A 115,343-nucleotide genomic window follows, 5' to 3' on the forward strand; every position below is an offset into this window, starting at 1 on the left:
TCGCCGGCCGCCGGAACGGGATCGGGAACCTCGGCCCAGACCAGCCGCTCGGGGCCGCCGGGCTCGGGAATCGTGATGGCTCGCATGGCCGCCACGCTACGCCCCCGCCCACCGGACACCCGTGCCACCCGCCGTCAACAGACAGTCCGTCAGCGCCGGCCGCCTCCACCGAACAGGGTGGCGACACTCCGCCCCCGGGGTCGGACGGCGACCGGTCGACCCCCCATCCTTGTGCCTGTGCCGAACTCCAATCCGCCCGACGACACGGGTGCCCGGCCGTCCCGTCTGACGCTCAGTCGCTTCCGGGACTCCGGCACCGAAGACACCGACCCCGCCCGCCGGATCGCGCTGCCCGCCCGGCGGACCCGTCCACCCACGCGCCAGGTCGCCCGCCGGCTGCTGCTGGCCCTCGGCGTGCTGGTGGCGACCACGCTGATCGTGTACGCCGATGCGGCGGGCTACAACGACAACGCGGACACCTCGGTCAGCTTCCTCGACGCGGCGTACTACGCCACCGTCACCCTCTCCACCACCGGGTACGGCGACATCACCCCGGTGAGCGACAGCGCCCGGCTGGTGAACATCTTCGTGATCACGCCGCTGCGCGTGGTCTTCCTGATCATCCTGGTCGGCACGACTCTCGAAGTGCTCACCGAACGCACCCGCCTGCAGTGGCGGATCGAACGCTGGAGGCACACCGTGCGGGACCACACCGTCGTCATCGGCTACGGCACCAAGGGCCGCAGCGCCGTCGACACCCTGCTCGGCCAGGGCGTCCCGAAGGACTCCATCGTGGTCGTCGACCCGCAGGCCCGGGCCATCGACCAGGCCACCCACGACGGACTGGTCGGCGTGCTCGGCGACGCCACCCGCACCGCGACCCTGATGCGCGCCGAACTGCCGCGCGCCGCCCAGGTGGTGGTCGCCCCCGAACGGGACGACACCGCCGCCCTGATCACCCTGACGGCCCGTCAGCTCAACCGGGGCGCCACCGTGGTCGCCGCCGTCCGCGAGGACGAGAACGCCCCGCTGCTGCGGCAGAGCGGCGCCGACGTGGTCGTCACCTCCTCCAGCTCGGCCGGCCGCCTGCTCGGCATGTCGATGCTCAGCCCCAACGCGGGCGCCGTGATGGAGGACTTGCTGACCTACGGCAACGGCCTGGACGTCGCCGAACGGCCCGTCACCAAGGCCGAGGCCGGACTGAACCCGCGCGAACTGCCCGACCTGGTGGTGGCCGTGGTGCGCGGCCGGCGGGTGCTCAACTACACCGAGCCGGAGGCGGCGGTGCTCCAGCTCACCGACCGGCTGATCGTCATCAAGCCGGGCACGCCGATCGCCCACTGACCGGCCGTCCCGGCGTCCCGCTGTTCCACGTGGAACATCCGCCCGGCCGGTCAGGGCAGCGGCAGCACCTCGGCACGCTCCCCCGCCGCCAGGCCGCCGGGCGGCACCACGGCCAGCGCCTCCGCACGGGCCAGGCCGCGCAGCATCGCCGGGCCGTCGTGCGGCAGCGGGACGAGCCCGGCGGCGGTGCGGCGCACCGGGTGCAGCCGGGTGTCCGCCGGATGCCCCGGCAGTGCGGCGGCCAGCGCCCCGGCCGGCCCGGCGGCCTCGGCGGCCCGCCCGGACAGCGCGTGCAGCAGCGGCAGGGCGAGCGTGACGACGCCCGCCACCGCCGCCAGCGGATTGCCCGGCAGGCCCACCAGGTGCCGCCCGCCGGGCAGCGCGGCCAGCAGCATCGGATGCCCGGGCCGTACCGCCACCCCGTCCACCAGCCGGTGGCCGCCGGTGGCGTCCAGGGCGGCGTGCAGGTGGTCCACCGGGCCGGCGGCGGTGCCGCCGGTGGTGAGCACCAGGTCGGCGGGCGAGTGCCGGATCGCGTCCCGCAGCAGCCCGAAGTCGTCCCGGACGTGCCGGCTGCCGATCAGCTCGGCCCCGGCGGCGGCCAGCCACGGCGGCAGCAGCGGGCCCAGCGCGTCCCGCACCAGCCCCGGCCCGGGCCGCCCCGAGGTGAGCAACTCGTCGCCCAGCAGCAGCAGTTCGACGGTCGGCCGGCGGTGCACCGCCAGCAGGTCGTGCCCGGCCGCGGCCGCCAGGCCGAGCACTGCGGGCGTCACCGGCAGGCCGGCGGGCAGCAGTTCCTCGCCCCGCCCGCACTCCTGCCCGCGCGGCCTGACGTCCTGCCCCGGACCGACCTCGCCATGCAACTGAAAAGCGCCGTCCGGCAGTTCGGCCGAGCGGCCGTGTTCGCGGCGGAGCACCCCGGTGGCTCCCGGCGGCAGTTCGGCGCCGGTGGCGATCTCCACCGCCGCACCGTCCGCCAGCGGCCCGCTCCGCCGGCCCGCCAGCACCCGCCCGGACAGCCGCCACGGCCCCGGCCCGGCCACCGCCCAACCGTCCATCGCCGACGTGTCGAAGGCGGGCAGGTCGGTGAGCGCGACCAGCGGCTCCGCCAGGGTCCGCCCCGCGGCGGCCGCCAACGGCACCCGCTCCACCGGCAGCGGCCCGCCGCCGCCCGCGCGGTCCGCCGGGCCAGCGGCCACGGACAGCCGCGCGGCGCGGCGGCGCCCGGAGTCAGCCGCACCTCGCCGGACGGATCCACCGTTCCCATGCCCGCCCCGCCACTCACTGCCCGGCCGCGCCGTCCGCCTCGGCGGCCCAGCGCTCCGCCAGCGCGGTCGCCTTCGCGGTCGCCTCGGCCACCGCCTCCGCCCCGCCCCCGTTCGCGGCCGCCGCGTACCCGACCAGGAAAGCCGTCAGCGGCGCCGCCGGGCGCTCCACCCCGTGCGCCACCACCCGGGTCATGTCCAGCAACCCCCGGACGTCCACCGCCAGGTCCAGCCCCAGTTCGGCAGCGGCCGCGGCCATCCACTCGTCCAATGTGCGCTCCATGACGCCCATGCTGCCCGATCCGGGCCGCCCCGGGCCGCTTCCGCGATGAGCGCCACGCGTCGATTCCCTCACCGCGGCCCGCCCGCCCCGGTGAGGCGCCGGAGGATCCGCGCCGCTCCCTCAGCGCTCCCCCGCCGCCCGCCGCCGGGCCGCCGCCAGCTCCTCCGGGGTGTCGCAGTCGAAGGACGCGCCCGCCGGATCCGGCACCCGGACCAGGCGGAGACCGGCGGTGAGGGCCCGCAGCGGCCGGCCGGCCGGGGCGGGCAGGGCGGCGAGCGCGGTGCGCAGCGCGGCGGTGCGGTACGCGGCGGCCAGCGGCTGGTCACGGCCCTCGGCGTCCACCAGCAGCGCCCCGTCCGCGTCGCCGACCCGGGCCACCAGCCGGGCCACCGTCGCGGCGTCCAGGAACGGCAGGTCGGCGGCCAGCAGCAGCACCAGCGGCGCCGACACCTGGGGCAGCGCGGCGGCCACCGCCGCCAGCGGGCCGCCGCCGGGCGGGTCCTCGCGCAGCCAGTGCACTCCGGGATGCCCGGTGGGCCGCCGCGGGCCGACCACCAGGACGCGGCGGGCGCCCGCACAGGCCGTCAGCACCCGGTCCAGCAGCGGCCGCCCACCGACCGTCAGGGCGGGCTTGTCGGCCCCGCCGAGCCGCCGGCCCGCACCGCCGGCCGCCACCACCGCGTCGTACTGCGTCATCCGCGCAGTATCACCGCTCGCGGGGGCTCACCGCTCGTCCCGCTCGTCGTCCCGGTCGTCGACGATCTCCGCGTCGATGATGCCGTTGTCCTCCTGCTGCGGGACCTCCTGGCGGGCGACGTTCGCGGCGGCGCCGAGTTCCAGGATGGCCGGCAGGGTCAGGCCGCCGTAGCGCTCGTTCACCGCGGTGGCCAGCGCCTCGGCGTCCTGCGGGTGGTCGGCGAGCGCCTCGTCGAAGTCCCGCAGGTACTCGGCGGTGAAGCCCAGTACCCGGTGCGCGGCGTCGTCCATGCCGGGGGCGCGGTGGCCGGCGATCACCCGGTCCACGCCGAGGTCGGCGATCCGGCTCAGGTTGTGCGACCACTGCCGGCGGGCGGGCGGGTCGGTGTCGGCCGTCCACACGTGGGTGCCGTTGTAGACGAAGTCGCCCGCGACCACGGTGCGGACGGTCGGCAGGTGGACCACCGTCGAACCGGCGCAGTCGGCCTGGCCGAGCGGCAGCACCCGGATCAGCTGGTTGTCGACCATCAGCGGCTGCGGCAGCAGCGGGGCGGGCAGCAGCGGCTGGTCCGGGATGTCGTCGCCGTACACCGGCTTCCACTGCGCCACCTTCGCCGCCGCGGTCCGCGAGATGCCCTCCACCACCGGCGGCGCGGCCAGCAGCCGCGCGCCCGGGAACAGCCGCAGCACCTCCTCGGCGCCGAAGTAGTGGTCCGGGTGCTGGTGGGTGACCACGATGGCCAGCAGCTGCCGGCCCTTGCCCGCGATCCACTCGGCGAGCTCCCGGCCGGCGCTGCGGGTCAGCTGGGCGTCCACCAGGATCGCCGCCTGCTCGCCCATGATCAGGCTGGACGTGGCGAAGAACGCGCTCTCCGGCCCGGTGAAGACCTCGACCTCCAGCGGGCGGAACGGCGGCGCGGCGCCCGCCCCACGGCCCTCGGCGCTCTCGTCGGGCGGTGACGCGGTCACGGCTGCTCCCCTGCTCGGTGTCGGTGGCGGGCCCGATCGGCCCGCGGTCACCCTCCAGCCTCGCCGGAACACCCCGCCGATGCCGGGTAGGCACGCCCAGGAGAGTGATCACCTGGCACCGTCGGGCCGCCTTGTGCGTCGGCTATTGTCGGTGGTCCTCGCGCACCGGCCACCGCAGCGCACGCATGCCCGCACGCCTCTGGGAGTACTTGATGGACCGGCTCGACAACACCGTCCGCGACTATGCCTGGGGTTCGGCCACCGCCATCCCCGAGTTGCTCGGCCGGACCGCCACCGGCGAGCCGCAGGCCGAGCTGTGGATGGGAGCCCACCCCGGCGCGCCGTCGCTGGTCGACCGCGGCGAGGGCCCGGTCCCGCTCGACCGGGTGATCGCCGCCGACCCCGCGGCCGAACTGGGCGCCGCCGCCGTCGAGCAGTTCGGGCCGGCGCTGCCGTTCCTGGTCAAGGTGCTGGCCGCCGCCACCCCGCTGTCCATCCAGGCCCACCCCACCCGCGCCGAGGCCCGGGCCGGCTTCGCCGACGAGGAACGGCGCGGCATCCCGGTCGACGCCCCGCACCGCAACTACAAGGACGACAACCACAAGCCCGAACTGATCTGCGCGCTCAGCGAGTTCGAGGGCCTCTGCGGCTTCCGGGCGCCCGCCGACGCGGCCGACCTGATGGCCTCCCTGGAGGTGCCCGGCCTGCAGCCGCTGATCGACCTGCTGCGCTCCAAGCCGGAGGCCGAGGCGCTGTCCGGTGCGCTCGCCGAGGCGCTCGCCCTGACCGGCGAAGAGGGCCGCGCCACCGTGGACGCGGTGGCCCGCGCCGTCACCGCCGCCGCCCCGTCCGACCCGAGCGGCGCGCTGGCCGGGTACGCCTTCGCCGCCGCCGAGTACCCCGGCGACCCCGGCCTGGTCGCCGCCCTGCTGCTCAACTTCGTCCGCCTGCAGCCCGGCGAGGCGCTCTACCTCGGCGCCGGCCTGCCGCACGCCTACCTGCGCGGCACCGGCGTGGAGATCATGGCCAACTCCGACAACGTGCTGCGCTGCGGGTTCACCCCGAAGCACGTGGACGTCCCGGAGCTGCTGAAGGTGGTGGGCTTCCACGGGGGCAGCCCGGAGATCCTGCGCCCCGAGGCCGGCGCGGACGGCGAGCGGCTCTACCCGGTGCCGATCGACGAGTTCCGGCTCTCCCGCTACGACCTCGCCGAGCAGTCCGTGGCGCTGCCGGGCGACGCCCCGCAGATCCTGCTGTGCACCGCCGGAACCGTCGAACTCGCCTCCGAAGGCGAGACGTTGACGCTCCGGCAGGGCGAGTCGGCGTTCCTGCCGGCGAACGGCGCCGGGACGGCGCTGACCGGCCCCGGGGCGACCGTCTTCCGCAGCACCGTCACCCTCTCCTAGCCGATCGGGCGGAGGAGCGCCCGGTGGGCCGGGCGCTCCTCCGCCACCGTGTCACCGCCCGCCGCTCGCCGGCGCCGACTCGCGCAGCAGCAGCGTCACTTCGTCCGGCAGCAGGCCGAGTCGACGGTCGTCCCGATCGGCCACGGCGGGCGGTGGGCGGCGGCCGCAAAATCGCTTGACCCGGCGGCGGGCCGCCGATTGCACTGGGCGGCAAACGGGTCGGCGACTGCGGGGAGACAGCACAGCCATGGAGATACGTTCCACCAGCGAGAAGGACCTCGACGTCTTCGTCGACACCGTGTTCGCCGCCTTCGGGAAGCACCCGACGCCGCCGGACGAGGACGGCAGCGGCGTCTGGTGGTCGGCACTCGAACCCGAGCGCGGCCTGCTCGCCGTCAGCGACCAGGGGCGGCCGATCGGCACCGCGTGCGCGTACTCGTTCGAACTCACCCTGCCCGGCGGGGCGACCGTCCCGGTGCCCGGGATCAGCTGCGTCGGCGTGCTGCCCTCGCACCGGCGGCAGGGCGTGCTCACCGCGATGATGCGCCGTCAACTCGCCGACCTGCGCGAGCGCGGGGAGATCATGGCGGTGCTGCTGGCCTCCGAGGCGGTCATCTACCGGCGCTTCGGCTACGGCCCCGCCACCTACACCCGGCGCCTCACCGTCCCCCGGCACCGCGCCGCGCTCACCCCGCCGCGGGCCGGCCAGGAACCCACCGGCTCGGTCGAGTTGCTCCGGCTCAGCGACTGCCGCGACCTGGTCGAGCAGCTCTACGACCGCTACCGCCGCGCCCAGCCCGGCGCGATCTCCCGCCCGCCGCTCTGGTGGACCCGACAGGCCGGGCACCCCCCGACCGCCCCCACCCAGCGGTACATCGCCCTCCACCGGGACGCCGACAGCACCCCGACCGGGTACGCCTGCTACTCCCTCGACGACTCCCTCGCCATGCTGGTCGACGAGATCGTCAGCCTCGACGACGCCGCGTACACCGCGCTGGCCCGCTACCTGCTCGGCCACGACCTGGTCACCGAGATCGCCTTCCGGCACTTCCCGACCGGCAACCCGCTGCGCTGGCAGCTGGCCGACTTCAACGCCGGCTCGCTCACCGGCGAGACCGACTGGCTCTGGGTGCGGCTGCTGGACATCCCGCGCGCCCTCACCTCGCGCAGCTGGTCCGCGGACGGCGAGCTGGTGCTGGACGTCGACGACCCGTTCCTCGGCGAGCGCACCCGCCACCTGCTGACCGTCCGCGACGGCCGCGCCGAGTGCACCCCCACCGACCGCGAGCCCGACCTGTCGCTGGACGTCAGCGACCTCGGCTCCGTCTACCTGGGCGGCACCGCCCCCAGCACCCTGGTCCGGGCCGGCCACATCCGGGCGCACCGGCCGGACGCGGCGGCCCGCGCCGACGCGATGTTCCGCTCCGAGCGCGAACCGCACTGCCTGCACTGGTTCTGACGGCACGTCACCCCGCGCCGCGGCGGTCCGTCCGCGTGGCGCCGGCGCACGGAAGGCTGGCACCATGCGGAGACTGATCTACGGCATGAACGTGTCCCTGGACGGCTACATCGCCGCGCCCGGCGACGACCTCGGCTGGAGCGTGCCGAGCGAGGAGCTGTTCCGGTTCTGGTCCGACCTGCTGGCGGAGACCGGCGTCTCGCTGTACGGCCGCAAGCTGTGGCGGACGATGAGCTCCCACTGGCCGACCGCCGACCGGCAGCCCGGCGCGACCCCGGCCGACATCGAGTACGCGCGGCGCTGGCGGGCCATGTCCAAGGTGGTGTTCTCCTCGACCGTCGACGAGGTCGACTGGAACACCCGCCTGGTCCGCGGCGACGCCGTCGCCGAGATCGCCCGGCTCAAGGCCGAGGACGGCGGCCCGATGGTCATCGGCGGCGCGACCCTGGCCGGGGCCGCCGTGCGCGCCGGGCTGGTCGACGAGTACCTGCTGGCCACCGCGCCCGTCCTGGTGGGCGGCGGCACGCCGTTCTTCACCGCGCTGGACGACCGGGTGGAGCTGGAGCTGCTGGAGACCCGGCCGTTCCCCGGCGGCGTGCTGCTGACCAGGTACGGGACGAGGCGCTGAGGCGACCCCTGGCGCCGTCAGGTCACGTCGCGGGTCATGTCCACGAAGCGCGAGTAGTGGCCCTGGAAGGCGACGGTGATGGTGGCGGTCGGGCCGTTACGGTGCTTGGCGACGATCAGGTCCGCCTCGCCGGCGCGCGGGGACTCCTTCTCGTAGGCGTCCTCGCGGTGCAGCAGGATGACCATGTCGGCGTCCTGCTCGATCGAGCCGGACTCGCGCAGGTCGGAGACCATCGGCTTCTTGTCGGTGCGCTGCTCGGGGCCACGGTTCAGCTGGGAGAGCGCGATCACCGGGATCTCCAGCTCCTTCGCCAGCAGCTTGAGGTTACGGGACATGTCCGAGACCTCCTGCTGCCGGCTCTCGGCCCGCCGCGAGCCGCCGGCCTGCATCAGCTGGAGGTAGTCGATGACCACCAGCCGCAGGTCGTTGCGCTGCTTCAGGCGGCGGCACTTGGCGCGGATCTCCATCATCGACAGGTTCGGCGAGTCGTCGATGTACAGCGGCGCGGCACTGACCTCGGGCATCCGCCGGGCCACCCGCGTCCAGTCGTCGTCGGTCATGCTGCCGGAGCGCATGTGGTGCAGCGCCACCCGGGCCTCGGCCGACAGCAGGCGCATGGCGATCTCGTTGCGGCCCATTTCGAGCGAGAAGATCACGCTCGGCAGGTTGTTGTGGATCGAGCAGGCCCGCGCGAAGTCCAGCGCCAGGGTGGACTTACCCATCGCGGGACGGGCCGCGATGACGATCATCTGGCCGGGGTGCAGGCCGTTGGTGAGGGCGTCGAAGTCGGCGAAGCCGGTGGGGACGCCGGACATCTGGCCGGAGCGGGAGCCGATCGCCTCGATCTCGTCGAGGGCGCCCTCCATGATGTCGGCCAGCGGCGCGTAGTCCTCGTTGGTGCGCTGCTCGGTGACCGCGTAGATCTCCGCCTGGGCCTGGTTGACGATGTCGTCGACGTCGCCCTCGGCGGCGTAGCCCATGCCGGCGATCCGGGTCCCGGCCTCCACCAGGCGGCGCAGCACGGCCCGCTCGTGGACGATCTCCGCGTAGTACTCGGCGTTGGCCGCGGTGGGAACGGAGTTGACCAGGGTGTGCAGGTAGGAGGCGCCGCCGACCCGGACCAGCTCGCCGCGCTTGGTGAGCTCGCCGGCCACGGTGATCGGGTCGGCCGGCTCGCCGCGGGCGTACAGGTCGAGGATCGCGCCGTGGATCAGCTCGTGGGCGGGCCGGTAGTAGTCGGCCGGCTTGAGCACCTCGACCACGTCGGCGATGGCGTCCTTGGACAGCAGCATGCCGCCGAGCACGGACTGCTCCGCCGCCAGGTCCTGCGGGGGGACGCGCTCGAAGCCCTCGCCGCCGAAGCCGGTCTCGCCGTCGCGGTCGCGGCGCTCGCCCTTGGCGGGGAAGCGGTCGCCCTTGCCGCCCTCGCGGCGCTGGAAGCCACCGCCGCCGCCCTGGCCGCCGGAGCCGTTGACGGCGCTGTTCGAACGGCGGGTGACGGGAAGGCGGTCGCCGGGGACGTCGGGGAAGGCGTCGAGCGGGAAGGCGTCGTCGGACGGCTGCCAGTCGTCCTCCGGGGGCGGAGGGGCGTCGTGGTCGTCGTACTGGGGGCCGGTCACGCGTGTTCCCCGATCAGCGGTTGGTGCGAGTTGGAGCGGACCTGTCCGATGGTGGCGCACTGTCTTTCTTACGCCACCGAGCCGACAGTTCCGGCCGTGTGCGGGGCGGTGTCGCGCGGCCACCGGGGTCGGGTCCGCAGCCACGGTACGGGGGGGCGGGCGGTTCCTCCAAGACGGTTATCCACAGGCGGTGTGGATAAGTGTCCGAAGGCTGTGGAGAACCCCCGGAAAGCTGTGCACAACCCTGTGGACACCGCTGTGGATAACCACACGATCGCCCTGGTGTCAACTCGCTGACCTGGGATTACCCCTTCCACTGCCTGTGCATGAGAAATTCTTCACACAGCCGCGAGCGAGGTCGTTCAGCTGTTCGATCGGCCGTTCGACCCACCGTCCATCCACAGGTCGAGTAAGTGCTGAAATGGCCTAGCGCTCATTACCTGTGGATGAGTAGGGTGGACCCCATGCCCGCCAGATCCGCCACCGCCGCCGAACGCCGCCGCCACGACCGCGAGATCCTCGCGCTGGCCGTCCCGGCGTTCGGCGCCCTGGTCGCCGAACCGCTCTTCCTGATGGCCGACTCCGCGATCGTCGGCCACCTCGGCACCGCCCAACTGGCCGGCCTGGGCATCGCCTCCGCCGCGCTCACCACCGCCGCCGGCGTGTTCGTCTTCCTCGCCTACGCCACCACCGCCGCGGTCGCCCGCCGGATCGGCGCCGGCGACCGCCGGGCCGCCGTCCAGCAGGGAATCGACGGGATCTGGCTGGCCCTGATCCTGTCCGCCGGCATGGTCGCGCTCACCCTGGCCCTCGCCCCGCAGGCCGCCCGACTGCTCGGCGCCTCCGCCACCGCCGCCCCGTACGCGATCACCTACCTGCGGATCAGCGCCTTCGGCATACCCGCGATGCTGCTGGTGCTGGCCGCCACCGGCGTGCTCCGCGGCTTCCAGGACACCCGCACCCCGCTGCTGGTCGCGATCGGCGGGTTCACCGCCAACCTGCTGCTCAACCTGGGCCTGGTGTACGGGGCCGGCCTCGGGGTGGCCGGCTCCGCCTGGGGCACCGTGATCGCGCAGAACGCGATGGCCGCCGTGTACGTGGCCGTGGTGGTCCGCGGCGCCCGCCGGGAGGGCGCCGGCCTGCGGCCCGACCTCCCCGGGATCAAGGCCTCCGCCCGGGCCGGCGGCCCGCTGGTGGTGCGCACCCTGAGCCTGCGCGCCGCCCTGCTGATCGCCACCGCGGTCGCCGCCCACCTGGGCGACGCCGAGGTGGCGGCCCATCAGATCACCATGACCATCTGGTCGTTCATGGCCTTCGCGCTGGACGCCGTGGCGATCGCCGGGCAGGCCATCATCGGCCGCTACCTGGGCGCCGGCGACCTCCCGGGCACCCGGGCGGCAACCCGCCGGATGATCGAGTGGGGCATCGGCGCGGGCGTGCTGCTCGGCCTGCTGATGGTGCTGGCCCGGCCGCTGTACGTCCCGCTGTTCACCACCGACCCGTCGGTCCGGGGCCAGTTGTCCACGGTGCTGCTGCTGGCCGCGCTGACCCAGCCGATCGGCGGCCTGGTGTTCGTGCTGGACGGCGTGCTGATGGGCGCGGGCGACGGCGGCTACCTGGCCTGGGCGATGCTGGCCACCCTGCTGGTGTTCGCCCCGGCCGCCCTCGCGGTGCCCGCGCTGGGCCTCGGCCTGGCCGGGCTGTGGTGGGCGATGAACCTGTTCATGCTGACCCGGGCCGCGTTCCTGGCCGGCCGGGTGCGCACCGGCCGCTGGATGGTGACCGGCGCCGTCCGGGCCTGACCCGCGGGCGCACGGCGAAGGGGCCGGACTCCGAGTGGAGTCCGGCCCCTTCGTCAGCTCAGCGGCTTCGCTCAGGCAGCGACGACGGCGACGTCGAGGTTGGCCTGGACGTCCGAGTGCAGCTTGACCGAGACCTTGTGGGTGCCCACGGTCTTGATCGGCGAGGCGATCGCAACGGCGCGCTTGTCCACGGCCGGGCCGTTGGCGGCCTTGATGGCCTCCACGACGTCGGCCTGGGTCACGGAGCCGAACAGGCGGCCGGCGTCGCCGGAGCGAACGGCCAGCTTGACCTGCAGGCCCTCGAGCTTGGCCTTGACCTCGTTGGCGGCCTCGAGGGTCTGGATGGCGTGGATCTTCCGGGCGCGACGGATGGCGTCGACGTCCTTCTGACCGCCCTTGGTCCAGCGGATGGCGAAGCCACGCGGGACCAGGAAGTTGCGGGCGTACCCGTCCTTGACCTCGACGACCTCGCCGGCGCTGCCGAGACCGGGGACCTCGTGAGTGAGGATGATCTTCATTCTTCGGTCACCCTCTCTTAGCGCGTGGTGGAGGTGTAGGGCAGCAGGGCCATCTCACGGCTGTTCTTCACGGCCGTGGCGACGTCACGCTGGTGCTGGGTGCAGTTGCCGGTGACCCGGCGGGCACGGATCTTGCCGCGGTCGGAAATGAACTTCCGCAGCAGGTTCGTGTCCTTGTAGTCCACGTAAGTGGCCTTGTCCTTGCAGAAGACGCAAACCTTCTTCTTCGGCTTGCGAGCAGGCGGCTTCGCCATTGTGTGCTCCGTTAAGTACGAGATCTGTCAGCGTTGCCGGACCCTCGACGGGCCCGGCAAGCACCGCTTAGAACGGGGGCTCTTCCGAGTAGCCGCCACCGGACGGGGCACCCCAGCCGCCGCCCTGCTGGCCGCCGGACGGGGCGCTGGACGCCCACGGGTCGTCGGACGGGCCGGACTGGCCGCCACCGGAGTTGCCACCCCAGTTGCCGCCGCCCTGCTGGCCGCCGCCGTACCCGCCGCCCTGCTGGCCGCCACCGAAGCCACCGCCGCCGCCGGGACCGCCGGAGCGGTTGGCGCGGGTGACCTTGGCGGTCGCCGAACGGAGGCTCGGGCCGACCTCATCGACCTCGACCTCGAAGACCGTCCGCTTCTCGCCTTCCTTGGTCTCGTAAGACCGCTGGCGCAGTCGGCCCTGCACGATGACGCGCATGCCGCGCTGCAGCGACTCGGCCACGTTCTCCGCCGGCTGACGCCAGACGTTGCACGTGAGGAAGAGGCTCTCGCCGTCCTTCCACTCGTTCGTCTGACGGTCGAAGGTGCGCGGGGTGGACGCGATGCGGAACTTGGCCACCGCGGCACCCGACGGGGTGAAGCGCAGCTCGGGGTCGTCGACGAGGTTGCCGACGAGGGTGATGACGGTCTCGCCTGCCATGTGGTGATGACCTCTCGGAAAGAAGTTCTGCGGTGCTCGTCAGCGGTGTTCCACGTGGAACACCGGACGCGAGCCCTCCGGCGCGGACGCCGGAAGTGGGCTCAGTGGGTGTCCGGGCGCAGGACCTTGGTCCGCAGAACCGACTCGCTCAGGCTGAGCTGGCGGTCGAGCTCCTTGACGACCTCGGGCGTGGCCTTGAGGTCGATGACCGAGTAGATGCCCTCGGACTGCTTGTTGATCTCGTACGCCAGGCGACGACGGCCCCAGGTGTCGATCTTCTCAACCTTGCCGCCGCCGGTGCGGACGACGTTGAGGAAACCTTCGATCAGGGGGGCGACAGCGCGCTCCTCGACCGACGGGTCCAGGATCACCATCAGTTCGTAGTGACGCATGTGTAACCCACCTCCTTTGGACTCAACGGCCACGGTCTCTCCGTGGCAGGAGGGTTGTGCGCGTCAGCACCGGCGGGTCAGGGCACTGCGAACACGCCCCTACACCAGTGCAGAGGGGCCAGCCTACCGGGTGAGCCGACCGACGGACAAAACACCGGGATTCCGGGGTTGTCACTTCGGTCACATCGGTCGCAATCTGGACAGAACGAACGTTCCCTCCACCACGGGAGGTGGGTCCTATGGCGCAGAACGTCCACCGGCCGCAGTTCACCCTCAACACCGACGGCAATCCGCACCCGCGGGAGAACGCCCTCGTCGGTGTGACCTGCATCCTCGGCGCGATCGCCTTCGTCACCTCGTTCTTCTACCACCTGCACCTGCTCAGCTCCTGGACCGGACTGGCCGGGATCATCACCGGAATGATCGGCCTGTTCGTCTCGGTGACCACCGCCGAGCGCTTCCTGGTGGTGATCGGCACCGGCGCCGCCGCGTTCGGCCTCTTCCTGGGAGTGGCGCACGGCGGGCTCTTCGGGGGCGTGTGGTGACCCCCGCGCGCGGGGTCGGGTGAGCCCGCCCGCGAACGCACCACCTCCGCCGCCCTCCCGGTCAGCACCTGTGTCAGCAGGTCCGATCGGGAGGGCATCACCATGTCGGACCGCGTCCCGGCCGAATCGGACCATTCGGGCGATAGGGTCACCCTGGGTAAGTCTGACGAGGAGGAGCACGGAGCATGAGCCTGCGTCTGCGGACGATCACGCGTGAGGAACACCTGGCCTTCGTGCAGAGCCGGCCGTCGGCCAGCCACATGCAGGTGCCGTCCTGGGCGGACGTCAAGGCGGAGTGGCGCGCCGAGAGCCTGGGCTGGTTCGACGCCTCCGGCGAGCTGGTCGGCGCCGGGCTGGTGCTCTACCGCCAGCTGCCCAAGGTGAAGCGCTACCTGGCGTACCTGCCGGAGGGACCGGTCATCGACTGGTTCGACCCGGACCTGGACCGCTGGCTGAAGCCGATGCTGGCGCACCTGAAGTCGCAGGGCGCGTTCTCGGTGAAGATGGGCCCGCCGGTGGTGGTCCGCCGCTGGGAGGCCTCCACCATCAAGGAGGCGATCGCCTCCAAGGAGGCCAAGCGGCTGCGCGACGTCGAACCCGACTGGTCCGAGCCGCGCGCCCTGGAGGCCGCCGAGCGCCTGCGCCGCTCCGGCTGGCTGCAGGGCGAGGACGGCGGCGCCGGCTTCGGCGACGTCCAGCCCCGCTACGTGTTCCAGGTCCCGCTCGGCGGCCGCTCGCTGGACGACGTGCAGCGCGGCTTCAACCAGCTGTGGCGGCGCAACATCAAGAAGGCCGAGAAGAGCGGCGTCGAGGTCGTCCAGGGCAGCTACGAGGACCTCGCGGTCTTCCACAAGCTGTACGTGGTCACCGCCGAGCGCGACCACTTCACCCCCCGGCCGCTGTCCTACTTCCAGCGGATGTGGAAGGCGCTCACCGCCGAGGACCCCAACCGGATGCGGCTGTACATCGCGTACCACGAGGGCGAGGCGCTGGCCGCCACCACGATGCTCACCGTCGGTGAGCACGTCTGGTACTCCTACGGCGCCTCCGCCAACCACAAGCGCGAGGTGAAGCCGTCCAACGCCGTCCAGTGGCGGATGATCCGGGACTCCTACGCGCTCGGCGCCAGCGTCTACGACCTGCGCGGCATCAGCGACACCCTCGACGAGGACGACCACCTGTTCGGCCTGATCCAGTTCAAGGTCGGCACCGGCGGACAGGCCGCGGAGTACCTCGGCGAGTGGGACTACCCGCTCAACAAGCTGCTGCACAAGGCACTCGACCTCTACATGTCGCGCCGCTGAGCACACGTCGGAACTCTTACGGGGAGAACGCGATGACCTTGACGATGTACGTGGACGGCGGCCGCTGGCGGGCGCACCAGCGCGGGCTGCTGGCCGAGTTCCCCGGGCTGGTCCCGGTCGCCAAGGGCAACGGCTACGGCTTCGGGAACCGTCGGCTCGCCGAGGAGGCCGACCGGCTGGGCAGCCCGCTGCTGGCCGTCGGCACCGTGGACGAGGCGGCGGCGGTGGCCGACGCCTTCCCCGGCGACCTGCTGGTGCTCACCCCGTGCCGGGTCGGCGAGCCCGAGGTCGAGCTGCCGGCCGGCCGGGTGGTCCGCACCGTCGCCCACCCCGAGGCGCTGGCCGCGCTGCCGGCCGGCACCCGGGTGGTGGTGGAGTGCATGACCAGCATGCGGCGGCACGGCATCCGGGCCGTCGACCTGCCCGAACTGCCGGTCGGCCACCTGGAGCTGGAGGGCTTCGCGCTGCACCTGCCGCTGGACCGGCCGGACGGCTCCGACCCGGTGGACGAGGTGTCCGATTGGGTCCGGGCGATCGGCGCGGCCGGGCACCCGGACCGCACCGTCTACCTCAGCCACCTGGCCGCCAAGGACGTGCTGCGGCTGGGCGGGCGCCACCCCGGCACCGAGTTCCGCTCCCGGATCGGCACCCGGCTGTGGCTCGGCGACGTGGCGGCGCTGTCCTCCCGGGCCACCGTCCTGGACGTCACCCCGATCGGCCGCGGCGAGCGCTACGGCTACCGGCAGCACAAGGCCCCGTCCGACGGCCACCTGCTGGTGGTCACCGGCGGCACCGCGCACGGCGTCGGCCTGGAGGCCCCCAAGTACGTGCACGGGATACTGCCGCGCGCCAAGGGGCTGGCCCGGGCCGGCCTGGCCACCGTGAACCGGACCCTCTCCCCGTACTCCTGGCAGGGCAAGCAGCTCTGGTTCGCCGAGCCGCCGCACATGCAGGTGTCGATCCTGTTCCTGCCCGGCGAGCTCAAGCCGCCCGCGGTCGGCGACGAGCTCCCGCTGACGGTCCGTCACACCACCACCCACTTCGACCGGGTGGTGGAACGCTGAGGCGCCGCCGTTGAACGGCGAAGCCCGACCACCGGAGAGGTGGGCGGGCTTCGCCGTTCGCGGGGCGGGGCTGGCTACTTGGCCTGCGGGTGCGCCTCGGGCTCGGGATCGGGGTCGGGCGCCAGCCAGTCGACCTCGCTGTGCGGGGCGTACTCGGCGTAGCCGGCGTCCTCGCGCAGGCCGCGGGCGGAGCCGAGCACGAACCGGTCCGGGGCGCCGTCCAGCACGCCGCCCGACGGGTCGTCACTTCCGTCCCAGCGCACCGGGTCGCGGTCCGGGTAGAGGATGTCGCGGACCACCAGGTAGCAGATGTACAGGGTGCCGACCAGGTGCAGGGCGATCGCGAAGTGGTACCACTGCTGGTCGATGCCGTGGTGCTTGCCGTCGCTGATGTTGGCCAGGTACGACCAGACGCCGAGGAAGTACAGCACCTCGCAGGCCTGCCAGATCAGGAAGTCCCGCCAGCGCGGCCGGGCCAGCACCGCCAGCGGGATCAGCCAGAGCACGTACTGCGGCGAGTACACCTTGTTGGTCAGCACGAACGCGGCGACCACCAGGAAGGCCAGCTGCGCGAAGCGCGGGCGGCGCGGGGCGCTGATCGCCAGCCAGCCGACCGCCAGGCAGCAGCCCACCAGCAGGAAGGCGATCCAGGTGTTCAGGGACTCCAGGTGCTGCCCGTTGCGGACGGCCTGCATCAGGATCAGCCAGAACGAGCCGTAGTCCTCGGTGCGGACCTGGCTGAAGCTGTAGAAGGTCAGCCAGCCCTTCCAGTTGGCCAGCATGATCGGCACGTTGACCACCAGCCAGGCGCCGGCCGTGCCGCCGAACACCATCCCGAGCTCCCGCCACTTGCCGGCCCGCAGGCACAGCACCAGCAGCGGGCCGAGCAACAGCACCGGGTACAGCTTGGCGGCGGTGGCCAGTCCGATGAACACACCCGCCCAGACCGGCCGGGAACCCGACCAGTACGCCATCGCCACCGCGGTCAGCGCCACCGCCAGCAGGTCCCAGTTGATGGTGGCGTTCAGCGCCAGGCAGGGCGCGAGGGCGAACAGCAGCGCGTCCCACGGGCGCCTGCGCTGGGCGCGCGAGGTGGCGACCACCGCGATCACCGCGCAGATCATCAGCATTCCGGCGTTGACCAGCCAGAACCACTGCTCACGGCTCATCAGGTCGCCGTTGTGGGTGGTCAGCCAGGCCGCGATCTGCATGAACAGACCGGTCAGCACCGGGTACTCCAGGTACTGCATGTCCGGCGAGCCCTGCGGAATCGGATCCAGGTACGGGCGGCCGCCGTCCGCGAAGCCGCGACCCGAGAACAGGTGCGGGATGTCGCTGTAACAGGCCTTCGTGTACTGGGTGGTGGCCCCGTGGAACCAGCCGTCGGCGTAGCACGGCGCCTTCTGGAACAGGCCCACCAGGTACGTGGCGATGACGACCAGCGCCAGGAACTTGGCCGGCGTCCACCAGGACACCCCGAGCAGCGCCCGCCGCCCGGGCGGACCGCCCAGCAGCTCGCTGCCGGCCTCCGAGACCGGGTCCTCGTCCGCGGGCACCACCACGGTGTTCGGCAGCGGACCGGGCGCCGGGGCCGGACCGGGCGGAGAGGTCTCGTCACGCAGGCTGGACGTCATGGCGCACATACTGCCGCACCCTCGGCCCCAACCGAAGAGGGGCACGAGATCGCCTTCGCGATCGCGCGCCCCTCTGTGGTGATTCCGCCGGGATTCGGTCGGTGCGGGCTACTGGCCGGTGACCCCGGCCAGGTTGCCGCCGCCCCCGCCACCGCCTCCGCCGCCGCCCGTGCCCGGGCTGCCGCTCGCGCTCTCGCTCGGGCTCTTGCTCGGCCGGCCCGGACTCTTGCTCGGCCCGCAGTAGTTGAAGATGCAGGTCGAGCTGGTGCTCGGGTGCGGCGAGGCCGGACCCTCCGGGGACTTCGAGGCGGTGGGCTCGGCCGGCGCACTCGGCTGCTCCGCCGAGGCCGAGGCCGAGGCCGACGCGGACGGGCTGATCGGCGCACCGGAGGAGTCGACCTCCTGGCCCCACGGCTCCGGGTTCGGGAAGTCCTGCACCGGGGTGTCCTTCAGCGCCGCCTTCATGTAGCGGGTGAAGATGTCGGTCGGGAAGTCACCACCGTGCACGGACTCGTGGTTCGCGGTGCCGTTCAGCGACAGCAGCTTGGGGTTGCCGGCCTCCTCGCGCCACATGCCGACCGCGGTGGACAGCTGCGGGGTGTACCCCACCCACCAGGCCGAGGTGCCGGCGTCGGTGGTGCCGGTCTTGCCGGCCACCGGCCGTCCCAGCGCGTTGGTCTTGTTGCCGGTGCCGTTCTTGGCCACGTTCTCCAGCACGTCGGTGATGTTGTCGGCGACCGCCTGCTCCAGCACCTTCTTCGGCTGGCTCTTGGTGAAGTTCGGCTGCTCGGTGCCGTTGTAGACCAGCTTCGCCACCGAGTACGGGTCGTTCTGCTGACCGCGGGCCGCGAACACTGAGTAGGCCGAGGCCATCCGGATCGAGCTCGGGTGCGAGGTGCCCAGCGGGAAGGTGATGGTCGAGGACGGCTCCAGGCTGCTCGGCAGCAGACCCATCGCGGTGACCATGTTCTCCACGTTCTTGCCGCCCACGTCCTGGCCGAGCTGCACGAACGGGACGTTGTACGACCACTGCATGGCCTTCTTCAGCGTCACGTAGCCGGGCTTGCCCGGGCTGTCGTTGCGCTGCTTGTACGGCTTGCCGTCGTCGCCCATCAGCGGCTTGCCGTCCTTGGAGTAGATCGGCGACAGGTTGTCCGCCAGGTACAGCGAGTCCTGGTTGATCTGGGTCGGCTGGCCGTTCGCGCCGGTCTTGGTCAGCACGCCGGTCTGCATCGCGGTGGCGAGCACGAACGGCTTGAAGGTCGAGCCGACCGGGACCTTGGAGTCCGCGTTGTTGCTGTAGTGGCCGTTCTCGATGCCGTCGCCGCCGTAGATCGCCACGATCGCGCCGTCACCGGGCACCACCGAGGCGGCGCCGACCTGCACGAACTTGTCCGCCTCGCGCTTGCTCGGGTCCAGCGACTCGGACTTGACCTGGTCCACGGCCGTCTTCAGGGCGTCCACCTTGTCCTTCTGGAAGGTGGTGTAGATCTGGTAGCCGCCACGGGCCAGCTTGGCCTCGGTGATCGTCTTGTCCTTGGCCATGATGAACTGCGTGGCGGTGTCGACCAGGTAGGAGACCTCGCCGTTCATGCTCGCCGGGGCCTTCACCTCGACCGGCTCCGGGAACTTCGGCCCGCACTTGGTGCGCTCCTCGGGCGTGATGGCCTTGGTGGCCACCATCCGGCCGAGGACGTACTCCCAGCGCTCCTGCATGCGGTCGTGGTTGCCCTGGTTCAGGGTCGGGTCGTAGAGCGCCGCGCCCTTCAACAGGCCCGCCAGCATGGCGCCCTGACAGATGTCCAGCTTCGCCGCGTCCACCCCGTAGTACGCCTGGGCGGCGGCCTGGATGCCGGTCGCGCCGCGGCCGTACCAGCTGGTGTTCAGGTAGCCGGTGAGGATCGTGTCCTTGTCGTCGGCGATCTTCAGCGTGATGAAGAACTCCTTGGCCTTGCGGCTGAGGGTCTGCTCCTGCGACAGGTAGACGTTCTTCACGTACTGCTGGGTGATGGTCGAACCGCCCTGGACCTCGCCACCGGTCGCCATGTTGTAGACGGCGCGGGCCATGCCCTTCGGGTCGATGCCGCTGTCGGTGCGGAAGGTCTCGTTCTCGGCCGCGATCACCGCGTCCTGGGCCGGCCGGCTTATCTGCGAGAGCTCCACCCACTGCTTGTTGGTGTCGCCCTTGCGGGCCATCTCGGTGCCGTCGGCCCAGTAGTAGATGTTGTTCTGCAACCGGAGGGTGGACTTCGCGTCCGGCACCTGCACCAGGGCGTACGCGGTTCCCACCGCGGCCACGCCGCCGCCGAAGAAGATCAGGAACAGGCTCAGCACCTGCTTCCAGGACGGCATCCAGCGCTTGAAGCCGGACTTGCCGAAACGCGGGTAGTCGATCAGCCGCTTCTTGCCCGGCTTGCCGTTGCGGCCGGCGCTCCGGCCGTTCGGCGGGCCCTCGCCGCCGCCACCGCCACCGCCCTTGCGGGACTGCTTGCGCATCTCCGCCCGGGTCAGCCGGGGCTGCTGCGCCGTCTCCCGGGCCGGACGGCGGCCGCCGGGGCCGCCCGCGCCCGGGCCGGGACGGCCGGGCCCGTCCGCGCCCTCGCGCGCGTAGTCGGGTGCGCCCTCGACGGGGCTGCCGTAGGCATACGGGCGCCCGGCGGACGCCCGCCTGGAGGGCGGCTGCTCGCCCCCGGGGTTGGCCGACCTACGCCGGTGTTCGCTCATCTCTCCGCAGCTCCTCGGTCAGGGTGCACAGGCGAAAGAGTACGGCCCTCTGAAAGGTCTCCAATCGGGCATTGGCAGCCAACCCGGACGAACCGACCGGGATTCATTACACGCCCGTTGCCCAAAGGCCTTGTGATCGCGGTTACGCGTGCCCCCCTTGCTCCTTTCGTGACCCAGGGTTACTGTTGCCGATATATCGAGCCGATACATCGGCGCGACACATCGGCCCGGCATACTCTGCGGGCCGAGCCGCACGCATCCGACGAGCAGGACCCCGCAACGGAAGGAGGAAGGCGGTATGAGCCGACGCTCCGGCGTCCTCGAATTCGCCGTCCTCGGCCTGCTCCACGACGCGCCCATGCACGGGTACGAGCTGCGCAAGCGGCTCAACGTCCTGCTGGGCTCGTTCCGCGCCTTCTCCTACGGAACGCTCTACCCCTGCCTGAAGAGCCTGGTCGCCCAGGGTTTCCTGGTCGAGGACAACCCGGACGTCGAGTACGTCCCGGCCACCGCGCTCAACGGCAAGCGGTCGAAGATCGTCTACCGGCTCTCGCCCGAGGGCAAGGAGCGCTTCGAGGAGCTGCTCGCCGACTCCGGGCCGGACGCCTGGGAGGACGAGCACTTCGGTGTCCGCTTCGCCTTCTTCGGCCAGACCGACCGGGCCGTCCGGATGCGCGTGCTGGAAGGCCGCCGCAGCCGGCTGGAGGAGCGGTTGGAACGGATGCGCAGCTCGATCGCGCGCACCCGCGAGCGGTTCGACGACTACACCCTCGAACTCCAGCGCCACGGCCTGGAGTCCGTGGAACGCGAGGTCCGGTGGCTCAACGAGCTGATCGAGACCGAGCGGGCCACCAGGAACGGACGCAACGCCGCGTCCCCCCCAACTTCGGACGGCCGTGGTCCGGCCGCCGGGTCCTCGGACCCGCCCGGACCACCGTACGACCGCCCGGGGCGCTCCTGACCGGAGCGCTGTGCAGCACCGCGCCGGCCTCGCCGCTCGCGGCGAGGCGTGGGCGCCCCGCGCGCCCGTCAGACAGTCAGAACAGATGTGGAACGAGGTGCCGCCACACCACGGCGACCCTCATGAGATTCAGGGAGCAACCGGAATGGGTTCGGTTCGCGTAGCCATCGTCGGCGTGGGCAACTGCGCCGCCTCGCTGGTGCAGGGTGTCGAGTACTACAAGGACGCCGACCCGGCCGGTAAGGTCCCCGGCCTGATGCACGTCCAGTTCGGCGACTACCACGTCAAGGACGTCGAGTTCGTCGCCGCCTTCGACGTGGACGCCAAGAAGGTCGGCTTCGACCTGGCCGACGCCATCGGCAACAGCGAGAACAACACCATCAAGATCTGCGACGTGCCGCCGACCGGCGTCACCGTCCAGCGCGGCCACACCCTCGACGGCCTGGGCAAGTACTACCGCCAGACCATCGAGGAGTCCGACGAGACCCCGGTCGACGTCGTCCAGATCCTGAAGGACCGCCAGGTCGACGTCCTGGTCTGCTACCTGCCGGTGGGCTCCGAGGACGCCGCGAAGTTCTACGCCCAGTGCGCCATCGACGCCAAGGTCGCCTTCGTGAACGCCCTCCCGGTGTTCATCGCCGGCACCAAGGAGTGGGCCGACAAGTTCACCGAGGCCGGTGTCCCGATCGTCGGCGACGACATCAAGTCCCAGGTCGGCGCGACCATCACGCACCGCGTGATGGCCAAGCTGTTCGAGGACCGCGGTGTCATCCTCGAGCGCACCATGCAGCTGAACGTCGGCGGCAACATGGACTTCAAGAACATGCTCGAGCGCGAGCGCCTGGAGTCCAAGAAGATCTCCAAGACCCAGGCCGTCACCTCGCAGATCCGCGACCGTGAGCTGGGCGCCAAGAACGTCCACATCGGCCCGTCCGACTACGTCGCGTGGCTCGACGACCGCAAGTGGGCGTACGTCCGCCTCGAGGGCCGCGCCTTCGGCGACGTCCCGCTGAACCTCGAGTACAAGCTCGAGGTCTGGGACTCCCCGAACTCGGCCGGTGTCATCATCGACGCCGTCCGCGCCGCGAAGATCGCCAAGGACCGCGGCATCGGCGGCCCGATCCTCTCCGCGTCCTCGTACTTCATGAAGTCCCCGCCGGTCCAGTACTTCGACGACGAGGCCAAGGAGAACGTCGAGAAGTTCATCCGCGGCGAGGTCGAGCGCTGAGCTTGCGAAGCCTGCTCGCTGTCAGACATCGAGCGCTGAGCTTGAGCCTCTGGCTCATTGCTCCTGAGCATTGACGTTTCGTCAGGCTCGACCGGAGGGCCGTCCCGCATTCGCGCGGGGCGGCCCTCCGGCGTTTCTCAGGACCAGGCGGCGTTCCAGGTGACCGGGCCGACCACGCCGTCCACCGAGAGGCCGTGCCGCTGCTGGAACGCCCGGCAGATCTGCGCCGAGGCCGGCCCGTACCAGCCGTCCGCGGTGATCGCCCAGCCGCGCCAGGCCATCCGCTGCTGCCACATCAGCACGTCGTCCCCGTGCAGCATCGGCGTCTGCACCCGCAGGTACCGCCCCGGCCACCGCGGCACCCCGGGCGCCGGAGTGGTCGCCTGCCCGGACGTCCGCGCCGCCGGGATCCCCCCGAGCGCCGGATCCGCCGACACCGTCCCCTCCGGGTACGCCGGCACCCCGTACCCGTACGGCGACCCGGGCCCCCGCCGCGCCCGCGCCTTCCGGTAGACCCCGTCGCCCTCGGTGGACCCGGTGTCGTTGGTGTTGTGGGTCGGGATGAAGTCGTCGGTGACGAACAGCCGGGAGGGCGCCGACACCGCGATGCACTGCACCTCTTCGTCCCGCAGGTACTCGACGGAGACGACCTTGCGGGCCCAGGCCGCGTTCCGCGGGACGTACCGCTCGGCCTTGCGGCTCAGCCGGAACGGGTTGAAGTGGGGCATGTTGATGTTCTGCACGCGGTGGGCGTCCCTGGCGGGCGTGCGGTTCGGCTGCTGCGGCGAGGTGTAGTGGACGCCCGCCTTCGCGTTCACCGCCGCCCGGCCGCCGAGCGAGCGGACGAGTTCCTGGACGTCGCGGGCGAGCCGCCCGGAGACCGAGCTGAACTCGATCCGGCCGTCCGCGTCGACGGATCCGTCGGCGTCCATCAGGCCTTGCAGGAGCGCCAGCCGGTCCTTGATGCCCGCCGTCAGGTAGCGGGCCGGCAGGAACTTCCGTTCGGCGGTGGATCCCCAGAGGCCGAGTGCCCTGAGCTCCTCGATCAGGCGGTTCCCGCCGCGCACGCCGGTTCCGACGATGCGCCAGTTCCCGGGCACCGCGCGCTCGTTGGCGATGTGCGGAACCAGCCGGTGGTCCGCCGGCAGGGTGTCCTCCACGGCGGCGAGGATCTCCGGCTCGATGTTGGTGAAGTGCAGGCCGCCGCCGCTCATGCCGCCGTCGCCGATCAGCAGCCCGAGCAGGTAGGGCTCGATCGGGAGCGGTTCGGCGGTCTGCTGGTACTCGACGGGTTCGAGGAGCGGGACGCGGACCCGGAGGCCGGGGCGCGCGACCAGCTCGGCGAGTTCCAGCGTGGTGACCACGCGCGCGTCGACCCGGCCGTCGATCTCGACCTGCCAGAGGTGCTCGTTGCAGGCCTCGGCGCAGGAGCCGTCCTGGAGCGTGATCCGGTGGACCGGGCGGACGCCCTTCGGGTACACGCCGGTGATCCGGGAGGGCTGCCCCTGCGGGTCGACGACCGGGTCGCCGACCTTGAGTTCGCCCATCCTGCGGTAGCCGGTGGGGGTCAGGACGCCGGCGTGCAGCGGGAGGGCGTTCCCCTCCACCGTGTAGATGGTGTCGGCGTCGTAGGCGTAGACGACGCCGGTGTGGTCGCCGCCGTCGGGGCCGAGGTAGAAGGGGCCGCCGAGGACGGGGTAGGGGGTCCAGCGGTTCTGGCGGCGCCACCAGTCGACGGCGGCGAGGCAGGACGCGGTCATCGGCCACAGGTTGTCCATGCCCATGCGGTGGGCGGCCCAGGCCTCGAAGGTGGCGCACCAGGGTTGGCCGTCGGACCACTCCAGGCCGGGGGTTTCCTCGCTGTAACGCTGGCGGTTGTTCCAGGTTCCGTCGGCACTCCGGCCCTCGTGCTGGCCGACCTGGCCGAGCAGCAGGGCGGTGAACTCGTCTCGCATGGGAGCCTCCCGTCGTTCCGAGGTGGTTCTTCCCCCGTGAGTGCCGAACGACGTCCTCGGGGGCGCGGTCACCGGTAGTGCGGGAGCGCGCGGGGGGCGTGCGTCGCTCGAAGTTGGTGGATGTTTCACGTGAAACGCCGTCGGCCTCGTGGCACCCTTGGCGGGTGATCACCGAACGGCCCCCGCGGGAGGCCACTCTGCGCGGGCTGCTCCGCGGCCGCGGTTTCCGGCGGCTGCTGACGGTGCGTCTGCTCTCGCAGTTGTCGGACGGGGTGTTCCAGGTCTCGCTGGCCGCCTACGTGATCTTCTCGCCCGAGCACCAGTCCTCCCCCGCCGACATCGCCGCCGTGCTGGCGGTGATGCTGCTGCCGTTCTCGGTGATCGGCCCGTTCGCGGGGGTGCTGCTGGACCGCTGGCGGCGCCGCCAGGTGCTGCTGACGGGCAATCTGGCCCGGTTCGGGCTCGGCCTGGTGACGGCGGCACTGCTGCTCGGGCGGGCACCGGACTGGATGTTCTTCGCCGCGGCGCTGCTGGTGACGGCGCTCAACCGGTTCATCCTGGCCGGCCTGTCGGCGGCGCTCCCCCGGGTGGTGGCCCCCTCCGACCTGGTCACCGCGAACGCGATCTCGCCGACCCTGGGCACGGTGGCGGCGGCCGCCGGCGGCGGCGTCGGCTTCCTGGTGCACCAGGTGCTGGCGCCCGGCCGGTCCGCCGACGCGGTCCTGGTGACGCTGGCGGCGCTGCTCTACCTGTCGGCCGCGTTCGCCGCGCAGCGGATCGCCCCGGACGCGCTCGGCCCCGAGGTGCACGGCGAACTCCCTTCGCTGCGCGAGGCGTTGGCGGCCGCGTGGAACGACCTGCTGGCCGGCCTGCGGCACCTGGTGCGGGACTGCCGTCCGGCCGTGCACGCGCTGGCCGCGGTCACCCTGGCGCGGTTCTGCTACGGCATGCTGACCGTCATGGTGCTGATGCTGTCCCGGTACACCTTCAACAGCGCCGAGGACAACGCGGGCGGCCTGGCCACCCTGGGCGTGGCGGTCGGGGTGTCCGCGGCGGGCTTCGGGCTGGCCGCGGTGGTCAGCCCGTGGTGCACCCGGCGGCTGGGCCTGACCGGGTGGATGACGGTGTGCCTGGGGAGCGCGGCGGTGTTCGTCCCGGCGCTCGGACTGACCTTCCGCGAGGCCCCGGCGATGGCCGCGGCGCTGCTGCTGGGGGTGGTCACCCAGGGCACCAAGATCTGCGCGGACACCCTGGTGCAGGAGTCGGTGGAGGACGAGTTCCGCGGCCGGGTGTTCGCGATCTACGACGTGCTGGTGAACGTCTCGTTCGTCGCGGCGGCCGGCGTGACCGCGCTGGTCCTGCCGCTGAACGGCCGCTCGGCGTCGGTGGTGCTGGGTCTCGCGGCGCTGTACGCGCTCGGCGCGGTGCTGTACTTCCGTGCCGCACGCCGGACCTGACGGGCCTTCTGCCGCTAGGGTCGTGGGCGTACGGCACCGATCTCGTCGCCCAGGGGGAAGAACCGAATGAGCACTCCGCCGCCACCGGGTCCGTACGGCCAGCCCGGCCCGTACGGCCAGCAGCCCGGCCAGCAGCCTCCCGCGTACGGCCAGCCGTCCGGCTACGGGCAGCCCCCGGCGTACGGCCAGCCCTCCGGGTACGGGCAGCCGCCGGCCTACGGGCAGCAGCCCCCGGCGTACGGCGAGCAGCCCTCCGGGTACGCGCAGCCGGCCCCCGCGTACGGCCAGCCGGCTCCGGCGTACGGTCAGCCGCCGGCCGGGGAGCCGCAGGGGCAGCAGATGCCGGCCTGGGGCCAGGCGCCGCCGCAGCCGGTGGTCACCGAGAAGAACGTGCGCAAGGCCGGCTGCCTGTGGCGGCTCTCGATCGTGGTGGTGCTGGTCGGCGCGCTGTTCGCGCTGTACGCGGTGTTCAAGCCCGACAAGGGCCCGAACACCGGCGACTGCCTGGACAGCAAGCACTCCAAGGTGTCCTGCACCGCGCAGAACGCCACCTGGAAGGTGCTGCAGCGCGACAACTACAGCACCACCCTGGGCCGGATCGACTGCGCCAAGAGCTACCCGGGCTCGGTGGCGTACGACGGCCGGTACCGGAAGAGCGGCAAGAGCAAGAAGTACCGGCTCTGCCTCGGCCCCGCGAAGGGCGCGACCACCGGGACCACCACCAAGAAGTGACGGGACGTCAGTCCTGCGGCTGCGCCGCCCACCACTCGTGCAGGGCGGCGACCGCCGCGTCGTGCTCCATCGGGCCGTGCTCCAGGCGCAGTTCGAGCAGGTGCTTGTAGGCGCGGCCGACCGCGGGGCCGGGGCGCAGGCCGAGCAGCTGCATGATCTCGTTGCCGTCCAGCGCGGGCCGGATCGAGTCCAGCTCCTCCTGCGCCTGGAGGGCGCCGATCCGCTCCTCCAGCGAGTCGTAGGTGCGGGCCAGCGCGGCGGCCTTGCGCTTGTTGCGGGTGGTGCAGTCGGAGCGGGTCAGCTTGTGCAGGCGCTCCAGCAGCGGGCCGGCGTCGGTGACGTAGCGGCGCACCGCGGAGTCGGTCCACTCGCCGCCGCCGTAGCCGTGGAAGCGCAGGTGCAGCTCGACCAGCTTGGACACCTCGTTGACCAGCTCGTTCGAGTACTTGAGCTCGCGCATCCGCTTGCGGGTCATCTTCGCGCCGACCACCTCGTGGTGGTGGAACGAGACCCGGCCGTCGGACTCGAAGCGGCGGGTGCGCGGCTTGCCGATGTCGTGCAGCAGCGCGGCGAGCCGGAGCACCAGGTCGGGGCCCTCGGTCTCCAGCGCGATGGCCTGCTCCAGGACGGTCAGCGAGTGCTCGTAGACGTCCTTGTGGCGGTGGTGCTCGTCGCTCTCCAGGCGCAGCGCCGGGAGTTCGGGCAGCACGAAGTCGGCGAGGCCGGTGTCGACCAGCAGCCGCAGGCCCTTGACCGGGTGGTCGGCGAGCAGCAGCTTGTTGAGCTCGGCCTGGACGCGCTCGGCGGAGACGATGGTGATCCGCTCGGCCATCGCGGTCATCGCGGCGACCACCTCGGGCGCCGGCTCGAAGTCGAGCTGGGCGGCGAAGCGGGCGGCCCGCATCATCCGCAGCGGGTCGTCGGAGAAGGACTCCTCGGGGGTGGCGGGGGTGCGCAGCACCCGGGCCTCCAGGTCGTCGAGGCCGCGGTGCGGGTCGACGAAGCCGCGGCCGGGCAGGTCGACGGCCATCGCGTTGACGGTGAAGTCGCGGCGGACCAGGTCCTGCTCGATGGAGTCGCCGTAGCTGACCTCGGGCTTGCGGGAGCTGCGGTCGTAGGCCTCGCTGCGGTAGGTGGTGATCTCGATCAGGAACGAGCCCTCCGCGGTGTCCTTGCGCGCGCCGACGGTGCCGAAGGCGATGCCGACGTCCCAGACCGCGTCGGCCCAGCCCTTGACCAGCTTGAGGATCTGCTGCGGGCGGGCGTCGGTGGTGAAGTCGAGGTCGTTGCCGAGCCGGCCGAGCAGGGCGTCCCGGACCGAGCCGCCGACCAGCGACAGCCGGTGGCCGGCGTCCTGGAAGCGGCGGGCGATCTCGTCGGCGACCGGGGAGACCCGCAGCAACTCCTGCAGGCCGAGGGTCTGCGCCTCGGTCAGCCCCGGCAGGGCGACCCGGTCGACGGAGCTGGAATGATTGGCGCTGGACGCATTGGCAGTGGACACGGCTCACAAGGGTACGTGCCCGCCCTGCTCCGCCGCCCTCCCGTTTCCCTCCCCCGGCCGGTCCGGCCAGCTTCCGGCCCGAAACACTGCGGGCCGCGCAGCGTCGTTACCATGCCGGGTGAACGCTCCTAGTCGGAGACCGCCGGGGTCGGGCGGGGGCCGCGTCGGTGCGTGGGTCGATCGGGACGATCAGGAACGGCGAGGACGCGTGGACGAGCGGACCGGGCTGGGCGCGGCAGGGGCCGGGCACCGCGGACGGTGGACGGGCCGGTTGGCCAGGAGCACCGCCGCCCTGCTGGCGGGCGGGCTGGTCGCGGCCGTCGCCGCCGCCCCGGCGGCGGCGGGGCCCGGCACGCTGGTGACCGCGGACGGCAAGTATCCGGCGACGGTGCAGATCGACGCGGTGCAGGTCGGCGGCGCGGCGACGCCGAAGATCGCGCACGAGAACGACACCGTGACGATCACCGGCAAGGTCACCAACTCCGGTGCGGAGACGCTGAAGGCGTCGTCCGTGAAGGTGCGGCTGCCGAACCCGGGCAAGCCGATGCTGGCGACCCGCAGCGACATCGGCCTGGTCGCCTCGATGAACACGCCGAGCGGTCAGGACGGCACCGCGCTGGACAGCCCGTCGCAGGAGTTCGGCGACCTGGGCCCGGGGCAGAGCAAGGACTTCACCCTGCCGCTGCCGGTGTCCGCGCTGAAGGTCAAGGACACCGGCAGCTACGAGCTGGCGGTGGACCTCTGGGGCAGCACCGGCGACGAGCGGACCCACACGCTGGGCATCGCCCGCACCTTCCTGCCGTACCAGGGGCACGCCACCGCCCAGGCCTCGCCGGTCGCGGTGGTGTGGCCGCTGACCCACGCCCCGATGCTGGTCGCGCAGACCATGCCGGACCAGGACCAGACGCCGGTGCTGCGGGACGACAGCCTGGTCGGCGAGCTGACCGGTGACGGGCGGCTGAACAAGCTGGTCGAGATCGGCGCCACCATGCCCGGTCTGACCTGGGCGATCGACCCGGACCTGCTGGACACCGTGCTCGCGATGACCAAGCAGTACCGGGTGCAGAAGCCCGGCACCTCCGGCGAGTCCGCGCGCGACGACAACACCGTGCCGGGCACCGGCCGCGACGCGGCGACGGCCTGGCTGGCGAAGCTGCGGGCGGCGGTGTCGGCGCAGAACTCCGAGGTGGTGTCGCTGCCGTACGCCGACCCCGACCTGGCGTCGATCGCGCACAACGGCGCGGGCCTGAACGGCATGGACGCCGCGCTCCGCAAGGCCATGACGGCCGGTCAGGTCACCACCGAGGCGCGGCTCTCGGTGGACGCCCACTCGGACGTCGCCTGGCCGTACCAGGGCCAGCTGGACCAGCGCACGGCCGCGGTGGCGGGCGCGGCGGGCGGCCGGGTGGTGCTGGTCAACGGCGCGTCGATGCCGGAGTCGGAGAAGCTGACGTACACGCCGGGCGCGGCCCGGCCGATCGGCAACGGGCAGACCGCGGTGGTCTCCGACGCGGTGCTCGCCTCGCTGTTCCAGAAGGACCTGAGCACCCCCCAGGACCGCACCGCGGCCCAGCAGCGCTTCCTGGCCGAGACCCTGGCGATCGCGCACCAGGAGCCGGAGCACCCGCGCGGCGTGCTGGTGCTGCCGACCCGTTCGCTGACCGTCGGCACCGCGCAGGCGCTGCACGACGCGATGCTGGGGGCGTCCGGCAGCGGCGGCTGGGTGTCGCCGGTGTCGCTGCAGAAGATCGTCGACATGCCCGCCGACCCGGCGGCCAACACCGGCGTCCCGGCCGACTACCGGAGCGAGTCGGCGGCCGGGGAGCTGACCGGCGCCGAGCTGGCCGCCACCATGGGCATCCAGGACGGCGTCGACCAGCTGATGATGATCCTCACCCAGCCGGAGCGGGTGCGCGGGCCGTTCAGCGCGGCCATGGTCCGCTCGATGTCCACCAGCTGGCGCGAGCAGCCGAAGGCCGGCATGGACTACCGGGCCGGCGTGCAGCACTACCTGGACAACCTGAAGTCGGCCGTCCGGGTGCCCAAGAAGAGCGTGGTGACGCTGCCGGGCGACAACGCGACGCTGCTGATCAGCGTGAAGAACGACCTCACCCAGGCGGTCGGCAACCTGGAGCTGCGGCTCTACTCGACCCAGCCGAACCGCCTCAACGTGGGCGAGAAGCAGGCGGTGGTGCTGGACGCCACGACCGCCCGCACCTTCCGCTTCCCCGCCGAGGCGCAGGTCAACGGCCAGGTCCAGGTGACCGCGGAGCTGTGGACCACCGGCCCGAACCCGCAGCGCTACGGCGACCCGGTGGCGTTCACCGTCGACGTCACCTCGGTGGCCAGCGGCGTGATGTACGTGATCGCCGGCGGCACCGTGCTGATGATCCTCGCGGGCGTGCGGTTCTACCTGCAGCGCAAGAAGCGCAAGGCGGCCGGCGAGGTCGACGAGGACCCAAACCGCCCGCTGACGGACGGCGGCGGGGACGACGACCGGCCGGACGCCGGCGGCGAGAAGCCGGGGACCGGGCGCGGGCAGGCCGACGCGGAGCCGTCCTCCGACCGCGATGACACGGATCGGGTGGCCGGTGATGAGAAGGTGGATCACTAGGCCGTCCCACCCCCGGACGCCCATCCCCCCTCTCTGACGTGGATTGGTGGCATGAACGAGCGGAGCGAGCGAGCAACCCAGGACCAGGGCGGAGGTCGGCCCCAGGACCGCGCGGGCGGCCCACGGTCCGCCGCCGCCCCCGCCGACCCGACCGCCGACTGGTACGTCGCCGACACCTACGCCCGTGACCCGTACGCCGCCGAGGCGTACGGCGGCACGGACCCGTACGGCGAGATCGACCTGCCGGCCGCCGGGCCGGACGCGCCGGACACCGAGGACGGCGCCGACCCGGCGGACGACCCGGAGAGCGCGGCGGCCGCCGTCCCCGGCCAGCCGAGCCGTGAGCCCGAGCCCACCCTGCAGCTGACCGCGCCCGCACCGCGCTGGGCGTCGATCGCCGCCGAGGTCGCCGCGGAGGCGGCCCGGCCGGCCGCCGCACCGGGCCGGGACACCGAGACCACCGAATACGTCGACGTGGAGACCCTGCTGTCGGCCGCGGAACAGGCCCCGGCGGCCCCGCAGCACGCGCCGGGCGGCGTCGAGGACGCCTCGGTGCCCGGCGGCGCCGAGGAGCCCGCGGAGGCCGCCCCGGAGCCCGCGAAGGCCCTCCGTCCGGAGCCGGCCCCCGCGGCGGAACGCCACCCGTACGTGCCGCCGATCGAGTTCGACCCGCCGCTGTCCGAGGAGGAGGCGGTGATGCGGGCCGACGCGGCCGTGCTGGAGGCCAACGCCGCCGCCGCACCGCCCGCCCCGGGCCCCGCCCCGGCCCCTCCGGCAGAACCGGGCGAAGGCGGTGGCGGCGCCGGCCGGGTCGCCGGGCTGCTGAACTCCAGCGCCATCATGGCGGCCGGCACCCTGGTCTCCCGCGGCACCGGCTTCCTGCGCACCATGGTGATCGCCGCCGCGATCGGCGTGGCCTCCATGGGCGACTCGTACAACGCCGCCAACACGCTGCCCACCCTGCTGTACATCCTGATCGGCGGCGGCGCGCTGAACGCGGTGTTCGTGCCGCAGCTGGTGCGCAGCATGAAGAACGACGAGGACGGCGGCACCGCCTACGCGAACCGGCTGCTCACCCTGGTGGTGACCGGCCTGGCGGGCGTGGTGTTCGTCGCGGTGCTGGCCGCGCCGGTGCTGGTGCAGCTGATCTCGCACGCCCTGATGCGGGACCAGCAGAGCGCCGACACCACGGTCGCGCTGGCCCGCTACTGCCTGCCGACCATCTTCTTCATGGGCGTGCACGTGGTGATGGGCCAGATCCTCAACGCCCGCGGCCGGTTCGGCGCGATGATGTGGACGCCGGTCCTGAACAACCTCGTGGTGATCTTCACCTTCGCGATGTACATCGGCGTGTACGGCACCTTCCAGCACACCGAGGTCACCCCGCAGAACATCTCCCCCGAGGGCGTCCGGCTGCTCGGCATCGGCACCATGCTGGGCCTCGCGGTGCAGGCGCTGTCGATGATCCCGTACCTGCGGGCGGCGGGCTTCGCGTTCCGGCCGCGGTTCGACTGGCGCGGCCACGGCCTGGGCAAGGCGGCCCGGCTGGCCAAGTGGACCTTCCTGTTCGTGCTGGCCAACCAGGCGGGCTTCCTGGTGGTCACCCAGCTCGCCACCGCCTCCGGCAAGGCCGCCGAGCAGGACGGCCACCTCGGCGTCGGCCTGGCCGCGTACTCCAACGCGCTGCTGATCTGGCAGCTGCCGATGGCCGTCATCACCGTCTCGGTGATGAGCGCGGTGCTCCCCCGGCTGTCCCGGGCGGCCGCCGACCAGGACGCCGGCGCGGTCCGCGACGACCTCTCCTACGGCCTGCGCACCTCGGCGGTGGCGATCGTCCCGGCGGCGTTCCTGTTCCTGTCGCTCGGCCCGGTGATCGGCTCCTCGATCTACGGCCTGGGCAACGGCGGCGCGGTCGCCCACGGCACCACCGCGGTCGGCTACATGCTCTCCGCCTTCGCCCTCGGCCTGATCCCGTACTCGGTGCAGTACGTCCTGCTGCGCGGCTTCTACGCGTACGAGGACACCCGCACCCCGTTCTCGAACACCGTCTGGGTCGCGCTCACCCAGGCCGGCACCGCGGTGCTGTGCTGGCTGGTGCTGCCCGCGCAGTGGGCGGTCACCGGCATGGCGCTGGGCTACGGCCTCTCCTACGCGGTCGGCGTGTTCGTCGCGGTGCCCAAGCTGAAGGCCCGGATCGGCGGCCTGGACACCGCCCGGATCACCAAGACCTACGTCCGGCTGGCGATCGCCTCGCTGCCGGCCGCGGTCGTCGGCCTGGGCGTCGAGCTGCTCGCGCTGCAGGTGCTGAGCGGGTGGTTCGGCAACGTCCTGACGCTGCTGGCCGCGGCGGCCGTCCAGGTCGCGGTGTTCCTGCTGCTGGCCCGCCGGATGCGCATCGAGGAGCTCAACGCGCTCACCGGAATGGTCCGCCGGCGGCTCGGCCGCTGACCGCGGGACGGATTCACGGGTTGACGACGCGTCAACCGGAGCGCTGACGATCCGTCGGTGACTCAGGCCGCTTACGGTGGGCCGGAGTCGGGGCGAGGCCCCGATTCCGGCCCATCCGTCTGTTCTTCGCCCGGAACCAGCCGCACGGGCAACCTCCGGGCGCTCTCAGCGGTCGTACCAGGGGGCCGGGAGTGGGCACAATTGACCTTGCAGCACGGCCGACCACTCCGGCAGCGGCTCGTCGACCGTCCTGGCTGGGCCCGGGACGACACAAGGGGAGGCAGGACCACGGTGGCTGACGGCACCAAAGCGATCGTCGACACGTCCGAGACGGACGGGGCGGCGACCGAGGCCGCGCCCGGAACCTCGCAGCGCGACGCCGGCTCCGACCGCGACGCCGCCCTCGGCCGCGCCGCGAAGGGCTCCGCCGACGGCGCGGCGAAGAGCACCGCGAACGGCTCCCCGAAGAGCCCGGCGAAGAGCTCCGCGAACGGCTCCCCGAAGGGCGCCGCCAAGGACACCCCGACCACCCCGCTGCGGCCCGCCGCACCGGAGCCGGCCGCCGCCGAGGAGGCGAAGCCGCCCGCCGACGCCACCGCCCCGCTGTCCGCGCAGGAGATCGACGCCGAGCTGTCCGCCCAGGGCGCCCGCACCGAGCGCCCGTCCCGCAGCCGCGGGGTCCGCCGCCCGCTGCCCCGGTCGAGCCGTCCGAGCCCGCCCCGCCCACCAGCACCGAGACGCTGGACGCCGACACCGCCACGCTGCCCGCCGTCCTGCCCGCCCCGCAGCGGCACAGCGGCGACAAGATCGGCGGCCGCTACCGGCTGGAGGAGTGCATCTCCGAGTCGGAGACCTTCACCAGCTGGCGCGCCGTCGACGAGAAGCTCCGCCGCGCCGTCGGCGTCCACCTGCTCTCGGCCGGCCACCGCCGCGCCAAGTCGGTCCTCACCGCCGCCCGCAGCGCCGCCCTGCTCGGCGACCCGCGCTTCGTCCAGGTGCTGGACGCCGTGCAGGAGGGCGAGCTGGTGTACGTCGTCCGCGAGTGGCTGCCCGGCGCCCGGGACCTCGGCGAACTGCTGGCGGACGGCCCGCTGGAGCCGTACGACGCCTACCAGATGGTCCGCCAGGTCACCGACGCCATCGCCGCCGCCCACCAGCGCGGCCAGGCCCACCTGCGGCTCACCCCGAAGTGCGTGCTGCGCACCGACGGCGGCCAGTACCGGATCAACGGCATCGCGGTGGACGCCGCCCTGCGCGGCCTGCCCACCGAGGACGCCGAACTGACCGACGTCCGTGCGATCGGCGCACTGCTGTACGCCTCGCTCACCCACCGCTGGCCCTACCCGGAGGACCGCTACGACCTCCAGGGGCTGCCCAAGGACCTCGGCTGCGTGCCCCCGGACCAAGTCCGGGCGGGTGTCCACAAGGGCCTGTCGGAACTCGCCGCGCGGATCCTGTGCGAGCAGCCGCCGCACCACACCGAGCCGATCACCACTCCCGCCGAGCTGGCCGCCGCGGTCGCCGCACTGCCGAAGATCCGCCCGCCGGAGCAGCCCGCCCCGCCGGTGCTGCGCGCCCTGCCCAACAACGCCCGGCCGCGCTACTCCCCGCCGCGCCCACCCAGGCGATCCCGTTGACCGAGCCCGCCCCGCCCCGGCCGGCCCCGGCCCGCCGGACGCCCCGCCCCGCGCCGCCGCCGCGGCCTGCGCCGGGCGGCCCGGTGGGCGGCCTCCCTGGTGGCGCTGTCGGCCGTCACGGTCGGTTCCTGGCAGCTGGTCGAGTACGTCAACCACAAGGACACCGCCACCAGCGACCACACCGCCCCCGCACCCGCCCCGACCGGCGGCGCCCCCGCCGTCACCGGCGAGAAGTTCGCCATCTCGTCCATCTCCCCGTTCAACGCGTACGGCGACAACAAGGACGAGCACAGCAGCGAGATCCCCAACGCCACCGACGGCAACCCGGCGACCGCCTGGACCACCCAGCGCTACAACGACCAGTTCGGGGCCTACCGCCCCGGCACCGGCCTGCTGATCGACCTCGGCTCGGCCCGGCCCGTCGGCTCGGTGGACGTCCAGTTCATCGGCGACACCAAGGTCGAGCTGAAGGCCGCCCCCGCCGGCACCGCGAGCGCGCCGAACGTCGACGAGAACGGCTTCCGCAGCTTCGGCGCCCCGGTCGCCTCCGGGTCCGGCTCCAAGGTCACACTGAAGCCCGCAGCCCCGGTCACCACCCGGTACCTGCTGCTCTGGCTCACCAACGTGCCCACCGACGACGGCGGCTACCGCGGCAAGGTCGCCGAGATCCAGGTCAACGGCTAGGCACCTCCCGTCCGGGCGGCAACCGGTGCGCCACGCCTCTTGATCCGCCCCGCCGGATCCCCAACGATGTGACCCACGGCCGCCGGAGCGGCGGCCGGACCGCGAGGAGGGGGCGGATGGCCGAGGAGCCCACCGACGCCGAACTGCTCGCCCGGCACACGGCGGGCGACCCGGACGCCTTCGGGCAACTGGTGCACCGCCACCGCGACCGCCTGTGGGCGGTCGCGGTGCGCACCCTCGGCGACCGCGAGGAGGCCGCCGACGCGCTCCAGGACGCCCTGGTCTCCGCGTTCCGGGCCGCGGCCGGCTTCCAGGGCCGCTCCGCGGTCACCACCTGGCTGCACCGGATCGTGGTCAACGCCTGCCTGGACCGCGCCCGCCGCGGCGCCGTCCGCCGGGCCGAGTCGCTCGACCAGCACCCGGGCGGCCCGCCGGAGGCCGCGCTCGGCACCAGCGAGGGCGCGGAGACCCACGCGGTGCGCGCCGAGACCCGCCGCGAGGTGGCCGACGCCCTGGCCGCACTGCCCGCCGAGCAGCGGGCCGCCCTGGTCCTGGTCGACATGCAGGGCTACCCCGTCGCCGAGGCCGCCGAGGTGCTCGGCGTCCCCATCGGCACCGTGAAGAGCCGCTGCGCCCGCGGCCGGGCCCGCCTGCTGCCGCTGCTGCGCCACCTCGGGCCGGGCGGTGTTCCACGTGGAACCGACCCCGCCCGCGTGCCGCCGGAAGCCGACCGCCCGCGTGTTCCACGTGGAACACGCACCGCCGCACCCGCCCCGCGGGAGCCGGAGGCCGTGGATGTTCCACGTGGAACACCGCCCGCTCCCCGGGCCGGGAACCCGAACCGGCCCTCCCCCGTCCCACCCACGGATCCCGCCACCGCGCTGGAAGGAGATGCGACCCCGCGATGACGCCGCACCCGCCTTCCGAGCACCCCGACCTGGACGCGCTGGCCGACCTCGCCGAGGAACTGCTGCCGCCCGAGCAGGCCGAACCGCTCCACCGCCACCTGGCCGCCTGCCCGACCTGCGCCGAGGACTACGCCGCCCTCCGCGGCCTCCCCGAACTGCTGGCGGACTCCGCCGCCCCGCCGATGCCGCAGGACGTCGCCGACCGGCTGACGGCCGCCCTCGCGGCCGAGTCCGCGGCCCGCACGGAAGCCCGTCCGGAAGACTCCCGGAAGGCCCGTACCGAGCCCTCCGCCGCCCCCGCGGGCCCGCCCGCACCGGGAGCCCCGCCGGGGCCCCGCACGCCGCCACTGGCCCGGGCCGGCCCGCGCGGCGCCGCCGTCGCACCGCGGGCCTGCTGCTCGCCACCGCCGCCGTGGCCGTCGCCGCCACCCTGGGCGGCGTGCTGCTCGCCCGGAACGCGCCCGAGAGCGCCGTCTCCTCCGCCCGCGGCGGCGCCGACGCGGCCGCCGCCCCCAGCCCGGCCGGCGCCGGCTCCGCCACCCAGCCGAAGGCCGTCGGCGGCGAGCAGGGGCCGGAGTTCACCGCCGAGCAACTGCCCGCCCAGGTCCGCCAACTGCTGGCCGCCAGGCCCACCGCCCAGCTCGGCTCGGCCGACAGCCCCGCCGCGTCCGTCCCGGCCTGCGTGCTGACCGCGGCCGGGCACCCGGACGAGCAGCCGCTGGGCACCGGGCCGGGCCGCTACCAGGGCCGCACGGTGCTGGCCCTGGTGTTCCGGCCGGCCGGCGGCAGCGGCCCGCTGGACGTCTACCTGGCCACCCCCGAGTGCCCCGGTTCGACGATCCTGCTGCACAGCACCGTTCCGGCCCCCTGATTCCTCGCCGTTCCGGGCCGACTGCGCCCGGACTGCGGGCACCTGGTGCGGCCGGGCCTGGGAATGCGGGAGACTGGTAAGTCGTTGTCCGGGGCGGCGGAGCAACCGCCCTCCCCCGCGCGAGCGGGACGCCATGCGAACCAGGAGATGCAGTGAGCGACGTCCGTAACGTGATCATCATCGGTTCCGGCCCGTCCGGGTACACCGCTGCGCTGTACACCGCGCGTGCCTCCCTCCAGCCGCTGGTGTTCGAGGGCGCGGTCACCGCCGGCGGCGCGCTGATGAACACCACCGAGGTGGAGAACTTCCCGGGCTTCCGCGACGGCATCATGGGCCCCGAGCTGATGGACAACATGCGCGCCCAGGCCGAGCGCTTCGGCGCCGAGCTGGTCCCGGACGACATCGTCGCCGTCGACCTCACGGGCGACATCAAGACCGTCACCGACTCCGAGGGCACCGTGCACCGCGCCCGCGCCGTGATCGTCACCACCGGCTCGCAGCACCGCAAGCTCGGCCTGCCGAACGAGGACAAGCTCTCCGGCCGCGGCGTCTCCTGGTGCGCGACCTGCGACGGCTTCTTCTTCCGCGACCAGGACATCGCGGTCGTCGGCGGCGGCGACACCGCCCTGGAGGAGGCCACCTTCCTGTCCCGGTTCGCCCGCAGCGTCACCGTGGTCCACCGCCGCAACAGCCTGCGCGCCTCCAAGGCGATGCAGGAGCGCGCCTTCGCCGACCCGAAGATCAGCTTCGCCTGGGACAGCGCGGTCGAGGAGATCCACGGCGACCCGAAGCTGTCCGGCGTGACCCTGCGCGACACCAACACTGGGGACCTGCGCGAGCTGCCCGTCACCGGCCTGTTCATCGCGATCGGCCACGACCCGCGCACCGACCTGTTCAAGGGCCAGCTGGACCTGGACGCCGAGGGCTACCTGAAGGTGGACGCCCCCTCCACCCGCACCAACATCCCCGGCGTCTTCGCCGCCGGTGACGTGGTCGACCACACCTACCGCCAGGCGATCACCGCCGCCGGCACCGGCTGCTCCGCCGCGCTGGACGCCGAGCGCTACCTCGCCGCGCTGACCGACTCCGAGGCCGAGACCGCCGCCGTCGCGGTCTGACCCCACCCAAGGCCGAGCAGCCCACCGGCCGGGGGCGGCCACCGTTTCCGCACCGAAACAGAACCGCCCCGGCCGTTGTTATCCCTGACGCACCTCCCCTCCGACCCCAAGGAGTTCCCGTGGCCGGCGCCACCAAGGAAGTAACCGACGCCACCTTCGACGCCGAGGTCCTCAAGAGCGACAAGCCCGTTCTGGTCGACTTCTGGGCCACCTGGTGCGGCCCGTGCCGCCAGGTCGCCCCCGTCCTGGAGGACATCGCGGCCGAGCACGGCGACAAGCTGTCGATCGTCAAGCTCGACGTGGACGCCAACCAGGAGACCGCCGCGGCGTACAACGTGATCTCCATCCCGACCCTGAACGTCTACAAGGGCGGCGAGCTGGTGAAGACCATCACCGGTGCCCGCCCGAAGGCCGCGCTGCTCCGCGAGCTGGCCGAGTACCTGTAGTCCGTTCCGGACGCCGTCGCCGAGGCGGCCCGCACGGGGAGTCCCCGTACGGGCCGCCTCGGCGTTTCCGCGTCCCGGTGAGGCTTCGTCAGGAAGCCCTCGGTGCCCGGCGCTCCGCCCCGCGCCGACCGCCCCCGCGCGGAGGATGCCGCTCTCAGAACGGCCGCAGCGCCGGTTCCTTGCGCCGCCCGCCGAGCAGGCGCTCCAGCGCGCCCTCCATGTCGCCCTTCCAGGAGAGCGTGGAGCGCGCCTCCAACCGCAGCCGCGGGTACCGATGGTGCGGCCGCACCGTCTTGAAGCCGACCGCCAGCAGGTGGTCGGCCGGCAGCACGCAGCTGGGGATCTCCCGCCCCTGCGCACCGAACGCCTCGATCGCCCGGAAGCCGCGCCGGATCAGGTCCTTGGCGACCGACTGCACCAACACCCGCCCCAGGCCCTGGCCCTGAAACTCCGGCAGCACCCGGGAGACCATCAGCTGCACCGCGTCCGGGGAGATCGGACTGGTCGGGAACGACTGCCCGCGCGGCACGTACGCGGGCGGGGCGTAGAGCACGAACCCGGCCGGGCGGTCGTCCACGTAGGCGACTCTGCCGCAGGACCCCCATTCCAGCAGTACCGCGGAGATCCAGCCCTCCTTCTCCAACTCCCCCTTCCCGGCGTCCTGCGCGGCCCGACCGCTGACCGGGTCGAGCTCCCAGAACACGCAGGAACGACAGGGGTTCGGCAGCTCCGAGAGGTTGTCCAGCGTCAGCGGAACGACCCTTCGCCCCACGCCCGCACCTCCTCCTCCACACGGAATCCGGCCCAGGACTCCAGTCTGCGCCGCCCAACGAAACGGGTGCACGTTTCACGTGAAACATGCACCCGTTGTTCGCCGTTCGCGGTCACCGAGGTCAGGACAGCCGCAGTCCCTGCTCGCCCGGCGCCAGGCTGTCCAGGATCCGGTTCAGGTCCTCGACCGAGCCGAACTCCAGCACCACCTTGCCCTTGCCGATCCGGCCGTCGCGCTGCGAGACCTCGACCTTCACCCGGGTGTCGAAGCGGTCCGAGAGACGGCCCGCCAGCTCGTTGAAGGCCGGCGAGTTGAGCCGCCCGGCCCGCGGCGTGGCCTTCTTCGCCTTCGGGGTCTCACCGGCCATCAGCCCGGCGATCTCCTCGGTGGCCCGCACCGTCAGCTGCTCGGCCACCACCCGCTCCGCCAGCTGCTCCTGGCGCTCGGCGTCCGGCACCATCAGGATCGCCTTCGCGCACCCGGCGCTGACCGTCCCCGCCGCGACCTTCAGCTGCACCGACACCGGCAGGTTCATCAGCCGCAGCGTGTTCGACACATGCGAACGGGACTTGCCCACCCGGCGCGCCAACTGGTCGTGCGTGCAGGCGAAGTCGCGCAGCAGCTGGTCGTAGGCCGCGGCCTCCTCCAGCGCGTTCAGCTCGGCCCGGTGCAGGTTCTCCAGCAGCGCGTCCAGCAGCAGCTTGTCGTCCTCGGTGGCCCGGACGATCGCCGGGATGACGTCGAGACCGGCCTCCCGGGAGGCCCGCCAGCGGCGCTCACCCATGATCAGCTCGTAGCGCTCGGCCCCGGTCTGACGGACCACCACGGGCTGCAGCAGGCCGACCTCCTTGATCGAGGCGACCAGTTCGGCGAGCTTCTCCTCGTCGAACACCTCGCGCGGCTGGCGCGGGTTCGGGCTGATCGCGTCCAGCGGCAGCTCGGCGAACCGGGCGCCGTCCACCGGGGACAGCGCCGCCTCCAGGACGCTGCGGCGCTGATCGCCCGCCAGCTCCCGCAGGCTCTCCGCGGCGGCCTTGGCGGCCACCGTGCCGCGGTCGGTGGGAACCACCGGCGCCGGCGGGTCGGCCGGTGCGGCCGCTCCCCCGGCCGCCGGCTGGGTCGCCGGGATCAGCGCTCCCAGACCCCTGCCCAGACCCCTGCGCGTGCCACTCACCGGTTGCCCTCCATCGAACTGTGCTGTGCGGTCGGCGCGGACGGCTCCGCGCCGCTGCGCGGCGGAACGACCGCCGCGCCTGCCCGGTGCCGCCCGTCGCCCGCCTTCACGACCGCCCGCAGCGCCAACTCGCGGCCGGCCTCCAGGTAGGAGAGCGCACCGCTGGAACCGGGGTCGTAGGTGAGCACGGTCTGCCCGTAGCTGGGGGCCTCGGAGATGCGCACCGACCGCGGGATGGCGGTGGCCAGCACCTCGTTCTCGAAGTGCGTCCGCACCTCCTCGGCGACCTGCGCGGCCAGTCGGGTCCGGGCGTCGTACATGGTGAGCAGGATGGTCGACACGTGCAGCGCCGGGTTCAGGTGCGCCCGCACCAGCTCCACGTTGCGCAGCAGCTGCCCCAGGCCCTCCAGCGCGTAGTACTCGCACTGGATCGGGATCAGCACCTCCTGGCCGGCCACCAGGGCGTTGACCGTCAGCAGCCCGAGCGAGGGCGGACAGTCGATCAGCACGTAGTCGAGCGGCTGCTCGTAGGCCGCGATGGCCCGGTGCAGCCGGCTCTCCCGGGCCACCAGCGAGACCAGTTCGATCTCCGCGCCGGCCAGGTCGATGGTGGCCGGGCAGCAGAACAGCCCCTCCACGTCCACCACCGGCTGCACCACGTCGGCCAGCGGCTTGCCCTCGACCAGCACGTCGTAGATGGACGGCACCTCGGCGTGGTGGTCGATGCCGAGGGCGGTCGAGGCGTTGCCCTGCGGATCGAGGTCGATCACCAGCACCCGCAGGCCGTGCATGGCGAGCGAGGCGGCGAGGTTGACGGTGGTGGTGGTCTTGCCGACCCCACCCTTCTGGTTGGCCACCACCATGACCCGGGTGGCAGCAGGTCGGGGAAGCCCCTCCCCGGCATACCCGGTGACCGGGACGGCGGCGTGCGCGGTACGTGCGACGGGGGTGTCATCCACCTGATCGACGATCTCCGACTCCTGCATGGAGGTCAGTGTTTCACGTGAAACCGGAGCCGCGACAGTCACTGCCGGCTCCCGTTCGGGGGTCCGGTTCAGCTCTTGGCCGAGTACGCCGGTAAGCAGGAAGCGACGTTTCACGTGAAACACGATGCCCGGAATGTCCGGGTCCGACGGCCCGACACTCCGGGGCGCCGACAAGCGAACGGGGCGGGTGACCCGATCGCCACCCGCCCCGCCGCACCGCCACTGCGTCTCAGCGCCGCCCGCGGCCGCCGCCACCACGCCGGCCCGCACCCTCGGCGCCCTTGCCGCCACGACCGGCCCGGGCCGCCTTGGCCCGCCGGGTGGCCGCCTTGACGCCGCCGGGGCTCTCCCCCGCCTCCACCCGGACCACCCGGGTCGGAGTCTCCAGCACGCCCTCGCCGACGCCGATCACCGACCACTTCACCGCACCCAGCCGGGTCAGCGCCGCCCGCGACTCGGTCAGCTCCTGCTCGGCGGTGTCGCCCTTCAGTGCCAGCATCTGCCCGTAGGGCCGCAGCAGCGGCATGCCCCAGCCGGCCAGCCGGTCCAGCGGCGCCACCGCGCGGGCGGTCACCACGTCCACGGCCAGCTTGCCGACCGTCTCCTCGGCGCGACCGCGCAGCACCGTGACGTTGTCCAGACCGAGCTCGCGGACCACCTCCTCCAGGAAGGTGGTGCGCCGCAGCAGCGGCTCCAGCAGGGTCACCGAGACGTCCGGTCGGGCCAGCGCCACCGGGATGCCCGGCAGCCCGGCCCCCGAGCCGACGTCGCACAGCGAGACCTCGGCGGGCAGCAGTTCGGCCAGCACCGCGCAGTTGAGCACGTGCCGGTCCCACAGCCGGGGCACCTCGCGCGGGCCGATCAGTCCGCGCTGCACCCCGGCGGTCGCCAGCAGCTCGGTGTAGCGCACGGCCTGCGGCAGCCGATCGCCGAAGATCCGCCCCGCTGCCTCCGGCGCTTCGGCCAGCCCCTCCAGCGGCGCCTCGGGCTCCGTGCCGTCCCTGTCCATCTCTGCCTCTCCGCTCACCGTCGAATCCACCCGCCCGTCCCAGCACTGTTCCACGTGAAACATCAGTCCACCGCAAAGGCAACGACCCCGCCCGCGAGAGGCGGGCGGGGTCGGACGCTTTCCGGCGGCACCACCGGCATCAAGCCGGCAGCACGACCACACAGCGCTGGGGCTCCTCGCCCTCCGACTCGCTGCGCAGCCCCGCGGCGGCCACCGCGTCGTGCACCACCTTGCGCTCGAACGGGGTCATCGGCCGCAGCTTGACCTGCTCGCCGGTGCTCTTGACCCGCTCGGCCGCGTCCGCGCCCAGCTCGGCGAGCTCGGCCCGCTTGCGCGCCCGGAAGCCCGCGACGTCCAGCATCAGCCGACTGCGCTCGCCGGTCTCCCGGTGCACGGCCAGCCGGGTCAGCTCCTGGAGCGCCTCCAGCACCTCGCCGTCCTGGCCCACCAGCCGCTGCAGCGTCCGGTCGTCGCCCTCGCCGACGATGGAGACCAGCGCCCGGTCCCCCTCGACGTCCATGTCGATGTCGCCGTCCAGGTCCGCGATGTCCAGCAGACCCTCCAGGTAGTCGGCGGCGATGTCACCCTCGCGCTCCAGACGGGCGAGGGCGCTCTCACCGGCCGGCGCGGTGTCGACGGCGGAGGTGGTGCCATCCGTCACAGGTGGACTCCTTCAGGAATGGGGCCCTCGGGTGGGGCCGAGAACGAGGGGGTCGGGACTACTTCTTCTTCGGACGCTGGCCCTGGCCGCCGCGCCGCGGCTGCTGGCGCTGACCCTGCCGGTCCGCCGGCTTCGCCCCGCCCGCCTTCGCACCGGACTTCCCGGCCGCTCCGGCCGGCTCTGCCTCCGACTCGTCCGCCGCCGGGCTCTGGTCCTCCGCGTGCGCCTGGTGCGCCGCCGTGGCCTGCCGCTGCGCCTTGGTCTGCTTGCGCGGCTGCTGCCGGCGGACCTGCACGCTGTCCTCGACCGCCGCCTGGGCGTCGGCCGCCGCGCCGCTCTTGGAGCCGCCGGTCAGCGAGGCCAGCAGGCCGACCTTCTTGATCGAGCCGTCCGGGTTGATCCGGCCCTGCTTCTTCAGACGGGCCTGACGCTCGTTCCAGGCCTGGCTGCCCGGCGTCGGGTTGTTGCGGATGACGATCAGCTGCTGGCCCATCGACCAGACGTTGGTGGTGAGCCAGTAGACCAGCACACCGACCGGGAAGTTGATGCCCATCACGGCGAACATGATCGGGAAGACGTACATCAGCATCTTCTGCTGCTGCATGAACGGCGTCTTGACCGTCAGGTCCATGTTCTTGGTCATCAGCTGGCGCTGCGTGATGAACTGCGACAGCGACATCAGCACGATCATGATCGCGACGACGATCTGCACCTGCACGCTGTCCGCGCCGACGAACTTCGCCGACAGCGGGGCACCGAAGATGTGCGCCTGCTTGGCGCTCTCCAGCAGGGTCTGGTCGATGACACCGATCTGCTTGTCATTGGCGACCGAGGCCAGCACACCGTAGAGGGCAGTGAAGAACGGCGCCTGCACGAGGATCGGAAGGCACGAGGAGAACGGGTTGGTACCCGCCTCCTTGTACAGCTTCATCATCTCTTCGGACTGGCGCTGCTTGTCGTTCTTGTAGCGCTCCTGGATGGCCTTCATCTTCGGCTGGATCGCCTGCATGGCCCGGGTCGCCTTGATCTGCTTCACGAAGAGCGGGATCAGGCAGATCCGGATGACGACCACCATCATCACGATGGACAGGCCCCAGGCCCAGCCGCCGTCCGGGTCGAAGACGTGGCTGAACAGCGAGTGGAACTGGACGATGATCCAGGACACCGCGTAGTAGAGGGGACTCAGAAAACCGAAGGTCACCGGTCAGACTCCTTGGACATCGGGCTTCGCCACCGGCTCCGGCTCGGCGGTCCCGCTCGTGGGGGTCAGCAGATTGCGCAGCCGGCGGTGCCACACCGGATGCTTTCGCGGCGGAACATGGTCGACCCCACCGGGAGACCAGGGGTTGCAGCGCAGGATGCGCCAGACGGTCAGCCCGCCTCCCTTGATCGCCCCATGGACGCGCACCGCCTCGTACCCGTAGCGGGAGCACGAGGGGTAGTAACGGCACACCGGGCCGAGCAGCGGACTGATGGTCCACTGGTAGAGCCTGATCAGGCCCATCAGCAGGTACTTCATCGCCCTGTTCCCGTCGGGGCACTGCCGGCCGGTTCCGACCTGAGCAGGCGGCGGAGCGCCGCGTCCAGGTCGTGCCCGAGGTCTGGGTACGAGGCCGTCGCCGCAGCAGGCAGCGCCCGTACCACTATCAGGCTACCTGCGGGCAACCGGGACAGGCGCTCACGGACCAGGTGACGCAGCCGACGCTTCACGGCGTTCCGGACCACGGCAGGCCCCACGGCCTTGCTCACGACGAAACCCGCACGCGCCGAAGGAAGCCCCTCGGCGACGTGCGGGCTGGAGTCGCTGTTCCGGCCGGCGCCCTCGTCGGCTGCCACCTCTCTGTGGAGGTGGACCACCAACAGGGGCCGACCGGCGCGGCGGCCGCGTTTCACCGCGGTCGCGAAGTCCTGGCGCCGCCGCAGCCGATTCTCGGTGGGCAGCACTGCAGACCCTCTACGCGGATCAGGCGGACAGGGCGGTGCGGCCCTTGGCACGGCGGTTCGCCAGGATGGCGCGGCCGGCGCGGGTACGCATGCGCAGCCGGAAGCCGTGGGTCTTGGCGCGACGACGGTTGTTCGGCTGGAAGGTGCGCTTGCTCACTCGGGGGCTCCTGGGGTGAATCGTAGGATGACGGGGAGTCGCTTGGCCGTCACCGTGCGTCCGCGCGATCTCCCCTTGCACTTGGGAAATCCGGTCCCGGACCCAGATCTGCTGGGTTGAGGAACACCACGGCGCCCGTGCTGCGCGCGTCATGGAAGCGGGCGGACCCGCGGACATGCGGCAGCGGCCATCGACAACTCGACCTGGTTACGGTACGCGGCAGCGGGTCGGAGGGTCAAACCAGGTGGCCGCCGGCCCGTTGCCCACAGCCTGTGGACAACGACTTGAATCAGCTCTGCGCGCTGACTACCGTTGCAGGACTTGTCTCTTTTGTTCTGTGCTCGCGGCCGCTTCCGCCCCGCGCCCACCCAGACCTCTCCCGACCTTGCCTGACTGCCCCTGCCCGGGGAACGAGAAAGCGTGTACCAGTGGCTGATGTCAACAGCGATCTCGTCCTGATGTGGTCGAGGGTCGTCGAGCGACTGGTCAGCGACAGCGATGTCGTGGAGAAGGACAAGAACTGGGTCCGCCGGACCCAGCCGATGTGGATGATGCACGACACCGCCCTGCTCGCGGCGCCCAACGAGTTCGCCAAGCAGGTGCTGGAGGGCCGGCTGCTGCCGCAGCTGACCGAGGCCATCTCGCACGAGTTCGGCCGCCAGGTGCGGATCGCCGTGATGGTGGACGCCAACGCCGCCCCGCCCGCCGGCCCGGAGGCCGAACCGGAGCCGGAGCCGGAGGACGTCCAGGAGTGGCCGCACCCGCGGGCCGACCACGGCTACCAGTCCGAGCCGGGCTACCCGCCCGAGCAGGGCTACCAGCAGCCGGGCCCCGCCCACCCCTCGCAGCAGCCGCAGCCCGGCGCCTGGCCCGGCCGTCCGGCCGACGACTACCAGCGGCCCGGGTACCCGCAGGGCTACCCGCCGGCCGAGCCCTACGGGGCGCCGCAGGACCCGTACCGGGAGCAGTCCGGCGGGAGTTGGGAGCCGCAGGCGGCGCCCGAGCGGCGGCCGGAGCCGGCCCCGCGGCGGGCCAGCCGGCCGGCCGCGGACTCCGCCCAGGGCGACCTGTTCGGCGGGGCGCTCGGCTCCCCCGACGAGGACCGGCCGCGGCACGGCGGCTCCCGGCGGGCCGCGCCCGGCCCGCCCGGTCGAGCGCACGCCCGCGCCCGGCGTCCCGGCCCCACCCGGCGCTCCCCCGGCGGGCGGCTCCCGCAAGGACGAGCCGAACGCCCGGCTGAATCCCAAGTACCTGTTCGACACTTTCGTGATCGGTGCCAGCAACCGCTTCGCGCACGCCGCTGCGGTGGCGGTCGCCGAGGCCCCGGCGAAGGCGTACAACCCGCTGTTCATCTACGGCGAGTCCGGGCTCGGCAAGACCCACCTGCTGCACGCCATCGGGCACTATTCGCGCAGCCTGTTCCCGGGCACCCGGGTGCGGTACGTGAGTTCGGAGGAATTCACCAACGAGTTCATCAACTCGATCCGGGACGGCAAGGCGGACGCGTTCCGCAAGCGCTACCGGGACATCGACATCCTGCTGGTCGACGACATCCAGTTCCTGGCCAGCAAGGAGTCGACGCAGGAGGAGTTCTTCCACACCTTCAACACCCTGCACAACGCGAACAAGCAGATCGTGCTCTCCTCGGACCGGCCGCCCAAGCAGCTGATCACGCTGGAGGACCGGCTGCGCAACCGCTTCGAGTGGGGCCTGATCACCGACGTCACCCCGCCGGAGCTGGAGACCCGGATCGCGATCCTCCGCAAGAAGGCGATCCAGGAGCAACTCAACGCCCCCGCCGACGTGTTGGAGTTCATCGCGTCCCGGATCACCCGGAACATCCGGGAGTTGGAGGGCGCGCTGATCCGGGTCACCGCGTTCGCCAACCTGAACCGGGCGCCGGTGGACCTGGAGCTGGCCGGGATCGTCCTGAAGGACCTGATCCCGGGCGGGGACGAGGACGCCGGGCCGGAGATCACCGCGCAGGTGATCATGCAGCAGACGGCCGCGTACTTCGGGCTGGGCGTGGAGGACCTGTGCGGATCCTCGCGCAGCCGGGTGCTGGTGACGGCGCGTCAGATCGCCATGTACCTGTGCCGGGAGCTGACCGACCTGTCGCTGCCGAAGATCGGTGCGCAGTTCGGCGGCCGCGACCACACGACCGTGATGCACGCGGACCGGAAGATCCGCTCGCTGATGGCCGAGCGGCGGTCCATCTACAACCAGGTCACCGAGCTCACCAACCGCATCAAGAGCTAGCCGCAGCACCGCAGTTGACCCGTCCGAAGGGGCGCCGGGCCGAGCAGGTCCGGCGCCCCTTCGGCGTGCCCGCGACGGGCCGGTCGGGCGAATCCCGGCGGCCGGCAGGTGTGGCGGCGGGTACGGCGGGGCAGGAATCCCCGCGACGGCCCGGGCGATCGGCTCGCCGCCCGCTCGAACGTCTGCGCAGCTATTCGAACGGTTCGGGTGCGCAACGGAGTTGTCCACAGAACGGGTGGGTTTTCCCCGTCCACAGGCTCCACAGGCCCGAGTTATCCAGAGGTTCCTCCACAGGCGGATCGCCGCTACGCTCTTCGGCGCAGGTCAGACCCCTGTGGACTTGTGCACAACCGTTGTCCACAGCCTGTGGAGAACTGAGTGCCCGTCAGTGGGCCGTCGGAGTTGTCCCCAGGTCGTCCACAGGGAAAGCCGAGTTTTCCCCAGGTTTTCCACAACGGCGTCCACAGTTCGACAACATCAACTCGCTTGTCAGGCCTGGGTGTGAAAGGCGTCACGTGATGTTGATCCGGCGTCGTGGATAACTCGGCGGATTTCTGTGGACGAGCCTGGGGATAACCTGTGGATACCGAGCGTGGCCTGTGGATTACGCTCCGTTGTCCACAGCGGGCCCTGCTTGTCCACAGTCGCCGTCCACAGGGACTGTGGACAAAATCTGGCCTCTGACCTGCGGAAACGGGGTTATCCACGGTATCCACAGGCCCTACTACTACTGCTACACCTAGAGAGCTCGAGACTTGATCAACAGTGGGGGTGGCCCGAATCTGTGGACAACCGCGCCCCGACATCTGTTCGGCTTGCTTCCGCCCATCTGCCCCGACTGTCGGCCGAGTACGTCAGACTGTCCTTCGGCACCTGGAAGCCGAGCGGAGCGAGTCCGGTCGGCGGGGAGCCGGAAGACGATCAACAGCGCCGGTCGGCAGTACGGGCCGACGGCGCGGCGACAGCAGCCAGGAGGCGGTTACCGGTGAAGTTCCGGGTGGAGCGTGATGTCCTCGCGGAGGCGGTGGCCTGGGCCGCCCGCAGCCTCCCCGCGCGGCCGCCGGTGCCGGTGCTGGCCGGCCTGCTGTTGACCGCGCAGGACGGCTCGCTGGCACTGTCCGGGTTCGACTACGAGGTCTCGGCCCGGGTCGAGCTGGAGGCGGACGTCGAGGAGGCCGGCACCGTCCTGGTCTCCGGCCGCCTGCTCAACGACATCTCGCGCAACCTGCCGAACCGCCCGGTGGAGATCTCCACCGACGGCATGCGGGTCAGCGTGGTCTGCGGCAGCTCGCGGTTCACCCTGCCGACGCTGCCGGTCGACGAGTACCCGGCGCTGCCGCAGATGCCGACCGCCACCGGCACCGTCCCGGGCGACGTGTTCGCCTCGGCGGTCAGCCAGGCCGCGGTCGCCGCCGGCCGCGACGACACCCTGCCGGTGCTCACCGGCGTCCGGGTCGAGATCAACGGCAGCGGGATCACCCTGGCCGCCACCGACCGGTACCGGTTCGCCGTCCGCGAGCTGCTGTGGAAGCCCGAGCAGGACGACATCAACGCCGTCGCGCTCGTCCCGGCCAAGACGCTGCAGGACATCGCCAAGTCGCTGGGCAGCGGCGACCACGTGTCGATCGCGCTGTCCACCGGCGGCGCCGGCGAGGGCCTGATCGGCTTCGAGGGCGCCGGCCGGCGGACCACCACCCGCCTGCTGGAGGGCGAGTTCCCGAAGTTCCGGTCGATCTTCCCGACCGAGTTCTCGGCGGTCGCCGCGGTGCAGACCCAGCCGTTCCTGGAGGCGCTCAAGCGCGTCTCGCTGGTGGCCGAGCGCAACACCCCGGTCCGGCTGAACTTCGAGCAGGGCGTGCTCACCCTGGAGGCCGGCTCGGGCGACGACGCCCAGGCCTCCGAGCGGGTCGAGGCGGACCTCGAGGGCGACGACATCTCGATCGCGTTCAACCCCGGCTACCTGGAGGAGGGGCTCAAGGCGATCGACGCCGCGTACGCGCAGCTGAGCTTCACCACTCCGACCAAGCCGGCGCTGCTCACCGGCAAGCCCGCGGTGGACGCCGAACCGGACGAGGCCTACCAGTACCTGATCATGCCGGTCCGCCTGTCCGGCTGACGCGGCGTCAAGTCACCAGGGGCGCGAGGGGCACCGGCCTCCGCGCCCCTGTGGCTGCCCGGACGTGCCCGATCGGCGGCGTAGGCTCGGGGAGCGCGGCAACGGCGCCGCCGTCAGGCACGGAACCACAGTGAAGGACTTGTCATGGAGCTCGGCCTCATCGGTCTCGGCAAGATGGGCGGCAACATGCGCGAGCGCATCCGCCGCGCCGGCCACACCGTCATCGGCTACGACCGCAACCCCGACCTCGCCGACGTCGACAGCGTGGAGCAGCTGGTCGCCACCCTGGAGGCCCCCCGCGTGGTGTGGGTGATGGTCCCCGCCGGCGCCGCCACCCAGGAGACCGTCGAGCACCTGGCCGAACTGCTCTCCCCCGGCGACGTGGTGGTGGACGGCGGCAACTCCCGCTGGACCGACGACATCCAGCACGCCGAGCTGCTGGCCGCCAAGGGCATCGGCTTCGTCGACTGCGGCGTCTCCGGCGGCGTCTGGGGCCTGGAGAACGGCTACGCGCTGATGTACGGCGGCGACGCCGCGCACGTCGCGAAGGTCCAGCCGGTCTTCGACGCGCTCAAGCCCGAGGGCGAGTTCGGCTCGGTGCACGCCGGCAAGGTCGGCGCCGGCCACTTCGCCAAGATGGTCCACAACGGCATCGAGTACGCGATGATGCAGGCCTTCGCCGAGGGCTGGGAGCTGCTGGAGGCGGCCCCCGAGGTCACCGACGTGCGCGAGGTCTTCCGCAGCTGGCAGGAGGGCACCGTCATCCGCTCCTGGCTGCTCGACCTCGCGGTCCGGGCGCTGGACGACGACGAGCACCTGGCCAAGCTCAAGGGCTGGGCCGCCGACTCCGGCGAGGGCCGCTGGACGGTCGAGGCCGCGATCGACCACGCGGTCCCGCTGCCGGCCATCACCGCCTCGCTGTTCGCCCGCTTCGCGTCCCGCCAGGACGACTCCCCGCAGATGAAGATGATCGCGGCGCTGCGCAACCAGTTCGGCGGCCACGCGGTCGAGTCCAAGTAAGCACCCACGGCCAGAAGGCGAGCGCAGTCCACCGTCATGCACGTCGCGCACCTGTCGCTCGCCGACTTCCGTTCCTACGCCCGGGTCGAGGTTCCGCTCGACCCGGGCGTCACCGCGTTCGTGGGCCCGAACGGGCAGGGCAAGACCAACCTGGTCGAGGCGATCGGCTACGTCGCCACCCTGGGCAGCCACCGGGTCGCCACCGACGCCCCGCTGGTCCGCCTCGGCGCCGAGCGGGCGGTGGTCCGGGCCAGCGTGGTGGCGCAGGGCGGCCGGACCACCCTGGTCGAGCTGGAGATCACCCCCGGCAAGGCCAACCGGGCCCGGCTGAACCGCTCCGACAACATCCGCCCGCGCGACGTGCTGGGCGTGCTGCGCACCGTGCTGTTCGCCCCCGAGGACCTGACGCTGGTCAAGGGCGACCCCGGCGAGCGCCGCCGCTTCCTGGACGAGCTGCTGACCGCCCGCGCGCCCCGGCTGGCCGGCGTGCGCTCCGACTACGAGCGCGTCCTCAAGCAGCGCAACGCCCTGCTGAAGACCGCCGCGACGGCCCGCCGGGCCGGTGGCGGCAAGGCCGCCGACCTGGCCACCCTGGAGGTCTGGGACGGCCACCTGGCCCGCACCGGGGCCGAGCTGACGGCCTTTCGGATCCAGCTGGTGGCCGCGCTCCAGCCGCTGGTCGCCGAGGCCTACCGCCAGCTCGCGCCCGGCGCCGGGGAGACCGTGCTGGAGTACCGCTCCTCCTTCGAGGGCGAGCTGCCGACCAGCCGCGAACAGGCCGAGCAGCAACTGCTGGACGCCCTGCAAGCCATGCGCAAGCAGGAGATCGACCGCGGCCTGACCCTGGTCGGCCCGCACCGCGACGAGCTGCTGCTGCGGCTCGGCCCGCTGCCCGCCAAGGGCTACGCCAGCCACGGCGAGTCCTGGTCGTACGCGCTGGCGCTCCGGCTGGCCTCGTACGAGCTGCTGCGCTCCGAGGGCGGGGAGCCGGTGCTGATCCTGGACGACGTGTTCGCCGAGCTGGACGCCCGCCGGCGGGACCGGCTGGCCGAGCTGGTGGCCGGCGGCGAGCAGGTGCTGGTCACCGCGGCGGTCGCGGAGGACGTCCCGAAGGCGCTCAGCGGGGCCCGGTACGGCGTCTCGGAGGGCGCCGTGACCCGGCTCACGCCGTGAGGTCCGGCGACCCCGTACCCTGGACCGCTCGTCGGTGCAGTTGTCCACAGCCTGGGGATGGAGCGTGATGGCGGAGAGCTCGGAGCTTTCGGGGATCGACCTGGCCCGGGTGGCGCTGCGCGCCGCCAAGGAGCAGGCCCGGCAGCGCGGCGAGCAGGTCCGCGAGCGCCGGGAGGCGAAGCGCACCGGACTGCGCAGCGGCGCCCGCGCGGACGGCCGCGACCCGGTGCCGCTGGGGGCGGCGCTGAACCGGCTGATCACCGAGCGCGGCTGGGAGGCGCCGGCCGCGGTGGGCGGCGTGATGGGCCGCTGGTCGCAGATCGTGGGGCCGGACATCGCTGCGCACTGTGAACCCAAGTCGTACGCGGAGGCCGAGGCGGTCCTCACCGTGCAGTGCGACTCCACCGCGTGGGCGACCCAACTCCGGCTGCTGGCGCGACAGTTGGTGGCCCGTCTGAACCACGAGCTGGGGCACGGCACGGTCCGCGTCATCAAGGTGCTGGGGCCGGACGCCCCGGTGCGCGGTTACGGGCGGTTGCGGGCCCCCGGGAGCAAGGGCCCCGGGGACACCTGGGGCTGAGCCCGGCGGAGCGGATCGCGATCCTCCGGAATCGCTGGCAGCCCGTCCAGGCGCTCTGAGCCCCCCTGCCGAGTATCGGGACATGTGCAGAGGGGATTCAGGGCGGCACATCTGCCCTCAGAGGCTGCCAAACGCCCCTCTCTGTCACTCGTACCGGTAGACTGAAGCGCAAACACCGTTGCGTGCAGCAACCGAGTCGAAACGCCGTGGTCGCACACCTGCCCGGGCAAGCGGGAAGGGGCGCGGCCCGCGCTGTGCCAGAGAGGGCGCTTCGTGGCCGATTCCGGCAACCCCAGCCAGACCCCAGACCCGTCCGACAACAAGGCGTACGACGCCAGCGCGATCCAGGTGCTGGAGGGCCTCGACGCCGTCCGCAAGCGCCCCGGCATGTACATCGGCTCGACCGGCGAGCGCGGCCTGCACCACCTGGTGTACGAGATCGTGGACAACTCGGTCGACGAGGCGCTGGCCGGCCACGCCGACACCATCGACGTGACGATCCTGGCCGACGGCGGCGTGCGGGTGGTCGACAACGGCCGCGGCATCCCGGTCGGCATCATGCCCGGCCAGGACAAGCCCGCCGTCGAGGTCGTCCTGACCGTGCTGCACGCGGGCGGCAAGTTCGGCGGCGGCGGCTACGCGGTCTCCGGCGGTCTGCACGGCGTCGGCGTCTCCGTGGTGAACGCGCTCTCCACCCGCCTCGCGGTGGAGATCCTCACCGACGGCGCCCGCTGGACCCAGGAGTACAAGTCCGGCACCCCGACCGCCCCGCTGGCGAAGCACGAGGCCACCGAGGAGACCGGCACCACGGTCACCTTCTGGGCCGACCCGGACATCTTCGAGACCACCGTCTACTCGTTCGAGACGCTCTCCCGGCGCTTCCAGGAGATGGCCTTCCTCAACAAGGGCCTGACTATCTCGCTGACCGACGAGCGCCCCGAGCACGCGGACGAGGAGGGCAAGCCGCTCGCCGTCCGGTACAAGTACGACGGCGGCATCGCCGACTTCGTCGCCCACCTCAACTCCCGCAAGGGCGAGGTGATCCACCCCTCGGTGATCGACTTCGAGGCGGAGGACAAGGACCGGCGGATCTCCGCCGAGGTCGCGATGCAGTGGAACTCGTCCTACACCGAGGGCGTGTACTCGTTCGCGAACACCATCCACACCCACGGCGGCGGCACCCACGAGGAGGGCTTCCGCTCCGCGCTGACCGGTCTGATGAACCGTTACGCGCGCGACAAGAAGCTGCTCCGCGACAAGGACGACAACCTCTCCGGCGAGGACATCCGCGAGGGCCTGACCGCGATCATCTCGGTCAAGCTCGGCGAGCCGCAGTTCGAGGGCCAGACCAAGGACAAGCTCGGCAACACCGAGGCCAAGACCTTCGTACAGAAGGTGGTCAACGAGCACCTGGCCGACTGGCTGGACCGCAACCCCAACGAGGCCGCGGACATCATCCGCAAGTCCATCCAGGCCGCCAGCGCCCGGGTCGCCGCCCGCAAGGCCCGCGACCTGACCCGCCGCAAGGGCCTGCTGGAGTCCGCCTCGCTGCCCGGCAAGCTCTCGGACTGCCAGTCCAAGGACCCGGCCGAGTGCGAGATCTTCATCGTCGAGGGCGACTCGGCCGGCGGCTCCGCCAAGCAGGGCCGCGACCCGCGCACCCAGGCGATCCTCCCGATCCGCGGCAAGATCCTGAACGTCGAGAAGGCCCGGATCGACAAGGTGCTGCAGAACACCGAGGTCCAGGCGCTGATCTCGGCCTTCGGCTGCGGCATCCAGGAGGACTACGACGCCGAGAAGCTCCGCTATCACAAGATCGTGCTGATGGCCGACGCCGACGTCGACGGACAGCACATCCGCACCCTGCTGCTGACCCTGCTGTTCCGCTTCATGCGACCGCTGGTCGAGGCCGGGTACGTCTACCTGGCGATGCCCCCGCTGTACAAGATCAAGTGGGGCCGCGACGAGTTCGAGTACGCCTACTCCGACCGCGAGCGCGACGCGCTGATCGCCGCCGGCGTCGAGGCCGGCCGCCGACTCCCGAAGGACGACGCCATCCAGCGCTTCAAGGGCCTCGGCGAGATGAACGCCGAGGAGCTGCGCGTCACCACCATGGACGCCGCCCACCGCCTGCTGCTCCAGGTCACCCTGGAGGACGCCGCCCGCGCCGACGACCTGTTCTCCGTCCTGATGGGCGAGGACGTCGAGGCCCGCCGCTCCTTCATCCAGCGCAACGCGAAGGACGTCCGCTTCCTGGACGTCTGACGTCCGCCCAGGATCGTTGAAAGGAAACTGACCACCAGTGGTCGACGACAACCGTCCGGACGGCGGCGAGCAGCCCGAGGACAGCACCACCCCTGCCCAGAGCGGTCACCGGGTCGAGCTCATCGAGCTCGAGACCGAGATGCAGCGCTCCTACCTCGACTACGCGATGAGCGTCATCGTGTCGCGCGCCCTCCCCGAGGTCCGCGACGGCCTCAAGCCGGTGCACCGACGCGTGCTCTACGCGATGTACGACGGCGGCTACCGGCCCGAGAAGGGCTACTACAAGTGCGCCCGCGTGGTCGGCGACGTGATGGGCAACTACCACCCGCACGGCGACACCTCGATCTACGACACCCTGGTCCGCCTCGCCCAGCCCTGGTCGATGCGGATGCCGCTGGTCGACGGCAACGGCAACTTCGGCTCCCCGGGCAACGACCCGGCCGCGGCGATGCGCTACACCGAGTGCAAGATGATGCCGCTGGCGATGGAGATGATGCGCGACATCGACGAGGAGACCGTCGACTTCGCCGCCAACTACGACGGCCGCCAGCAGGAACCCACCGTCCTGCCCTCGCGCATCCCCAACCTGCTGGTCAACGGCGCCACCGGCATCGCGGTCGGCATGGCCACCAACATCCCGCCGCACAACCTGCGCGAGGTCGCGTCCGGCGCGCTCTGGGCGCTGGAGCACCCCGAGGCGTCCAACGAGGAGCTGCTGGACGCCCTGATCGAGCGGATCAAGGGCCCCGACTTCCCCACCGGCGCGCTGATCGTCGGCCGCCGCGGCATCGACGACGCGTACCGCACCGGCCGCGGCTCGATCACCATGCGCGCCGTGGTCGAGGTCGAGGAGATCCAGGGCCGCCAGTGCCTGGTGATCACCGAGCTGCCGTTCCAGGTCAACCCGGACAACCTCGCGCTGAAGATCGCCGACCTGGTCAAGGACGGCCGGATCGCCGGCATCGCCGACGTCCGCGACGAGTCCTCCTCGCGCACGGGCCAGCGCCTGGTCATCGTGCTCAAGCGCGACGCGGTCGCCAAGGTCGTGCTCAACAACCTGTACAAGCACACCGACCTGCAGACCAACTTCGGCGCCAACATGCTGGCCCTGGTCGACGGCGTGCCGCGCACCCTGTCGCTGGACGCCTTCATCCGGCACTGGGTCGCCCACCAGATCGAGGTCATCGTCCGCCGGACCACCTTCCGGCTGCGCAAGGCCGAGGAGCGCGCCCACATCCTGCGCGCGCTGCTCAAGGCCCTCGACCAGATCGACGCGGTGATCGCGCTGATCCGCGCCTCGGAGAGCGCCGACGCCGCCCGCACCGGCCTGATGCAGCTGCTGGAGATCGACGAGCTCCAGGCCAACGCCATCCTCGAGATGCAGCTGCGCCGGCTGGCCGCCCTGGAGAGCGCCCGCATCCTCAGCGAGCACGACGAGCTCCAGGCCAAGATCAACGAGTACAACGCGATCCTCGCCTCGCCCGCCCGGCAGCGCGAGATCGTCTCCGAGGAGCTCACCGCGATCGTCGAGAAGTACGGCGACGAGCGGCGCTCCACCCTGATCCCCTCCGACGGCGACCTCTCCATCGAGGACCTCATCGCCGAGGAGGACATCGTCGTCACCATCACCCGCGGCGGCTACGTCAAGCGCACCCGCTCCGACCTCTACCGCTCGCAGAAGCGCGGCGGCAAGGGCGTGCGCGGTGCGCAGCTGAAGCAGGACGACATCGTCGACCACTTCTTCGTCACCACCACCCACAACTGGATCCTGTTCTTCACCAACAAGGGCCGGGTCTACCGCGCCAAGGGCTACGAGCTGCCGGATGCCGGCCGCGACGCCCGCGGCCAGCACGTCGCCAACCTGCTGGCCTTCCAGCCGGAGGAGCACATCACCCAGGTGATGGCAGTCCGCACCTACGAGGACAAGCCGTACCTGGTGCTCGCCACCCGCGGCGGCCTGGTCAAGAAGTCCCCGCTCAAGGACTACGACTCCCCGCGCTCCGGCGGCCTGATCGCGATCAACCTGCGCCAGGACGAGGAGGGCCGGGACGACGAGCTGATCGGCGCCGAGCTGGTCTCCGCCGACGACGACCTGCTGCTGATCTCCCGGAAGGCCCAGTCGATCCGCTTCAAGGCCACCGACGAGGCGCTCCGCCCGATGAGCCGGGCCACCTCCGGCGTCAAGGGCATGTCGTTCCGCGAGGACGACGAACTGCTCTCGATGAACGTGGTCCGTCCCGGGACGTACGTCTTCACCGCCACCGACGGCGGGTACGCCAAGCGGACCTCGGTCGACGAGTACCGTGTGCAGGGACGCGGCGGGTTCGGCATCAAGGCGGCGAAGATCGTCGAGGGCCGGGGCTCGCTGGTCGGCGCCCTGGTGGTCGAGGAGACCGACGAGATCATGGCCATCACGCTCTCCGGCGGCGTGATCCGGACCAGGGTTTCCGAAGTACGTGAAACCGGACGTGACACCATGGGCGTCCAACTGATCAACCTCGGAAAGCGCGACGCGGTGGTGGGCATGGCCCGCAACGCGGAGGCCGACGAGGAGGAGGGCGCGGACCTGGACGCCGAGGCGACCGAGACCGCGACCGCCACCGAGCACGAGGCGGACGGCACGCCCGACCAGGGCTGACGCACGACCGCGACCGTGGTGCCCGTCCCGCTCCAGGCGGGGCGGGCACCACGGGTTGACCGCAGGCCAACCGGGCAGGCGGAGCACGAGCACAACACGGACCAGGGCGGTTCGATCGGCCTGGCGGACGGTTCGGGAGGACCACGGTGAGCGGAGCCACGGGTACTGGAGGTGCCACGGGCGGCCTGTCGGGCGGACAGGGCGGGACACCGTACGGCGCACCCCAGCGCCCCGAGCACCCCGCCGCGTCCACCTCGGTGATGCCTTCGGTCGGCCAGGGCGGCGCCCAGCCCGGCTACGGCGGCCAGACCCCGCCGCCGCCCCCCAGCGCCCCGCCGGCGGGCGGCTTCTCCCAGCCCACCACGTACGCCAAGGGCCAGCCCACCCCGCCGCGCGGCACCCGCACCGGCGGCGGCCAGGGCACCTCCGGCGGCCAGGGCGGCGGCCAGGCCCGGCGCCCCGGCACCCCCGGCCCGGCCTCCTCCGGCGGCACTGGGCGGGTCCGCAAGGCCCGGCTGCGGATCACCAAGGCCGACCCCTGGTCGGTCATGAAGGTCAGCTTCCTGCTCTCGCTCGCCGTCGGCGTGATCATCATCGTGGCCGCCGCGGTGCTCTGGATGACCCTGGACGGCCTCGGCGTCTTCGACTCGCTGACCAGCACCCTCAAGGACGTCACCGGCAGCGACAGCTCCGGCGCCTTCAACCTGATGGACTACATCGGGTTCGGCAAGGTCATGATGTTCACCACCCTGATCGCGGTGGTCGACGTGGTCCTGATGACCGCGCTGTCCACCCTCGCCGCGTTCATCTACAACACCGCGGCCGGCTTCACCGGCGGCATCGAGCTGACCCTGGCCGAAGAAGACTGATTCCGCGTCAGTCCGACGGAATTCCCCGGGCCCCGAAGGCTGTTGAAGCCTTCGGGGCCCGCGCCGTCTCCGGCGGCAATCGGGTGACCGCCCCGGCGCGCCAGGGCGGTCGCACCGCCCCCGCGTGGACAAATGAAGAGACACCAACGAGCACGGGGCCGACCGGCCGCGACAGCGGTCACCCGGCGGCCCGGACGGGTACGGCCGGTCGAGAGGTCCGTCATGGCGGAGAACGCACAGCAACTGGTCCGAGCACTCGAAGGCCTGATCGGCCGTCGGATCCCCCTGCGAGTACGCGCCTGGGACGGCTCCCAGGCCGGCCCGCCGGACGCCCCGACCGTCGTCCTGCGCAACCGCAGGGCCCTGCGCCGCCTGGTCTGGGCCCCCGGCGAACTCGGCCTGGCCCGCGCCTACGTCTCCGGCGACCTCGAACTCGACCCCGGCACCGACCTGTACGAGGTGCTGGACGCCGTCGCCGCGTTCGCCGAGGACCCGGAGATCCGCACCCTGCGGCTCGGCCCCCGCCAGCTCCTCGGCGCCCCCGGCCGCCGCCTGCTCGGCACGGCCCTGCGCCAGGGCGCGATCGGCCCGCAGCCCGCTCCCCCGCCCGAGGAGGTCCGGCACCGCCGCGGCAGCCTGCACAGCCGCCGCCGCGACCGCGCCGCGATCAGCCACCACTACGACGTCGGCAACGACTTCTACCGGCTCGTCCTGGGCTCCAGCATGGTCTACTCCTGCGCCTACTGGACGCCCGAGGCCAAGAGCCTGGAGGACGCCCAGGAGGCCAAGCTCGACCTGATCTGCCGCAAGCTCGGCCTGCGCCCCGGCATGCGCCTGCTGGACGTCGGCTGCGGCTGGGGCTCGCTGGTCCTGCACGCCGCCCGCCACTACGGCGTCGAGGCCGTCGGCGTCTCCATCTCCACCGAACAGGTCGCGCTGGCCCGCCGACGGGTCGCCGAGGCCGGCCTGGCCGAGCGGATCGAGATCCGGCTCCAGGACTACCGGGAGATCCCCGACGGGCCCTTCGACGCCATCTCCAGCGTCGGCATGGCCGAACACGTCGGCTCCGACCAGTACCTGGTCTACGCCGGCCGACTGTACGAGCTGCTCGCCCCCGGCGGCCGCCTGCTCAACCACCAGATCGCCCGCCGCCCGCTGCACCCCGGCGAGAAGTACCGGCTCTCCCCCTTCATCGACCACTACGTCTTCCCCGACGGCGAGCTCTCCCCCATCGGCGCCACCGTCTCCCGGCTGGAGGAGGCCGGCTTCGAGGTCCGCGACGTCGAGGCGCTGCGCGAGCACTACGGCCGCACCCTCCGCGAGTGGGTCGCCAACCTGGAGGCCCACTGGCCCGACGCCGTCTCGCTGGCCGGCCGCGGCCGGGCCCGGGTCTGGCGGCTCTACATGGCCGCCAGCGCCCTCGCCTTCGAGCAGAACCGCATCGGCATCAACCAGGTCCTCGCCGTCCGCCCCACCGTCACGGGCGCCTCCCACCTCCCCGCGACCCGCGCCCAGTGGCTTGCCGAGGCCGCTGAACTGCACCGTCCGAGGGGGGTCGGGGATACGGATTTGGGAGATCGGCCATCGGTCCGCTAATCTTTCAGTGCGGCAAGGGCCTATAGCTCAGACGGTTAGAGCGCTTCCCTGATAAGGAAGAGGCCACAGGTTCAAGTCCTGTTAGGCCCACCGGCGCGAAGGCCCCGATCACCTGGTGATCGGGGCCTTCGACGTTCTCCCCCGCATTCGGCCGTGACCCCGTTCGCGCCCGCTCGTTGAACCCGGCGCGCAGAGGCAACACAGGGTGAGCTGACTCGAAACTGATGTGAAGTCGGGGATAGCCGGGCGACAGACCCGGTCATTGGGTGACGTGGGACGTAGCGCGACCTCTGCTCCGGCCGGTGGACGACCGGCCCCGCCTGCCCCGGGCGACTGGGCGGTTCCCACGTCATGTCTTCTTCCACCCTGTGAGGCATCCCCATGTCCATGGAAGCCGCGCTGCTCGAATCCAGGACGCTCCGAAGCGGCCTGTGCGAGCGCACCGAAGTCCTCGACGAGGTCAAGGCCCTCGTCCTGCTGCCCGACGGGCTGCACGTCACCACGCGGATGGTCGCCGACTACTTCGGGGTCAGTGAGTACACCGTCCGCAAGATGGTCCGTCGGCACCGGCCGGAGCTGGAGAGCAACGGATTCACCGTCCGCAGGGCTGTGGACAACTCCGCGGACCAGAGGGACAAAGAGTCCCTCAGGCAGGTCAGCGGCCCTGCGGACGACTCCTGGGGCGGCACGCAGCGCCCCCAGGGCGGCGGGAACGGCGTGGCGCTGTACTCGCGCCGGGCCGTGCTGAACGTCGCGATGCTGCTGCGGGACAGCGAGGTCGCCCGCCGGGTCCGCAGCCGGCTGCTCGACCTGATCGAGACGGCCGCCCGGCCGGTGCCGGAGCCGCCGGCCGTGCACCTGTTCCGGGCCCGGCCGTGGAAGCGGTGGAACGAGCTGCGGTGGGACGAGCACGAGGCGGAGCGGCGGGATCCGGCCGTCGCGGCCTGGCGGCGACGGATCGACGGGCTGGATCCGTTCGAGCCCGGCCCGCCGGCCCCGGCGCAGGGGCCGGCGGCGGGGGAGTACGGCTTCGCGGCGGAGGACCTGCCGGGCGTGGTCTCCGAGCTGGCCGAGGCGCTCGGCTCGGTCGACCGGCGGCTGGACGCGCAGGGGATGGTGATCACCGCGATCGGTGAGCGGATCTCCCGGCAGGAGTCCCGGCTGGACGCCCACGGCGCGCGGCTGGACGCGCTGGGCGAGGACGTCCGGGCGATCCGGCGGGACGTCGCGCACCTGCGCAGGCGGCGGCGGGGGTAGCCGCCCCGGTCGGGCAAAGCGGGCGAAGGGTGCGCCGTCGGTTCGGAACCGGCGGCGCGCCCGGGCGCGTCGGTAATGGCGGGGAGCGAGCCCGCGGTCCGATGACCGTACTGGTTGGGGGAGCGTCAAAGGCGCTTGCAGATCGGCCGGTTGGCGATGGCGGGGGCCGCTTCTGAACCGGTTACCGGTGTGTATCATCGGCCCCAGGGCGGTCTTCAGCCTGACCGCTGGTTCGTGCCCCTCCATCCAAGCAAGCAAGAAGGACGAGGTCCCGCGGTGAAGAAGCTCCTCCTGGTCGCCCTGGTCGCCCTCGGCGGCTTCTTTGTCTACCGTCAGGTCCAGGCGGACCGCGCCGAGCAGGACCTGTGGACCGAGGCCACCGACCCGGTCCCGGCCGGCCGCTGAGCCGACGGACGAGTCTTCCTCGGACCGGCCCGCGGAGCACACGCCGGGGCCGGTCCGAAACCCGCGTTGGGCCTTGCCCGGGAGCGGGTAGGCTAGTGCCCGTTGCTCGGGGCCTTAGCTCAGTTGGTAGAGCGCTGTCTTTGCATGGCAGATGTCAGGGGTTCGACTCCCCTAGGCTCCACAGTCGTCGAACGGCCCCCGACCTGGGTACAGGTCGGGGGCCGTTCTGCGTGGGCCCGGGGCTCGCCCGGGCCGCGGTGCGGGTTCAGTGCGGCTTGCGCGGGTCGTGCGGCTTGGGCCGGTCCTCGTCGTCGGCGGCGGGCCGGTCGGCCGGCGGCGCGGTCGGCTTCGGGGCGGCCTCCGCGGCCGCCAGGTCCTCGTGCGGGACGGAGCCGTTCACGACTGTCCCGCCGACGGGCGCACCGGCGGCGGTGCCCGGCTCGGGCGCGGAGTCCGGGGTGCCCGGGGTGAGGGGGGCGGAGGCGGGCTCCGGGGGCTCGGTCAGCCACTCGGGGCTGTTCTGCTTGCGGTACCACTGCCAGGCCGCCACGCCGGTGCCGATGGCGATCGCGCCCGCGACGGCGAGGCCGGTCGCCCAGCCGTTGCAGCGCTTCTTCCTGGCGTTCTTGGCGGCCAGGCCGCTGATCTCGGCGGCGGTGACGTTGCCCTGCAGCGCGGTGATCGCGGCGGCGCCGCGGGTCTGCGCCTCGTGGGCGAGCGGCGTGACGCTCTCCCGGGCGGCCTGGAAGGTCTCGGCGACCTTGGGCGCGACGGTCGCGCGGGCCTGGCCGGCGGCCTGACCGGCCGACAGCTTGGCGGCGAGCGCGGCCTCCTGGGCCCGGTGGAACGCCTTCAGGGCGCCCTTCTGGGTGTCCGGGGGAAGGCTGGAGAAGGCGTGCTCCAGGTGCGGGGCGAGGTGCTTGGCGTACTGCACGCGGGCGGCGTGGGCGGCCTGGCCGGCCCCGTTTCGGGCCTGTGCTCCGGCGGCCGCGGCCTTCGGGCCGAGCGCCTCCAGCCGGGGGCCGAGCACCTGCCTGGCCTCCTCGGCGTAGTGCAGGGCGGTCTCCTTGGCGGTCGCGGCGTAGGGCGCGACGGCGTCCCTCGCCCGTCCGGCGGTCTCGCGCGCGGTGTCCGTACGGCTCACGGGCTTCTCCTTCTCGGCGGGTGTCCGGCGTTGTCCGGATATGCACCTTTCCACCTGATAGGAGATCATGCATCCTGCTTATCTGCCGAGCACCTTCGGCTGAGCCGTCTGCGGCGCCCATGGGATGATTCCCCGGATAGTCAGCTAAAAGACAGGAAGGTACTCCCGTGGCCGAGGAACTCACCGCCACTCTGAAGACCAACCGCGGCGACATCGTGGTCAAGCTCTTCCCGAACCACGCTCCGAAGACCGTGGCCAACTTCGTCGAGCTGGCCGAGGGCACCCGCGAGTGGAAGAACCCGGAGACCGGCGAGCTGGCTGCCAAGCCGCTGTACGACGGCACCGTGTTCCACCGGGTCATCGACGGCTTCATGATCCAGGGCGGCGACCCGCTGGGCAACGGCACCGGCGGCCCGGGCTACAAGTTCGGCGACGAGTTCCACCCGGACCTGTCGTTCGACCGCCCGTACCTGCTGGCGATGGCCAACGCCGGCCCGGGCACCAACGGCTCGCAGTTCTTCATCACGGTGGCCCCGACCACCTGGCTGAACCGCAAGCACAGCATCTTCGGCGAGGTCGTGGACGCGGCCAGCCAGAAGGTCGTCGACGCGATCGCCACCACCGCCACCACCAAGCCCTACGACCGCCCGGTCCAGGACGTGGTGATCGAGTCGGTCGTCGTCTCGCGCGGCTGATTCGGGCCCTTGCCGCCCCGCGGGGCGGCCCGCGCGCCGCGGCGCGCAGTAGCCTGGACGGTCCCGGCGGTGCCCCGTTCCACGCGGCGGCGGCGCCGGGACCGTTTCGTTGAGGAGGGACTGCGCCGATGCTTCCGGACGAGCCCGTGCGGCCGACGCCTGTGGACGGCCACGGAGCCGGGCTGCCCCGGTGCCACCGGCACCCCGAGCGGGAGACCGGGGTGTCCTGCGCCCGCTGCGGCCGGCCGGTCTGCCCGGAGTGCATGGTGCCCGCCTCGGTGGGCTTCCAGTGCCCGGAGTGCGTGCACGGCGCCGCCGACCGGCAGCCGCGGCCGCGGACGACCTTCGGCGGGGTGCTGGCGCTCGGCGACGGGGCGCTGGTCACCAAGGTGCTGATCGGCCTGAACCTGCTGGTCTTCCTGCTGACCGAGTACGTCTCCAAGGAGTGGCAGGTCAAGCTCGGCCTGGTGAGCTGGGCGCCGCTGCCCGGGCTGCGCTATGGGATGGCCGCCGGGCCGGAGGAGTGGTACCGGCTGGTGACCGCGATGTTCGTGCACGGCGGCCTGCTGCACATCGCGACCAACATGTTCTCGCTCTGGGTGCTCGGCCCCCAGTTGGAGCGGGTGCTGGGCCGGGTGCGGTTCCTGGCGCTGTACCTGGCGGCGGGCATCGCGGGCAACGCGCTGTCGTTCCTGCTGACGGCCGGGCCGGACCAGCTGTTCACGGTCGGCGCGTCCGGTGCGATCTTCGGACTGCTGGGGGCGACCGGCGTGCTGTTCCGGGTGAACCGGGTGCCGCTCCAGCCGGTGATCGTGCTGCTGGTGGTGAACCTGGTGATCACCTTCTCGCTGAGCGGGATCGACTGGCGGGCGCACCTCGGCGGGCTGGCGGCGGGCGTCGTCATCGGCGCGGGCATGATGTACGCCCCACGGGCGCACCGGAACCTGGTGCAGGGGTTGACGACGGTCGCGGTGCTGGCGGCGAGCCTCGGCCTGGTGCTGGCCGGGATGGCGCGGCTGCCGGGCTGACCGGGCCGGGGCCGCGCTGTGCACAGGCGGTGGACGGCGGAGCGGGACGGACGATTGGATTTCCCGCGTCTACGCGCGTTATCCTGCTGCGTTGCGAGTTATCCACAGGATCGGCGAAGTTTTCCCCAGTGTGGACAACCCTGTGGATAAACGTTCGGACGCTCCGTGGTCGACCGCCGCGCGGACACGCCGACCACCGCTCCGGCCGGGGGCCGGAGCGGTGTGGTGAGCGGTCGGACCAGACGCCGCCCGGCGGGCGGCGCCGGCCTCACTTCCACTGCGTGGAGACGCCGAATCCCGCCGCGATGAAGCCGAAGCCCGCCAGGATGTTCCAGTTGCCCCAGCTGCGGATCGGCCAGGTGCCGCTGGTCACGTAGTAGCTGACGATCCAGGCCAGACCGATCAGGAACAGCACCAGCATCAGCGGTGCCACCCAGCTCCGGCCGGAACTGATCTTCACGGCGGTCGCGGAGGACGGCGGCGGCGTGTAGTCGGCCTTCTTGCGGAGTCGAGACTTCGGCACGAGGGGCTCTCCTGTCGATGCGCTGTGACCGCGCAGGTGGTCAGTGGGGGCTGGGGTGGCACACGGGGAACCGGTCAGTACGACCGGAGCTCCGCACATGCCACCGGCGTCCGTTAGCGTAGTGGCTCGCCGGGTCTGAGGGAGATAAGGGTACGGTGCCTGATTCCACGATTTCTTCGCCGAGCCCGGCCGCGCGCCCGCGCCGAGGCCGAATTGTCGGACGTGCCCTGACCTGCACCGTCTTCGCGCTCGCCGGACTGCTCTTCTACGTCAGCGCGCAGACCGCCCACGGCACCGATCTGCGCACCGACAACTCGCTGCTCAAGCTGAGCGACGTCATCCAGCAGCGCTCCACCCAGAACCAGCAGCTCCAGGAGCAGGTCGCCGCCGATCAGGAGCGCGCCGACCGGCTGGCCCGGGAGCAGGGGCAGAGCCCGGACGACACCGCGAAGCTGGCCGCGCTGCAGCAGGCCGCCGGGCTGGACCCGCTGCGCGGACCCGGGCTGACCGTCACGCTGGACGACGCCCCGCCGAACGCCACTGCCCGGATCCCCGGCGTCCCCGAGCCCGGCGTGAACGACCTGGTGATCCACCAGCAGGACATCCAGGCCGTGGTGAACGCGCTGTGGCGCGGCGGCGCCGAGGGCATCCAGGTGATGGACCAGCGGCTGATCGCCACCAGCGCGGTGCGCTGCGTCGGCAACACCCTGCTGCTGCAGGGCCGGGTGTACTCCCCGCCGTACGTGATCCGCGCGGTCGGGAGGACCGAGGCGCTGCACGCGGCGATCGACGCCGACCCGACGATCCGCAACTACCTGGGCTACGTGGCCGCCTACGGACTGGGCTGGAAGGTGCAGGAGAGCGGCGAGTTGAGCCTGCCAGGGTACGCCGGATCGATCGACCTGCGGGCCGCCTCGGCCCAGTAGTCCGCCGCGCCGGTCCCGTTGCGCGGATACCGGCCTGGGCCGGGCGGACGGGCGTCTACGCTTGTGCCGACCCGACCATCGAGGAGCACCATGTACGGCTGGATCTGGCGGCATCTTCCGGGCCCCGCGCCGGTGCGTGCGCTGATCGCGCTGCTGCTCGTCCTCGGGGTGGTCTACGTCCTGTTCCAGTACGTCTTCCCGTGGGCCGAGCCGCTGCTCCCCTTCGGGAACGTGACGGTGGATCAGGGCGCCGGCGGTTGAACCGGGCGCCGTCCCGGCCCCGTCCGCCCCTCGACGCTCGCACACCCCAGGAGTAGCGATGACCTCCGCCGGCCACCCGCCCCGGATCCTCGTGGTCGACAACTACGACAGCTTCGTCTTCAACATCGTGCAGTACCTGTACCAGCTGGGTGCGGTCTGCGAGGTGGTCCGCAACGACGAGCTGACGGTGGCTCACGCCCGGCCCCGGGAGGGCGCGGAGGGCTACGACGGGGTGCTGCTGTCCCCCGGGCCCGGGACGCCCGAGGAGGCCGGGGTGTGCGTCGAGATGGTGCACCACTGCGCGAAGCTCGGGCTGCCGCTGTTCGGGGTCTGCCTGGGCCTGCAGTCGATCGCCGTGGCGTACGGCGCGGTGGTCGGCCGGGCGCCGGAGCTGCTGCACGGCAAGACCTCGACGGTGGTGCACGAGGACGGCGGGGTGTTCGAGGGCCTGCCCTCGCCGCTGACCGCCACCCGCTACCACTCGCTGGCGGTCGAGCCGGAGACGGTGCCCGCCGAGCTGGTGGTCACCTCGCGCACCGAGAGCGGCGTGATCATGGGCCTGCGGCACCGTGAACTGCTGGTCGAGGGCGTGCAGTTCCACCCCGAGTCGGTGCTCACCGAGGGCGGGCACCGGATGCTCGCCAACTGGCTGGCCGAGTGCGGCTTCCCGGAGGCGGTGGGGCGCTCCGCGGGCCTCGCGCCGGTCATCGGCCGGAGCTGACCGGATGACCGCCGTGCGCCCGGAGCGGGGCGTTCCCGAAGACCACGACGAGCCGGACGGCTGGGGCGTCTACGAGCCCGCCCCGGAGCAGACCCTGCAGCTGCGCCTGCCGGCCGACGGGCCGGACCGCGAGGCGATACCGGGGGAGGACGGCCGGGCCGGGCGCAGGCGCGCCCAGGGGCCGGTGGGGCTGCGCCCGGGCACCGGACGGCGCCGGGCCGCCGGGCGGGCCGCGGGGCCGCGCCCGCCGCGTCCCAAGGAGCGCAAGCGGGTGGTGCTGGCCCGGGTGGTGGGCGAGGTGTTCATCACCCTCGGCGTGGTGATGCTGCTGTTCGTCTCCTACCAGCTGTGGTGGACCAACGTGGTGGCGGACAACGCCGCCGACGCCGCGGGCAGGAAGCTGGAGCAGCAGTGGGCGCAGCCGGCCGCCCCGCAGCCCGGCGGTGCGACGCCGCCGCCGCAGACCGCGTTCGAGCCCGGCAAGGGCTTCGCGATCATCCACATCCCGAAGCTGGACCTGACGTACCCGATCGCCGAGGGCACCAACAAGCAGCAGGTGCTCGACAAGGGTCTGGTCGGCCACTACACGGGCACCGCGATGCCGTCCGACCAGGCCGGCAACTTCGCGGTCGCGGCGCACCGCACCACGCACGGCCAGCCGTTCCGGAAGATCGGCCAGCTGGCGCCGGGCGACAAGATCGTGGTGGAGACCGCGACCTCGTACTACACGTACGAGGTGGCGGGCGGCATCCCGGAGACCCCGCCGAGCAATGTGTCGGTGATTCAGCCGGTGCCCAAGGGTTCGCCGTTCACCGCTCCGGGCCGCTATCTGACGATGACGACATGCACGCCGGAGTTCAGTGCCCGGGGAAGGCTGATCGTGTTTGGCAAGATGGTCGAGGAACGGCCGAGGAGCCAGGGGCAGCCGGAGGCGCTGACCGGGCAACACTGAGCAGCGAGGCACGGCACCATGGGCACAGCCATTCGGAGCGGGCAGCGGCGCGGACGGGTGGCTTCGGCCCTGGGGCTGGCGGGGGAGCTGCTGATCACCCTCGGCCTGGTGCTGGCCCTGTTCGTCGGGTACTCGCTGTGGTGGACGGACGTGATGGCCCAGCGGGCCGCGGACCGGCAGGGGGACCGGCTGCGGCAGACCTGGAGCGCCCCGGCCTCGCCCGGCCCGGGTGACGAGGCGTCACCGGCCCCGGAGTACGCGGCGGGTGACGGCATCGGCTTCCTGCACGTGCCGGCGTTCGGCAAGGACGACCAGACGCTGATCCGGATGGGCACCACCGCCGAGGTGCTCAACGAGGGCGTGGCCGGGGTGTACGAGGAGCCGTACCGTTCGGCGATGCCCTGGGACCAGGAGGGCAACTTCGCGCTGGCGGCGCACCGGGACGGGCACGGCGCGAAGTTCCACGACCTGGACCGGCTGGTCGACGGCGACGCGGTGGTGGTGGAGACCCGGGACGACTGGTACGTGTACCAGGTCGCCGGGACGCTGCCGCAGACCTCCAAGTACAACGTGGGCGTGGTGGCGCCCGTCCCCGAGGGGTCGCCGTTCACCGGACCGGGCCGGTACCTGACGCTGACCACCTGCACGCCGGTGTACACCTCGCGCTACCGGATGGCGGTGTGGGCGAAGCTGGTCCGGGTGGATCCGGTGGACGCCCGCCGGACGCCGCCGCCCGAGCTGCGCTGACGGGCAGTCAACGCCGAAGGGCCGCACCGTCCGAGGACGGTGCGGCCCTTCGGCGGGTGCGGGCCCGGTCAGGGCTGGGACGGCTTCTCCGCCGCCCGCACGACCAGGATCACCTGGTCGCCGGGGTTCAGCTGGGTGCCGGCCGTCACGTTGGAGCTGACCACCACGGCGTTGACGTCCTGCGGGCCGGCCAGCTGGTAGCGCAGGCCGAGCTCGGTGAGCTTGGCGGTGGCCTCGCTGACCTTCAGGTTCTGCAGCGGCGGCATGGTGACCTTGTCGGCCAGCTTGCCCACCGTCAGGGTGACCTGGGTGCCCTTCTTGACCTGGGTGTTTTTCGGCACCGACTGGTCGATGACCTGGCCGACCCGGGTCTGGTCGGTGACGGTCTTGGTGACGACGTTCGCCGTCAGGTTGAGCTCGGTGAGCGCCTGGGACGCGTTGTCCTGGGACTGCCCGACCAGGTTCGGCACGGTGACCTTCTGCGAGCCGGAGGAGACCACCAGGGTGATGTTGGTCCCGGTCGCGGCCTTGCCGGTCACCGACTGCGAGACGACCTTGTCCTGGTCGACCTTGTCGTCGGTGCTGTAGTTGATGGTGACCTGGAAGCCCTTGGCGGCCAGGGCCGCGCTGGCGGCGTCCTTGGTCTGGTTGGTGACGTCGGGGACGTCGACCTGGGCCGGGCCGGAGGACAGGTGCACGACGATCTTGCTGTCGACGGCGACCTCGGTGCCCGCGGCCTGCTCCTGGGTGCAGACCTGGTCCTTCTGGATCTTGGTGTCGGGGCAGGCGACCGGGTCGCCCGCGGTCACGCCGAGCTTCGGGTTCTGCGACTTCGCCGCCGTCTCCGCGTCGGCGAGGGTCTTGCCGACCAGGTTCGGGACGCTGGTCTTGGCCGTGCCCCCGCCGGTCTTCACCATCGCCTGCACCACGAAGAACGCGCCGACCAGGACCAGCACCGCCGCGACGGCCAGGATGATCCAGGAGGTGTTGTTCTTCTTCGGCTGCTCCTCGCGCCGCCGGCTGCCGCGGCCCTCGTAGCCGTCGTCGTCGTAGCCGCCGCCACCGTTGCCGTAGCCGCCGTCCTGGTACCCGCCGTACGGCGCGGGCTGCTGGTTGCCGGCCGGCGGCAGCATGGTGGTCGGACCGCCCTGCTGGGGCAGCACGTTGGTCTGGCCGTACGGGTCGTACTGCCCGTTGCCCTGGTCGTAGCCGTAGCCGGCCGCGCCCATGCCGTAGGCGGCCTGCTGGGCGGCGGCGACCGGCAGGCCGTCGAGGAAGCGCTCGATGTCGTCGCGCATCTCGTCGGCGGACTGGTAGCGGTAGTCGCGCTCCTTGGCGAGCGCCTTCAGCACGATCGCGTCGATCTCCGGGCGGACCTCGGGGTCGTACGCGGACGGCGGGGCGGGCTCCTCGCGCACGTGCTGGTAGGCCACCGCGACGGGGGAGTCGCCGACGAACGGCGGGCGGACGGTGAGCAGCTCGTACAGCAGGCAGCCGGTCGAGTACAGGTCGGAGCGGGCGTCGACGGTCTCGCCCTTGGCCTGCTCGGGGGAGAGGTACTGGGCGGTGCCGATGACCGCGGAGGTCTGGGTCATCGTCATGCCGGCGTCGCCCATCGCACGGGCGATGCCGAAGTCCATCACCTTGACGTTGCCCTGCCGGGTCAGCATCACGTTGGCGGGCTTGATGTCACGGTGCACGATGCCGGCGCGGTGCGAGTACTCCAGCGCCTGCAGGATGCCGATGGTCATCTCCAGCGCCCGCTCGGGCAGCAGCCGCCGCCCGGTGTGCAGCAGCTCGCGGAGGGTGGAGCCCTCGACGTACTCCATCACGATGTACGGGATGGAGATCCCGTCGATGTAGTCCTCGCCGGTGTCGTAGACCGCGACGATGGCGGGGTGGTTCAGCGAGGCCGCGGACTGCGCCTCGCGGCGGAAGCGGGCCTGGAACGAGGGATCGCGGGCCATGTCGGTGCGGAGGGTCTTCACGGCGACCTGGCGGCCGAGCCGGGTGTCGTGGGCGAGGTACACCTCGGCCATGCCACCGCGCCCGAGGACGCCGCCGAGCTCGTACCTGCCGCCTAGGCGACGAGGCTCTTCCATATCTCCGACCCTCTCCCCCACCGGCCGGTGAGGATGTGACGTAGTGTCCCCGCACGCTCTGTTGTGACGCGGCCGCCGCCGCAGTGGTTTCACGGTGCCGGCGTCCGCGGTGTAGGCCGCGGACTGGCTGCGGGTACACCCGCTGCTGGCGGATACGCTACCGGGCGAACCTGACCCGCCTGTTGCAGGCTGCCAGCTGAGACCAGACCGGTATCGACCCGGACCGTCCCATTGTGACAATTCCGGCCACCGATCGAGGATCGACGGCCGGAATGTGACGGATACGACCGACCTACTTGCCGAGCGCCGCCTGCATCATCGCCTTGGCGATCGGCGCGGCCAGCGAACCGCCGGAGATCTCGCGGGACTCGCCGGCGCCGTCCTCGACCACCACCGCGACGGCGACCTGCTTGCCGTCCTGGCCCTTGGCGTAGGAGACGAACCAGGCGAACGGCAGCCCCGAGTTGTCCTGGCCGTGCTGGGCGGTGCCGGTCTTGCCGCCGACCGTCACGCCCGGGATCCGCGCGTTCTTGCCGGTGCCGTTCTGGACCACCGACTCCATCAGCTGCTGGAGCTTCTGCGCGGTGGCCGGCGTGACCGCCTGCGACAGCTGCCGCTCGGTGTGGGTGGAGATCACGTTCCCGGCCGAGCCCTCCTGGGCGACCAGGTACGGCTCCATCAGCGAGCCGTTGTTGGCGATCGCCGCGGCCACCATGGCCATCTGCAGGGGGGTGGCCCGGGTGTCGTGCTGGCCGATGGCGTCCATCGCGGTGCCGTCGGGCTTGGAGTTCGACGGGAAGTGGCTGGCGTCGGCCCGGACCGGGATGTTCACCTCCTTGTTGAAGCCGAACTTCTCGGCCTGCGCGCGCAGCGCGTCGCCGCCCAGCTCGGCGCCCATCTTGCCGAACACGGTGTTGCAGGACAGGTCCATCGCGTGCTGCACCGTGGCGTCCCCGCAGTCCTCGGTGGGGCTGGCGTTGATCAGCGGGGTGCTGGTGCCGGGCAGGATGTACTGGTCCGGGGTGTCGGTGGCGTCCGTCGGCTTCTGGTACTTGCCGGTCTCGAACGCGGTCGCCGCGGTGACCAGCTTGAAGGTCGAGCCGGGCGGGTAGGTCTCGCGCAGCGCCCGGTTCAGCATCGGCTTGTTCGGGTCGTTGTTGAGCGCCGTCCAGGCCTTGCCGTCCTCGTCGGTGCCGCCCGCGAAGGTGCTCGGGTCGTAGGACGGGGTGGAGACCAGGCCCAGGATCGCCCCGGTGCGCGGGTCGATGGCGACCGCGGCGCCCTTCTTGTCGCCGAGGCCCTCGAAGCCGGCCTTCTGCACCTTGGGGTCGATCGTGGTGACCACGTCGCCGCCCTGCTTGGGCTTGCCGGTCAGCATGTCCAGGGTGTTGCGGAAGAACAGCCGGGAGTCGGTGCCGGAGAGGATGCCGTCCTCCAGCTTCTCCAGCTGGCTGGCGTCGTAGGTCTGCGAGGAGTAGCCGGTGACCGGCGCGTACATCGGCCCGTCCACCCAGGAGCGCTTGTACTTGTAGCGCAGGCCGTTGACGAAGTCGGACTTGGTGACGGCCTGGCCGCCGACGATGATGTTGCCGCGCGGGTAGGCGTACCGGTCGTACTTGGCGCGGTCGTTGTGCGGGTTGTTGGCCCAGTCCGAGGCCTGCACGCCCTGCACCCAGTTCACCCGCAGCATCAGGGCGAGGATCAGGACCAGGCAGAAGATCGACACCCGGCGGATCGGCTTGTTCACGAGGACGCTCCCCTGCTCTGGTCCGGTGCGCCGCTGCCGGGTCCGTACCGCTCCGGTCCGGCCGGTTCCGGGATGGCGGCGGCCGGTTCGACGGCCGGGCGGCGGGCGGTGTCGCTGATCTTCAACAGGATGGCGATCAGCGCCCAGTTCGCGACCACCGAGGATCCGCCCTGGGCCAGGAACGGCATGGTCATACCGGTCAGCGGGATCAGGCCGGTGACGCCGCCCGCGACCACGAACACCTGCAGCGCGAAGGCCGAGCTCAGGCCGACCGCCAGCAGCTTGCCGAACGGGTCGCGGGCCGCCAGCGCGGTGCGCAGGCCGCGCTGCACCACCAGGCCGTAGACCATGAACAGCGCCATCAGACCGGTCAGGCCCAGCTCCTCGCCGAACGAGCCGAGGATGAAGTCGCTCTTCGCCGCGAACTGGATCAGCCAGCTGCGGCCCTGCCCGAGCCCGGTTCCGACGGTGCCGCCCGAGCCGAGCGACATCAGGGTCTGCCCGATCTGCTCGGAGGACTGCGGGGGCGGTTTCGGCGCGAACGCCGCCATCGGGTCCAGCCAGGCGTTGATGCGGGTCTTCACGTGCGACTCGGTGGAGGCCACCACGGCCGCGCCGCCGAGCGACATCACCAGACCGAAGACGATCCAGCTGGTCCGCTCGGTGGCGACGTACAGCATCACCACGAACAGGCCGAAGAACAGGAACGAGGAGCCCAGGTCGGTCTCGAACACCAGGATCAGGATCGACAGCAGCCAGACCACCACGATCGGGCCGAGGTCGCGTCCGCGCGGCAGGTACAGGCCCATGAACTTGCGGCTGGCCAGCGCCAGGGCGTCCTTCTTGACCATCAGGAAGCCCGCGAAGAACACCGTCAGGATGATCTTGGCGAACTCGCCGGGCTGGACCGAGAACGAGCCGATGCGGATCCAGATCTTCGCGCCGAAGTCCTCCTTCCGGGACGGGAAGAAGGCCGGCGCGGCCAGCAGCACCAGCGCCACCACCATCGAGATGTAGGTGTAGCGCTGCAGGATCCGGTGGTCCTTCAGCAGCCACACCACGCCGATGAACACCGCCAGGCCGATCCCGGACCACATCAGCTGGTTCGCGGCCGCGGGGAAGTTCTTGATCAGCAGCTTGCCGGCCTTGTCGAGCCGCCAGATCATCACCAGGCCGAGCCCGTTCAGCAGCGTCGCCAGCGGCAGCAGCAGCGGATCGGCGTACGGCGCGAACCGCCGCACCGCCAGGTGGGCGACCAGCGCGAGCGCGCCCAGGCCCAGCCCGTACGACAGCATGCCCGCGGGCAGGCTGCCGTCCATCGCCAGGCCGACGTTGGCGTACGCCAGGATCGGGACGAGGACGGCGAAGCCCAGCATCAGGAGTTCGGTGTTGCGCCGGTTCGGGGCGTCGCCCGCCGAGGACCGGCCGACGGCGCGGCGCCGCCCGGTGGTGGGCGTGCGGCCGCTGCTCACGTCGAATGTGCTCATGCCTGTGGAAACCCCCGGGATCGCCCGCGGCCTACTGCGCCGAGCAGGACACGGCGAGCTGCTGCTCCTGCTCGGTCAGCGGCGGGGCGGACGGCGCGGCGTCCCCGGTGGCCGGGGCGGCCTTGGAATCGGCGACCTTCTTGCAGACGGCGGCCTGCGCGCGCAGCGCGTCGACCTGCTTCCGGGCGTCGTCCAGGCTGCTCGCCTGGATGTTCTTGGCGACCTGGTCGCGCTGGAACGCGGGCAGGTACTGCAGTTCGACGTCGCCGAACTGCTGGTAGACCGAGCTGAGCTTCAGCCCGGCCAGGTTCTGGTCGAGGCCCCGGAAGACGGCGACGTGGCCGTTGTCGGTGCCGACGTAGTACTGCTTCTGGTTCCACTGCCAGGCGAACCAGCCGCCGGCACCGAGCACCGCGAGCACCAGCACCCCGATCAGGGTGAGCTTCAGGCCGCGCTTCTTCTTGCGCCGGCTCGGCGGGGCCTCGCCCTCGTACGGCTCGGCGGGGCCGCCGTACTCGCCGCCCTCGCCGGGCGGGAAGCCGGCCGGGTCGCCGTAGCCGCCGGACGGGTCGTAGCCGTCCTGGTAGCCCTCGGCGGGGCCGAAGTCGCCGGCGGGGGCGCCGTAGCCGGGCTGCTGCTCGTAGCCGCCCTGGTAGCCCTCGGCGGGCCCGAAGGCGCCCTGCGGGGGCTGCGGGGTGCGGCCGAGGCCGGCCGCCCGCCCGGCGGGGGTGTCCAGCAGGTGCGGGTCGTGCATCGGGTGCGGCTGGGTGTCGGCGACCGCGCCGACCACCTCCGGCGCCTGCGTGACCTGGCCGCTGAGGGTGTCGGTGGCGCCGACGTCGATCACGTCCGCGACGATGCAAGTGATGTTGTCCGGGCCGCCGCCGCGCAGCGCCAGCTGGATCAGCTCCTGGACGGTCTGCTGCGGCGCGTAGTAGCTGCCGAGCGTCTCCTCCAGGGTCTGGTGGCTGACCGGGCCGGACAGGCCGTCGGAGCAGATCAGGTAGCGGTCGCCGGCCCGGACCTCGCGGATCGACAGGTCGGGCTCGACCTGGCCGCGGCCGTCCAGGGCGCGCATCAGCAGCGAGCGCTGCGGGTGGGTCTCGGCCTCCTCGGCGGTGATCCGGCCCTCGTCGACCAGCCGCTGCACCCAGGTGTGGTCCTGGGTGATCTGGTCGAGCCGGCCGTCCCGCAGCAGGTAGGCGCGGGAGTCGCCGATGTGCACCTGGCCCATCCGGTGGCCGTCCCACAGCAGCGCGGTGAGGGTGCAGCCCATGCCTTCGAGCTGCGGGTCCTGCTCGACCATGTGCCGGAGCCGGTCGTTGGCGGTCTGCACCGCGTCGTTGAGCAGCGTCAGCAGGTCGGCGCCGGGCTGTTCCTCGTCGAGGCGGACGATCGACCCGAGCACCTCGGAGGAGGCGACCTCACCGGCCGCCGCCCCGCCCATGCCGTCGGCCACCGCGAGCAGGCGGGGCCCGGCGTAGCCGGAGTCCTCGTTCCCCTCGCGGATCAGGCCCTTGTGCGAGCCGGCGGCGAAGCGCAGCACGAGACTCATGCTGTCCGGGCCCTCCTTCGGGTGGAGCTGGTCCTCATGCGCTGACTACTTCCGCAGTTCGATGACGGTCCGGCCGATTCGGATCGGCACGCCGATCTGGAGCGGCGTCGGCGTGGTGAGCCGCTGTCGGTCCAGATAGGTGCCGTTGGTGGAGCCTAGATCCTCGACGGTCCACTGCCCAGCCTGATCGGGGTAGATCCTGGCGTGACGGGAGGACGCGTAGTCGTCGTCCAGGACGATCGTGGAGTCGTGCGCCCGGCCCAGCGTGACGGTCTGGCCGTGCAGCGCGACGGTGGTCCCGGCCAGTGAGCCCTGGGTGACCACCAGGTGGGTGGGCTGCCCGCGGCGCTGCCGGGACTGCTGCTGGGCGGTGGCCCCCGGCTGCCCCTGCGGCGCCCGCCCCGCCCCGGACGCGGCCGGCGCGGCGGACGCGCCCCGCTGCCCGGAGGACCGGGTGGCGCCCTTGGTGGTGAACAGGTCGCTGCGGATCACCTGCACGGCGACGATGACGAACAGCCAGAGCACGGCGAGGAAGCCCAGCCGCATGACCGTGAGGGTCAGATCAGACATACCGGCCCGCTTCTACCCTTCGACCTGTCGGTAGACGATGGTGGTCGACCCCAGGACGATCCGGGAGCCGTCGCGGAGCGTAGCGCGCTGAGTGTGCTGCCCGTCCACCACGATGCCGTTGGTGGAGCCCAGGTCCATGACCATCGCGGGCGTCCCGGGGCGGATCTCGGCGTGCTTGCGGGACACTCCCGGGTCGTCGATCCGGATGTCGGCCTCGGTGGACCGGCCCAGCACGACCGCGTTCTGGCTGATCTGGTGCCGGGCGCCGTTCACCTCGATCCAGCGCCGGGTGCCGGCGCCGCCGTGGCCCGCGCCGGGGAACGGCCGCACGTTGTTGCCGGGGGCCGGCGGAGCGGGCGGCATCGCGGGCGGGGCGGAGGGCGGCGGCGGGGCGCCGTACGGGGCGGCGGGGGCCTGGTGCCAGGGCGCGCCGGGGCCGGCGGGGTCGGCGGGCGGCCGTAGCCGGGCGGGCCGGCGGGCGGCGCGGGCGGCCGCGGCGGCTCCTCGGCGGCCAGCGTGCGGCTGCGCACCCGGTACAGGCCGGTGTCCAGGTCGTCGGCCTTCTCCAGGGCGACCTGGAGCGGCCCCATGAAGGTGTACCGCTGGGCCTCGGCGTACTCGCGGACCATGCCGGCCAGTTCGTTGCCGAGCTGGGTGGCGTAGGGGCTGAGGCGCTCGTGGTCGTGCGGGCTGAGCTCGACGATGAAGTCGTTCGGGACGACCGTGCGGTCCCGGTTCCAGATGGTGGCGTTGTTGTCGCACTCGCGCTGGAGGGCGCCGGCGATCTCCACCGGTTGGACCTCGGACTTGAACACCTTCGCGAAGGTGCCGTTCACGAGACCTTCGAGTCGCTGCTCGAACTTCTTCAGGACTCCCACGGGGCACCCCCTCTCAGGGCGTCGGTCGGGCCGGCTCGTCGGCTGGAAAGCGGTACTTCCGTACTGATCGTATCCACGCCCGGCCCTTCCGTACGGTTCCCCGGCCAGGTCGCGCCCGGAGGGTACCCACTGGGCGGTCCGCTCACCCGTTCGCACCGGCCCCGGGTTGCGGCCCGGCCGGACCCGTGCCGGGGGCCCCGGGGAAAGGATTCGCAGGTGGGGCTCCGGCCGTGCTAATGTTTTCCATGTCGGAAGGGGCGCCCGCAAGGGAGCCGAACGGAAGACCCGAAGAGATGCGCTAAGCTTCTCGGAGAGTCGAAAGAGCGACAAGCTCCCGAAGACAACACCCATGCGCGGGTGGCGGAATAGGCAGACGCGCTGGATTCAGGTTCCAGTGCCCGAAAGGGCGTGGGGGTTCAACTCCCCCCTCGCGCACAGCGAAGCCCCGCAGATCTCAGGATCTGCGGGGTTTTTTGTCGTCCCCGTCCATTTCCCGGGCGTTTCGCTTCCCGCCCCGGCGCGTCCGTCGTGCTCAGGCGGGCAGAACGGCGTGCAGGCTGAACCCGCCGTCGGGGGTGGGGCCGGCGGTGAAGGTGCCGCCGAGCAGGGCCGCCCGTTCGCGCAGCCCGATCAGGCCGTGGCCGCCGCCGGGCAGCGGCGCGGCGGGGCGGCCGGTGGGCGGCCCGTTGCGGACCTCGACGTGGAGCTTCCCGCCGCGGGCGGCGACCCGGACGGTGACCTCGGCGCCGGGGGCGTGCTTGCTGATGTTGGTGAGCCCCTCCTGCACCGTCCGGTAGGCGGCCCGTTCGACGGCCTCGGGCCAGTCGCGGCGGCCGGGGTCGAGCCGGCGGGTGACGGGCAGGCCGCTGCCGTCGATCAGCCGGGGCAGGTCGGCGAGGGTGGGCTGGGGGGCGAGCGGGGTGCCGTTGCCGACGCCGGCGGCGCGCAGCACGCCGACCATCTGCCGCAGCTCGTCCAGGGTGCGGACGGAGAGTTCGCGGATGGTGCGGGCGCCGTCCCGGGAGGCCGGGTCGGTGCTGGCGACCTGGATCGCCCCGGCCTGGACGGAGATCAGGCTGACCTGGTGGGAGACCACGTCGTGCATCTCGCGGGCCAGCCGGGCGCGTTCGGCGGCCAGCACCTTCTCGGCGATCAGCCGGCTCTCGCGCTGCCGGCCCTCGGTGAGCTCGACCACGCGTTCGCCGAGTTCGCGGCGGGTGCGGGCGAGCATGCCGAGCGCGGCCGGTCCGGCGCCGAGCATCGCGGACTGGATGGCGTACAGCGCGTTGTCCCGGCTGAGGGCGAACAGCTCGGGGTCGAACGGCCAGTGGAAGAACTCCACCAGGGCGAAGGAGACGGCGCAGGCGACCGGGATCCGGGGCTTGGGGCAGGCGGCGGCGACCGAGTACACGGCGGTGAGCGGGGCCAGCCAGATCTCGTTGAAGAACGCCCCTGGCAGGGTGAGCAGCGCCACCGTCAGCGGGTACCGGCGGCGGCCGAACAGGGCGACCACGGACAGCGCGGACAGCGCGAGCTGCCAGGGCGCGGAGCCCTTCGCGACCAGCGCGGAGTCGAGCGCGGCGGCCGCCACCGGGACCAGCAGGGTGGTGCGGGGGGAGCGCAGCCAGGCCCAGCGGTGGGGGGCGTCGGTCACTCCTCGTCCCGCCGGTCGCGGACCAGCCCGGCGCGGTGCGCGATGACGGCGGCCTGGACCCGGTTGGCGGCGCCGAGCTTGGCCAGGATGGCGCTGATGTGGTCCTTGACGGTGCCGGTGCCGAGGAACAGGCGGTCCGCTATCTCGGCGTTGGAGAGGCCCTCGCCGAGCAGGGCCAGCACGTCGAGTTCGCGGCCGGTGAGCCGGTGGGTGAGGGCGGTGGCGGTGAGGTCGGGGCCGCCGCCGTCCACGTAGCCGGAGATCACGGTGCGGGCGACGGTCGGGGAGAGCACGCTGCCGCCCGCGGCGAGCACCCGGACGGCGTGCACCAGCTGCTCGGGGGCGGTGTCCTTCAGCAGGAACCCGGCGGCGCCGGCCCGCAGCGCGGTGCCGATGTACTCGTCGGTGTCGAAGGTGGTGAGCATGGCGACGGCCGGCGGGTCGGGCAGGGCGCGCAGCCGGCGCAGCACGCTGATGCCGTCCAGGTCGGGCATCCGGACGTCGAGCAGCACCACGTCCGGGTCGAGCGCCCGGGTCTGCTGCTCGGCCTGGCCGCCGGAGCAGCCGCCGACCACCTCCAGGTCGGGTGCGGAGCCGACGATCAGGCCGAGCCCGGAGCGGACCAGCACCTCGTCGTCCACGATCAGGACCCGGGTCGGCGGCATGTCTCTCCCTCGTGGGGTGGGGTTCGGTCCCGGGAGCGGCCCGTCACCCCCGCCGATCGGCGGGGGTGGGAATCCGCTACCGGATTCACGCAATTCTCATCTTCGCTGGGCAACCATGGAAATCCGGGGTGGAGCGCGCAGACCGCGCGCGGATGCGTCCCGATGTTCGATCGTCTGGAATGGTTGCTGTGTCCACAGTGAAGACGGCTGCCTCGGCAGTGTCCCCCGCCCGGGGCGAGGGCCCGGGCCCGCAGGCGCGATGGCGCAAGCGGGCCGCCACGTCAACGGTCTGGTACCTGCGGCTGGTCGCGCTGCTGAACCTGGTGGCGGTGCTGTCCGTGCCGTTCCGCAACCAGGTGGAGCGGCACAACGAGGGGGAGTTCTTCACTCCCTACCTGATGACCGTCGGCCTGACCTCGGTGGCACTGGCGCTGTTCCTCGCGGTGGCGATGCGCCGCCGCAAGCGGGCGGCGTGGATCTTCAACACCGGCCTGGCCGCGCTGACCTTCGTCGGCTACCTGATGCTGCTGGTCTGGGGCCAGCACTTCGCCTCCCACCCGTGGAACTTCTTCTCGGTGGTGCTGACCGGCCTGTTCCTGGTGGCGCTGCTGGTCTCCCGCCGCGAGTTCACCTCCAAGGGCGACCGGTCCAACCCGAAGACCGCGGTGGCCGCGGCCGTCGGCGGCCTGGTGCTGGGCGGCCTGATCGGCTCGGTGCTGGTGCAGCTGACCAACACCATCGCCGGCGCGGGCTTCGGCACCCGGTTCAGCTACTCCGTGCACCGCATGATCACGCTGACCCCGTCGGCGAAGGTGGCCGACGTGATCGACGTGCCGACCTGGGTGAACGCGGCGATCAACGCGATGAGCGCGGTGCTGTTCCTGGCCGTGCTGTACGTCGCGTTCCGCTCGCCGCGCGGCGAGGAGCTGCAGACCGACGAGGACGAGCGGAAGCTCCGCGAGCTGCTGGACCGGCAGGGCGAGCGGGACTCGCTGGGCTACTTCGCGCTGCGCCGGGACAAGGCGGTGGTCTTCTCGCCGAGCGGGAAGGCGGCGATCGCCTACCGGGTGGTCGGCGGCGTGACGCTGGCGTCCGGCGACCCGATCGGCGACCCGGAGGCCTGGCCGGGCGCGATCGACGCCTGGCTGGCCGAGGCCCGCGAGCACGCCTGGGTGCCGGCCGTGATGGGCGCCTCCGAGGAGGCCGGCGTGATCTACGCCCGGCACGGCCTGGACGCGCTGGAGCTGGGCGACGAGGCGATCGTCGAACTGGACGAGTTCTCGCTGGACGGCCGGGCGATGCGGGTGGTCCGGCAGGCCTACAACCGGGTCAAGCGGGCCGGGTACACGGTGCGGATCCGCCGCCACGAGGACATCCCCGAGTGCGAGATGGCCGAGCTGGTGGCGAAGGCCGACCACTGGCGGGACGGCGCGACCGAGCGCGGCTTCTCGATGGCGCTGGGCCGGCTCGGCGACCCGGGCGACGGGCGCTGCGTGATGCTGGAGTGCTTCGACGGGGACGGCGAGCTCCGGGCGCTGCTGAGCTTCGTGCCGTGGGGCGCGCACGGCCTGTCGCTGGACCTGATGCGGCGCGACCGGGACAGCGAGAACGGCCTGATGGAGTTCATGGTGATCGAACTCCTGCAGCGCGCGAAGGAGGTCGAGCTGGAGCGGGTGTCGTTGAACTTCGCGATGTTCCGGTCGGTTTTCGAGCGCGGTTCGAAGCTCGGCGCCGGTCCGGTGCTGCGGCTGTGGCGTTCGGTGCTGGGGTTCTTCTCGCGGTGGTGGCAGATCGAGTCGCTCTACCGCGCGAATGCGAAATACCGCCCGATCTGGGAGCCGCGTTATCTGCTCTTCGAGAAGAGCAGCGAGATTCCCCGGATCGGTATCGCCTCGGCCCGTGCGGAGGGCTTCATCACGGTGCCGAGCATGCCCGCGCTGTTCCGCCGCCGGCACCAGGGCTGAGCACGAACTTCCCGGCCCGGTGGGCCCGGGACGGTGGTCCCTCCGCCGGGGGGCGGAGTGGGCCGGAACATCAGACCCCGGTATGACACGCATGGTCTTCCAAGCTGATGCCACTGGGGAATCCGATGCGTAGTGTCGAAGACGAGGCGTAGAAGAAGAGGCACGGAAGAACAGGACGGACGTCGGAAAGTCCGAACGTCGTCGGGACGGGAGCACCGGGTCGTGAAACGGATCACCCACGCGGGGGGCGTGCGGTCGGGGCCCGGGGCGGTAATCCGCCGGGCCGCGACCGCCGAGTGGGGGGCGCTGTTCGGCGCCGTGAAGGAACGGGTGCTCCGCCGGAAATTCGCCGCGGTGCCGCTGGCGACGGCGGCGACCGCACTGGTCCTGCTGTTCTCGATCGTTCAGCACCTGCCGGGCGGGGACCGGTTCGTCGCCGACATCGGGGTGGTGAAGGCGGCGCTGCCGCTGGACGTGTCGCTGCTGCGCACCCCGCTGTCGCTGTACGTGCCGGCCCTGGACCTGCCGGTGTGGGGGGCGCTGGCCCAGGTGTTCCTGGTGTTCGGGGTGGCGGAGATCGTGCTGGGCCGGCGGCTGACCCTGGTCGTCGCGTACGTCTGCACGCTGGCCGGCACGCTGTTCGCCCGGATCGCGGTCGCGCTCGGCCCGCACCACCTGCTGGGCTTCCCGCGCTGGGTGGCGCACGTGCGCGACACCGGCCCGTCGGCGGCCGTGGTGGCGCTGGCCGTGGTGGTGGCGTTCCGCTGCCGGGCCTGGTGGACGGGCGGCGCCGTGATCGGCGCGATGGTGGTGGAGGCGGCGCTGCTGCCGAACCTGGCGGGCCTGGAGCACCTGGTGGCGATCAGCACCGCGGTGCTGATCGCCGTGTGGATCGAGGTGTTCGGCGACTACTGGCCGCGGGTGCTGTCCGGGGTCGGCGCGGCCGCCTCGGTGACCGCCCAGGGCCGGACCCGGGCGGTCGGCGTCTAGCCCCGCTCCCTCGGCAGGGGCATCTCGAAGTAGACGACCTTGCCGACCGCCTTGCGGGCGGTGCCCCACTTCTCGGCGAGCTTGCTGACCAGGTTGAGGCCGCGGCCGTGTTCGGAGAGCGAGTCGGCGGGCTCCAGCGACGGCAGGTTGTGGTTGTCGTCGCTGACCTCGACCAGCAGCTTGTCGACCCGGATCAGCTGCAACTGCACCTCCGAGCGGGCCACCCGGACGGCGTTGGTGACCAGTTCGGACACCAGCAGCTCGACCGTCTCGGACAGCGCCGTCAGCTGCCAGGCGGCGAGCTGGTCGCGGACCAGGCGGCGGGCCCGGCCGACCTCCAGCTCGGTGACGCCCAGCTGCCAGGTGGCGACCTCGGTCGGCGGGACGCCGTCGAAGCGGGCCACCAGCAGCGCGATGTCGTCCTGCCGGTCGTCGGAGTGCAGGGTGTTCAGGACGGTGTCGCAGGCCTCGTCCGGGGTCTGCTTGGGGTCGATCAGGTTGCCGCACAGCGCGGCCAGGCCCTCTCCTATGTCGCCGCCGCGGACCTCGACCAGGCCGTCGGTGCACATCACCAGCATCGAGCCGTCCGAGACGTCGATCCGCTTGGCGACGAACGGCACCCCGCCGACGCCGATCGGCGCGCCCGAGGGCAGGTCGAGGAGCTCGCCGCGGCCGTCGGGGTGGACCAGCACCGGCGGGACGTGGCCGGCGGAGGCGAGTTCGCAGGTGCGGTTGATCGGGTCGTAGACGGCGTACAGGCAGGTGGCGAGGTGGTCGTCGCCGAGCTTGTGGGCCAGGTTGTCGAGGTGCCGCAGCAGCTGGCCCGGTGGCAGGTCCAGGGCGGCGAGGGTCTGCATGGCGGTGCGGAAGCGGCCCATCGCGGCGGCCGAGTGCAGGCCGTGGCCCATCACGTCGCCGACCACCAGGGCGACCCGGCTGCCGGGCAGCTGGATGGCGTCGAACCAGTCGCCGCCGACCTCGGCCTTCCGGTCGCCCGGCATGTAGCGGTGGGCGATCTGCACGCCGGGGATCTTCGGCGGGCGGGACGGGATCATCGAGCGCTGCAGGGTGGTGGCGACCTTGGACTCGGCGCGGTGCAGCCGGGCGTTGTCCAGCGACAGTGCGGCGCGGGCGGCGATCTCCTTCAGGGTGTCGGCGTCGGCGCGGGTGAACGGCGCCCGGTCGGACAGCCGCAGCAGCTTGAGGATGCCGAGCACCGCGCCGCGCGCGGACAGCGGCAGCACCAGCATGGAGCGGCCCACCACGGCCGGCTCCAGCTCGGGGCCGCCCAGCGAGGCCGCGTAGTCGACCGCGACGTCCGCGGAGATCAGCGGCACCAGCACCGGCTGGTTCTCCTGCAGGGCCAGGCCGGGCGGGGTGGAGCGCGGCATCGCCAGCAGCGCGCCCTCGTCCAGGACGTGGCTCCAGCGCGGCGAGGAGGCGTTGAAGGTGCGGGCGACGCGGCGCAGCACGGTGCGGTCGTCCGGCGGGTCGGCGGGCAGTTCGCCGTCCGAGAGCAGGCCGTCGAGCAGGTCCACGCAGGCGAAGTCGGCGACCCGGGGGACCAGCACCCGGCACAGTTCGCGGGCGGTGGTGTCCAGGTCGAGGGTGGTGCCGACCTGGCTGCCGACCGAGGCCAGCAGGGCGAGGTCGCCGTCGTCGGGCAGGCCGCGGACCACCTCGACGCCGCCGCCGGCGGCCCTGGCGGGCCGGGCAGGACGGTGGCGGTCGGGGCCGGTTCGGGCGGGCGGCGGGGTCGATGGCGGGGCCTCCCGGGGTCGGGCCGTGGGCGGCGGGTTCGCGTGGGGCGGGGACGGTGGCGCCGGCTGCGGGTCCGGCAGCCTGTATCCGTACCCCGAGCGGGCCGCGGGCACCCGTGCCGCGCTGCGGCTCCGCGGGGCGGCGGGCGGTGCGCTCGCGCTGCTGGGCGGCCCGCTGCTGCGGGGTGGGGTAGCGGCGGCCGATCCCGGCGGCGACCCGGGCGGTGCCGGACGGCCCGCCCGGCGAGGACTGGTACGGCAGCACCGGCAGCAGCGTCGCGTCGTCCACCCGCAGTGCGGGCGGGCCGGCGGCGGTCAGCGCGGACAGCAGCCGGCCGCGGCGCTCCGCGGAGCAGGTGGGCAGCAGGGCGGCCAGCGCGTCGGCGGCCTGCCCGGCGGGCGGCGCGAGGGCGGCGGCGACCTGCTGCGGGCGGGCCCCGGCGGGCGCGGCGGCGTACGGGACGAGGCGCTCGCCGAGGGCGATCCGGGGGCCGGAGGCGCGCAGCGGGCGGGCGTCGGCGGCCAGCGCGAGCAGCGAGCGGCCGGCCGGTTCGGCGAGCGGGTAGACCCACCACAGGATGTCGCGCTGCCGTTCCTCGCGGTCGTGCACCGTCATCGCGCCGGCCCACGGGCCGTCCGCGGCGAGGTCGTCGAGGGTGTCGAAGGCGTCGCAGCGGTGCGCGGGGGAGTCCGGGGAGTGGCGGGGGCAGACGGCGGGCAGCAGGCCGTGCGCGGTGCGGCCGGCGGTGACGGCGGCGCGGTGGCCGAACAGTTCCTCGGCGGTGCGGTTCCACACCGCGATCCGGCCGTCCGGGTCGACCAGCACGGCGGCGACCCGCAGCAGCGCCACCACCCCGGCGGGGCGGCCGCCCGGGGGGTCCGCCCGGTCGGGTGCGGAGATGGGCTGGTCCACCATGGATATCGGTCTGCCCCTTTGTGGTTCTTGCTGCTCCTCCTGGCCGGTGCGCGCGTCCTTGCGTGCGTCCTCCAATGAAGCATGGAGATGCCAATGGGAGGTAGTTAATCGGGCAGATTCGTCCGTATCAGTTGCGTGTCGTTGACGGCGCGCCCCCGGCGTGCACCACCGTCACCCGGTCGGGCGGCGCGGCGGCCCCGGTAGGGTTGCCCGGGTGAGCGTACCGAGCGTCGAGGTGTGGGCGGATCCGGAGCGGCAGGAGCTGGAGGAGCGGGTCGCGGCGGCCGAGCTGGCCTGGCTGACCCTGGACGTGGACGTGGCCACCCTGCGGGTGGAGATCGACAACTTCGCACTCGCCCACCACCAGCTGCTCGGCCCGCTGTACGCCGAACTGGACGAGCTGGACGCGCTGATCGCCGAGTCGGTGGCGGCGCTCAGCGGCGACCCGGAGGACCTGCGGCGGGCCCGCGAGGCCGGGAGCGGGTCGAGCCCGCCGAGGAGCGCGGCCCCGCGAGGGCGAGCCGGAGGCCCGCCGGGTGCGGCCCGACAAGGACGCCCAGCGGGTCTACCGCGAACTGGCCCGCCGCGCCCACCCCGACCTGACGACCGACCCGGCCGAGCAGCAGCGCCGCTCGGCGTTCATCGCCCGGGTCAACGAGGCGTACGCGCTGGCCGACACCGAAGCGCTGGAACGGCTCGCCGAGGAGTGGTCCACCGACCCGGAGTCCGCGCCCGCCGTGGACTCCCCCGATCGGCTGGCCTGGCTGCGCCAGCGCCTGGAGTGGCTGACCGGCCGGATCACCGCGCTGGCCACCGAACGCGTCCGGCTGGAGCGCACCCCGATGGGCGAGCTGCTGCTGCTCCGCCCCGACGAGCCGGAGCGCCTGCTGGAGGACCTCGCCGAGCAGCTGCTGGCCACGGCCGCCGACCGGCAGGCCAAGCTGGCCGCGCTGCTGCCCGACAATGGCCCGAACGATCCGTCCCGACCCCAGGAGACCCCCCAGATGTTCGCTCAGCTGCCCACCACCGACGCCGCCTCGGTGCCCGCCGACGCCGTGCTCCTCGACGTCCGCGAGCAGGACGAGTGGGACGCCGGCCACGTGGACGGTGCGCTGCACATCCCGATCGGCCAGGTGGTCGCCCGCCTCGACGAGCTGCCCGACGGCCGGCTGTACGTGCTGTGCCGGGTCGGCGGCCGGTCCGCGCAGGTGGTGCAGTACCTGGTCGCGGGCGGCCGGGACGCGGTGAACGTGGACGGCGGCATGTTCGCCTGGGAGGCCGCCGGCCGTCCGATGGTGAGCAGCGGCGGCCAGGACCCCTTCGTCCTGTAACAGCGGCCCCTCCCGCCTCTGTTCGAACGCGTGCGCGGTGCGGCAGGATGGCCGCCGTGCGCGTCTGGTCGAAGCCCGCCCGGGCGGTGCTGGCGGTCGCCGGGGCGGGGCTCGCGGCCTGCACCCTGGCGTTCCTCGCCGCGCTGTTCCTGCACGTGGCCCCGGAGAACTCGGTGTCCCGGGAGTACCGCGCGCAGCTGAACGCCGTGGTCTACCCGGAGTTCGAGCAGAACTGGCAGCTGTTCGCGCCGGACCCGCTGCAGCGCGAGGTCACCGTCTCCGCCCGGGTGCAGACCGTCGCCGACGACGGCCGGGTCACCACCCGCGACTGGCACCCGCTGAGCGCCCAGGACCTCGCGGCGGTCCGGCACGACCCGGCGCCCAGCCACCTCGACCAGAACCTGCTGCGCCGCGCCTGGGACCTCTACGCGTCCACCCACCCCGACGGCGACGGCCCGAGCCCCGCCGGCTCGCGCGGCCGGATCGCCGAGCAGTACCTGAAGCGGATCGCCCTGCAGCGGATCGGCCGGGCCGGCGAACGGGTGCTGCAGGTGCAGTTGCGGGTCGACACCGCGACCCTCGCCCCGCCCGCCTGGAGCCAGGAGCAGGTCGACACCTCCGTGCACTCCCGCGAGCTGCCCTGGTGGCCGGTGCAGGACGAGGACTGGCGGGGCCTCGAGTGATACCTGGCGGCGCCGTCCGGGCCGCGCTGCCGCGCCTGCTGACCACCCTCGCCCCGTACCAGGCCGCGGCCGTGCGGATCGGTACGGCCGGCACCTGGGGCGCCTTCCTGCTGCGCGAGTGGCCGAACCGGCGGCTGCTGTACGGGGACCGCTCGCCCTGGTCGGCCGAGCTGAACGACCGGCTGCTCGCCGACACCCACGCCTTCACCGTGCTGTCCTGGAGCGGCGGCCGCTGGTGGTTCGAGGCGGTGTACCTGCTGGCGCTGGCCTCGGCGGCGGCCCTCGCGCTCGGCTGGCGCACCCGGGTCAGCGCGGCCGCGTTCGCGCTGACCGTGCTGTCGCTGCAGAACCGCAACGTGCTGGTCGGCGACGGCGGCGACAACCTGGTCCACCTGATGGCGATCTACCTGGTGTTCACCCGCTGCGGCACGGTCTGGTCGCTGGACGCCCGCCGCCGCGCCCGCCGCCCGGCCCCGACCGGGCGGCCTGGAGCGAACCCCGGGCGCTGGCCGACGCGCTGGCCGCGATGCTGCACAACTGCGCGATGCTGGTGATCGCCGCCCAGGTGGTGCTGGTGTACGCCGCGGCCGGCTGGTACAAGGTGCAGGGCTCGCGCTGGCAGGACGGCACCGCCGTCCACTACCCGCTGCACCTGGGCTGGTTCACGCCCTGGCCGGGCCTGTCGGCGCTGCTCGGCGGCAGCCTGCTGGTGACCTTCCTGCTCACCTACGGCACGGTGATCGCCCAGGTCGGCTTCCCGTTCGCGCTGCTGAACCGGCGGCTGAAGAACGTGCTGCTGGTGCTGATGGGCGCCGAGCACCTGGCGATCGCGGTGCTGCTCGGGCTGCCGTTCTTCTCGCTGGCGATGCTCTCGGCCGACGCGGTGTTCTGGCCCACCGGGGCACTGGTGGCGGTGCAGCGCGCGTTGACGGGCCGGCGGCGGAAAAGTCGATAAGCTCCCGACATGTCCTGGTTTGCGGCCCTGCGCGACACCGCGAAGACCGGGCTGACCGTGGACTTCTCGCTCACCAACCCGCGCCGCTCGCTGCGCGCCGCCGTCGCCGCCGCCCTGGTGATCTTCCCGACCATGGCGATCTACGGCCCCGCGCACGCCGCGTCCGCCGCGATGGGCGCGTTCATCGCCGGCGTCGCCACCTTCCAGCGCTCGTTCCGGCCGCGCGCCTCGCTGGCTCTGGTGGCGGGTGCCGGACTGGGCGCGTCGACCTTCCTCGGCTACGTCGCCGTCGGCATCCCCGGGGCGTTCCCGGTGCTGCTCGCGCTCTGGGCGTTCGGGGCGGGCATGGCCTGGGCGGTCAGCCCGACCGCCGGCGTGGTCGCCGCCAACACGCTGGCCGTGATGATGGTGGTGGTGCAGCTGCCGGTCTCGGTGTCCGCCGCGCTCGGCCACGCCCTGCTCTGCTCGGTCGGCGGCGGCGTGCAGGCGCTGGTGGTCACCCTGTGGCCGATCGACAGCTGGCGGGCGCAGCGCGACGCGCTCGCCGACATCTACGCCGGACTCGGCGACTACGCCCGCAACCTGCGCCAGGACCCGGTCGCGCACGTCGACCCGGAGCCGTTCATCGTCGCCCGGCAGGCCGCCCGGCTGACCGCCCGGCAGGCCCGCCGCCGCCCGCCCGAACTGCGCGGCCTGCGCACCATCGCCGAACAGGTCCGCCCCGCGCTGGCCGCGCTCGCCGACCCGCGGGTCGGCGCCGCCGCGGAGGGCCCCGAACGGGACCGGGCCCGCGAGGTGCTGGCTGCCGCCGCCGACGTACTGGACGCGCTGGCCCGGGCGATCCGCACCGGCGAGGCGGTCCGGCTGCCGATGGACACCCCCGGCTTGGCCCTGGCCCGCCCCGGCACCGGCGAGGACCTGCTGCGCGGCGGCGCCCGCCGCTCCGCCCGCCGACTGTCCGGCCTGCTCGGCCGGGCCGCCGACCGGCTCGACCGGCAGGACCGCGGCACCGTCCCGGCCCGGACCGGCACCGGCCTGCACCGCCCCCCGCTGGTCAAGGTGGTGCCCGGCGCGCTCGCCACCATCGGCCGGCAGCTGCACCAGCACTCGGCGATCTTCCACCACGCGGTGCGGATGTCCGCCGTGGTCACCTCCGCCTACCTGGCGGCCCGCCTGCTGGGCATCGAGCACGGCTACTGGGCGCCGATGGCCTCCGCCATGGTGATGCGCCCCGACTTCGCGCAGACCTTCAGCCGCGGCGTCGCCCGGATCGCCGGCACCGCCGTCGGCGTGCTGGTGTCCACCGCCATCGTGCAGGTGTTCAACCCCGACGACTGGGTGCTGGCCGCGCTCGCCGTGGTCTCGATGGGCCTCTCGTACATGATGCTCAGCACCGGGTACGCGCTGCTGACCGCCGCGATCTCCTCCTACGTGGTGTTCCTGCTCGGCCTGCAGCCGGGCGAGCCGGTGCAGCTGGCCGTCGACCGGGTCGCCATGACGCTGCTCGGCGGCGCGGTCGCGCTCGGCGCGTACGCGCTGTTCCCGACCTGGCAGACCGCCCGGCTGCCGGAGCGGCTCGCCGAGTGGCTGGCCGCCGCCGGGCGGTACGCGGCGGCCGTGTTCACCGCGTACGGCGAGCCGGCCGGCGGGCGCGCCGAGGAGAACGTGCGGGCCGCGCTGCTGGACGTCCGGGAGACCCGCAGCGAGATGCTCGCCGCGCTGGACCGGGCCGAGGTGGAGCCGGTGCGGCACTTCGCCAAGGTGCCGGAACTGAGCCGCAAGCAGTTCGACCGGGCCCGCTCCGCGGTCGGCATGCTGGACCGCTCCACCGTCCTGCTGGAGGCCCACCTGCCCGGCGAGGACTCCCTGCTGCTGCCCGGCGCCGCCGCGTTCGGCGAGGAGCTCCGGGACGCCACCGCGATCGCCGCCGCCGCGATCCTGCTCGGCCAGGACGTCGACTTCACCATGCTGCGCGACGCCCACCGCACCTGGGACTACCTGCTGGCCGCGCTCCCCCGCGACGACCGGATCGACGTCACCCGGGCCGGCGCCCGACTCGTCATGCAGGCGCTCACCGAGCTGGAGAAGGCCGTCCGGACGCGCCCGCAGACCGCACGCGAGGAGCCCGTACCCTCGAGTGCGTGAGCGACACCTCGGTACCCCAGCTGGGCGAGCAGTACGACGACGGGCACCTCGCCGACGACCGCGAGATCGGCGTCGGCCCGCACCCCGAACCGTGGCCCGACGACCCCCGGCTCGACCCCGGACTGCTCGCTGCCGGCGACCGGCGCAACGTCACCGACCAGTACCGCTACTGGCGGCACGAGGCGATCGTCGCCGACCTGGACACCCGGCGGCACGGCTTCCACGTCGCCGTCGAGAACTGGCAGCACGACTTCAACATCGGCTCCGTGGTGCGCACCGCCAACGCCTTCCTCGCCGGTGAGGTGCACATCGTCGGCCGGCGCCGCTGGAACCGGCGCGGCGCCATGGTCACCGACCGCTACCAGCACGTCCGCCACCACGACTCGGTGGCCTCGCTCGCCGCGTACGCCGCCGAACGCGGCCTGCCGATCATCGGCATCGACAACCTGCCGGGCGCCGTGCCGCTGGAGACCTACCCGCTGCCCGAACGCTGCGTGCTGCTGTTCGGCCAGGAGGGTCCCGGGCTGACCGAGGAGGCCTGGAAGCACTCGACGGCGGTCTGCTCCATCGCCCAGTTCGGCTCCACCCGCTCCATCAACGCCGGGGCGGCCGCCGCGATCGCCATGCACGCATGGGTGCGGGAGCACGCCGCGATCGACGCGCTCCCGCAGGACTGACCACCGGTCAGGAGAAGAGCAGCCTCCAGGTGTGCGGCCCCGGGTAGCCGTCCGCCTCGGAGCCCGACCAGCCCTGGGCGCGCTGGAACGCCTCCACGTTGCGGCGGTCCGCCTCGCCCCAGTCCGCGCTCGGGCCCTCCTGGTAGAAGCTGCCGAAGCCCTTCTGCACCAGCTGCCGGCCCAACTGCGTCACGTAGTCGTTCACCTTCCCGGGCCCGAACTTGTCCGCGCCCGGGAACGGCGGAGCGGACTGCGGGGGCGGCGGCGGAGGGGACGGGACGCCCGCCGCCGGCGGGATGTCCTTCCCCTTGTGGTGCACCAGGAAGTCCCAGGTGTCCTTGCCCGGGTAGCCGTCCGCCTCCGCGCCCCGCCAGCCCTGCGCCAACTGGAACGCCTCGGTGGCCTTCCGGTCCGCCTCGCCCCAGTCCGGGCTCGGCCCCTCCCGGTAGAACCGGCCGCCGCCCCGCTCCACCAGCAGCTTCCCCAGCCGGGTCACGTAGTCGTTCACCTTCCCCGGCCCGAACCGATCCGCCCCCGGGAACGCGTCCCCGTCCGGCGCGGGCATCGGCTGGCTCAACCCCTTGTACCGGTACGGCACGTACTTGCCCGAGTTGCTCCAGTACGCGTACGGGGTGCTGCGCTCGGTCGTGCCCGGACGGGTCTGCTCCAGCGCCGTGTACTTGGTGTGCGCCGCGTCCACCCAGCCGCCGAACAGCACCGTGTGCGAGCCGCCCTGCGGGTCCTTCGCGTTGTTGTAGATCAGCGCGTCGCCCGGCTGGAGATCGTCCTTCGAGATCCGGTCGGCGAAGTCCGGCAGCGTCCAGGTGGTCTGACTGCTGCCCAGACCCCACGCCATCGACACGAACCCCGAACAGTCCTGGCGGTAACCGTCCGACCAGTACTTCGTCATGCTGTACGGCACCTTCTGGTCCACCCAGCCCTGCGCCCGCCGCAGGATCTCCGCCCGCGAGGTGGCCGCCTGCGGCGCCAGCGAACGGCGGGCCTCCACCGGCTCGCCGAACAGGCCCGCGACCTCGCCCTGCGGCGAATCCGCCGCCAGCGGGCTGCTGTCGGTCCGCGGCGCGGCGGAGGCTATCGACGCCACCCCGCCACCGCCCAGCACACTCCCGACGGCGGCGAGCAGCACCGCCGCCCGCCGCGCACCACGGGCCTGCGCGGAGGCGCCATGACCCGACCGGACCGCCAGATGCCGCGCCCGGCGGCGCGCACTGCACCCGCCGCAGACACAGGCCTCGTCCGGCTCGACCTCGCTGAACTCCATCAGCACGGGAGGGACCGCCTTTCCTCGTTGAGTGGACTCACCTTCCACGGAGGTAACAGCACGGACCACCTGATGGGCGGCCGGACGGGGCAATCGGGTGAACGACGCGCGGGCGGAAAGAGAGTGACGGAGGGTCGGCTGCGCCGGGCCGGGGGCGAGGGGGTAAGGGCGCGGAGGTGGCAGCACGGGCCACCTGGCGGGCGGCCGGGCACTGGTCGACCGGGTGAACGACGCGCGGGCGGAGAGGGAGTGACGGAGGGTCGGCTGCGCCGGGCCGGGGGCGTGGGGGATGGGGGCGCGGAGGTGGCAGCACGGGCCACCTGGCGGGTGGGCGGGCGCTGGTCGACCGGGTGAACAGCGGGCTTCCGCGCCGGGGTTGACGGGCAGTCGGCTGCGCCGGGTGGGTCGGGAGGGGAGGGCAGGACGGGCGGGGGTCGTCGCCGTGGGGGCTCGGCGGCGTTGCCGAGGGAGTGGGTGGGGCACTGGCCGTGGACGTGGGGTGGGTCGGGGTGGTGCCCGGGGTGGGCACGGCCGGGGACGGGGGTGGGTCGAAGGCGGCGCCGGGGGTGAGGGGGTGTCAGGGAGGGTTATTCCCACTGCCAGCGGATGCCCACCTGGCCGGGTTGTTGGTCGGCGGTGAGGACGTGGGCGCTGGCGGAGGCGCCGATCCAGAGGGGTTCGCGGTGGCGGTCGGTCTCGGCGCCGGGGGTGCGGTCGAAGCGTTCGCACTGGACGGGGACGGCGGCGGGGTCGAAGTGGACCTGCAGGACGTATTCCCGCACGGGGCCGGCGAAGAACCGTCCGTAGTCGGTGGTGGGGCCGGAGTCGGGGATCTGCACCTCGTACTCGAGGACGGTGGAGTCGCCGAGGGCGAGCGGCCGGTCGAGGAGGAGCTCGGCGACCAGCAGGCCGATGTGCGGGCGGCGGCGGACCCGGCCGAGGCGGGCGTGCCGGACGTTGGTGATCTCGGGGCAGACGTCGCTGCTCTCGTCGGCCTTGTGGACCACGACGTGGCGGGTGACGCCGTCGACGGTGGCGCGGACCACCTGACGCATCCGCAGCAGGTGGCCGCGGCGAGAGGCGTCGACGTAGTAGGCGTCGTGGATGGACTGCCGTTCGAGCTGGCCGGCGGGCGGGGCGTCGAGCTCGGCGAAGACCTCGCCGAGCTCGGTCTGGCCGGGCCAGACCTGTTCGACCCGCAGGCCGTCGGGGGCCGGGCCCTGGGCGACCCAGCGGCCGCGCGGGCGGGGCGGGCCGAGCAGCGAGGTGAGGGCGGCGTGGCGCAGCCCGAGGAGCTCTTCGAGCAGGTGGACGGCGCGCAGCGAGGTGGCCCGTTCGGGCTGGCTGCGGCCGCGGCGCCAGTAACTGAGCGTGGTGACGCTGACCCTGACGCCCTGTTTGGCGAGCGCGGCGCGGATCCGGTCGAGGCTGAGCCCGCTGTGCTCGATGGCGGCGTTCAGGACCTCGGCGAAGCCGGCCTGCGCGGTGACGGCCGCGACGGGGGCGACCGCGGCGGCGGGCGCGACGGCCGGGACGGCGGCGGCCTGCGCGGGGCGGCGGCCGGGACGGCGGAGCCGCGAACGGCCGGGGGCCCCGCCGGTGCGGCCGGTCCGGCCGGTGGCCGGTCGCCGCCGTGCTCGCGCTGCCCGACCAGACGGAGCCGGCCGGCAGGCTGTGGTTGCTGTGAGCCCATGCGACACCTTCCCCACCCGGCGGATTCGGTGGGTTCGCCCCGGCTCCGCGGTGCGTCGGAGGTGCGCCGCCGAGTGTGTGGGAACCCTATGCAGGGTTGAGAGGCTACGTCATCAATCAGGACATATGACAGTGGTCACGACAAGTATTTCGCAGGCGGACCGAACAGGAAACACTCCTGACACACAGGTGCCGGGAGAGCCCGTGAAAGGCCCTCCCGGCACCCCTGCTGAGCTGCGGTCAGGAGACGTTGAGCGCGGTGTCGTCGATCACGAAGCTGGTCTGCAGCGAGGAGTCCTCGACGCCGGTGAACTTCACGGTGACGGTCTGTCCGGCGTAGGCGGACAGGTCGACGGTCTTCTGGACGTACCCGGTGCTCTTGTCGAGGTTGGAGTACGTCGCCACCGAGGTGCCGTTGACCGAGAGGGTCAGCTTGTCGTACGCGGTGGTGCCGGTCTCGGCGGTGTCGACGTGCAGCCAGAAGCTGAAGCTCGCCTTGCAGCCGGCCGGGACGGCCACCGACTGGGAGACGGTGTCGGTGTGGGCGGAGCCGTAGCCGTCCAGCCAGGCCTTCCAGGAACCGCTGTGGGCGGCCTCGGAGGTGGAGTTGTCGACCACGCCGGTGGAGGTGGTCCACGGGGCGGCGGTGCCGGTCTCGAAGCCGGGGTTGCCGAGCAGCTGGGCGGCGGTGCAGCCGCCGGTGGGCGGCGGGGTGGTGCCGCCGGTGCCGAGCAGGGCGTTGGTGAGGCCGTCCGCGATCGGGGTGCCCCAGCCGGTGACCTGGTCGTAGCCGGTCTTGGTGCCGAAGTCCTGGTTCGAGCCGCTGGTCACGTCGTGGAAGGACGTGCCGTAGGAGCTGCTGTTGGCGACCGCGTACAGCTTCGGGTTGGCCTCGCCCAGGTTGGGCTTGGAGGCGGCCTTGGCCTTCTGGTTGTACAGCGCGGCGTAGCCGGACCACAGCGGGGCGGCCGCGGAGGTGCCGCCGTAGACCTGCCAGCCGGCGCTGCTGGTGCCCTGGGTGTAGATCGCGAAGCCGGAGTTCGGGTCGGCGTTGGAGGCGATGTCGGGCACGGTGCGCATGGTGCCGGTGACGTTGGTGCCGGTCTGCCAGGTCGGCTTGGCGAACTGGGTGGAGACGCCGCCGCCGGCGGTGCTCCAGGCGCTCTCCGAGCTGTACGTGGTGCCGGACACCTTGAGGTTGGTGCCGCCGACGCCGGTGTTGTACGGGCTGGAGGCGGGGAAGTCCACGGCCTTCACGGTGGAGCCCGAGGTGGAGCGGGTGCAGTCCCGGGAGCCGTCGTCGCCGGACGCCGAGAAGATCGAGATGCCCTGGGCGGCGGCCTGCTTGAAGGAGTTGTTCACCGCGGTCATCGAGGAGGCGGTGGTGTCCGGCTCGCAGGAGCCCCAGGAGATGGAGATGACCGAGACCCGGTTGTCCGAGACGATCTTGGCGGCCATGTCGATCTCGCCCTGGTCGCTGTTGGGCGCCTCGTAGACCAGCTGGGTGGCCTTGGGGGCGACGCCGCGCACGATCTCCGAGTCCAGCTCGACCTCGCCCTGGCCGTCGCCGGGCTTCGAGTCGTAGTTGGCGCCGTCCACCGACACGGTGGAGACCGCCGGACCGGACAGGCCGAACTGGCTGTCGTAGGTGGTCAGGTTGGTCGACTTGTAGCCGTCGAACTCCCAGAGGGCGACGGTGGAGCCGGTGCCGTCCGCGCCCAGCTGGTTGAGGCGGTAGGCGCCGTCGTAGGTGGACGGGCCGAAGCCGCTCGGGGTGGCGTGCGGGGTGGCCGCGCCGGGCTTGGCGATCCGGGTGGTGCGCACGGTGTGGTCGTTGAGGCCGCTGACGCCCTCGACCACGCCGGCCAGCGAGGCCGGCACCGAGGCGGCGGCGTCGTTGGCGAAGAAGGTCCGGTTGCCCTGCTGCGGGTCGCTGTACGTCGACTCGTGGGTGCCGAACGCGGCGGCGACCGCGGAGGCGGAGCCGGTGGCGTTCACCACCTGGCGGTTCTCGCTCACCGAGGCGACCTTCAGGCCCTGCGCGGTCAGGAATGCGCGGACCTGGTCCACGTCGGCCTGGGTCGGGCCGAAACGCTCGTTGAACTGTGCCGGAGTCAGGTAGTGCCCGAATTCCGTGGCGCCGGGAGTGGAGACCGCGGAAAGGAAGCGGTCCAGCTCGGCGGTGTTGCGCAGTTTCAGGCTGACCGCGACGGATATCTGCCGGTCGGCCGGCACGTCTCCCTGCTTGTGGGAGCGCGCCACCGCCGGAGTGACGGTCTGCGGCAGCGCCACCCGGGCGCTGGCGTTCGGGGTCGGCGCCGCCTGGGCGGTGCCGACGCCCAACGAGACGGCGGTGAGGGGAAGGACAGCCAGGGCTGCGGCAAGGGCGAGCGAGCGGGGTCGCACGGGCTCCTCCGGAAATCTGGGGGCGTTCCGGTTTTCGAAAACGCTCGCCAGAAATCTTTCAGAGCGGGCCCGCGAATTGGCCCATGCCCAAGCAATTGCTTACTAAAAAACAGTCAACTGTGGAACCGGCGGCATTTCAGTGAATGAACTGAATTGCCACCGGTGAATTCAGTGAATATCAGGGCCGGCCCAGCCACTGGCTGAGCGCCGCCCGCAGCTCGCCCCTGGTCGGGTCGGCGCAGGCCCAGGCCGCGTAGCCGTCGGGACGGACCAGCAGCACGGTGTCCCGCAGCTTCCCGTGCGGGTCGGCGGGGGCGGCGGTGACCACCCGCTCCGACCAGGAGTCCGCCACCGAGAGCTCGTCGTTGCTGATCAGCACGGCCTTCCCGGCGCGCAGCGCCTCGTGCAGCCGGGACGGGCCGCCGGGCACGTCCACCGCCAGGCGCAGGTCCGGGACGCGGCGGCCGGCCAGCGGGTGGGCGCCCTTCTCGGCGGGGTAGCCGAAGCCGATGCCGGAGATCTGCTTGGCGCCCAGCTCGGCCAGCGGGCCGAGGTGGCCGGCGGCGGCGCCGATCGCCGAGCGCAGCGCCCGGGTGGAGGCGTGCCGGCCGAGGGCGAGCCGGACCAGGGCGCCGGAGCTGCGCAGCACCGCCCGGCCGACCGGGTGCCGCTCGGTCTGGTAGGTGTCCAGCAGGGCGTCGGGGCCCCAGCCGCGGACGGCGGCGACCAGCTTCCAGCTCAGGTTGGCGGCGTCCTGGAGGCCGGTGTTCATGCCCTGGCCGCCGGCCGGGGAGTGGCAGTGCGCGGCGTCTCCGGCCAGGAACACCCGGCCGGAGCGGTAGCTGGTGGCCTGGCGTTCGTCGCTGTGGAAGCGGGAGGTCCAGCGGGCCTCGGTGAGGCGGAGGTCACGGCCCATCACCTCGCGCACCAGGTCGGCGAGTTCGGACAGCACCACCGGGTCGGAGTCGGGGACCTGGCGGTCGCGGTCCCAGCCGATCACCCGGTGCCAGCCGTCGCCGTACGAGGCGAGGAAGGCGAAGCCGCGTTCGCCGGCGCCGGCGGTCAGCGGCTGGTCGGGCTGCTGCTCCAGGCGGACGTCGGCGAGCATCACCGAGCGCACCACGGACTCGCCGGGGAACGGGATGCCGAGCAGGTCGCGCACGGCCGAGTGGACGCCGTCCGCGCCGACCGCGTAGCGGGCCCGCAGCCGCTGCTCGCCGTCGGCGGTGCGGACGGTCAGGGTGACGCCCTCGGCGTCCTGCCGGAGGCCGGTCAGTTCGGCGCCGCGGCGCAGGTCCGCGCCCGCCTTGACGGCGCGGTCGCGCAGCACCCGCTCGGTGTTCGACTGCGGGGTGACCAGGACGAAGGGGAAGCGGGTGGGCAGGGCGGCGAGGTCGATCCGGAGCCGGCCGAAGGCCTGCAGGGAGGGCATGGTGCGGCCGGTGGCGATCAGTTCGTCGGCGAGGCCGCGGGCGTCCAGGAGTTCCAGGGTGCGGGCGTGCACGGCGAACGCCCTGGTCAGGTTGGACTCCTCGGCGCGCCTGTCGACCACGGTGACCCGCAGTCCGGCCGCGGCCAGGTCGCCGGCCAGCAGCAGGCCGGTCGGGCCGGCTCCGACCACCAGTACGTCGGCGGTGAACTCGGTCTCGGACATGCCGTCATCTCCCGTCGTCATCCCTCGTCGGCCGGTGGTCAACGGACCGGAGTCCCACGGCTTTCGGGTTCTCAGCGCGCTCTCAGACTGCCATCATCGCGGCCCCATCCGAGGCTGTGAACCTCCTTTCCATGACTCAGCCAGCGATGCGTCGGACCCTGCGTCCCGTTCCGGCGGCCGACGGCCGGTCCCCGGCCGGGGACGTGGTCCGGACGCGGCTCGTGGAGATCGTCGTCCCGGTGTACAACGAGCAGCACTCGCTGGAGCGCTGCGTCGAGGAGCTGCACGCCTACCTGTCGGAGACCTTCCCCTACGACTACCTGATCACGGTGGCCGACAACGCCTCGGTGGACGGCACCTGGGAGGTCGCCGCCGGCCTCGCCGAGCGGATCCCGCAGGTCCGGGCGGTGCACCTGGACCTGAAGGGGCGCGGCCGGGCGCTGCGGCAGGTGTGGGGGGAGAGCGAGGCGGACGTGGTGGCGTACATGGACGTCGACCTGTCCACCGGCCTGGAGGCGTTCCTGCCGCTGGTCGCGCCGCTGCTGTCCGGGCACAGCGACCTGGCGATCGGCAGCCGGCTGCACCGGGGTTCGGCGGTGGTGCGCGGCCCCAAGCGGGAGTTCATCTCGCGCACCTACAACTTCCTGCTGCGGGCCACCATGGCCGCGAAGTTCTCGGACGCCCAGTGCGGGTTCAAGGCGGGCCGCACCGAGGTGGTCAAGCGGCTGCTGGACCGGGTGGAGGACAACGCCTGGTTCTTCGACACCGAACTGCTGCTGCTCGCCGAGGCGTCCGGGCTGCGGATCCACGAGGTGCCGGTGGACTGGGTGGACGACCCGGACAGCCGGGTGGACATCGTCCGCACCGCGCTGGACGACCTGAAGGGCATGCTGCGGGTGGCCCGGCGCACTCTGGCCGGCAAGGGCGCGGTGGAGCTGCCGAGCCGGGTCCGGCAGGCCCGGGTGCCGGTCGGGTTGGGCTGGCAGGCCGTCAGCTTCGCGGTGATCGGGGTGCTGTGCACCGTCGCCTACATGCTGCTGTTCCTGGCGCTGCGTCAACTGGTGCCCGCGCTGGCCGCCAACGCGCTGGCGCTCGGCGTGACCGCCGTGTTCAACACCGCCGCGAACCGGCGCTTCACCTTCGGGATAACGGGCCGGCGGGACGCCCTCAAGCACCAGCTGGAGGGCGGCCTGGCGTTCCTGGTGGGGCTGGCGCTGACCAGCGGTGCGGTGGCGGTGCTGCACGCGGCCTCCCCGCACGCCGGGCACGGCGTGGAGCTGGCCGTGCTGGTGGCGGCGAACGCCGCGGCCACCCTGGTGCGGTTCGTGCTGCTGCGGGCGTGGGTGTTCAACCCGCGCCGCGGCAGGACTCCCTGACCCCCTGTCCTCTCCCCCCCCGGGACAGGGAAAGCGGGCCCGGACACGCGTCCGGGCCCGCTGTGCCGCCCGACGGGCTACTTGCGGATCTCGACGGTGCGGAACCGGTTGGCGACGAACGCGGCGTCGCAGTACGCCGAGTTGGCGGCCGGGTTGGCGCCGGTGCCGTGCAGGTCGGAGAAGGCCGCGGTCTGGTTGACGTACACGCCGCCGGTGAGGTTCAGCGACAGCGAGACGCCGGCGTCCAGGCAGGCCTCGATCAGGGCCGACTCGACCTCGGCGTCGGTGGTGTAGGCGCCGGCCGTCATCGCGCCGTGGTCGATCGTGGTGCGGCGCAGCAGTTCGACGGCGGCGGCGGTGGACTCCACCGCGACGGCGAACGCGACCGGGCCGAAGCACTCGGTCAGGAAGCGCGAGCGGTCGTCGGGCTTGTCGGCGTCGGCCTTCACCAGGGCGGGCGTGCGGATGGTCGCGCCGGGGAACTCCGGCGAGGCCACCACCCGCGGGGCGAGGGCGAGTTCGCCGAACTCCCCGCCGGCCGCGGCGGCGCTGCGCTGCAGCACCCCGGGGTTGACCACGGCGCCGAGGATCGCGGCGGCCCGGGCGTCGTCGCCGAGCAGGCCCTCGACGGCGGCGGCCAGGTCGGCCACCACCTGCTCGTAGGAGCGCTCGCCGTCCTCGGTGCGGATGCCGGTGCGCGGGATCAGCAGGTTCTGCGGGGTGGTGCACATCTGGCCGCTGTACAGGCTGAGCGAGAACGCCAGGTTGTCCAGCATGCCGCGGTAGTTGTCGGTCGAGTCCAGCACGACCGTGTTGACGCCGGCCTTCTCGGTGTACACCTGCGCCTGGCGGGCGTTGTCCTCCAGCCAGTCGCCGAAGCCGGTGGAGCCGGTGTAGTCGATCAGCTTGACCTCGGGGCGCACCGCCAGCACCTGGGCGATCGAGGAGCCCTCGCGCTCGGCGGCCAGGCAGATCAGGTTCGGGTCGAAGCCGGCCTCGGCGAGCACCTCGCGGGCGATCCGCACGGTCAGCGCCAGCGGCAGCACGGCCCGCGGGTGCGGCTTGACCAGCACGCCGTTGCCGGTGGCCAGCGAGGCGAACAGGCCCGGGAAGCCGTTCCAGGTGGGGAAGGTGTTGCAGCCGATCAGCAGCGCGGTGCCGCGCGGCACGGCGGTGAACTCCTTGGTGAGCACCAGCGGGTCGCGCTTGCCCTGCGGCTTGGTCCACTGCGCGGAGCGCGGCAGCCGGGTCTGCTCGGCGTACGCGTACGCCACCGCCTCGACGCCGCGGTCCTGGGCGTGCGGGCCGCCGGCCTGGAAGGCCATGCCGTACGCCTGGCCGGTGGTGTGCATCACCGCCTGCGCGAACTCGTGCGAGCGGGCGTTGATCCGGGCCAGGATCTCCAGGCAGACCGCGGCGCGGGCGGCCGGGCCGGCCTTCGCCCACGCGGGGCGGGCCGCCTCCAGCGCGGCCAGCAGCGCGTCCGGCTCGGCGTGCGGGTAGCCGATGCCCAGCTCGATGCCGTACGGCGAGGCTTCGCCGGTCACCGGCTCGCCGCCGTCGGGGTGGCCCGGCAGCTCGAACACCTGGCCCAGCAGGGCGTCGAAGGCGGCCTTGCCGTCGGCGGCGGCGTTCTCGCCGTACGCCTTCGGGAACTCCGGGTACGGCGACCAGTAGTCGCGGGACTCGGCCGCGGCCACGGCGCGGTCGAGGGTGTCCTGGTGGCGGGCGATCAGTTCGGCGACCGGCAGGGGGGTCGCAGCGGCCATGGTGCGCTCCTCACGGGGGCAGGCGGGACACGGCTCAGCGTAACCGAACGATCGGTCGGTGCAAGGGTTACCCGGAAGCCGGTCGTCGCAGCGCTGTGGGAGCATCCTCGCCGCTGCGCTCCGGCGGCGGAAGCAGGCCTGCCCGGGAACGGCCCCGGGAGGGCGTTCCCGGGCAGGCCGGACGAGCGCGAACGGGCGCTCCTGCCCGCGGTCCTGTCGGGCGCGGGAGCGCACCCATCGGGTCGGAGCAGGAGCGGCGCCGGTTACGGGATGCCGAGCTGGAAGATGACGTAGCCGGCGTACCAGCCGGAGGACAGCGCGGCCACGCCGAGCACGGTGGCCAGGTTCCGCAGCCGGACCCGGGCCAGCGCCACCGCGAGCGGGATCAGCAGCGGGAAGATCGGCAGCACGAAGCGGGACAGTGTGCCGAACATCTGCTGGCTGCCGAGCACCATCACCAGCGTCCCCACCGTGTACACCGTCAGCACCAGCGGCGGGCGCTTGGACAGCAGCGCCACCAGCAGGATCGGCAGGGCGAGCAGCACCAGGACCGCGATCAGGTCCTCGGTCGGGTACGTGAACAGGTAGTTGGTCTCGCCGCGCAGCACGTTGGTGGCCGCCCGCAGGGTGTAGCGGCCCCAGTCGAAGAAGTGCAGCCAGCCGCCGCGCTGCAGGGTGATGTAGCCGTCCAGGTGCCCCATCCGGTAGCCGACCCAGGCCAGGTAGCCCAGGCAGCCGACCGGCGGCAGCAGGATCGCGGTGAGCGGCCCCGCCACGCCGTCCGAGCGCTTCCACAGCGCGATCGCGGCGGCCAGCGCCACACCCGCGATCAGCGGCACCGAGCTCGGCCGGGCCAGGCCCGCCATGAAGGTCACCACGGCGGCGCTCAGCCAGTTGCGGTCGACGACGAAGTAGCAGGCCCAGGCGGCCAGCGCGACGAACACCGACTCCGAGTAGACCGCCCACTCCACGCCCGAGCCCGGGAACGCCGCCCACAGGCCGGCCGCGATCACGCCGGCCCGGCGGCCGTAGAGCTTGGACACCACGGCGAAGATGCCGGCCGCGGCGAGGAACGAGGCGAGGATCGACACCAGCATGCCGGAGCCGTACAGGCCGAGGCCCAGGTTCGACACCAGGCGGATCAGCCCCGGATACAGCGGGAAGAACGCCGCGGAATTCTGCTTGATGCTGAAGAATCCCTGCTCCGGAATCAGCTGGGGGTCGTAACCCTCGTGCGCGACCCGCTGGTACCAGAGGCCGTCCCAACTTCCCAGCACGTCCCACGGGTGCGCGCCGCCGCCGAAACGCGGGTCGTTCGTCAGATAGTGCCCGTTGGTTTCCAGCAGCCACATGAATGCGGCGAATCCGGCGAGTTTCACCGCGCCGTACAGGGCGAGCGCCGGTCCGAACCGCTCCGCGAGCCGGCGGATTCCGACGGCCACCGAGGAGCCGGGTTCCGGCCCGGCCGCCTCCTCCGGCTCCGGAAGGTCGGCCTCGACGGGGACCTCGTCCTCGGTCGCGGTCGCGCTCGCGGCGGTGGTCGGTGGACGACCCGCCATCCCTTGCCGGACGACACCCACGGGCCGCCTCCATCCTGTGCCATTTCGGGCCGCCGGGCGCGGCGGTGCCGACAGTGTAAGGCCGCTCCAGGCCTGATCACAGGGGGCACGAGGGCGGTGCGTCGGGCCGGTCGCGACGGGAGCGCCGCCGGGCCGGAACCACTCCTGGTCTCGGTCGTACCAGAGCGGATCGGCGCCGCCGCGGCGGTCCCGCGGGATCGCGTTCGCGCCCCCGGAGGCGCCCGGCCGCCGCCGCCGGGGCGGGCGCCGGTGCCGCGGCCGGCCGCTCCGCTCCGCGGGCGGCCGCCGCAGCTGCCGCTCGGCGCTGCCGGCGCCGGTCCGCCGCACGGCGTCCGGCCGTCGGCGGCGCCCGCACCGGGAGGCCCGGGCACGGCCCGTTCCCGGCGGGCGCGTTCGGCGTGGCGCCCGGCCGGCGGCGGCCGCGGCGAAACGGACGGGCGTTTGCCCCGGGGGAATTCCCCGCACGGGCCGGGCGGAAAAAGGCGTGCGCGCTTTGCCGAATTCGCGGGATCCGGCCGGGCATTCCCGATCTTTTGCGCCGATGTCGGGCAATCGGAACGCCCGGGCCGGGCGTTTCGCCGGGCGGCCGGGAACGGCACCCCGGCTGACGGGACGGATGCGGCGGGGAGATACTCGTTGCCATGGCCGAAAACCTCACGCGCGCCTCCTACACGGTCGAGTCGCTGCTCGCCGTCACGGTGCGGGTCTTCAACGAGCGCGGATACGACGGCACCTCGATGGAGGACCTGTCCCGGGCCGCCGGGATCTCCAAGTCCTCGATCTACCACCACGTGCGCGGCAAGGAGGAACTGCTGCGGCTGGCCGTCGGGCGGGCGCTGGACGCGCTGTTCGCGACGCTGGAGGAGCCGAAGGCGGTCGAGGGCCGGCCGGTGGACCGGCTGGAGCACGTGGTGCGCCGCACCGCCGAGGTGCTGCTGGCCGAACTGCCGTACGTGACGCTGCTGCTGAGGGTCCGCGGGAACACCGCGACCGAGCAGTGGGCGCTGGAGCGGCGGCGCGACTTCGACCACCGGGTCGCCGAACTCCTCCAGGAGGCCGTCACCGCGGGCGAGCTGCGGGCCGACGTGGAGCCCCGGCTGGCCACCCGGCTGCTGTTCGGCATGATCAACTCGGTGGTGGAGTGGTACCGCCCCGGCCAGGGCGGCACCGAGGGCCTGCCGGAGGCCGTCGTCCAGCTGGCGTTCGACGGCCTGCGGGCGCGCTAGCCGCGGATCACGGGGCGTCCGACGGAATGTGGTCGGTCTCCTCGAACACCAGCATGGTGCGGGTGCCGAGCACCTGGGGGATGGACTGGATGCTGCCCAGGACGAGTTCGCGCAGCTCCCGGTTGTCGGCGGTGTGCACCAGCATCAGCACGTCGTAGTCGCCGCCGACCAGCGCGATGTGCGCGACCCCGGGCAGCTGCAGCAGCTGCTCGCGGACGGTGCGCCAGGAGTTCTGGACGATCCGCAGCGTGACGTACGCGGACGCGGCCTGCCCGGCCCGCTCGTGGTCGATGCGGGCCGTGAAGCCGCGGATCACCCCGTCCTCGACCATCCTGGATATCCGGGCGTAGGCGTTCGCCCGGGACACGTGCACCCGCTCGGCGACCGAGCGGATCGAGGCGCGACCGTCCTGCCGCAGCAGCCGCAGGATCGACCGGTCGACACGGTCGAGTCTGGACACCTGTTCAGCCGACATGGCCCCCCATCCCTCGCAATTGGACGTGCTGCCCCCAGCAGACCGCCCTTTCGGCCGACTGTCCACCGTCTTGACGGGGATATGGTCAAGATGAACAGACGACCGAACAATCGGTAGGGAGCCCCCATCACCCCGGAGGTGCCCCGACATGACCGTCATGGACCACAGGGACCAGTCCGACCCGGCCGTCGTGCCCGGCTGGCTGCCCGGCGCCACCGCGCCCCGCACCGACCCCGCCCCGCTGCTGCCGGACGCCGAACCGTTCCGCGTCCTGGGCACCCCCGCCGCGGACAAGGCCGACCCCGGCCTGCTGCGGGAGCTGTACCGCCGGCTGGTCGCCGGCCGCCGCTACAACCAGCAGGCCACCACCCTCACCAAGCAGGGCCGACTCGCCGTCTACCCGGCGTCCACCGGCCAGGAGGCCTGCCAGGTCGCAGCGGCACTCGCGCTGCGCGCCGACGACTGGATGTTCCCCTCCTACCGCGACACCCTCGCCGTGGTCGCCCGCGGCGTCGACCCGCTGCAGGCGCTGACCCTGCTGCGCGGCAGCGCCCACACCGGCTACGACCCGCGCGCCACCCGCACCGCCCCGCTGTGCACCCCGCTGGCCACCCAGGTCCCGCACGCGGTCGGCCTCGCCCACGCCGCCCGGCTGGCCGGGGACGACACCGTCGCCCTGGCGCTGCTCGGCGACGGCGGCACCAGCGAGGGCGACTTCCACGAGGGCCTGAACTTCGCGGCCGTGCTGCACGCCCCCGTGGTGTTCCTGGTGCAGAACAACGGCTACGCGATCTCCGTCCCGCTGACCCGGCAGTCCGCCGCGCCGACCCTCGCCCACAAGGCGGTCGGCTACGGCATCCCCGGCCGGCTGGTCGACGGCAACGACGCCGCGGCCGTGCACCAGGTGCTCACCGAGGCCGTCGAGCGGGCCCGCACCGGCGGCGGCCCGACCCTGGTGGAGGCCCTCACCTACCGGGTCGAGGCGCACACCAACGCCGACGACGCCACCCGCTACCGGCACGCCGAGGAGGTCACCGCCTGGCAGGCGCACGACCCGATCCGGCTGCTGGAGGACGCCCTGCGCGAGCGCGGCCTGCTCGACGAGCAGCTGGTCGCCGAGGCCGCCGACGAGGCCGAGGCGATGGCCGCCCGGATGCGCGCCGAGTTCCACGCCGACCCCGACCTCGACCCGATGTCGCTGTTCGCGCACGTCTACGCCGAACCCACCCAGCAGCTGCGCGAACAGGCCGCGCAGCTGGCCGCCGAGCTGGCCGCGGAGGCCGAGGTGCACGCCCGATGACCACCGCCACCCGTGAACAGTCCGGCCTGCGCACCGGCACCATGGCGCAGGCCCTGAACGCCGCGCTGCGCGACGCGATGCGCGCCGACAAGTCCGTGCACGTGCTCGGCGAGGACGTCGGCGCCCTCGGCGGCGTCTTCCGGATCACCGACGGCCTGACCGCCGAGTTCGGCGCCGACCGCTGCCTCGACACCCCGCTCGCCGAGGCCGGCATCCTCGGCACCGCCGTCGGCATGGCCATGTACGGGCTGCGCCCCGTGGTGGAGATGCAGTTCGACGCCTTCGCCTACCCGGCGATGGAGCAACTCGTCTCGCACGTCGCCAAGATGCGCAACCGCACCGCCGGGAAGCTCCCGCTGCCGATCACCGTCCGCGTCCCGTACGGCGGCGGCATCGGCGGCGTCGAGCACCACAGCGACGCCTCCGAGGCGTACTACGCGCACACCCCCGGCCTGCACGTGGTCACCCCCGCCACTGTCGCCGACGCGTACGGGCTGCTGCGGGAGGCGATCGCCTCCGACGACCCCGTGGTGTTCCTGGAGCCCAAGCGCCTGTACTGGGGCAAGGCCGAGTGGGATCCGGCGGCCGGCGTCGAACCGATCGGGAAGGCGGTGCTGCGCCGGCCCGGGACCTCGGCGGTGCTGGTCACCTACGGCCCGTCGCTGCCGGTCTGCCTGGAGGCCGCCGAGGCCGCGAAGGCCGAGGGCTGGGACCTGGCCGTGCTGGACCTGCGCTCGCTGGTGCCGTTCGACGAGGCCACCGCCTGCGAGGTGGTCCGCTCGCTGGGCCGCGCCGTGGTGGTGCACGAGGCGAGCGGCTTCGGCGGGGCCGGGGCGGAGATCGCCGCCCGGCTGACCGAGAAGTGCTTCCACCACCTGGCCGCGCCGGTGCTGCGGGTCACCGGGTTCGACATCCCGTACCCGCCGCCGATGCTGGAGCACCACCACCTGCCCGGGGTGGACCGGATCCTGGACGCCGTCGCCCGGCTCCAATGGGAGGAGTGATGGCGATGCCGGTGGTCCGCGAGTTCACGCTGCCCGACCTCGGTGAGGGACTCACCGGGGCCGAGGTGGTGCGCTGGATGGTCGAGGTCGGCGAGGTGATCGCCGTCGACCAGCCGGTGGTGGAGGTGGAGACCGCCAAGGCGGTGGTCGAGGTGCCCTGCCCGTACGGCGGGGTGGTCACCGCCCGGTTCGGCGAGGTCGGGCAGGAGGTGCCGGTCGGCGCGCCGCTGGTCACCGTGGCCGTCGCGCCCGGGCCGGTGCCCGAGGACGTCGAGCCCGCCGCCCCCGAGGCGGAACGGCCGCTGGTCGGGTTCGGCGTCGCCGAGACCCGCCGGGCCGGCCGCCGCCGGGTCGCGCCGGGCGGTGCCGCGCCCGCCGCCGCGCCCGCGCTGCCGGTCGCCCCGGTGGTGGTGGCGCCGCCCGCCGCGGTGCGCGCCCCGGCCGTGCTCGCAGTGATCTCGCCGCTGGTGCGCCGGATCGCCCGCGAGCACGGGATCGACCTGGCGCAGGTGGCCGGCAGCGGCCCGGAGGGGCTGATCACCCGCCGGGACGTGGAACGGGCGATCCAGCAGGCGCAGACCGCCCCCGTCGAGGTTCCACGTGGAACGGACGAGGAACTGGTGCCGCTGCGCGGGCTGCGCCGCACCGTGGCCGAGAAGCTGACCCGCAGCCACCGGGAGATCCCGGCGGCGACCTGCTGGGTGGACGCCGACGCCACCGAACTGATGGCGCTGCGTGCCCAGTTGAACCAGGTGCCGGGCCCGAAGGTGAGCGTGCTGGCGCTGCTGGCGCGGATCTGCCTGGCCGGACTGGAGCGCTTCCCCAAGCTCAACTCCAGCGTGGAGGGCGACGCCGTCCGCCGGCACCGCGCCGTCCACCTGGGCTTCGCGGCGCAGGGGCAGCGCGGGCTGCTGGTGCCGGTGGTGCGGGACGCACAACTGCTGGGCACCGAACGGCTGTCGGTGGAGCTGGCCCGGCTGACCGAGGCGGCCCGGGCCGGGTCGCTCGGCCCGGCGGAGCTGACCGGTGGGACGTTCACGCTGAACAACTACGGGGTGTTCGGGGTGGACGGCTCCACGCCGATCCTCAACCACCCGGAGGCGGCGATGCTCGGGGTGGGCCGGATCACCCCGAAGCCGTGGGTGCACGAGGGCGAGCTGGCGGTCCGTCAGGTCACCCAGCTGTCCTTCACCTTCGACCACCGGGTCTGCGACGGGGGCACCGCGGGCGGCTTCCTGCGGTTCGTCGCGGACTGCGTCGAGCGCCCGGGGATGCTGCTGCGCGGACTCTGAGCCGGGCCCGCCCCGGCCCGGTGCGCGAGGACGCGCCCGGGCCGGGGGTGGGGAGGGTAGCGGGTCGACCGGCCGGATGTCCGGGATTCGCCGGATTCGTCGGAACGGACGGGCTGCCGGTGCCACTGTGCTGGGGCGTCAGCAGCTCGGTCGACCGGAAGCGGAACGATTCCCTTGACTACTCGTCAGCTCGCACTCGTACCGGTCCTCCCGGCGAAGCCCACCCGGCCGCCGACCGTGCCCGCCGGGCTGTACCCGCCGACGCTCAACCGGGTCGGCCCGGACGACCGGTGGGCGCTGGCCTGGGGCGTGCACGGCGCCGGGGCGCAGCCGGTCGCGGTGGAGCGGGCGGCCGGCCGGGGCAGCCGCCGGACGCGGCGGACCTGGCGCTGGCCGGAGCCGTGCTGGCGGCGCTGCGGCCGGTCGCGGACCGGGCGATGGCGCACTTCTTCGCGCTGATGTTCCTGCGCCACCCGGAGCTGCGGGCGGTGTTCCCCGCCGCCATGGACGGGCCGCGCGAGCAGCTGCTCCGGGTGCTGCGGGAGTGCGTGCGGCACGGCGACGACCCGGCGGCGCTGCGCGACCGGCTGGGCCCGCTGGCCCGCCGCTGCCGCAAGTACGGGGTGCTGAGCGGGCACTACGCCTCCGCCGCGGACTGCCTGGTGGAGGCGCTGGCCCGGTACGGCAGCGGGTGGGACGAGCGGGCCGAGGCGGCCTGGCGGCGGCTGCTGGCGCCGGTGGCGCGGCTGCTGGTCGAGGCCGCGGAGGAGGACGCGCGCGCCACCCCGCCGTGGTGGCAGGCCGAGGTGGTGGCGCACCGGCAGGCGGCCGAGGGCGTCGCGGTGCTGACGCTCCGTCCGGACCAGCCGTACCCGTTCCGGGCCGGGCAGTACGCGGAGGTGGAGACGCCCTGGTGGCCGCGGGTGTGGCGGCCCTACTCGTTCGGGTCGGCGCCGCGGGCGGACGGGCTGCTGACGCTGCACGTGAAGGCGGTGCCGGCGGGCTGGGTGAGCAACGCGCTGGTGCACCGGGCGCGGGCCGGCGACGTGCTGCGGCTGGGCGCGGCGGAGGGCGGCATGACGGTGGACCACGCGTCGGGGCAGGACCTGCTGTGCCTGGGCGGCGGCACCGGGATCGGGCCGATCGGCGCGCTGGTCGAGGAGGTCGCCGAGCACGGCGCGGCGGGCCGCCGGGTGGAGGTGTTCTACGGGGCGCGCCGGGAGGCGGGCCTGTACCGGCTGGCCGAGCTGCGCGAACTCGCCGCGCGGCACCGCTGGCTGACGGTGCGTCCGGTGCTGTCCGAGCAGGGCCCGGCCGGCTGCCCGCCGGCCGGGGAGCTGCCGGAGGCGGTGGCCCGGCAGGCGCCGTGGCACGGCTTCGCGGCGTACCTGAGCGGCCCGGCTCCGATGGTGCGGGCCGGGGCGGCGGTGCTGCGCCGGTGTGGGCTGCCGCCCGGGGCGATCCGGCACGACCTGGCGGAGCAGCAGGTCTGACGGCCGCTCAGCCCAGGTCGTCCGCGAGCAGGGCGCGGACGCCCTCGATGTTGGCGGCGAGGTAGGCGCGGAGGCTGGGAGGGACGACGTTGACCGAGGTGACGCCCTCGCGGGTGAACGGCACCCGGACGATCGCGTACTCGCCGTTGGGCTGCTCCACCTCGGGGCCGTGCCGGCGGGCCGGGTCGAGGCCGGTGAGCCGGCAGACGAAGAAGTGCTGCACCTTGACGCCGTGCGGGTGGGCGGGGGTGCCGTCGTCGTGGTGGGAGTGCGCGACGGTGTCCACGAAGGCGGGCACCACGTCGGTGATCTTCCCGCCGAGCTCCTCGTCGATCTCGCGGTGCAGCGCGGCGACCACGCTCGGGTCGGAGGACTCGACGCCGCCGCCGGGGGTGATCCAGTACGGGTGCGGGGAGCCGGGGCGGACCCGGCGGATCAGCACCAGGGAGGCGGGGGCGTGCGGGTCGGCCGGATCGAACTCCAGCAGGATCGCGCGGGCGGTGCGCTTGACGACAGGACGGACCGGGCCCGGCATGACTGTCACCTCCGTGGCACGAGGGTTGTGCGGGAGTCTCCCGCGCGCCGGTGGCCGCGAAACTCGTACACGGGAGCGAATCGGAGGGATCTGTTCCGCCGTTCGGGTGGAACGGCATGCCCGGGTGCGTCGCGGGGTGGCGATGGGTGCACCGGCTGTGGATCTTCGATTCACCCGTTCGGGCTGGTCGGGGCCTTGCGAGGAGGTGATCGCGACAGAGGGCGACCTTGGAATCGAAGGCGAATCGCCCGGTGCGTTCTCCATAATGATTGCGGGGATGCCCGCCCTGTGCTGCAATGTCCGACTGCCGGGCGGATTCGGAGCGGACGTCTCCGAATGCCCCTCAGCGCCCGGGGGATGGGGATGACCATGCACCGGACCGGGGAACCCACCGCGCCGCCCACCAAAGGCATACGCGCGCCCACACTGATCGGCTCCGTGCAGCGCGCCCTGCGACTGCTCGAAGCGGTCGGCACCCACACGCAGGGCGCCACCGCCAAACAGCTGGCCCGCTCCGCCGGCCTCCCGCTCGGCACCACCTACCACCTGCTGCGCACCCTCACCCACGAGGGCTACCTGCGGCGCGACGACGGCCGGTTCTACTTCGGCGCCTCGGTGGACGGCATCCGCCGCGCCGACACCCGGCAGTCCGAGCACGCCGACCTGCGCGGCCGGATGGAACGGCTGCGCGACGAACTCGGCGCCGCCGTCTACCACGCGGTCTACCAGGACGGCGAGGTGCGGATGATGGACGTCGTCTCCGGCCCCGGCCAGCCGCCGGTCGAGGAGTGGGCGGACTTCCGCAGCACCGCGCACGCGCACGCCGTCGGACTCTGCCTGCTCTCCCAACTCGGCGCGGAGGAACGGCTCGACCACCTCTCCCGGCACCGGCCGAGCGCCATCACCCCGTCCACCTCCGGAGACCTGCGGGCGGTGCTGCGCCGGCTCGACGCCGTCCGGCCCACCATGCCGGTGCTGGAGCGGCAGGAGTACGCGCTCGGCACGGTCTGCGCGGCGGTGCCGATCACCGTCGGCTCGGTGGTCGCCACGGTGGCGATATCCCTGCCCGTCGAGCAGGGCGACCGACTCGGCCCGGCCGCGGCCCGGCTGCGCTCCCTGGTGGGGGCGATGTTCCCGGCCTTCGTGCGCTGACCCGCCCGGTGTGCTTCGTTCACCATTTGAAAAAGCACACCTTGTCCACATCGCCGCCAAACCTGGACGATGAGGACCGAACGGGGAATCAGGGGACAAAGAACCGACAGCTAACCGATAGATGCCCGACCCCACCGCTCGACCCTCGGCGCAACGGGCGGGCAGAACGAGAGGTACTGGCGCATGCACAGCACGGTCCAAGCCCAGATGGCGATGCACCTCGTGGTGTCGAGCGAGCTCTCCTTCCGCATCGTGGTCGACCTGGACTACGACGGCGACGACCCGTTCGCCGTGCGGTTCACGTTCCACCTGCCCGGCGACCAGCCCGTCACCTGGGTCTTCGCGCGCGAACTGCTGGTCGACGGCCTCAGCCGCGCCAGCGGCGAGGGCGACGTGCACATCCACCCCGTCGGCGAGGAGCTGTCCGAGGTCGACCTGGTGCTGCGCTCCCCCGAGGGCGACGCGCGGATGCGCGCCGCCGCCACACCGCTGCTCGCCTTCCTCGCCCGCACCGACCGGGTGGTGCCGATGGGCCAGGAGACAGCCGGCGGCGAACTCGACCAGGAACTGGCCAGCATCCTGTCCACCACCGGGCACGAGAGCGCGGGCTGACCGGCACCGCGACCGGAACGAGGCGACCGGCCGTCGGACAGCCTCGGGGCGCTGTCCGGTGGCCGGTCGACCGTGGCCCGGGACCGGCCGGCTCAGTCGTCGCCGATGGCCAGGTGCAGGCCCCAGGACACCACGCTGATGATCAGCGAGCCGAGCAGCGCCGACCAGAAGCCCTCGACGTGGAAGTCCAGGCTGAGCTTGTCCGACGCCCAGGACGTCAGCCAGAGCATCAGGGCGTTGATCACGAAGGTGATCAGGCCCAGCGTCAGGATGAACAGCGGCAGCGAGAACAGCTTCACCAGCGGCTTGATGGCGAAGTTGACCACACCGAAGACGAGCGCCACCGCCAGCACGGTGATCGTCTTGTGCTGCCAGTCGTCCCCCGACAGCGTGATCCCATTGACGATCCAGGCGGCGATCCAGATCGCCACCGCGTTGATGAGCGTTTTGATCACGAAATTCTTCATGCTGCGGATGGTGACAGGCCCGCCCCGGTGCGGGGAAGCTCCCCGGAACCCTCGTGTTGTGCCGTGCTGTTGAATGGGCCGGGACCGGGAGAGGAGCCGTGCCCAGATGAAGCTGTTCCGGCTGGACGAACTGGACGCCGAACGCGCCGCCGGCGACGGCGCGTACCTGCGCTTCCTGAAGCAGCCGACGATGTCCGCCGGGCTGTACGCGCTCTCCCCCGGCGACACCGACCCGCAGACCCCGCACGACCAGGACGAGATCTACCTGGTGGTCAGCGGCCGGGCCGAACTGACCGTCGGCCGGGAGACCGCGACCGTCGCCCGCGGCAGCGTGGTGTTCGTCCCCGCCGGGACGGAGCACCGCTTCCACCACATCACCGAGGAACTGCGGGTGCTGGTCGTGTTCTCCCCACCGGAGGACTGACCGCGCCGCATCGAACTCGCAAGCAGGAGAGCAGAGCCAGTGAAACTCACCGACGAACTCTGGGCCGCCATCGAGCCCGTCCACGCCCGGATACTCGACCACCCGTTCCTGGCCGGCCTCACCGACGGCACCCTGCCACGCGCCGCGTTCCGGCACTTCGTCGTCCAGGACTCGCACTACCTGCGGGACTACGCCCGGGCCCTCGCGGTCTGCGCCGCCAAGGCCCCCGGCGAGGACGAGGTGCTGGCCTTCGCCAACGACGCGGTCGGCGCGATCGCCGCCGAGCAGGAGATGCACGCCGACTTCCTGCACGCCTTCGGCGAGGACGCCGCCGCGGCCGCCGCCGAACCCGTCCTCCCCACCACCCGCGCCTACACCAGCTACCTGCTGGCCACCGCGTACGGCGGCTCCTTCGCGGAGGCGCTCGGCGCGGTCCTGCCCTGCTACTGGATCTACGCCCGGGTCGGCGAGGAACTGCTGCGCCGCTCCTCCCCCGACCCGCTGTACGCGAAGTGGATCGCCGCCTACGGCGGGGACGAGTTCCAGGCCGTGGTGCGCCGCGTCCTCGACCTCACCGACCGGATCGGCGAGGAGCTCTCGGCGGCCGAACGGCGGCGGGTGGTCGAGCACTTCACCACCACCTCGCGCTACGAGTGGATGTTCTGGGACGCCGCCTGGCAGGGCGAGACCTGGCCGGTGTGAGCCGGCCCTGAGGGTTCTCCCGGCCCCGGCTCAGGGGCGGATCTCCGGGTTCTCTCCGGGCCGGGAGCCCTCGATTCGGCCTTCCGGCCCGCCTACGATCGAAGTGTCGAGATCGAGGGAGCGGGAACGCAGCCGGAACCACCGGCACCGACCCCGAGGGGAGAAGGTACGGACATGGCCGAGCTCTGGAAGTCGCTGCCCTCGTGGGTGCGCAACATCGTCGTCCCGATCGTCCTGCTGGTGATCGCGTGGAAGGTCTTCTGGGCCGTCGTCGGCGCGGTGTTCAGCCTGGTCGGCTTCGCGATCAACATCCTGGTGCTGGTCGGCATCGCCGCCGCCGTGGTGATCCTGATCAAGAAGGCCGCCAAGAGCTAGGCCCCGCCGGGCAGTTGCCCGGCCAGGTGGGCGAGGTGCTGACCGAGGTCCCGGTCCGGGGTGAACCCCTGGAGCCGGGACTTCGTGGTGTCCAGTACCACCGGCCGGGCCAGCTGGTCCAGCGCGTACCGGGTCACGCCCTCGCGCCGCCCCACCGCCAACCCGGCCAGCCGGTACGGCACATGGAGCAGCCGGGCGCGGACGCCGTGCGCCGCCAGCACCGCGCGCAGCGCCGCGTCCCGCCGGTACGGGGCCCGGTCGGCGAGGTTGTACGCGCCCGGCTCCCAGTCGAGCGCCGCCAGGCAGGCCGCGGCCAGGTTCTCCACCGCCGTCAGGCTCAGCGGCACGTCGCCGCCCGGCAGGGCGAGCACCCCGCGGCGGACCGACGCCAGCAGGCGGGGCACCAGGTGCGGATCGCCCGGACCGTAGACCGCGCGCGGGCGCAGCACGACGGCGCCGGCGGCCACGGCGAGCCGGTCCGCCTCCGCCTTCGTCCGCCCGTACGCGTTCAGGTGGCCGCCGGCCGTCGGGTGCTGCTCGGTCACCGACGAGCGGTCGGGGCGCGGGTCGTAGACGCTGGCGCTGCTCACGAAGACGAACGGGCGGTCGCCGGCCGCGGCCAGCAGGTGCCGGGTCGCCTCGACGTTGACGGCGCGTTGGATCCGCTCCTGCGGGGAGCCCGGCGGGTGGTCGCCGACGGCCGCCGCGCAGTGGATCACCGCGTCGGCCCCGGACAGGTCGGGGACGTCCGGGGCGGTGGCGTCCCAGGGCAGGTGGGTGCCGTGCCGGGACGGGCGGCGGCCGAGGGCGAGCACGCGATGGCCGCGGGCGGTGGCGAGGGCGGCCAGGTGGCTGCCGCAGAAGCCGGTGGCACCGGTCAGGGCGAGAGTCGGCAGGGGCACGGGGCGGCTCCGATGGTGCGGGGTCAGGGCGTGAGGAGGCAGTGGCGGTAGGAGGGGAGGGCGCTGCGGGGGTCGGGCACGGTGCGCAGGACGCGGGGGCGGAGCGGGGCCAAGGCCCGCAGCAGCTCGGCGAGTTGGGCGCGGGCGAGGGAGGCGCCCGGGCAGGCGTGCCGGCCCAGGCCGAAGGGCGCCTGGGTGGCGAGGCCCGGGTCGCCGGACGGGGTGTCGCGGTGGGCCTCGGCTGCGTGCCGGGCCACCAGCAGCAGGCGGTCGCCGCGGCGGATCCGGTGGCCGAGGACGGTGGCGTCGGCGGCGGCCACGCGGGGCAGCACCGGGGAGGCGGCCGTCAGCCGGAGCAGCTCGGCGGCCAGCGCCTCGGGGTCCGTGCGGGCCTGCTCCCACCGCCCGGCGCGGGCGCACCAGGCGACGGCGCGGGGCAGCGCGGCCAGCGTGGTGTTGACGGCGGCGACCGCGAGCATCGCGTCCCGGGGGTCGGGCAGCAGCGCCGTCAGGCGGTCGGCGGCCCGGCGGGCCGGCGGTCGGCGCC

Annotated in this window: 97 protein-coding genes, 3 tRNA genes and 6 pseudogenes (2 of these 106 running past the window's edge); 61 read left to right on the top strand and 45 right to left on the bottom strand. The window is 72.8% G+C overall.

All coding sequences use genetic code 11. The annotated features are described in order from the left end of the window. Window positions 1-86: the beginning of an NAD(P)H-quinone oxidoreductase gene (locus KCH_RS18435; RefSeq protein ID WP_035864375.1), read on the bottom strand. It extends 883 nt beyond the left edge of the window; the window shows 86 of its 969 coding nt (coding positions 1-86); its start codon is at window positions 84-86; its stop codon lies beyond the left edge, outside the window. Window positions 87-237: 151 nt separating this feature from the next. On the opposite strand from KCH_RS18435, the gene KCH_RS18440 reads away from it, so the two are divergent. Beyond that, on the top strand, window positions 238-1,344 hold the full coding sequence (locus KCH_RS18440) for a potassium channel family protein (protein WP_035864378.1): 1,107 nt from the start codon (window positions 238-240) through the stop codon (window positions 1,342-1,344). Window positions 1,345-1,394: 50 nt separating this feature from the next. Here KCH_RS18440 and KCH_RS18445 read toward each other — a convergent pair. The 3 genes and pseudogenes from KCH_RS18445 to KCH_RS18460 form a co-directional block, all read right to left on the bottom strand. After that, window positions 1,395-2,611, bottom strand: a pseudogene (locus KCH_RS18445) (molybdopterin molybdotransferase MoeA). A 14-nt stretch (window positions 2,612-2,625) separates the two neighbouring features. Further along, a pseudogene (locus tag KCH_RS39775) lies at window positions 2,626-3,588 on the bottom strand (NTP transferase domain-containing protein). A 27-nt stretch (window positions 3,589-3,615) separates the two neighbouring features. Next, complete coding sequence (locus KCH_RS18460; protein WP_051653193.1) at window positions 3,616-4,557, bottom strand: MBL fold metallo-hydrolase; 942 nt, start codon at window positions 4,555-4,557, stop codon at window positions 3,616-3,618. Window positions 4,558-4,769: 212 nt separating this feature from the next. Here KCH_RS18460 and manA point away from each other — a divergent pair, with 212 nt between their 5' ends. The 3 genes from manA to KCH_RS18475 all read left to right on the top strand — a co-directional run bounded on the left by manA (window position 4,770) and on the right by KCH_RS18475 (window position 8,050). Further along, a complete protein-coding gene (manA, locus tag KCH_RS18465; RefSeq protein WP_035864386.1) occupies window positions 4,770-5,963 on the top strand; it encodes a mannose-6-phosphate isomerase, class I in 1,194 nt (397 codons plus the stop codon). A gap of 247 nt (window positions 5,964-6,210) precedes the next feature. Then, window positions 6,211-7,422, top strand: a complete 1,212-nt coding sequence (locus KCH_RS18470; RefSeq protein WP_035864388.1) for a GNAT family N-acetyltransferase — start codon at window positions 6,211-6,213, stop codon at window positions 7,420-7,422. A 64-nt stretch (window positions 7,423-7,486) separates the two neighbouring features. Beyond that, the gene (locus KCH_RS18475) at window positions 7,487-8,050 is read left to right on the top strand and encodes a dihydrofolate reductase family protein (RefSeq protein ID WP_035864390.1); all 564 of its coding nucleotides are present in this window, start codon (window positions 7,487-7,489) and stop codon (window positions 8,048-8,050) included. A gap of 17 nt (window positions 8,051-8,067) precedes the next feature. Here the strand turns inward: KCH_RS18475 and dnaB are convergent, their stop codons facing one another. After that, window positions 8,068-9,669: a replicative DNA helicase gene (gene dnaB, locus KCH_RS18480; protein WP_035864392.1), complete on the bottom strand. Its 1,602-nt coding sequence runs from the start codon at window positions 9,667-9,669 to the stop codon at window positions 8,068-8,070. Window positions 9,670-10,133: 464 nt separating this feature from the next. On the opposite strand from dnaB, the gene KCH_RS18485 reads away from it, so the two are divergent. After that, a complete protein-coding gene (locus KCH_RS18485) occupies window positions 10,134-11,471 on the top strand; it encodes an MATE family efflux transporter (protein ID WP_035864393.1) in 1,338 nt (445 codons plus the stop codon). A 71-nt stretch (window positions 11,472-11,542) separates the two neighbouring features. On the opposite strand, the gene rplI is transcribed toward KCH_RS18485, so the two are convergent. The 4 genes from rplI to rpsF form a co-directional block, all read right to left on the bottom strand. Next, window positions 11,543-11,989, bottom strand: coding sequence for a 50S ribosomal protein L9 (rplI, locus tag KCH_RS18490; protein ID WP_035864395.1), 447 nt, complete (start codon window positions 11,987-11,989; stop codon window positions 11,543-11,545). 17 nt (window positions 11,990-12,006) lie between these two features. After that, entirely contained in the window at window positions 12,007-12,243 is a 237-nt protein-coding gene (rpsR, locus tag KCH_RS18495; RefSeq protein ID WP_030457605.1) for a 30S ribosomal protein S18, read from the bottom strand. 67 nt (window positions 12,244-12,310) lie between these two features. Then, the gene (locus KCH_RS18500) at window positions 12,311-12,898 is read right to left on the bottom strand and encodes a single-stranded DNA-binding protein (protein ID WP_035864397.1); all 588 of its coding nucleotides are present in this window, start codon (window positions 12,896-12,898) and stop codon (window positions 12,311-12,313) included. 101 nt (window positions 12,899-12,999) lie between these two features. Then, the gene (gene rpsF / locus KCH_RS18505) at window positions 13,000-13,290 is read right to left on the bottom strand and encodes a 30S ribosomal protein S6 (RefSeq protein WP_035864400.1); all 291 of its coding nucleotides are present in this window, start codon (window positions 13,288-13,290) and stop codon (window positions 13,000-13,002) included. A 239-nt stretch (window positions 13,291-13,529) separates the two neighbouring features. On the opposite strand from rpsF, the gene KCH_RS18510 reads away from it, so the two are divergent. The 3 genes from KCH_RS18510 to KCH_RS18520 all read left to right on the top strand — a co-directional run bounded on the left by KCH_RS18510 (window position 13,530) and on the right by KCH_RS18520 (window position 16,203). Continuing rightward, entirely contained in the window at window positions 13,530-13,835 is a 306-nt protein-coding gene (locus tag KCH_RS18510) for a hypothetical protein (RefSeq protein ID WP_035864402.1), read from the top strand. 185 nt (window positions 13,836-14,020) lie between these two features. Beyond that, window positions 14,021-15,139: a lipid II:glycine glycyltransferase FemX gene (locus KCH_RS18515; protein WP_035864403.1), complete on the top strand. Its 1,119-nt coding sequence runs from the start codon at window positions 14,021-14,023 to the stop codon at window positions 15,137-15,139. Window positions 15,140-15,171: 32 nt separating this feature from the next. Continuing rightward, window positions 15,172-16,203, top strand: a complete 1,032-nt coding sequence (locus tag KCH_RS18520) for an alanine racemase (RefSeq protein ID WP_035864405.1) — start codon at window positions 15,172-15,174, stop codon at window positions 16,201-16,203. 74 nt (window positions 16,204-16,277) lie between these two features. Here KCH_RS18520 and KCH_RS18525 read toward each other — a convergent pair whose 3' ends face one another. Together KCH_RS18525 and KCH_RS18530 are read right to left on the bottom strand one after the other, a co-directional pair. Beyond that, window positions 16,278-17,846, bottom strand: coding sequence for a glycosyltransferase family 87 protein (locus KCH_RS18525; protein WP_208865964.1), 1,569 nt, complete (start codon window positions 17,844-17,846; stop codon window positions 16,278-16,280). A gap of 99 nt (window positions 17,847-17,945) precedes the next feature. Continuing rightward, a complete protein-coding gene (locus KCH_RS18530; protein WP_051653195.1) occupies window positions 17,946-20,561 on the bottom strand; it encodes a transglycosylase domain-containing protein in 2,616 nt (871 codons plus the stop codon). A 298-nt stretch (window positions 20,562-20,859) separates the two neighbouring features. Between KCH_RS18530 and KCH_RS18535 the strand changes: the two genes are divergently transcribed. Further along, entirely contained in the window at window positions 20,860-21,522 is a 663-nt protein-coding gene (locus KCH_RS18535) for a PadR family transcriptional regulator (RefSeq protein ID WP_035864407.1), read from the top strand. A gap of 145 nt (window positions 21,523-21,667) precedes the next feature. Then, window positions 21,668-22,750: an inositol-3-phosphate synthase gene (locus KCH_RS18540; protein WP_035864409.1), complete on the top strand. Its 1,083-nt coding sequence runs from the start codon at window positions 21,668-21,670 to the stop codon at window positions 22,748-22,750. A 137-nt stretch (window positions 22,751-22,887) separates the two neighbouring features. Here the strand turns inward: KCH_RS18540 and KCH_RS18545 are convergent, their stop codons facing one another. After that, window positions 22,888-24,705, bottom strand: coding sequence for a peptidoglycan-binding domain-containing protein (locus KCH_RS18545; protein ID WP_035864412.1), 1,818 nt, complete (start codon window positions 24,703-24,705; stop codon window positions 22,888-22,890). 164 nt (window positions 24,706-24,869) lie between these two features. On the opposite strand from KCH_RS18545, the gene KCH_RS18550 reads away from it, so the two are divergent. Beyond that, window positions 24,870-26,162 (top strand): MFS transporter, encoded by a 1,293-nt coding sequence (locus KCH_RS18550; RefSeq protein WP_084223722.1) that lies wholly within the window; start codon window positions 24,870-24,872, stop codon window positions 26,160-26,162. A gap of 66 nt (window positions 26,163-26,228) precedes the next feature. After that, entirely contained in the window at window positions 26,229-26,894 is a 666-nt protein-coding gene (locus KCH_RS46635) for an LppU/SCO3897 family protein (RefSeq protein ID WP_051653196.1), read from the top strand. A gap of 7 nt (window positions 26,895-26,901) precedes the next feature. Here KCH_RS46635 and KCH_RS18560 read toward each other — a convergent pair whose 3' ends face one another. Further along, window positions 26,902-28,305 carry a CCA tRNA nucleotidyltransferase gene (locus KCH_RS18560; RefSeq protein ID WP_425268907.1) on the bottom strand — a complete coding sequence of 468 codons (1,404 nt, stop codon included), beginning with the start codon at window positions 28,303-28,305 and terminating at the stop codon, window positions 26,902-26,904. A gap of 361 nt (window positions 28,306-28,666) precedes the next feature. On the opposite strand from KCH_RS18560, the gene KCH_RS18565 reads away from it, so the two are divergent. From KCH_RS18565 to trxA, 8 genes are all read left to right on the top strand, one after another. Beyond that, window positions 28,667-31,009 carry a DUF6049 family protein gene (locus tag KCH_RS18565; RefSeq protein WP_051653197.1) on the top strand — a complete coding sequence of 781 codons (2,343 nt, stop codon included), beginning with the start codon at window positions 28,667-28,669 and terminating at the stop codon, window positions 31,007-31,009. 51 nt (window positions 31,010-31,060) lie between these two features. Then, on the top strand, window positions 31,061-33,457 hold the full coding sequence (murJ, locus tag KCH_RS18570) for a murein biosynthesis integral membrane protein MurJ (protein ID WP_035864414.1): 2,397 nt from the start codon (window positions 31,061-31,063) through the stop codon (window positions 33,455-33,457). Window positions 33,458-34,452: 995 nt separating this feature from the next. Beyond that, entirely contained in the window at window positions 34,453-35,094 is a 642-nt protein-coding gene (locus KCH_RS37455) for a protein kinase family protein (protein ID WP_051653199.1), read from the top strand. 99 nt (window positions 35,095-35,193) lie between these two features. Further along, window positions 35,194-35,778, top strand: a complete 585-nt coding sequence (locus KCH_RS37460) for a hypothetical protein (protein ID WP_051653200.1) — start codon at window positions 35,194-35,196, stop codon at window positions 35,776-35,778. Between the two features lie 116 nt (window positions 35,779-35,894). Next, complete coding sequence (gene sigM, locus KCH_RS18580; RefSeq protein ID WP_084224223.1) at window positions 35,895-36,686, top strand: RNA polymerase sigma factor SigM; 792 nt, start codon at window positions 35,895-35,897, stop codon at window positions 36,684-36,686. 412 nt (window positions 36,687-37,098) lie between these two features. Continuing rightward, a complete protein-coding gene (locus KCH_RS18585; protein ID WP_035864416.1) occupies window positions 37,099-37,557 on the top strand; it encodes a hypothetical protein in 459 nt (152 codons plus the stop codon). 152 nt (window positions 37,558-37,709) lie between these two features. Further along, a complete protein-coding gene (gene trxB, locus KCH_RS18590; protein ID WP_035864418.1) occupies window positions 37,710-38,675 on the top strand; it encodes a thioredoxin-disulfide reductase in 966 nt (321 codons plus the stop codon). 119 nt (window positions 38,676-38,794) lie between these two features. Beyond that, window positions 38,795-39,121 carry a thioredoxin gene (trxA, locus tag KCH_RS18595; RefSeq protein WP_035864420.1) on the top strand — a complete coding sequence of 109 codons (327 nt, stop codon included), beginning with the start codon at window positions 38,795-38,797 and terminating at the stop codon, window positions 39,119-39,121. Window positions 39,122-39,275: 154 nt separating this feature from the next. Here trxA and KCH_RS18600 read toward each other — a convergent pair whose 3' ends face one another. From KCH_RS18600 to rpmH, 9 genes are all read right to left on the bottom strand, one after another. Then, window positions 39,276-39,893: a GNAT family N-acetyltransferase gene (locus tag KCH_RS18600; protein ID WP_035864422.1), complete on the bottom strand. Its 618-nt coding sequence runs from the start codon at window positions 39,891-39,893 to the stop codon at window positions 39,276-39,278. A gap of 121 nt (window positions 39,894-40,014) precedes the next feature. Further along, the gene (locus KCH_RS18605; RefSeq protein ID WP_035864425.1) at window positions 40,015-41,067 is read right to left on the bottom strand and encodes a ParB/RepB/Spo0J family partition protein; all 1,053 of its coding nucleotides are present in this window, start codon (window positions 41,065-41,067) and stop codon (window positions 40,015-40,017) included. Further along, the gene (locus KCH_RS18610; protein WP_244305667.1) at window positions 41,064-42,026 is read right to left on the bottom strand and encodes a ParA family protein; all 963 of its coding nucleotides are present in this window, start codon (window positions 42,024-42,026) and stop codon (window positions 41,064-41,066) included. Before KCH_RS18610 ends, KCH_RS18605 begins: the two co-directional genes overlap by 4 nt. 256 nt (window positions 42,027-42,282) lie before the next feature. Beyond that, the gene (gene rsmG / locus KCH_RS18615) at window positions 42,283-43,062 is read right to left on the bottom strand and encodes a 16S rRNA (guanine(527)-N(7))-methyltransferase RsmG (protein ID WP_035864427.1); all 780 of its coding nucleotides are present in this window, start codon (window positions 43,060-43,062) and stop codon (window positions 42,283-42,285) included. A 139-nt stretch (window positions 43,063-43,201) separates the two neighbouring features. After that, a complete protein-coding gene (locus tag KCH_RS18620) occupies window positions 43,202-43,723 on the bottom strand; it encodes a Jag family protein (protein WP_035864429.1) in 522 nt (173 codons plus the stop codon). 58 nt (window positions 43,724-43,781) lie between these two features. Further along, window positions 43,782-44,924: a membrane protein insertase YidC gene (gene yidC / locus KCH_RS18625; protein WP_051653202.1), complete on the bottom strand. Its 1,143-nt coding sequence runs from the start codon at window positions 44,922-44,924 to the stop codon at window positions 43,782-43,784. Window positions 44,925-44,927: 3 nt separating this feature from the next. Continuing rightward, window positions 44,928-45,242 (bottom strand): membrane protein insertion efficiency factor YidD, encoded by a 315-nt coding sequence (gene yidD, locus KCH_RS18630; protein WP_035864431.1) that lies wholly within the window; start codon window positions 45,240-45,242, stop codon window positions 44,928-44,930. Beyond that, window positions 45,239-45,667, bottom strand: coding sequence for a ribonuclease P protein component (rnpA, locus tag KCH_RS39780; protein WP_084223724.1), 429 nt, complete (start codon window positions 45,665-45,667; stop codon window positions 45,239-45,241). Before rnpA ends, yidD begins: the two co-directional genes overlap by 4 nt. Before the next feature lie 19 nt (window positions 45,668-45,686). After that, on the bottom strand, window positions 45,687-45,824 hold the full coding sequence (gene rpmH / locus KCH_RS18635) for a 50S ribosomal protein L34 (RefSeq protein ID WP_033214180.1): 138 nt from the start codon (window positions 45,822-45,824) through the stop codon (window positions 45,687-45,689). 756 nt (window positions 45,825-46,580) lie between these two features. Here rpmH and dnaA point away from each other — a divergent pair. From dnaA to KCH_RS18695, 13 genes and pseudogenes are all read left to right on the top strand, one after another. Beyond that, a pseudogene (dnaA, locus tag KCH_RS42590) lies at window positions 46,581-48,083 on the top strand (chromosomal replication initiator protein DnaA); the annotation flags it as partial. 985 nt (window positions 48,084-49,068) lie between these two features. Beyond that, window positions 49,069-50,199, top strand: coding sequence for a DNA polymerase III subunit beta (dnaN, locus tag KCH_RS18645; RefSeq protein ID WP_035864433.1), 1,131 nt, complete (start codon window positions 49,069-49,071; stop codon window positions 50,197-50,199). 126 nt (window positions 50,200-50,325) lie between these two features. Next, window positions 50,326-51,219: pseudogene (gene gnd / locus KCH_RS18650) on the top strand (phosphogluconate dehydrogenase (NAD(+)-dependent, decarboxylating)); the annotation flags it as partial. Window positions 51,220-51,255: 36 nt separating this feature from the next. Further along, entirely contained in the window at window positions 51,256-52,392 is a 1,137-nt protein-coding gene (recF, locus tag KCH_RS18655; RefSeq protein WP_035864438.1) for a DNA replication/repair protein RecF, read from the top strand. 67 nt (window positions 52,393-52,459) lie between these two features. Next, window positions 52,460-52,972, top strand: a complete 513-nt coding sequence (locus KCH_RS18660) for a DciA family protein (protein ID WP_035864440.1) — start codon at window positions 52,460-52,462, stop codon at window positions 52,970-52,972. A 273-nt stretch (window positions 52,973-53,245) separates the two neighbouring features. After that, complete coding sequence (gene gyrB / locus KCH_RS18665) at window positions 53,246-55,237, top strand: DNA topoisomerase (ATP-hydrolyzing) subunit B (RefSeq protein WP_208865965.1); 1,992 nt, start codon at window positions 53,246-53,248, stop codon at window positions 55,235-55,237. A gap of 37 nt (window positions 55,238-55,274) precedes the next feature. After that, a complete protein-coding gene (gyrA, locus tag KCH_RS18670) occupies window positions 55,275-57,875 on the top strand; it encodes a DNA gyrase subunit A (protein ID WP_035864444.1) in 2,601 nt (866 codons plus the stop codon). Between the two features lie 146 nt (window positions 57,876-58,021). Further along, complete coding sequence (locus KCH_RS18675) at window positions 58,022-58,744, top strand: DUF3566 domain-containing protein (protein WP_244305364.1); 723 nt, start codon at window positions 58,022-58,024, stop codon at window positions 58,742-58,744. A gap of 222 nt (window positions 58,745-58,966) precedes the next feature. After that, window positions 58,967-60,340, top strand: a complete 1,374-nt coding sequence (locus KCH_RS18680; protein WP_035864448.1) for a class I SAM-dependent methyltransferase — start codon at window positions 58,967-58,969, stop codon at window positions 60,338-60,340. A gap of 16 nt (window positions 60,341-60,356) precedes the next feature. Then, window positions 60,357-60,430: transfer RNA gene (locus KCH_RS18685), tRNA-Ile, on the top strand. A 291-nt stretch (window positions 60,431-60,721) separates the two neighbouring features. Next, a complete protein-coding gene (locus KCH_RS37465; protein WP_051653203.1) occupies window positions 60,722-61,597 on the top strand; it encodes an endonuclease/exonuclease/phosphatase family protein in 876 nt (291 codons plus the stop codon). Between the two features lie 276 nt (window positions 61,598-61,873). Next, window positions 61,874-62,002: a DLW-39 family protein gene (locus KCH_RS43380; protein WP_014137031.1), complete on the top strand. Its 129-nt coding sequence runs from the start codon at window positions 61,874-61,876 to the stop codon at window positions 62,000-62,002. 108 nt (window positions 62,003-62,110) lie between these two features. Next, window positions 62,111-62,183, top strand: a tRNA-Ala gene (locus tag KCH_RS18695). 84 nt (window positions 62,184-62,267) lie between these two features. On the opposite strand, the gene KCH_RS18700 is transcribed toward KCH_RS18695, so the two are convergent. Beyond that, window positions 62,268-63,146, bottom strand: coding sequence for a DUF5324 family protein (locus KCH_RS18700; RefSeq protein ID WP_051653204.1), 879 nt, complete (start codon window positions 63,144-63,146; stop codon window positions 62,268-62,270). 167 nt (window positions 63,147-63,313) lie between these two features. Between KCH_RS18700 and KCH_RS18705 the strand changes: the two genes are divergently transcribed. Together KCH_RS18705 and KCH_RS18710 are read left to right on the top strand one after the other, a co-directional pair. Further along, window positions 63,314-63,841, top strand: a complete 528-nt coding sequence (locus KCH_RS18705) for a peptidylprolyl isomerase (protein ID WP_035864450.1) — start codon at window positions 63,314-63,316, stop codon at window positions 63,839-63,841. A 128-nt stretch (window positions 63,842-63,969) separates the two neighbouring features. Beyond that, window positions 63,970-64,869 (top strand): rhomboid family intramembrane serine protease, encoded by a 900-nt coding sequence (locus KCH_RS18710; RefSeq protein WP_051653205.1) that lies wholly within the window; start codon window positions 63,970-63,972, stop codon window positions 64,867-64,869. 268 nt (window positions 64,870-65,137) lie between these two features. Here the strand turns inward: KCH_RS18710 and crgA are convergent, their stop codons facing one another. Continuing rightward, on the bottom strand, window positions 65,138-65,392 hold the full coding sequence (crgA, locus tag KCH_RS18715) for a cell division protein CrgA (RefSeq protein WP_035864452.1): 255 nt from the start codon (window positions 65,390-65,392) through the stop codon (window positions 65,138-65,140). Between the two features lie 155 nt (window positions 65,393-65,547). Between crgA and KCH_RS18720 the strand changes: the two genes are divergently transcribed. The 5 genes from KCH_RS18720 (at window position 65,548) to KCH_RS18740 (ending at window position 68,999) form a co-directional block, all read left to right on the top strand. Further along, the gene (locus tag KCH_RS18720; protein WP_084223728.1) at window positions 65,548-66,318 is read left to right on the top strand and encodes a DUF881 domain-containing protein; all 771 of its coding nucleotides are present in this window, start codon (window positions 65,548-65,550) and stop codon (window positions 66,316-66,318) included. 90 nt (window positions 66,319-66,408) lie between these two features. After that, on the top strand, window positions 66,409-66,579 hold the full coding sequence (locus KCH_RS42595) for a hypothetical protein (RefSeq protein WP_014137037.1): 171 nt from the start codon (window positions 66,409-66,411) through the stop codon (window positions 66,577-66,579). 58 nt (window positions 66,580-66,637) lie between these two features. Continuing rightward, window positions 66,638-67,300: an aminodeoxychorismate/anthranilate synthase component II gene (locus tag KCH_RS18730; protein WP_035864455.1), complete on the top strand. Its 663-nt coding sequence runs from the start codon at window positions 66,638-66,640 to the stop codon at window positions 67,298-67,300. Between the two features lie 4 nt (window positions 67,301-67,304). Further along, window positions 67,305-68,252, top strand: a complete 948-nt coding sequence (locus tag KCH_RS18735; RefSeq protein ID WP_051653206.1) for a class E sortase — start codon at window positions 67,305-67,307, stop codon at window positions 68,250-68,252. Between the two features lie 18 nt (window positions 68,253-68,270). Beyond that, window positions 68,271-68,999 carry a class E sortase gene (locus KCH_RS18740; RefSeq protein WP_035864457.1) on the top strand — a complete coding sequence of 243 codons (729 nt, stop codon included), beginning with the start codon at window positions 68,271-68,273 and terminating at the stop codon, window positions 68,997-68,999. 68 nt (window positions 69,000-69,067) lie between these two features. Here the strand turns inward: KCH_RS18740 and pknB are convergent, their stop codons facing one another. The 6 genes and pseudogenes from pknB to KCH_RS18770 all read right to left on the bottom strand — a co-directional run bounded on the left by pknB (window position 69,068) and on the right by KCH_RS18770 (window position 77,338). After that, window positions 69,068-71,101 carry a Stk1 family PASTA domain-containing Ser/Thr kinase gene (gene pknB, locus KCH_RS18745; RefSeq protein ID WP_035864458.1) on the bottom strand — a complete coding sequence of 678 codons (2,034 nt, stop codon included), beginning with the start codon at window positions 71,099-71,101 and terminating at the stop codon, window positions 69,068-69,070. A gap of 292 nt (window positions 71,102-71,393) precedes the next feature. Continuing rightward, window positions 71,394-72,848 carry a peptidoglycan D,D-transpeptidase FtsI family protein gene (locus tag KCH_RS18750; protein ID WP_035864460.1) on the bottom strand — a complete coding sequence of 485 codons (1,455 nt, stop codon included), beginning with the start codon at window positions 72,846-72,848 and terminating at the stop codon, window positions 71,394-71,396. Next, window positions 72,845-74,335, bottom strand: a complete 1,491-nt coding sequence (locus KCH_RS18755; protein WP_035864463.1) for an FtsW/RodA/SpoVE family cell cycle protein — start codon at window positions 74,333-74,335, stop codon at window positions 72,845-72,847. Before KCH_RS18755 ends, KCH_RS18750 begins: the two co-directional genes overlap by 4 nt. A gap of 31 nt (window positions 74,336-74,366) precedes the next feature. After that, the gene (locus tag KCH_RS18760; protein ID WP_035864465.1) at window positions 74,367-75,890 is read right to left on the bottom strand and encodes a PP2C family protein-serine/threonine phosphatase; all 1,524 of its coding nucleotides are present in this window, start codon (window positions 75,888-75,890) and stop codon (window positions 74,367-74,369) included. Between the two features lie 45 nt (window positions 75,891-75,935). Further along, window positions 75,936-76,460 carry an FHA domain-containing protein FhaB/FipA gene (locus tag KCH_RS18765; protein ID WP_035864467.1) on the bottom strand — a complete coding sequence of 175 codons (525 nt, stop codon included), beginning with the start codon at window positions 76,458-76,460 and terminating at the stop codon, window positions 75,936-75,938. Between the two features lie 12 nt (window positions 76,461-76,472). Beyond that, a pseudogene (locus KCH_RS18770) lies at window positions 76,473-77,338 on the bottom strand (FhaA domain-containing protein). A gap of 351 nt (window positions 77,339-77,689) precedes the next feature. On the opposite strand from KCH_RS18770, the gene KCH_RS18775 reads away from it, so the two are divergent. Then, a tRNA-Leu gene (locus KCH_RS18775) sits at window positions 77,690-77,773 on the top strand. A gap of 97 nt (window positions 77,774-77,870) precedes the next feature. On the opposite strand, the gene KCH_RS18780 is transcribed toward KCH_RS18775, so the two are convergent. Together KCH_RS18780 and KCH_RS18785 are read right to left on the bottom strand one after the other, a co-directional pair. Beyond that, window positions 77,871-78,992: a sensor histidine kinase gene (locus KCH_RS18780; protein ID WP_084223730.1), complete on the bottom strand. Its 1,122-nt coding sequence runs from the start codon at window positions 78,990-78,992 to the stop codon at window positions 77,871-77,873. Beyond that, entirely contained in the window at window positions 78,989-79,657 is a 669-nt protein-coding gene (locus tag KCH_RS18785) for a response regulator (protein WP_035864469.1), read from the bottom strand. Before KCH_RS18785 ends, KCH_RS18780 begins: the two co-directional genes overlap by 4 nt. A 218-nt stretch (window positions 79,658-79,875) precedes the next feature. Between KCH_RS18785 and KCH_RS18790 the strand changes: the two genes are divergently transcribed. Together KCH_RS18790 and KCH_RS41435 are read left to right on the top strand one after the other, a co-directional pair. Further along, the gene (locus tag KCH_RS18790; protein WP_035864471.1) at window positions 79,876-81,621 is read left to right on the top strand and encodes a phosphatidylglycerol lysyltransferase domain-containing protein; all 1,746 of its coding nucleotides are present in this window, start codon (window positions 79,876-79,878) and stop codon (window positions 81,619-81,621) included. Between the two features lie 330 nt (window positions 81,622-81,951). Next, on the top strand, window positions 81,952-82,611 hold the full coding sequence (locus tag KCH_RS41435) for a hypothetical protein (protein ID WP_157032102.1): 660 nt from the start codon (window positions 81,952-81,954) through the stop codon (window positions 82,609-82,611). On the opposite strand, the gene KCH_RS18800 is transcribed toward KCH_RS41435, so the two are convergent. Next, a complete protein-coding gene (locus KCH_RS18800; protein WP_051653208.1) occupies window positions 82,608-84,290 on the bottom strand; it encodes an ATP-binding SpoIIE family protein phosphatase in 1,683 nt (560 codons plus the stop codon). The two genes, KCH_RS41435 and KCH_RS18800, sit on opposite strands and share 4 nt — an antisense overlap. Before the next feature lie 106 nt (window positions 84,291-84,396). Between KCH_RS18800 and KCH_RS42600 the strand changes: the two genes are divergently transcribed. From KCH_RS42600 to KCH_RS18835, 6 genes and pseudogenes are all read left to right on the top strand, one after another. Next, entirely contained in the window at window positions 84,397-85,365 is a 969-nt protein-coding gene (locus KCH_RS42600; RefSeq protein WP_208865967.1) for a hypothetical protein, read from the top strand. Window positions 85,366-86,291: 926 nt separating this feature from the next. Continuing rightward, window positions 86,292-86,618, top strand: coding sequence for a rhodanese-like domain-containing protein (locus KCH_RS18815; RefSeq protein ID WP_035872682.1), 327 nt, complete (start codon window positions 86,292-86,294; stop codon window positions 86,616-86,618). A 47-nt stretch (window positions 86,619-86,665) separates the two neighbouring features. Continuing rightward, on the top strand, window positions 86,666-87,301 hold the full coding sequence (locus tag KCH_RS18820; RefSeq protein ID WP_035864479.1) for a DUF5819 family protein: 636 nt from the start codon (window positions 86,666-86,668) through the stop codon (window positions 87,299-87,301). A gap of 26 nt (window positions 87,302-87,327) precedes the next feature. Then, window positions 87,328-88,256 (top strand): annotated as a pseudogene (locus tag KCH_RS44615) (HTTM domain-containing protein). Window positions 88,257-88,265: 9 nt separating this feature from the next. Then, a complete protein-coding gene (locus KCH_RS18830) occupies window positions 88,266-90,401 on the top strand; it encodes an FUSC family protein (RefSeq protein WP_035864481.1) in 2,136 nt (711 codons plus the stop codon). Next, complete coding sequence (locus KCH_RS18835; RefSeq protein WP_035864483.1) at window positions 90,398-91,078, top strand: TrmH family RNA methyltransferase; 681 nt, start codon at window positions 90,398-90,400, stop codon at window positions 91,076-91,078. Before KCH_RS18830 ends, KCH_RS18835 begins: the two co-directional genes overlap by 4 nt. A gap of 7 nt (window positions 91,079-91,085) precedes the next feature. On the opposite strand, the gene KCH_RS18840 is transcribed toward KCH_RS18835, so the two are convergent. The 4 genes from KCH_RS18840 to KCH_RS18855 form a co-directional block, all read right to left on the bottom strand. Next, on the bottom strand, window positions 91,086-92,360 hold the full coding sequence (locus KCH_RS18840; RefSeq protein WP_035872685.1) for a peptidoglycan-binding protein: 1,275 nt from the start codon (window positions 92,358-92,360) through the stop codon (window positions 91,086-91,088). A gap of 587 nt (window positions 92,361-92,947) precedes the next feature. Further along, a complete protein-coding gene (locus tag KCH_RS18845; RefSeq protein ID WP_157032103.1) occupies window positions 92,948-94,060 on the bottom strand; it encodes a hypothetical protein in 1,113 nt (370 codons plus the stop codon). Window positions 94,061-94,292: 232 nt separating this feature from the next. Continuing rightward, on the bottom strand, window positions 94,293-96,458 hold the full coding sequence (locus KCH_RS18850; protein ID WP_157032104.1) for a protease pro-enzyme activation domain-containing protein: 2,166 nt from the start codon (window positions 96,456-96,458) through the stop codon (window positions 94,293-94,295). Window positions 96,459-96,636: 178 nt separating this feature from the next. Continuing rightward, complete coding sequence (locus KCH_RS18855) at window positions 96,637-98,112, bottom strand: FAD-dependent monooxygenase (RefSeq protein WP_035864485.1); 1,476 nt, start codon at window positions 98,110-98,112, stop codon at window positions 96,637-96,639. A 131-nt stretch (window positions 98,113-98,243) separates the two neighbouring features. On the opposite strand from KCH_RS18855, the gene KCH_RS18860 reads away from it, so the two are divergent. Further along, window positions 98,244-99,488 carry a bifunctional glycosyltransferase family 2/GtrA family protein gene (locus tag KCH_RS18860; RefSeq protein ID WP_244305365.1) on the top strand — a complete coding sequence of 415 codons (1,245 nt, stop codon included), beginning with the start codon at window positions 98,244-98,246 and terminating at the stop codon, window positions 99,486-99,488. 77 nt (window positions 99,489-99,565) lie between these two features. Here KCH_RS18860 and paaN read toward each other — a convergent pair whose 3' ends face one another. Further along, complete coding sequence (gene paaN, locus KCH_RS18865) at window positions 99,566-101,257, bottom strand: phenylacetic acid degradation protein PaaN (protein WP_035864490.1); 1,692 nt, start codon at window positions 101,255-101,257, stop codon at window positions 99,566-99,568. 263 nt (window positions 101,258-101,520) lie between these two features. Next, window positions 101,521-102,837, bottom strand: coding sequence for a hypothetical protein (locus KCH_RS18870; protein WP_244305366.1), 1,317 nt, complete (start codon window positions 102,835-102,837; stop codon window positions 101,521-101,523). A 641-nt stretch (window positions 102,838-103,478) separates the two neighbouring features. Here KCH_RS18870 and KCH_RS18875 point away from each other — a divergent pair. Then, window positions 103,479-104,063: a TetR/AcrR family transcriptional regulator gene (locus tag KCH_RS18875; protein WP_035864491.1), complete on the top strand. Its 585-nt coding sequence runs from the start codon at window positions 103,479-103,481 to the stop codon at window positions 104,061-104,063. A 7-nt stretch (window positions 104,064-104,070) separates the two neighbouring features. Here KCH_RS18875 and KCH_RS18880 read toward each other — a convergent pair whose 3' ends face one another. After that, window positions 104,071-104,538, bottom strand: coding sequence for an Lrp/AsnC family transcriptional regulator (locus KCH_RS18880; protein ID WP_035864493.1), 468 nt, complete (start codon window positions 104,536-104,538; stop codon window positions 104,071-104,073). 148 nt (window positions 104,539-104,686) lie between these two features. On the opposite strand from KCH_RS18880, the gene pdhA reads away from it, so the two are divergent. The 5 genes from pdhA (at window position 104,687) to KCH_RS18900 (ending at window position 109,627) form a co-directional block, all read left to right on the top strand. Further along, complete coding sequence (gene pdhA, locus KCH_RS18885; protein WP_035864496.1) at window positions 104,687-105,838, top strand: pyruvate dehydrogenase (acetyl-transferring) E1 component subunit alpha; 1,152 nt, start codon at window positions 104,687-104,689, stop codon at window positions 105,836-105,838. Beyond that, entirely contained in the window at window positions 105,835-106,842 is a 1,008-nt protein-coding gene (locus KCH_RS18890) for an alpha-ketoacid dehydrogenase subunit beta (RefSeq protein WP_035864498.1), read from the top strand. Before pdhA ends, KCH_RS18890 begins: the two co-directional genes overlap by 4 nt. A gap of 5 nt (window positions 106,843-106,847) precedes the next feature. Then, the gene (locus KCH_RS18895; protein WP_035872707.1) at window positions 106,848-108,134 is read left to right on the top strand and encodes a dihydrolipoamide acetyltransferase family protein; all 1,287 of its coding nucleotides are present in this window, start codon (window positions 106,848-106,850) and stop codon (window positions 108,132-108,134) included. A gap of 174 nt (window positions 108,135-108,308) precedes the next feature. Further along, window positions 108,309-108,593: a hypothetical protein gene (locus tag KCH_RS41440; RefSeq protein WP_157032105.1), complete on the top strand. Its 285-nt coding sequence runs from the start codon at window positions 108,309-108,311 to the stop codon at window positions 108,591-108,593. Further along, window positions 108,572-109,627 (top strand): globin domain-containing protein, encoded by a 1,056-nt coding sequence (locus KCH_RS18900; RefSeq protein WP_084224225.1) that lies wholly within the window; start codon window positions 108,572-108,574, stop codon window positions 109,625-109,627. The genes KCH_RS41440 and KCH_RS18900 overlap by 22 nt, the downstream gene beginning before the upstream one ends. Window positions 109,628-109,634: 7 nt before the next feature. Here KCH_RS18900 and KCH_RS18905 read toward each other — a convergent pair whose 3' ends face one another. Further along, a complete protein-coding gene (locus KCH_RS18905; protein ID WP_035864501.1) occupies window positions 109,635-110,162 on the bottom strand; it encodes an NUDIX domain-containing protein in 528 nt (175 codons plus the stop codon). Window positions 110,163-110,600: 438 nt separating this feature from the next. On the opposite strand from KCH_RS18905, the gene KCH_RS18910 reads away from it, so the two are divergent. Further along, on the top strand, window positions 110,601-111,314 hold the full coding sequence (locus KCH_RS18910; protein ID WP_244305367.1) for an IclR family transcriptional regulator: 714 nt from the start codon (window positions 110,601-110,603) through the stop codon (window positions 111,312-111,314). 183 nt (window positions 111,315-111,497) lie between these two features. Next, window positions 111,498-111,926 carry an SsgA family sporulation/cell division regulator gene (locus tag KCH_RS18915; RefSeq protein WP_035864503.1) on the top strand — a complete coding sequence of 143 codons (429 nt, stop codon included), beginning with the start codon at window positions 111,498-111,500 and terminating at the stop codon, window positions 111,924-111,926. Between the two features lie 92 nt (window positions 111,927-112,018). Here KCH_RS18915 and KCH_RS18920 read toward each other — a convergent pair whose 3' ends face one another. Further along, window positions 112,019-112,393 carry a phage holin family protein gene (locus tag KCH_RS18920; protein WP_035864505.1) on the bottom strand — a complete coding sequence of 125 codons (375 nt, stop codon included), beginning with the start codon at window positions 112,391-112,393 and terminating at the stop codon, window positions 112,019-112,021. A 106-nt stretch (window positions 112,394-112,499) separates the two neighbouring features. On the opposite strand from KCH_RS18920, the gene KCH_RS18925 reads away from it, so the two are divergent. The 3 genes from KCH_RS18925 (at window position 112,500) to KCH_RS18935 (ending at window position 113,894) form a co-directional block, all read left to right on the top strand. Further along, a complete protein-coding gene (locus tag KCH_RS18925; protein ID WP_035864507.1) occupies window positions 112,500-112,817 on the top strand; it encodes a cupin domain-containing protein in 318 nt (105 codons plus the stop codon). A gap of 39 nt (window positions 112,818-112,856) precedes the next feature. Next, complete coding sequence (gene tenA, locus KCH_RS18930; protein WP_035864509.1) at window positions 112,857-113,519, top strand: thiaminase II; 663 nt, start codon at window positions 112,857-112,859, stop codon at window positions 113,517-113,519. Window positions 113,520-113,693: 174 nt separating this feature from the next. Beyond that, window positions 113,694-113,894: a DUF5326 family protein gene (locus KCH_RS18935; RefSeq protein WP_035864510.1), complete on the top strand. Its 201-nt coding sequence runs from the start codon at window positions 113,694-113,696 to the stop codon at window positions 113,892-113,894. On the opposite strand, the gene KCH_RS18940 is transcribed toward KCH_RS18935, so the two are convergent. The 3 genes in view from KCH_RS18940 to KCH_RS46090 are tightly spaced (at most 29 nt apart) and all read right to left on the bottom strand, a layout consistent with a single transcriptional unit that may run on beyond the window. Beyond that, window positions 113,891-114,796 carry an NAD-dependent epimerase/dehydratase family protein gene (locus tag KCH_RS18940; protein ID WP_084223742.1) on the bottom strand — a complete coding sequence of 302 codons (906 nt, stop codon included), beginning with the start codon at window positions 114,794-114,796 and terminating at the stop codon, window positions 113,891-113,893. The genes KCH_RS18935 and KCH_RS18940 overlap by 4 nt on opposite strands. 23 nt (window positions 114,797-114,819) lie before the next feature. Continuing rightward, window positions 114,820-115,275: a cytochrome P450 family protein gene (locus KCH_RS43395; protein ID WP_051653212.1), complete on the bottom strand. Its 456-nt coding sequence runs from the start codon at window positions 115,273-115,275 to the stop codon at window positions 114,820-114,822. A 29-nt stretch (window positions 115,276-115,304) separates the two neighbouring features. Beyond that, window positions 115,305-115,343, bottom strand: partial view of an AMP-binding protein gene (locus KCH_RS46090; protein WP_279635883.1) — the 3' portion only. Its footprint extends 1,626 nt past the window's final position; the window shows 39 of its 1,665 coding nt (coding positions 1,627-1,665); its start codon lies beyond the right edge, outside the window — the gene reads right to left on this strand; the stop codon is at window positions 115,305-115,307.

This window comes from Kitasatospora cheerisanensis KCTC 2395, assembly GCF_000696185.1.
GTDB lineage: Bacteria > Actinomycetota > Actinomycetes > Streptomycetales > Streptomycetaceae > Kitasatospora > Kitasatospora cheerisanensis.

Coding starts and splice junctions, on each gene's coding strand:
- KCH_RS18920 (WP_035864505.1), bottom strand. CDS start 112,393: ATGAAGAATTTCGTGATCAAAACGCTCATCAACGCGGTGGCGATCTGG.
- rpsF (WP_035864400.1), bottom strand. CDS start 13,290: ATGCGTCACTACGAACTGATGGTGATCCTGGACCCGTCGGTCGAGGAG.
- KCH_RS18540 (WP_035864409.1), top strand. CDS start 21,668: ATGGGTTCGGTTCGCGTAGCCATCGTCGGCGTGGGCAACTGCGCCGCC.
- KCH_RS18735 (WP_051653206.1), top strand. CDS start 67,305: ATGACCGCCGTGCGCCCGGAGCGGGGCGTTCCCGAAGACCACGACGAG.
- manA (WP_035864386.1), top strand. CDS start 4,770: ATGGACCGGCTCGACAACACCGTCCGCGACTATGCCTGGGGTTCGGCC.
- KCH_RS18830 (WP_035864481.1), top strand. CDS start 88,266: ATGTCCTGGTTTGCGGCCCTGCGCGACACCGCGAAGACCGGGCTGACC.
- KCH_RS18730 (WP_035864455.1), top strand. CDS start 66,638: ATGACCTCCGCCGGCCACCCGCCCCGGATCCTCGTGGTCGACAACTAC.
- KCH_RS18875 (WP_035864491.1), top strand. CDS start 103,479: ATGGCCGAAAACCTCACGCGCGCCTCCTACACGGTCGAGTCGCTGCTC.
- paaN (WP_035864490.1), bottom strand. CDS start 101,257: ATGGCCGCTGCGACCCCCCTGCCGGTCGCCGAACTGATCGCCCGCCAC.
- KCH_RS18880 (WP_035864493.1), bottom strand. CDS start 104,538: ATGTCGGCTGAACAGGTGTCCAGACTCGACCGTGTCGACCGGTCGATC.
- KCH_RS18485 (WP_035864393.1), top strand. CDS start 10,134: ATGCCCGCCAGATCCGCCACCGCCGCCGAACGCCGCCGCCACGACCGC.
- KCH_RS18680 (WP_035864448.1), top strand. CDS start 58,967: ATGGCGGAGAACGCACAGCAACTGGTCCGAGCACTCGAAGGCCTGATC.
- KCH_RS18900 (WP_084224225.1), top strand. CDS start 108,572: ATGGCGCACTTCTTCGCGCTGATGTTCCTGCGCCACCCGGAGCTGCGG.
- pknB (WP_035864458.1), bottom strand. CDS start 71,101: ATGGAAGAGCCTCGTCGCCTAGGCGGCAGGTACGAGCTCGGCGGCGTC.
- KCH_RS18855 (WP_035864485.1), bottom strand. CDS start 98,112: ATGTCCGAGACCGAGTTCACCGCCGACGTACTGGTGGTCGGAGCCGGC.
- KCH_RS18500 (WP_035864397.1), bottom strand. CDS start 12,898: ATGGCAGGCGAGACCGTCATCACCCTCGTCGGCAACCTCGTCGACGAC.
- KCH_RS46635 (WP_051653196.1), top strand. CDS start 26,229: ATGAGCACTCCGCCGCCACCGGGTCCGTACGGCCAGCCCGGCCCGTAC.
- KCH_RS18840 (WP_035872685.1), bottom strand. CDS start 92,360: ATGGAGTTCAGCGAGGTCGAGCCGGACGAGGCCTGTGTCTGCGGCGGG.
- KCH_RS18895 (WP_035872707.1), top strand. CDS start 106,848: ATGCCGGTGGTCCGCGAGTTCACGCTGCCCGACCTCGGTGAGGGACTC.
- KCH_RS18710 (WP_051653205.1), top strand. CDS start 63,970: ATGCTTCCGGACGAGCCCGTGCGGCCGACGCCTGTGGACGGCCACGGA.
- rsmG (WP_035864427.1), bottom strand. CDS start 43,062: ATGGACAGGGACGGCACGGAGCCCGAGGCGCCGCTGGAGGGGCTGGCC.
- KCH_RS18755 (WP_035864463.1), bottom strand. CDS start 74,335: ATGAGCACATTCGACGTGAGCAGCGGCCGCACGCCCACCACCGGGCGG.
- murJ (WP_035864414.1), top strand. CDS start 31,061: ATGAACGAGCGGAGCGAGCGAGCAACCCAGGACCAGGGCGGAGGTCGG.
- KCH_RS42595 (WP_014137037.1), top strand. CDS start 66,409: ATGTACGGCTGGATCTGGCGGCATCTTCCGGGCCCCGCGCCGGTGCGT.
- KCH_RS18535 (WP_035864407.1), top strand. CDS start 20,860: ATGAGCCGACGCTCCGGCGTCCTCGAATTCGCCGTCCTCGGCCTGCTC.
- KCH_RS18815 (WP_035872682.1), top strand. CDS start 86,292: ATGTTCGCTCAGCTGCCCACCACCGACGCCGCCTCGGTGCCCGCCGAC.
- sigM (WP_084224223.1), top strand. CDS start 35,895: ATGGCCGAGGAGCCCACCGACGCCGAACTGCTCGCCCGGCACACGGCG.
- KCH_RS18915 (WP_035864503.1), top strand. CDS start 111,498: ATGCACAGCACGGTCCAAGCCCAGATGGCGATGCACCTCGTGGTGTCG.
- KCH_RS18820 (WP_035864479.1), top strand. CDS start 86,666: ATGGCCGCCGTGCGCGTCTGGTCGAAGCCCGCCCGGGCGGTGCTGGCG.
- KCH_RS18785 (WP_035864469.1), bottom strand. CDS start 79,657: ATGCCGCCGACCCGGGTCCTGATCGTGGACGACGAGGTGCTGGTCCGC.
- KCH_RS43395 (WP_051653212.1), bottom strand. CDS start 115,275: ATGCTCGCGGTCGCCGCCGTCAACACCACGCTGGCCGCGCTGCCCCGC.
- KCH_RS18860 (WP_244305365.1), top strand. CDS start 98,244: ATGACTCAGCCAGCGATGCGTCGGACCCTGCGTCCCGTTCCGGCGGCC.
- KCH_RS18530 (WP_051653195.1), bottom strand. CDS start 20,561: ATGAGCGAACACCGGCGTAGGTCGGCCAACCCCGGGGGCGAGCAGCCG.
- KCH_RS18890 (WP_035864498.1), top strand. CDS start 105,835: ATGACCACCGCCACCCGTGAACAGTCCGGCCTGCGCACCGGCACCATG.
- KCH_RS18510 (WP_035864402.1), top strand. CDS start 13,530: ATGGCGCAGAACGTCCACCGGCCGCAGTTCACCCTCAACACCGACGGC.
- KCH_RS18760 (WP_035864465.1), bottom strand. CDS start 75,890: ATGAGTCTCGTGCTGCGCTTCGCCGCCGGCTCGCACAAGGGCCTGATC.
- KCH_RS18905 (WP_035864501.1), bottom strand. CDS start 110,162: ATGCCGGGCCCGGTCCGTCCTGTCGTCAAGCGCACCGCCCGCGCGATC.
- KCH_RS18740 (WP_035864457.1), top strand. CDS start 68,271: ATGGGCACAGCCATTCGGAGCGGGCAGCGGCGCGGACGGGTGGCTTCG.
- KCH_RS18765 (WP_035864467.1), bottom strand. CDS start 76,460: ATGTCTGATCTGACCCTCACGGTCATGCGGCTGGGCTTCCTCGCCGTG.
- KCH_RS18545 (WP_035864412.1), bottom strand. CDS start 24,705: ATGCGAGACGAGTTCACCGCCCTGCTGCTCGGCCAGGTCGGCCAGCAC.
- rplI (WP_035864395.1), bottom strand. CDS start 11,989: ATGAAGATCATCCTCACTCACGAGGTCCCCGGTCTCGGCAGCGCCGGC.
- KCH_RS18475 (WP_035864390.1), top strand. CDS start 7,487: ATGCGGAGACTGATCTACGGCATGAACGTGTCCCTGGACGGCTACATC.
- KCH_RS18520 (WP_035864405.1), top strand. CDS start 15,172: ATGACCTTGACGATGTACGTGGACGGCGGCCGCTGGCGGGCGCACCAG.
- KCH_RS18925 (WP_035864507.1), top strand. CDS start 112,500: ATGAAGCTGTTCCGGCTGGACGAACTGGACGCCGAACGCGCCGCCGGC.
- rpsR (WP_030457605.1), bottom strand. CDS start 12,243: ATGGCGAAGCCGCCTGCTCGCAAGCCGAAGAAGAAGGTTTGCGTCTTC.
- yidD (WP_035864431.1), bottom strand. CDS start 45,242: ATGAAGTACCTGCTGATGGGCCTGATCAGGCTCTACCAGTGGACCATC.
- KCH_RS18525 (WP_208865964.1), bottom strand. CDS start 17,846: ATGTGCGCCATGACGTCCAGCCTGCGTGACGAGACCTCTCCGCCCGGT.
- recF (WP_035864438.1), top strand. CDS start 51,256: ATGCACGTCGCGCACCTGTCGCTCGCCGACTTCCGTTCCTACGCCCGG.
- KCH_RS18515 (WP_035864403.1), top strand. CDS start 14,021: ATGAGCCTGCGTCTGCGGACGATCACGCGTGAGGAACACCTGGCCTTC.
- KCH_RS18470 (WP_035864388.1), top strand. CDS start 6,211: ATGGAGATACGTTCCACCAGCGAGAAGGACCTCGACGTCTTCGTCGAC.
- KCH_RS18660 (WP_035864440.1), top strand. CDS start 52,460: ATGGCGGAGAGCTCGGAGCTTTCGGGGATCGACCTGGCCCGGGTGGCG.
- pdhA (WP_035864496.1), top strand. CDS start 104,687: ATGACCGTCATGGACCACAGGGACCAGTCCGACCCGGCCGTCGTGCCC.
- KCH_RS37465 (WP_051653203.1), top strand. CDS start 60,722: ATGTCCATGGAAGCCGCGCTGCTCGAATCCAGGACGCTCCGAAGCGGC.
- KCH_RS18935 (WP_035864510.1), top strand. CDS start 113,694: ATGGCCGAGCTCTGGAAGTCGCTGCCCTCGTGGGTGCGCAACATCGTC.